The organism is Fervidicoccaceae archaeon (assembly GCA_038734945.1).
Lineage (GTDB): Archaea > Thermoproteota > Thermoprotei_A > Sulfolobales > Fervidicoccaceae > ARK-14.
In genome coordinates this window covers 230,686-346,028 of sequence record JAVYOA010000009.1, presented here as the reverse complement: position 1 = coordinate 346,028, position 115,343 = coordinate 230,686, and the positions used below count along the sequence as shown (strand labels likewise).

Genomic DNA, 115,343 nt, shown 5'->3' with positions numbered 1-115,343 from the left:
TTTCCATAAGAACGAGGCTAATTACATGCTTTGTTTAGAAATAATTGAGTGTGCTAGAAACCTTGAATATCTCGATACGTTGCTAGGATGGATTATATTATCATATGACTTCAGACCTCCTGTATCAGCATCACTGCTTCCCTCGAAGGAAAAAATTGATTCTTCACTTCTTCTAAGGAGAATCTTAAGCTATTCTGGAGAGAGAGCTGTCTTAATAGATCCAAAGGAAGTGAGGGAAATTTCAGGTAGCTCCAGAGCCATAAATGCTTCAATCCTCGGTGCATTTGTTGAAATTTCAAAGATCTTTGATGACTCCCATGCAATGACAGCCATTGAATTAGTTCTCAGAAATCAAAAAGCTGTAGAGAGCTCAAGAAAAGCATATATTTTTGGAAAATCACTTAAAGGGATCGGCGATGCCTATTCACCTCGACGATTGATTTAGAAGGATCTTTGCTTTCAATTAGCAAGAGATCAATTTCTCTGAATTTCTATTTTGCTTCATATGCATACGTGCAGAAAAAATTTCAGAGCACTGAGGATTCGAAAGAAAAAAACACCTTTTCTAAAAATATTTTTAAATTATTCAATTTTTTTAGAAAAAAATATCTTAAGCTATATTTAAATATATTCAAATTAAACAATTTACTAAGGGTGAACTGAAAAGTGGGTGAACAAACAGTCCCAAAGAAAAAAGGAACCGCAGTTTATTTGTTAGTAGGACTGCTGATCCTTGGTCTCATTGTTGGATTCGCTGTAGGCTGGCTGGCGAAGCCTTCTCCCCCTTCGGTGTCTCCTTCGCAAATCTGTGCTATCCAGAAAAGCAAATTCACCAATCCACCTCCTCCAAATCAGACAGTCACTATAATTTATGGGTTTGACGCCAACTATCCGCCATTTACATATATTCTGCCAAATGGAACTGCTGCTGGCTTTGATGTCGATGTGATGAAGTGGATAGCTCAGAAATACAATTGGACCTTGGTCTTCAAGCCGTGGGATTGGTCAACAATTGTGACTGCTCTGGTAAATGGGGACATAGACGTTATCATGTCTGGAATGACAATAACTGCTCAACGTTCTCAACAAGTATGGTTCTCCATTCCATACTATTCATATATTCACGAGGTTGTCACTAGAAGTGATGTTAATTTGTCACTGGAACAAATATTGAATTCAGGTCAGCCCATAGCAGTTGAGCTCGGTGCCACTTCTGACGAATGGGCCACAAAATTGCTCAATGAGGGATATCGCTTCCAGAAATTAGGGCTAGATTCCTATACTGCTGCTACAGAAGCTGTTCTGAAAGGAACTGCTATAGCAATGATAACAGATTCTGCTTTCTTTGAACCTTATCTGAGAACTCATCCAGATGCAGCAGCAAAGCTCAGGGTAGTTTCAACTTTGGGGTCATATGAGAGCTATGCCGTAGCAACAAGGCCGGGAGATATATGGCTGAGAAACCAGATAAATGCTGCCCTCTCGGAACTTATGTCCAGTCCTATGTGGGATCAATTGTTGGAGAAATGGAATTTGAAGTGAGGTGAACATATTGGTATCGCTGGGCCTCCTCGAGAGCTATCTTCCATACATGCTGGAGGGGGTGCTTTGGACTCTCGCTCTAGTAGGAGGAGGTCTATTGCTAGGATTTGCCATAGGTTTGCCTACCGCTATTTTCAGGGTATATGGAGGAAAAGTGGCGAAGACTATTGTTGATACCTATGTTTGGATATACAGAGGAATTCCACTGATTGTTCTCTTGTTTCTCTATTACTGGGGCATATTTCCAATCGTTTTTGGTATAAAGCTTTCAGCTATGACAACCAGCATATTAGCTCTGGGAACGAGGGATGGGGCGTATCAGAGCATGATTTTTAGAGCAGCCCTAGAAGCTGTGGATCCAGGACAGATGCTTGCTGCCAGATCGCTAGGGATGGGAAGATGGGAAGCCGTTCGCACCATAATTCTCCCCCAGGCTCTACGAATAGCAATACCAGGATGGACAAATCAATATGCTATAATGCTTAAGGACTCCTCCATATGCTTCGCCCTCGGTGTTGTGGAGATTCTCACGAGAACTAGATATGTTACAATATCAATAGGCTCATATTTCATTCCCTACCTTATAGCAGGGATCCTTTTCATATTTCTGACATACGGCGGTACGAAAGTGTTCAATATTCTCTATGAGAGGGTTCAAATACCTGGGTTGGTTGGGGGGAAGTAGATTGCCGGATAGCAAGGCTGTACTGATTGTGGATAACCTGAGGAAAAGCTATGGGAACAAGGTTGTTCTAGATGGCGTCAGCCTAGAAGTTGAAAGAGGAAGGACCAAGGTCATATTAGGTCCCAGTGGTGTTGGAAAGAGCACCTTATTGAGATGCATAAACCTCCTAACTGTACCGGACTCAGGAAGAATATGGCTTGAAGGAGTGGAGCTGACAGATCCTGATATAGACATAAACAGGATGAGGCAAAGAATCGGCTTTGTGTTTCAGGAGTTCAATCTATTCAACCACCTAACTGTTTTGAAGAACGTGATGATCGGGCCGCAGAAAGTCAAGAAATTGCCAGAAAAGGAAGCATTCATGATTGCCTCAAGGTCTCTGGAAAAGGTCCACATAGGAAGAGAGCTTTGGAACAAATATCCTGCTCAAATTTCAGGCGGAGAAAAGCAGAGGGTTGCTATCGCAAGGGCTCTAGCAATGGAGCCATCCATAATACTCTACGATGAGCCGACTTCTGCTCTCGATCCAGCACTGGTTGGGGAAGTCCTCCAAGTGATAAAAGAGCTGTCAAACTCTGGAATGACCAGCCTAATAGTAACGCATGAGCTTCATTTTGCTCTCGAGGTAGCCAATGAATTGATTTTCATGTACAATGGAAAAATTGTGGAGAAGGGCTTACCCGAGGAGATCATTTCCAATCCAAAACACGAGATTGTTAAGAAGTATTTTGCTTCGATATACAGAAAAGCGAAGTGATGGATTATGGATTTCTGGTCTGCATTTCTGAGCACTCTTGCCAGAGGAATAATTGTTACGCTGGAGATTCTAGCTATCTCCATGCCCGTAAGTGTGCTTTTGGGAATTGCCTTGGGTGCAGCAAGAGTTTATGGAAATTGGCTGATTCGGGGAATAGCATCAGGCATTGTCATCACATTCAGAGGCTTCCCAGTTCTCGTGACGCTCTTGATCCTTTTCTTCGGACTTTCTGACTTTGGGATTTATATTCCCCCATTCTGGACTGCGGTGATAGGTTTCATCCTTTGCTCTGGTTCCTACCAGTCTGAGTATGTAAGAGGAGCCATAAGATCAATAGATATTGGGCAATCTCTAGCAGCTAAGTCCCTAGGAATGTCCAACACTCAAGAAATTCTGTACATAATTCTTCCACAAGCAGTGAGGAGAGCTTTTCTCGGTATATCAAATGAGTTGATATACCTAGTGCAGTATTCATCTCTCGCCTTCGTTGTCGGAGTTCCAGAGATGTTTGCAGTAACAAAGACTTTCAATTCTCTCTATTTCAGACCTGTTGAGACTTTTTCCACGCTGGCAGCTGTTTATCTGACAATGATAAGTGCTCTAACTATTTTCTTCAGATTTATGGAAAGGAGGCTCAGCATACCTGGACTTGAAATATTCACAAAATAATCTTTTTTTTATGGAATATACTTTTCTGGGTTCATTATTCCCTTATCATCAATAGCACTCTTCACTTTTTTAATTAGCTTTTTCAAGTTATCATTGAGATATTTTTCCGCGTAGCGTCTTCTCGTATAGCCTATGCCATGCTCTCCGGTTATGCTGCCTCCCATCGAAATTACAGCATCATATATTTCATCTCTCATTCTTTCCAAAGATGCCTCATCCAATCCACTGTAGAGAAGATCTGGGTGAAATGTCCCATCACCCAAATGTGCAAGGAGGGGAATTCTCACGTTGTATTTCTTCTCCAAATCTTCAATGAATCGGACAAATCTTGTCAGTTCTCCCAGGGGGACAGAGACATCTAGTCCCTCAAACATTTCGTTCTCATAAGCAGAATAAACTTCGCTCCTTATCTTAAGGATCTCCTTCTGCTCATCATCTCTCTCCGCTAATATTGGCTCACCTGATGCTTTTTCCTCTAATATCTTAGCAATCCCTTCCAGCTCAGTATATAGCATTTCTATAGTGGGCTCAACTAGAACCAACATCAAATAGAAATCTCCATTACCATATCTCCATTCTATTCTCAAATATTCTGCTGTTTTCCTCAGAGAATCCGAATCAACAAGCTCGAGAGATAGGGGAACATAGCCCTCCCAGAGAAGTTTCATTGCAGAATCGATAGCATCATAGGCATTTCTATACGGTACGAGAATCGTTGCAGAATTTTTAGGCTTCGGGTACAGCCTTATCCAAGCACGCACTATTATTCCAAGTGTCCCCTCGCTACCTATAAAGAGATGATAGAAGTTAGTTGCCATGTTGTTCTTAGGCGTTTTCCCTCCTATCGTGGCGATTTCTCCATTGGGAAGAACAACTTGAAGCCCGAGCACAAAGTTTCTCATAGTTCCATGCCTAACTGCTCTTGAACCTCCTGCATTACAAGCAATCAAGCCACCTATTTGAGCCCCCTCATCTCCAGGATGAGGTGGAAAGAATAGACCATTTTTCTCAGCCTCACTAATTAGCGAGCCCAGCGTTGCTCCAGCTTCAACATCAGCTACCATGTTCTCCTTTTCAATTATTATTCTGTTGAGCCTCTCAAGAGAGATTATTATTCCTGGCTTAGTAGGAACAGCACCTCCTGTTAGTCCGGTTCCTCCTCCTCTCGGATATATAGGTATAGAAGCTTCGTGAGCCACACTAACAACTCTGGCTACTTCCTCTATGCTTCCTGGCTTAACCACAATAACATTTTCTGATGCCTTTGGTCTAACAGCGGATTGGGTTCTGTCATACAGATAGGGTTCAATGGCTCTTGGATCTTTGCTTAGCCATCTTTCCCCAACTATGCGCTCTAATTCCTTAGCTATTTCGTGAATCATTTTCTCCACAACTATGATTTGGTAATACTATTAAAAATCTTTAATTAGAAGGACTTAGGAAAATGATTTAAAAGGGGGTTGAACAATCAGTGACAGTCACAAGGGCTATTTCTCTGAAGATGAGCTACCCTTCACGCTCAATATATGAGACGCTAAAAAATCCTGATAATCTTCTGAAGATTATTCCTGCGAAGTTAAAAATTGAAAAGAGAGACAGAGAAGTGATACAGTTCAAGATGAGTGGTTTTGATTTTGAGGGAAATATAAATGGAATTGTAGAAAGCAAGGAGCTTGGAAAGGATTACTTTCTTGTAACATTTTCTGCCTCGGGAGAAACTTCTGTTGGAGTGGGCATAATAAGATATAAAACGAAGGTTGACTTAAAAATTACATTTGAGATTATCCCAACTGGCTCATTTACCGATTTGAGAATAGAGCTGTCATATACTTCCCCCAATGAAAGCAGCTTGACGAAGAAGGCAATCGAGTTCTTGGATTCCCTGGGAAAAAATGTAGAATCACAGCTTCCATCTATGATATCCTTACCAAAGCAGGTCATCTCTCTACCTCCTGCTCAGGAAAAGCAAAGAGAAAAAATTGAAACCCCTCAGGCACCATCAGTCGAGGAAAAGAGGATATTAGGGGAAAAATCCTCGCTATTCGATTTTGACGAGAACCTCTCCAAAAAATTAGGTGATCCAGCATTTCTCACTGGCCTTCTTGGGAAATCAAAGTCAGTGGGGATGGAAATAGATATAATAAGCGAGGATTTACTGAGAAGAATTGCCGAGCAGAGCAAATCCTCATCCTCATTTCTGCTAATGAACTGCAAGTCCTCTGCTGGAAAGCTAAGAGTCATATTAAAGAATGGAAAAATTGTAGCTGCTTCAGGAGAATTAGAGGGAAAGATCATAGAGGGAGAAGAGAGCATAAGATCCTTTTATGGAAAAGAGATGATGTGCCCTATCTATGAGGTAACTGTATAACAGTTTAGTCGAAGAACATTGAAAGAATACGGTTCAACTATTGCTTTAATGGAGTAGCATGGTGTTAAAATATTTGCTCTAAGATTGCTTTTCCTTCAATGAAAGATTTTACCGCATCAACTGTGGAATAGTCCATGCATTTTATAGCTTCATTTGTAGCATAAGCTACATGCGGAGTTATTAGGACGTTTGGAAAAGATAGCAGAGGATGATCGCTACCTATAGGTTCTCCCTCAATTACATCCAAGCCAGCAAAGCCAATTTTTCCAATTTTTAATCCATGTATGAGCGCCTCTGTGTCTATTATTGCTCCTCTTGCTGTGTTTATCAGGATTACTTTATCTTTCATTTCCTCAATCTCCTTCCGTCCAATCATGTGATAAGTTTCCTCTGTTAGTTCGGCATGAATAGAAACTGCATCAACCTCTCTTAGCATTTCGTGGAGATCGACAAAGGGCTGAAAACCCTCATCAAGAATCTTCTGAGAAGGAACATAGGGATCATATACTAAGACGCTTGTGCCGAATCCTCCCTTCAAGATTTCTGCAAATCTCTTTCCTATATATCCATATCCTATGATTCCTATTTTCATTCCTCTTATGCTCTTAGAGAAGAAGAAGCCGCCGCTTTCACCAACCCTCTTCCACTCTCCGCTCGAAACCCAAATGCGAGCTTTCCACAGCATTTTTACTCCTTCCAATAAGAGAGCTAAAGCATGTTCGGCGACTGCTTCGTTCTCGCACCAACCAGGAACTCTTGCTACAATAATCCCCTTTTTTCTCGCTGCGGAAACATCCACGTTATCGTATCCTCTTCCATGAACAAAAATCATCTTTATATCATCATTAAGCTCAAAAAATTTTTTTCCAAATTTAGGAAGCATTGGTTCTGTAATTGCCACAGAGTAGCCGCGCAGCTGTTCTGCTAGGTCTGCTTCATTGTCTGAGCCATAGATCTCAACAACATTGGAAATTTCCTTGAGCTTTTCAATGGCATCTGTAAAAATTCCGAATAGCTCTAGCTTGGGAGACCTAACTACTGCTACGTTCAAGGAACTAGGCACCGTCTGAAGCTTCTTTATATAAATATTTATTGATTTTGTCCTATGAGCTTCACTGATTTTTCTTTAAGTTATGTCCAGAGTAAAAATCGATGAAAAATTAGATCGTTTCCACATTCAATCCAAGGAGCTCTCCTGCAGCGGAGAGCTCTTCCACCCAATCTCCTATAATTAGAGCGTAATGATTTCCAATGCTTTTTTTCAGGATTTTTTCTGCATTTTCCATCTCTATCAGAACCTGAGTCCTGCAGAGATCTTCTCTCCATTTCCATTCCTTTATTCTTCCTTTGCCAATCCTGATTTTTTCCAGCCCAGAATCAATTCTGTAAATTGTGACAGCTTCTCCATATGGATAATCAACACTTATTCCAACTCCAAGGTTAGATTCGAAGTGAGTTGTCAGTTTGAAAGAAGAAATAAGAGGAGCAGTACAGTGAGCAATCAATATCTCTCCTTTTTTCAGTATAGCAGGATTTCCCATGAATGCTGGACGTTCTGTCACGAACTCTCCAAGAGCCATGGATATGAGGAGCGGCACATCGCCCTCGCATGCTGCCGGAAATACTTTTGTGTTCATCAGCGACATAGAGAGACAAGCTGTAGTTCTCTTCGCTAGTATTAAATCGAAGCATTTAACTGTCAAGCCACATAAATTATATTTTTTAGCGATCTCCAGAAGAGCTCCATGAACCCTCAGCGCCTTGCTAATTTCCTCGCGGCTCACCTCTATCTTCCGGGCTTTTTTCGTTATTTCATTCATGTCTTGCTGTGCATCAATGTTATCCATAAGTTCGAGCAATTCTTGAAGCGGGATCTCCACGATCTCCGAGCCCAATTTCCTTTTCACATCAGAGGGATTTACCCTGCTGTATACTAGCCAATCACTTACTCCTCCTACTACGCCTAGCCTGCAGCTCTTCAGCTTTTCAATTCCTCTCTTTGCCCTTTCTAATGCATCCACCATTCGTAGAAGCGAGTCTGGTCCATCATACTTATGAAGATGCGGCTCCTTTCCCATTTGCCTGAGAAGAGCCACAGATTCCAGAGTTGCTGGAAGGCTATTGAAGGAGTCATGATAGAATAAATGGAGATTTTTGCTCATGTTTCCAATATTCACTATTACATCTTCCGTACCACCAGTAGCGACAAGAACTATTGAAGAAGAACAGCTCTGGGGAATCTCTTCCTTTTTGCTAATTACTCCAATGAATTTTATCTCATCTTTCATACCAGAGAGCTTCTCCTGGATTTCCTTGGCAAATTTTTTCCCTAGTTCAAGACCAAGTACAGAGGTAGCTATAATTAAACATATATCGTTCTCTTCGTTCATTTCTCATCACTCCTTCTTATATGGGACTCCTGCATATTTGGGGGGTCTAGATCTTCCCAGGACTCCTGCTGTTACAGCCAAGGTTGCCACATACGGGATTATATTCAGAAGAGTTACAGGAATGATCTGTTTCAGTGCTGATATTTTGAGCCACTCTATGATTACCCAGAAGAACCCGAAGAGATAACTGCCAAGCAACCCGAGCAGTGGATTCCAATTGGCAAAATTAACGATTGCGAGAGCTATGAATCCTCTCCCAGCAGGAAGATCTTTAGTTATGGTAGTGAGCCAATCTAAGGACATGAAAACACCTGCCAGGCCAGAGAGAGATGATCCTATGACCGCTGCCAGCAACTGCATTCTCTCGACTCTTATCCCAGAAGCATCGGCTGAGCGGGGATCCTCACCGCAAGACCTCAGAGAAAGTCCAAAGCGCGTATGAAACAGCAAATAGTAAACTAGGAAAACGATGATGATGCTGCTTATGAATATTGGAGAGACACCAAAGACGCTCGGAACCTTAGCCTGAGTGCTGGGATTGTAATAGCCCCTCACTCCCCAAACAGCATAGATGCCATACGGCACGAAGCCCAAGGCAAAGAGGTTTATCCCCAAGCCACTGACAATGTGATCCCCCTTTAAGTAGGCTGTTATGAATCCGTGCATGAGCCCAATTAGGGCTCCCAAAGCTACGGCAGCCAAGATTCCAGCCAAAGGGTTCTTGAGACCATCCCCAACTACCACTCCTATGAAGGCTGAGAGGAGCATTATTCCCTCCAATCCTATATTCACAATTCCTGCCCTCTCTGAAAGTATCTCCCCCGTAGAGGCGAGGAGGAGGGGGGTTGAAGCATATGCTGTCTGAATAAGGATGTTTGCTATCATAGATGAATCCATTGTCTCCTTCACCTCTTTATGTAAGATTTCAAAATTCTTATGAGTCCAGGAATTGCTAGAACTATTACAATAATTCCTTGAACAGCTTGAACCATTTCAAGCGGAACGCCAGCAAATATCTGCATCGATGTTGCTCCCGCAGTTAGAGCTCCAATAAATATGGATGCTGGAATTATGCCTATGGGATTGTTTCTTCCAATCAATGATACGGCTATCCCATTGAAACCCAAATTGACGAGATTTGTGAGCCCAGTCACAATTGCATATGTGGGCGGTCTACCAATTGTCTCCATAACTCCTGCTAATCCACTCAGCAAACCGCTTATAGCAAATGCCTCCAAAGCAACCAACGATGTCTTTATACCTCCATATTTTGAGGCAAAAAGATTCAGTCCAACTGCTCTAATCTCATAGCCCACTGCTGTTTTCCACATTATAATGTACATGACAACCACTACCCCTATTGAAATTATTATTCCTGAATAGAGTGATGTATTAGCAACAAGGAGAGGCAATCTTCCTGCGAGTGGTATTCTAATGGTTCTGTCTGGAGAAAGGGGATCATAGTAAATGTTCGCTCTAGCGTACTCGACAATCCAGAATGCTATCCAGTTGAGCATTATTGTAGAAACTACCTCGTTTACTCCCTTCCAGACCTTCAATGCTCCAGCTGCCAATGACCAGAGCACTGCTAGTAAAATCCCTATTAAGAATTCCATTGGAAGGTAGAGGTAGGATGGCATGGCTATTGATGCCGCTATTATCGCTCCTAAAGCAGATATATACACTTGTCCCTCTGCCCCAATGTTAAAAAGTCCAGCCCTAACACTAACAGCGAAGGCGAGGCCTGTGAGCATAAGAGGAATGGAATAGCTCAAAGTTGTATATAAGCTATAGAGAGAGCCGAAAGATCCTCTGAAAAGGTAGTAAAAAGCATCGGCGGGGCTGTAACCACCTGCCCTAATTAGAACAGCAGAAGCCCCAAGCCCAATAGCAGCAGCCAGTGTTACTTCTAGAAAGCCAACAATGCTTTCTCCATATTTTTCCTTTATCCTTGATAGAGTGTTCAAGTTTATCAGCCCCCTCTCATTATTTCACTCAACCTATATCCTCCCATCATCATTCCTATCTCTCTCTCATTGAGAGAGAATGTCTCCGCTATACCCATGAACTCTCCATCGTACATAACTGCCACTCTGTCGCTGAGTTCCATGATCTCATCTATATCACTTGATACGAGTAGAACTGCTTTTCCCTTTGTTTTAAGATCAACGAGCAGTCTTCTAATATACTCAGTCGCTCCTACATCTAGTCCTCTAGTAGGTTGTGCTGCTATTATTAGTTCAGGATCCTTCGATAGCTCTCTGCTGACAACTACTTTCTGCTGGTTCCCTCCACTTAGTCTCCGAACAGGAGTGTCTAGTCTCGAGACAACTATTTCATATCGCTTGATAAGCTCCTCAACATAATTGTAAATTGCTCTGCTATTGAATATTTTGAGAGAATTGACAAATCTTCTTTTCTTGTGCATTCCAAGGATAGAGTTCTCCCATACACTCATGTCAAGAATGAGACCGGTTCTCTGTCTATCCTCAGGTATATGTGCCATTCCCATTTCATAGAGTGATGATGGAGAAAAATTTGTAACTTCTTTCCCTTTCAGAATGATCTTCCCTTTCTCTGGCTTTCTCAGGCCAGTTATTGCTTCTACTAGCTCGCTCTGTCCGTTGCCCTCAACTCCTGCTATTCCGAATATTTCCCCTTTCTTTACTTCAAATGCTACTCCCTTCACTGCCCAAGATTTGTCCCATCTTCTCACCCAGAGATCGCTAACTTGCAGGACAGTCTCTCCCGGAGCAATGATAGGCTTCTCTATTTTGAGAAAAACTTCTCTTCCTACCATTAGCCTGGCAAGCTCCTCGGGAGTTGCTCTAACTGTCTCCAAATTGCCACTGACTTTTCCCCTCCTAAGAACAGTGATCCTATCGGTTATCTCCAAAACTTCCTTTAGCTTGTGAGATATGAAGAGAATTGTTTTACCCATCTTTTTCAAGTTTCGAAGGCTTACAAAGAATTCTCTAACTTCTTCGCTGGTCATGTTTGTTGTGGGCTCGTCTAGAATGAGTATATCTGCCCCCCTGTAGAGCACCTTGAGAATCTCGATCCTTTGGGCTATCCCTAGAGAGAGATCCTCAACTCTCTCCTCCAACGGGACTTTGAGCCCTGTGGTTTCAATGAGTTCCTTTAATCTATCTTCACCTTTCTGTCTGGATGGAATGCCCAGAAATATGTTTTCCCTTGCAGTAAAAACCGGAACCAGTGCTGGATGCTGATGAACCATGCCTATTCCCTTTTTTATCGCATCAGCACTGCTTTTGAAGCTCACCTCTTCTCCGTTTATCTTTATTTTTCCCCTTGTTGGCCTTATGTTTCCGTACAATATTCTCATCAGTGTTGTCTTTCCTGCGCCGTTTTCTCCTAAAATTCCGTGAATTTCTCCCTTTTTTATCGTGAGTGAAACATCATTCAGTGCTACTACACCATCAGGATAAACCTTCGTTATGTTCAGCATTTCAATAGCGTTCTCTTCTTGGCTTGACATGATATCTGACACCTTCAAAAAAGGGTTTTTAAAACTTTTAAAGAAATGTGTTAAAAAAATTATCCAGTTGGAACTCCAAGCTTCGCTCGTATATCTTTAATTTTTGCTGAATCAAGAGCATTGTTCACTATTAGCGATTCAATATCGGAGAATTTCAGCCCATAAGCAGAGATGTTTTGATTCACCTTGAGCGTGTTGGTCAGATTGGCAACTGCCTGCCATATCCACTGAGGTATGGAGTTTCTCATGCTGCCAACCTTCTGGAAGATCTGCGTCTGGTTTACAGTCTTTCCAGCCTGCACAGCTATCTGAAGGAACGTATTGAGATCGTCGAGGGAGCTAAGAGCAACTCCTCCCTCGTTCAGCCCCAGCACTAATTGTCCTCCATACTTGGAAATGTTCCCTGAATAAAAGCTCAACGCTCTCTGGACTGCATCGTATACTCCTATATCGACTCTCTTTTCTACGCTTGCTATAATGTAGCCTGGCTTTATCCAATCCTGGTCGCTGTCAACTCCAATGGCAAAAGGTGGTCCCATGGTTCTTCCTCTCTGCATGTTGTACTCTTCAACCGCATCGAATATGCCCAGACCTGTTGCTCCTGCTACGTTGTAGACTATTCCAGCACCCTGAGCAAGCTGAGCCTGTGTTGCTGTTTTTCCCTTTGCTGGATCATTGAAAGATCCGGTATATGTCCAAAGCACATTGAGGGGAGTTACATTTTGACCTGTGTATTGCTGATAGAGCTGCTCCCCATACCTTATTCCCCAGTAATATCCTGCCTCGAATTTATAGAGAACTGGAATCTCCATCCCCAGCACCACACCAACGGATGAATAGTTATAGTAGTGGGCTATCATGGCAGCTAGTGCTCCAGCTAGCGCGCTGCCTTCCTCCTCCTTGAATGTTACGCTCAGAACATTTGGTTGCGGGACAACTGCATCAATTATTGCGAAGTTCTGATTAGGATATTGGGCAGCTGTCTGATTAACAGCATCAGCCATCAAGAAGCCAACTGCTACAATTACCAAGCAACTTCCGCTTTGGGCCATTGTATTGAGATTTGGTAGGTAATCGTTTTGGGAAGTGCTCTGAGCCTCCACAAGCTTAAGACCAAAGTCCTTTGCAGCTCTGCTTGCCCCCAGATATGCCATGTCATTGAAGCTTAGATCTCCTCTCCCGCCAACGTCATAAACAATGCAGATACTGTTCCTAGAGAGATTGGTTGTAGTTTTAGGTGGGGATGTTGTAGTTGCTGGTACTGTAGTAGTTGCAGAAGGAGCTCCGCCTCTTTCTGCCAAGTAAATTCCCAAAATTGCAACTGCTATTACTATAACAACAATAGCTCCTACTATTGCTGTTGAGACAGTTCTCATTTAAAATGACCTCCGGGTTTTTAGTTGATTCTAATGAGAAATTACATTTAAACTTTTCTTTTATTAATTTTTATCAAAAATTATAGATATGAGGAAGAGCGCTATGGAGATCTTGGATGCCAGTTTAGTTGGAGAAGATGGAAAGGAAATTAAATTGAAGGACTTATTAAAAGGAAAATGGACTGTTCTATATGTATATCCAAAGGATAACACACCTGGATGTACTGCTGAGGCAAAAGAATTTTCTGAAATATTATCAAAGTTCGTTGAACTAAACGTACAGGTTTATGGAATAAGCATGGATTCGCCCTCTTCACATAAAAAATTCAAGGAAAAGCATGGTTTGAATGTCCCTTTGCTAACTGACAGAGATGGAAGTGTGATACGAAAACTTGGTGCTTGGGGAAAAAAGAGCGGTGAAAAAGAAGGGATCATTAGAAGCACGTTCATTTTCGATCAGGAAGGTAAGTTAGTTTGGAGAAAAATCGGGGTTAAGCCTAGGGGTCATGCAGCAGAAATCCTCTCAATAGTAAGGGAAATGATTTCTGAGAAGAAGCAATAACCTGTTAATAATTACAATAATAATTTTTAAATATTACTGTTTTTAACTTGCTTGTAGTAGAGGAGGTTAAATACTATGTTGGAATCCCTCATTACAGCTTCGATATTGAGAGATTCGCTTGAGGACTGGATCACCTTCTCCAAAGGGGTAGATGTGATAGTTGTTGGGGCAGGACCATCAGGAATGGCGGCAGCAAAATATCTTGCTGAGAAGAAGATCAAAGTTCTCCTCATAGAGAGGAGATTGAGCGTGGGAGGAGGTATTGGAGGTGGAGGAAATCTTTTTCACAAGGTGGTTTTGAACAGCCTGGCCAAAGATATCTTGGAGGATTTTGAAATTAAATACAAGAAGATTGAGGATTCTGGACTTCTAGTTGTGGATGCTGTGGAATTGATGATAAGACTTGCAAACGGTGTGCTGGATTCTGGAGCAAGAATATTATTGGGAACTTCTGTGGAAGATGTCATCGTGAGGGATAACCCTCCCTCTGTGCATGGGGTAGTTACCATTTGGACAGCAGTGGAAATGAGTAGTTTGCATGTTGATCCAATATTCATTCCAGCTAGAGCAACAGTAGACGCTACAGGACACGGTGCTGAAGTGATCAGAGCTCTCGTAAAGAAAAACCCCAATTTTGGAATCACTCTGAAGGGAGAGTCATCCGCATATGCAGAAAAATCAGAGAAAGAGGTCGTTGAGAAAACAGGTAAAGTGATTGATGGCCTATATGCCTGTGGTATGTCAGTTGCCGAGCTATACGGTCTCTATAGAATGGGCCCAATTTTCAGCTCTATGCTACTGTCGGGAAAAAAGGTTGCTGAGATCATAGCCAGGGATTTAGCCGTATAATTTTTAATAATTAAATTTTTTGGCTTCCTAAAAACCTTGAAAAAGGCAACGCTTTCAGTTTCAAAAAATATAAATAGCAAATTTTTTCAAATACACAAATCCTGTGGTGATACCATGAGCCAATGGGACTTCGCTTAGAAGTTGATTTTTCTAAATGCTCTGGATGCAAATATTGTGAGCTCTGGTGTTCCTTTAAACATGAAGGATTCTTCTCATCAACTTTCTCTAGAATAAAAATAATCAAAGATGATCTGAGAGAAATTGACTTTCCATTGATTTGTCAGAACTGTGAAGATGCTCCTTGCTCAAAAAGCTGTCCAACCAAGGCTCTATATTTCGATGAAAAAGAAAAGAAAGTTAAGCTTGATGAGTTTCTCTGCATTGGCTGCGGTTCATGCATAGACGCTTGTCCGTATGGCTACTTATCAATGAATCCTCTGAAATTGAAACCTCTTCTCTGTGATTTATGTGGAGGTCAGCCAGAATGTGTGAAAAGATGCCCAACGGGTGCTCTCTTTTTAACAAGCAGGGATCAACAGATTGAGAAGCCACAGAAGCATGAGCTTGGGAAAGATTATGCAACTGCCCTAGCAGCAGGTTTAAGATTAAGGAGCAAGTGGGGGATAAGAGATGTCTAAGCTATATGGATATGCTGGCAGAATATTGAGAATTAATCTAGAGAGGAGAGAAGTAAAGTTCGAGGAAGTTACAAAAGAACTAGCGGCTGGATATATCGGAGGAAGAGGATTTAACATAAGAAAGTTGTACGATGAGGTTCCTCCAGAAGTACATCCCTTGAGCCCTGATAATAAACTGATGATATCAACTGGTCCCATAGCTGGAACAGGATTTCCTCTTGGAGCGAGAGTGAATGTGAGTGGAAAATCGCCGCTTACTGGAATCCTTGGGGATTCAAATGCTGGAGGACATTTTGGGGCTGAGATGAAATATGCTGGCTTTGACCAGATAATATTGGAGGGAAAGAGCAGAAAGCCAATATACTTATACATAACGGAAAAGTCTGTTGAATTTAGAGACGCTGAAGGAATTTGGGGGAAAACCGTATCTAAAGCTCTCGATGAAATTATACGTGAAATTGGAGATCATAGAGTTCAAGTAGGCATAGTGGGCCCTGCATCTGAAAACGGTGTTCTCTTTGGAGGAGTATTCTTCAACAGAGTCAGGCCTGCAGCAAGAACCGGGATGGGAACCCTTATGGCATCGAAGAATGTCAAGGCCGTAGCAGTTAGAGGAGATGGATATGTTGAGGTTGCCGATCAAAATAAGTTCGAGAAAATTGTTGATGAAATAGAAAAAGAAGTATTTTCTCATGAGCAGTTCTGGCCAAGAAGAATAATGGGAACAACTAGAATTCTCCTTGCTGGAAACAGAATAGGCATGCTTCCCGCATATCACTTTTCTCGCGGTGAGGTTGATTTCGCCTATGATGTAAGCGGTGAAAAATTAGCTGTAAAGCACAATGTAAAGGTCAGGGGTTGCTTTTCATGTGTTGTTCCATGCAGTAGAGTCTATGTCTATCATAAAGACGGTGAGATTGTTGTGAATGAAGGGCTGGAATATGAAGCTCTGGCTGGGATGACTGTTAGAATAGGAAATAGAGATCTGGAGAAAGCTCTAGCTGCAGTTGATCTCCTCAATGAGCTTGGAATGGATGTAATCACGACAAGTGAAGTCATCTCGTGGGCAATGGAGCTATACGAAAGGGGGCTCATAAGCTTAGCTGATACTGATGGCCTCAGGCTCAATTGGGGAAACATGGAAGCAGTAATCGAGTTGATAAAACAGATAGCAAAGAAAGATGGTTTTGGAAAATTACTCTCTGAAGGGGTAGTCAAAGCTGCTGAGAAATTGAGAAAAGGAATGGAGCTCGCATTCCACGTAAAGAGACTTGAGATGATACAAGCAGATCCTAGAGCGTTGAAGGGCTATGGTCTCGGGTTTGCAGTCGCCAGCAGAGGAGCTGACCATCTCAGATCTGAGCCATTCATTGAGCTGAGTGATGATCCAAAAATCGGAATGGAGATGTTTGGAGAACCGGAGGCAACAATTCGTCTTGGAATAAGAGGAAAGGGAAGATTGGTTGCTTACTATGAGAACATCTGTGCGCTAGTTGATTCACTGGAAGTATGCAAAAATCTAGCTGAGAACATGAACATTCTCAACTATGAGAAAATTTCCGAACTGTTCACAGCAGTTACTGGAATTTCCCTGAGCCCAAGAGAAATTGAAGAAACAGGAGAGAGAATTGTGAATTTGGAAAGAGCATATTTAGTCAGAGAGGGTATAAGGAGAAAGGACGATTCACTTCCATCTCGCTTTTTGAAAGAACCAATGAAGGTAGGAAAGTCAAAGGGACAAGTTATTGAACTTGAGAGAATGCTTGATGAATACTACGCAGCAAGAAATTGGGATGTGAATACCGGAATACCGAGAGAGAGCACACTGCTTAGGCTAGGACTTGCGGATGTCGTTGAGGATTTGAAAAGAAGAAAAATAGAGCTCTTTTCTTAAAAAAATATATATAATAATTATATTTGGTGAAATCCATGGGAAAGGATATAGAATCAATTAGAAAGGGCATTGAGGATAGGGAAAAGGGGCTTAAAAGAGCTTTTTCCCAAGGGCAAATGATAATGATGGCAATAGGATCGGCTATAGGTACTGGGCTATTTTTGGGAAGCGGTTTCGCCATAAAATTGGCAGGTTCAGGAACAGCTGTCTCATACGTGCTGGGAGCTCTAATAGCATATTCGGTCGGGACCGCCTTAGCAGAGATGACCAAGCTGTTTCCAAGTCCTGGAGCTTTTGGCAACCACGCCGAAATTTTCATCAGCAGGTATCTGGGCTTTCTTGTGAAATTTATGTATTGGTTCGCTGAAGCCTTTGCAATAGGAGCAGATCTCGCAGCAGCATCTATTTATATGAGTTACTGGTTTCATGAAGTCAGCCCAGTGATCTGGATAGTAATATTTGGAGCAATGCTTTTCTTGCTGAACTCTATTAGCGTCAATGTCTTGGGGGCAGTTGAATATGCTCTTTCAACGATAAAGGTATCAGTTATTCTTTTATTCATTATTATTGGCTCATACATACTGCTACATCCGTCAGAGTTTGGTCTCATTTCAACCACTCCATTTTTCCAGGACATTTCGCAAAGAGGATTCACAGGTATCTGGCTAGCAACAGTAGTTGCTATCTACTCTTTCATCGGAGTTGAAGTTGTCGGAGTAACTTCTGGAGAAGCTAGAAATCCGGAAAAAGATTCGCCGAGGGCATTGAGGGCAGTGGTCATCTTGCTGACATTTCTCTATGTTTCATCTATAATAGCAATCGTCAATTTGGTTCCAGAGGGCTCTGCTGGTTTAACTGAAAGTCCATTTGTTCTCGTTTTCAATAAAGTCAACATACCAGCAGCAGCTTCTTTAGTGAACTTTGTTATACTGACTGCTGCTCTTTCTGGAGCAAACACGAACCTCTATTTAACTTCGAGAATGCTCTTCTCTTTAGCTAGAGGAGGTCTAGCTCCTTCGTTTCTTGGAAAGCTCAACAGGTTCAGATCTCCGTTCAATGCACTAGCAGCATCAATGGTAGGAGTGGTTGTGACAACAGTTCTATCTTACAGCTTTGGTTCCTCATTGTCTTACTTAATAGTTTTTGGAGTTGCAGCATTCGGCGGAATATTCACGTGGATGGCAATACTAGCATCACATATATCGTTTTCACTGAATTTCAGGAAGAGAGGAATTCCACTTAAATCTCTGCTGGGTTTGATGGCTTTGATGGGAGTGCTGATCTCAACGATAGTAACTCCGGGAATAGAGGTGACCGTGCCCTCTGGTTTGATTGTAATCGCGATAATAAGTATTGTATACAGGTTGCTGAATAGAGGAAAATAGGAGAAGGAAATGGTGTTGTTTTCTCTTTTTTTGTATTATTTTATATTAATTTTCTCTTTTCAGAGTCCATTATTGAGGAAAATATCTTCAACTGTAAGCCTTTCGATTACTGGAGTCCTGTTCATTAGACAAAGTTCGTGGGGAATCTTTTCCCTTCTGTGAATATAGAGCCCTGTGTAAAGTGCTGCTTTCTGTCCTGCTGAAAGAGCTCCCAGGTAATCCTCAATGCAGGAATCCCCGATGTGAAGAGCCCTGCTGGCATCTACACCTAGCCTTTTTTGAGCGATCTCGAATATCAATGGATTTGGCTTCTCCACCTCCAAATCAGAGGAAGAAATGATAGCATCCACATATTGAGATATGCCTGGCTTGTCGAGAATCTTCCAGAGAACAACCTCGGGAATTGAGGTGTTGCTGATGATTGCTATTTTCATTCCAATCTTCTTCAGCTCACTTAAAATATCAGGAACGCTAGGACCCAGCTTAAAGCTGTATTTCTCTATTTCGCTTAGGTAGATCCTTCCTATAGTCTCGATGTCTTTTGCAGAGAGAGACAGACCGAGAGAAGAAATTATTAGTTTTATGAATCTATCGAAGCGAATTGATAGGGAAAACTTCCCTAGGTGTAGAAAGCTCTTCGTTAATGCATTTTCGTCTACGCTGATTCCTAGTTCCTCTAGGCCTTTTTCTATAGCTTTTATCCTCATGCTTAGGTACTTTTTCTCTTCTTCCTCAGTCTCATAGATAAGCGTATACCAAAGATCAAATGTAATTCCTTCAAATTTCATGGTAATTACCATAGGCTTCTTTCAAAGGGGAGATAAAATTGTTTTATTCTAATAATGAAATTTATGTTATCATTGTTTATGGAGAAGCATCGGGCTTCGTGGTTAGAGGCATTTTTAGAATAAAGCAAAAGTTGAGAGCTATTGAGGAGCGCTGCATTTGAAATGCTTCGAGAGAGAACGAGCCAGTATAACTATAACCATAACCAGAGTTATGCCCCAAAGAATTGGTGATAGCATGCTGCTCAGGAAAGCTATTTGTATTCCTCCTTGCTCCAGCGCGAATACTACTGTTATTATGTACAAAAGAATCCTAAGATACTCTGCTATAGGACCAAGAAATTCTAGCTCTGACTCAACCTGTGAGCTCTTGTAGAGGTATCCAATAAAGGAATCTACGAGAAGAAATCCTGTGATGATTATTAGGAAGGCCTTGACGAATCCTCCAATGTAGACTACGAGAATCGTTCTCAGCAATATGCTAGCCTCAGCAAGATCCAAGAAGGAGGTTGTAGTGTATAGTGCGAGGACTACTGTAGTAGCATAGACTGTCCAAGAAGCTATTTTCCCAAAGAAATCGCTTGGCTTGTAGCCAGATTTAGCAATTGCTCTCCCTATTGCGAACTTCTCTATCCACTCATTCATCCCAATCTTCTCTATCAGGTTTCTAATTGCCCACCCAAGCGCTTTCCCTATGATTATTCCGATGACGAATATTACAACGGAAATCCCAACTATTCCTAAAATGTTATATATTGATGGTGGTATTGGCAACAATCTTACCTCCTTGCAATTAATTTTATCCGTTCTTCATGTGAACTATCCCTCGCTGCAGCGAGGGGATTCTAGCAAATAAGTTATATTAATACATGCATTTAAATCCCTGTCGTATTCCTTTCTGAAGCATGGCAAATACATTACATTGATCCCGTTCAGCATGAGAGGAATCAAAATTCACTTGAATTTTGGACATTTAAAATTAAACAATTCGCCTCCATGTGCAAGCTTGGGGTTTTGTTGTAAGATTAGATAAGAGCGTGCGAATGATTGAAAACGAATATCAGAATTCATGCCTCCTTTTAATTTGAAAGTCATGAAACTCTCCTCTATAATCTTCCCAATCTACCTCAATTTTCTCAACGAATGCTAAAGGAGGACCTCTCCTAACTTCGCCTATGAGCTCCTTCAACTTGTCCTCTTCCCCCTCTGCTACAATTTCCACACTTCCATCCTCAACATTTTTTACCCATCCTGTTATTCCAAGCCTATCCGCATGAGACTTAACGAAGGCTCTGAAGAAAACACCTTGAACTCTGCCATAAACTCTGATGTGAACTCTCGCTTTACCAGGCATGGCAGGAGTTCCCCTCTTCTATTTGGATAAGATTAGCAGAGTAATACATTCCAAGCCCTGAATATTCTATGCTCAGAATAATTCCAGTATTTGGGTCGGCTGTAATTATAACTCCACTGGAGGGATCGTAGTACCTTATACCAATAAAAGTTATTCCAGAAACCGTAAATTCTCGCATGCCAATGGGGAGCATTGTATCCACTAAGTTTAGCTCCTCCATTCCCAGTCCCTCAGCAATTCTGAAGGTCAAGTTACCATTGTATATTGCAGTGGCAGGTCCAATTCCACTTGTCAAGTTGTAGACAGATACGTTAACACTGTAGTTTCCAAGACTTCTAGCCAGTACGGTTTCGATTCTCATCTCCTCCTGCTTGTAATCACCTTGATTTATAGTAATGTTATAAACAAGCTTCAATCCTGGTTGCGAATAAAGAGGCATATAGCTGGGGCAGACGACCTGTGAAGCAGTTACAATAAGGCCAAGAAGGAGCAAGAGAGAGGCTGTTCCCACTACTATTATAAGGGCCACCGATTTATCTTTGCTTGGCTCCAAATCATTTCCCCCACTGAGCTGATTTCCTTCCCGCACTAAAGTGCAGGGTTCCTTGGGGGGCTTAGAGCTGCATTCCCAGTTGGAGCTGGGTTTAAGCTCTGCCCCAGGTATGAAAGCATTGCCCCTACCCTGCATAATGCAGAGCTCGGGGAAATGTTTTCTCGATACATGCTAGAGAATATAGAGCTTATAAGCCTTACCTCATCATCTCCGTCATAAAGAGGAGAAGTTTTTAAGTTAAAGTAACTTTTTCTCTTAAATTCTATCTCAAACGAAGAAAATATTTCGGTTTATTAGCTTGGCTATTTATTTTCACATATAGAGGGTAAGAACTTGAAATTCAATGTTATACTGGTTAAATTCGGAGAAATTGGCATAAAGGGAAAAATAGCGAGAAGGAGGATGCAGACGATTCTGGCTAAAAATATAGAGACAGCTCTGAAGGAAAACGGCTTCATGGATGCTAAAGTAAAAGTGCATCCAGGAAGGATCATTGTTGATGGAATATCCGAAGATGGGAGAGAGGCAGAAGTGATTTCAAGAGTATTTGGAGTTACAGGGGTGAGCAGAGCCCATAGGGGAGAATATAGCGATTTGAGAGATCTTGTTTCAAAGGTTGCTAATATTGTCGAAGAGGATGTGAAAGGAAAGATATTTATGGTGAGGGGCAGGAGGGCATATGAGGAGAGGTTCAATAGCAAAGACATCGAAAGAGAGCTCGGCTCTGAGCTTCTAAGGAGAGGCGCTAAAAAGGTAGATCTGGAGAACCCTGAAGTTAGTATCTGGACTGAGGCAAGAGGAGGTATCTTTCTAGTTTATGCCGAAAATATAAGGGGACCTGGAGGCCTACCTCTTGGAACGGATGGAAAGGTAATTGCTCTGGTTTCTGGGGGGTTTGATTCTCCTGTTGCTGCTTGGATGATTATGAGAAGAGGTGCAAAAGCGGACATTGTTTTCTTCAACATAGGAGGAAAGCTTCAAAAGGAGGTCTTTCTGAAGACTGTGAGAAAGCTACTCTGCAATTGGGGATATGGCTACAATTCCAAAGTTTTCATTATTGAACATAGATGGATATTCCCATATCTGGATAAATTTCCTGAGGGTTTTAGGACGGTTGCTCTGAAGGCTTCAATGTACATGGGGGGAGAAATTATTGCTGAGAGAGAGAAGGCAAAAGCAATAGTTACTGGAGAGAGCCTTGCACAGGTCTCAAGTCAGACCCTGGACAACTTATTTGCTACAGAGCAGTTTGTCAGTATTCCAGTTCTCAGGCCTCTTATAGGTATGGACAAGGTTGAAATAATTGACTTAGCTAGAAAGATTGGAACTTACGAGCACAGTAGCATGATGCCAGAGTTCTGTGCTATCTCAGGAACAAAGGCTAGCACTTCGGTTGATCCGAAAAGGCTATCTGAAATATATGAGGAACTTCGGTTGAGAGACGAGATAAAAGGAGAAGTCATCAATAATGCAGAAATAATAGAAAGAAGTGAGCTCTGCATGCAGGGCCCGTAGCCCAGCCAGGATTAAGGCACCGGCCTCCGGAGCCGGAGATCCCGGGTTCAAATCCCGGCGGGCCCGCGTACTTCATTCAAATTAATAGCTAACTTCCTTTTACTCGAGAAGCACGGATTTTTGGATTAAAAGGCTTTGATCACTATAATTTAGCTGAACTCTAATTTTCACGGCTTTTACCCCTTTAAACTCAAAAGAAATTAGCATATTAGACAAGAACCTTGATAGTATCTGCGAATATTCTTCATGAGCATAGAAATATCGCTGCTCTATTAGGGCGAAATAATTTCAACAGATTTTTTAGATTGGTATGAAACTTAGAATTTTTAATACTATTATTATTTTTCATTTAGAGGATTGCATCATATTGAAAACGACAAGATAATCCTTAATAGTTTTATGTGCTTTGCGATAAGTAAACTTATAAGAAAAAGAATTACTTTTTCTTGACAATCCATTTTCTCCTTGTTTTAAACCACGCGTAAGCCCATATTCTGGGAAGAAATAAGTAAGTTAAAATAGGAATCGAAGCAATTAATCCTATAGTCAGGATAAGTTTTACGTTTTTCCAAAACACATATGAATTTAGATTACTAGTTAGTGAATTCAATTCTTCATCAGCCAGGGTTAAATTATTATTGACCCAATTTTCCTCAATGGTAGTAAGATTTCCATTGCTTAAAAGACTCAAAGCATTGTTTAAATATTGTTCCACTTTGCTGGTATTCAGACCTTCTTCACTAGCTTTTTCTAATTTAACAACGATTGATTCAATGTGCTGAAGGTAATTCTCAGAGTTTGCAGATGAAGATATGACAACAGCGTTCCCTAACATTGTAACAATTAGCAGTATTAATGAATATATTCTTATCTTTCTTTTAATATTCATTAATAGTTCAGCTCCTATTAACTATTTCACTGAAGGACCAGGGTGATAAACATTAATTTTGATTTGTCACAATTAACGGTAATTATACCAACATTAAATGAAAAAGAAAGTATAGGCCTGGTTCTAAAAGAATTGTTTGAAGTGGGGATCCCTAAAAATAACATAATAATTGTGGATGGACGTAGCACAGATGGAACAGATAAGATAGCAAAAGACTTGGAAGTACGAATCATATACCAAGATGGGAAAGGAAAAGCTGATGCTGTAAAAAAGGGATTGAGCCTAGCTGATACAAAATACGCTATAGTTATGGATGGTGATTATACATATCCAGCTAAATACATTCCTTATTTGCTGGAAACTGCACAAAGAAAGAACTGCGTTGAAGTTATAGGAGCTAGAGTTCGGGGAAGAGAGAATATACCGTTTATAAACAGAATAGGTAATAAAATAATCACAGAAATGTTCAATATTTTATACGGAACGAGATTGCGAGATGTGCTATCGGGCATTTATTTAGTAAATATAAATCAGCTAAAAGATATATTGTACGAAACGAGAGGTTTTGGCATAGAAATTGAAATTGCTTCACATATAGCAGGAAACTCTCTTGAAATATGTGAAATACCAATTGAATATAGACCGAGAATAGGTAAAAAGAAGCTGAAAGTTCTCGATGGATTCCACATAGCTATGGATTTAGTTAAGATGACATGGAGATACAATCCAATATTTTTCATGTTAATGATAGCAAGTTCACTATTGTTACCTGGAATAGCTCTAGGACTATATGTAACATATCATTATATTTTTGAAGGAGTAAACTATTTCATTAAAGGAATAGCTGCTTTAGTTCTCACATCTGCGGGATTCAACGCAATGTTGCTAGGGATTCTAACTCTCTATCTGAAGAGAATGGAATTAAGAATTAGAAAACTAATTCTTCAGAGAATGGAACAAAAGTAAGGTAATTTTATAAACTTCTCATAAAAAAACTTAGCTGTTAGAGACTTATGGCAAAATGAATAGGATATTTTAACAGATTCTTTTCATTGTTATTAAAAACATTAATAGCTTTATATTTTTCTGATATTAAATTACATTTTAAAACATTTGTATAATCAACATTTTATTAAGTATTTAATCAAAAAGCATCAGAAGTTAGAGGTATATCAATCTTGGCTTTCGCAAATAAAAAATCGGCCCAACAATTGTTAGCTCTAACAGCTTTAGCAATATATGCTGGAGGAATTTTACAATATGTTTTACAGACCTATTCGTCATATTTTAGATTTATATTTCTCAGCTTTACCGAAAGCTATCTCATTGTATGCTACTTCACTGCTTATTTATCTATATTTCATATACTGAGTAGAATTGGGGTTTCATCAAGAATTAGGGTTAGCAGAATTCTTTTGTTCATAGTGCTTTCTCTATTAGCTTTAATTTTTTATCAAATGGGCTATAGCAATGAGCAATACCTTTTACAGTACGATGGTATAAGCTTCATACTGTTTGTATTTGCGATGATTGCCCTAATATTCGACTTTAAAAATATAGTTCAAATGATAGCAGTCCTATTGATTCTTCTATGTACAGTTCCTATACCTCCATCAATTTCAGGGGTATTTCTTAGCTTTTTTATATCAATTACCAAATTCAGCACATTGAATTTATTGCTCCTGAGTCCTGGGTTATCGCTAATTGGCTCGGTACTATCAGTTACTCCAATAGTTATAGCTGTCATGTACAATGAAAAAATCAGCTACAGAAATATCTTACGCATTACTGCTTTGTTGATAATGGCAACAGTTATAGGATTCGCTGGAGATTTAATTAGAACAGTTCTTTACATTCAAAATGTAGAAATGGGAATTTTGGGAAAAATGCTATCGTCGACTTTAATTTACTCACTTGTCTCCGTTCTTCTGGTTCTGATAATTAATCGAAAAATAATTAAGTTCTCTTATCTCGGAGAGAAAATTGATGAAAAGGATAATTTATTATCATTTATTTTATCTATAGTTATTGTTTTCGCTTCCTTAATCTCGCTCATTATCATAACACAAACTTTTCTCATTAATTCACCATTGAACAGTGGAATAGAAGTTAGATTAAGCGGCGAGGAACAGTTCATGAATAATTCCACGGCAATCATATTTGAAAAGATCGGAATTATTACAGTAAATGAATATTCGTATATATATAACGATGGGATTGAAGACGCTATTTTGAGCGAGTTTAGTGCAGGAAATGGTTCCAATGTATATAAGGGGATATTGAGCTTGTCCAGAACTCCAAATAAATTGTATGATGCAAAAACGATTCTTGAACTTGAGAATTATATAATTAAGCAGGAATGGAGCAACCAGGATAATTATGGAAGGGTATATTACTATATTGTAGAGGGGTCAGGCGAAGAAAAATTAGTACTTCAGAGGCTAATTAAAACAAAGCTAATTTATAATGATTCGAGTAATATGGAGTTTTATGGTGAAATCACATTAATGGCAAATTTGGACAACAACACATGGAATTTTTTTAATTCTTTTAATAATGCTCTGAACAACCTCGGTAATAGTGAGCTTTTTCCACAGTTTTTCGATAAATTCAAAACGCTAGTTACATTGCTCTACGTGTTTATATTCTTGTTACTTTCCTACTTATCAATAGATCCCTTGCGCAAAGCTATTAGACATATTTTGGAACGGTGATAAATGAATGAACGATATGAATTTCGAACAAGCGAGAGAGATTGTAAATAACATACTCAAAGAAATATCAAAGGCCTATGTCGGGAAAAAAGAGCTAGTGGAATTAGCTGTGGCAACACTGTTTTCTGGAGGACATTTATTGATTGAGGGCTATCCTGGCACAGGCAAAACCCTGTTAGCAAAACTTCTTGCGAAGGTCATTGGAGGTAAATATAAACGTATACAAGGACACCCAGATGTGTTGCCAAGTGATATAATAGGATTTCATGTTTACAGGTTAGATGGTACAAAAGTGTATATCCCAGGACCAGTTTTTTCAAATATATTATTTATTGATGAGCTAAATCGAATATCTACTAGATCCCAGTCAGCCTTGCTCGAAGCAATGCAGGAAAAGCAGGTCACAGTTGATGGCGAAACATATCAGCTCCAGAAGCCTTTTCTCGTGATAGCTACCTCTATTCCATTTCCTATGGCTAGGGGAGCCTTTCAGGTTATGGAGACGCTTGTGGATAGGTTCTCCGCTAATGTACTGAGCACATATAACAAGTTCGATGAAGAATTGGAAATAATTGATAAAGCTGACATAATTATGAATCTACCCGTTGACACAGTTACTACACTAGTTGAAGTTGTTGATGTTGTTAACTCAATACACAGGTTAGTGTATGTTGAGAAAAATATTAAGGAATACAGTGTTGCGATAGTTTCGAATTTAAGGAGTGATGAAAGGGTTGAATATGGTCCATCTCATAGAGCTACAGTTGATTTGTTGAGACTCAGCAGAGTAATAGCATTGATGGACAATAGAAACTATGTTATACCAGACGATATAAAGAAGGTTGCCGTTCCAGTCATTGCTCATAGAGTCAAAATCAAAGCTGAGTACGAGTCTGAGGGTTATACTGGTAATTCCCTGGTTGAAGAGGCGCTTCGCAAAGTAGCTGTTCCGAGGTGAATACGTTGGAGAAGAAATTTCTATTAAGCATTGTTCTGATAGTTATGATTTTAGTTATTAACTCTTTATACAGATTAATTTTGCATCCTTCTACATTCCTTTTGGTATATTTGTCATATGCTTTGATATTATTTAATTTAGTTACTGTACTCAGAACGAAAATCCTGGCTGGGTTAAACTTAGTCCTTGGATTTAATTTAACTCTGAATATTGTTTTTTTGATACTTAATATATTCAACTTAGTTAACCTTGTAGATATTTTCATTTCGGCCTCATTGCTAGCTTTATTTATTGGGGGCTTAATTAAAAAGAAAATAAACTACTTGTCATTATATATACCATTAGCAACAATAATTGGTGTATATATTGGATTCGTTGTCGGAATAGAATATCCTCTCAAATATAGTTTGCTTGGTATTTTGGATTTATCCTCATCTCAATTAATAGAAGAGGGAGATAGAAAGGAAACAATACTAGCTAGAACGTTGTCTGCAACCGCTCTATACACTTCGCCAATGTATTTTGTAGGAATTTTAGCGTGTCTGTACAACATATTACTATTCATCCTGAAAAATGTGTCAATTTATAAAGGGCATCTAATTACAGGTTTAGATATAATGTTCAAGCCAATGGTCTATGGGTTAAAACCATGGATCTGAAATACTTTGTCCTTGGTTTAAATATTACCTTAATTTCAGCTTTACTCGCACTATATGGACTGCTGATTAATAGTTCTAGCTTGGTAGGCTTATTTGCTTCAAATGTGATTTTAGGTTTAGTAATAATAGCAATAAGTTTCTCAACCAAAGAAGGATTATCTAATGTTCTCCTAAACTATTCTAATATCCTAACAAGATATGCTACTCTCACTATAGAGGAATTTGAACTTCTTGAAGCAATGCCGGCACTGGTTAAAAAAGATGATAAAATCTTCTTGGTTCTCACTAATAGCAAAGATTTCAATCATCTTGAAGCAGGTTTAGGATTTAACAAAAACCTCCCATATCTAGCTATACCTGTCGATGATTTGATGAACGATATAGAGAAACTTAATGAAGATAGTGGGCATGCTATTGAAGCAGAACTTGGCGAATTACTTACTGAGGAGTTCCCAGTATCTAAAAGAGTGAGAGTTGAATATTCTAATAAAACAATCAAAATATCTCTTGTAGAGATAGATAAGAGAATTTTAGATTTTTACAAATATCCCTTGGATCCCGTAACATTTTTGATGATGATAATTTTAAACAGACTAACTGACAAAAATTTATTGTTGAAGAACAAATCAATCAATATAGACCAAGCAACATATGAGTTTGAGGTCTTGGAACGTGATGAGACGAGTTGATGTTTTTTTGATGACCTACGTTATATTGACCTCCATTTTGAACGCTTCTCTCTTTTTACTGAATGAAACTCGAGTAGATGCTTATGTCTCGGTAAATATTCTGATATTTTATATAACTTATGCTATTGTTAAACCGTTTAGAAATCCTGGATTGCCAGGAAGGATTCTCCAAATAGTTCTCCTGTTAATATTCGCTATAATGATTAGTTATAGAGTCCTTGAGGTGCTCTCAAAGTAATGAACAAGAATGCTGCTTCTCTGCTAATTTTAACCTTTTTTATTGTATCATCCCCATATGTAGCAATATCTCAAGAGCAAACAAATATTGACTGCGGTTATCTGCTTAAATTATTGAACCTTGAGTTGAATTATGCTGTTAACTATAACATTTCTTCTGGACTTGCGCTAGCTCAAGATGCATTGAACATGGGCTTACCAAGTGAAATCTCAACTCCTCACAGTAAAATTTACACAGCATTCTTAGATTATTTCAATTTATTGGAAAATCTCAGAGAAGGTGCCTACACCAATGAATCTGCTTTGACATTGCTGAGAACCCTAATTAACACCAGAGATGTTTTTAACACTACGCTTAATACCTATGTGAATTACTTAGCTTCATGCTCAATTACCAGAGATGTAGCAAATCGATTGAAGAACGAAGATCTCTATTTGGTTGGCATGCTCGTGAACACTATATATCCCAACATATATCAATCCATACTGAATATGCTAAAGGGTCCGGAATTAGTAAATGTAGATATCCCTAAGAAGGTATTTCAACCAGGTGAAAGCCTTGTCATAAATATAACACCTCTCGTTGATGGTGTCAATATATTGAAAGTCCAGGTGGATCATTGGCCAACTTTCAAAAAATTAAGTGATCTAGATCGGAGCGCGTGTGGAAGTACCGGTTGTATTGTTACCTATAGAGTACCATATTTGAATGAAGTGAAAGACTTGGTAGTGGAAAACCTTGTCCAACTGGCCTTAGTGGTCACGTATAGTTTTCATAATCTTAATTTGAGCTATACTAAGCTTTTCGAGGTTGTCTATGGATATCCGAATGTATCAGTAGAAGTTCAACCGGCAATAAACTTTGGAGATAACTTATCAATAACTTTGAAATCAGATAATACATACAACGTAACAATGTCAATAAATAATGTTGAAGTACTAAACACGAGTATTCTGCTTGGAGCTAACACATACATTATCCCATTTAACTCAACTTTATTCAAAATTGGAATCAACCAATTAAAGGTTGTCATTAGCAGCACATCTACTACAGTGCAATATTCTATTGAGAAGTCTTTCACAGTAGCAGTTAAAAGTCCGAATATAGAAGTCCAGACTCCTCTAATAGTTTTTGGTTGGCGAAGTTCCCTTCCAGTAACAGTGGTCAATTATGAGAATAAAGATGTTGATTTAATAATATATGTGAACAATAAAGAAATCCTGAATTCGACACTAAATAACAGCATAGATGAAATTGGTATACCTTTTTTCTCACTTTTTCCCAGTATTTTGAAAATGGATGTTTACTTCGTTAATGAATATGGAACACAAATATTAATTTTACATAAAGAAATAATGTATGTTAATGTTTCCTTTTTATTAGCATTTATAATAGCCTCAATACTATTAATCAATTATATTAGAAGTGAATTTCTTATAATACCACCTTTTGATATAAGCGCTAAAAAGACAAAAGCAAATCAAGGATCAAAAGCAGCAAGCGCTCCATCAAAACATAGAATCAAGTACAGTATTAAATCGAGGCTAGTAAACATTTACTACAATTTATTGAATAAACTCCGCTTACAACAGCCTGATTACTATGAAACTCTGAGAGAGCACTACAGGAGGGTTATATCGAAGAGTATTTTGTCTGAAGCAATGTGGAGGCTTCTTACCATAGTTGAAAGAGATCTGTACTCTGGTGACAAACCAGCCGATGAAGAGGCCGACAAAATAGCCAATGAGATAGCTGAAGAGGCTGAGAGGGTTGATTGAGAATAAGCGTATCATTCTGACAATTTCACTACTGATTGGTGTACTTATCTTTCTTGTATTATTGCTAACTATGCCTTCCAACATCGATTACAGCATATTAAATAACGGGAATCTTGGTCTATCTAGATTTTATGCGGAATACAAACCTCTTGTAATGCTAGATTACAATGAGCTGGCAAAAATCAATTCAAATAATACAATTTTGCTGGTTAATGGAATAAATCAATCAAAAACTGTAGATCTAGAGAAATTGAAGATATTCATAGAGAATGGTGGAGAGGTAGCAATCACTGGTAATGGTCAGTTTATCAATAGTATTCTGAACGGTTTAGGTATTAAAGACTATGTCTCTGACTATCATGTTTACGATCCAGTTTTAAATAAAGGAACCCCTAAATTAGTGGTTGCTTTAAGCAGTATATATAATTCAAATGTATCGATCTATGAACCGTTTCTATTCAATGTAAAGCAAGGAGAGCCTATCATAGCTACCAGCAATTATTCATATGTTGATCTCAATGGAAATGGTTACTGGGATTTGAATGAGCCCATCGGGTCATTTATCATCGGTGCAAGATATAGCATTGGGAAGGGGGAATTATATGTCATTGCTGCAAATGGACTAATTGTGAATTCAATAATTAATTATAATAATAACTTTTTAGACAATCTGCTGAAGGGCAAAAAAGTTTTTATAGATCAATCTTTTTTGTCAGGAAATCTATTGGAGTATTTAAAGGTACTAGAGCTAACTGGAAGAATAACCCCCTATGTTGCTTTAATGATGACCTTCTTGTCAACAATAGGCGCTTTGGTTCTAGGCAAATCAGTTAGAGAAAAAAGTGAAAATAGGAAACTACTAGCAGCAGTTGAGCTTGTATTTGCCTTATTAATCTTATATAGTATCTTTACAATTGGCAATTACTACTTTGCGCTTTTTTTAGTTTTTCTTCCCCTGTATTTTCTTGCTAGGAATTTCTATAGATTTATTTTGGGATTATCCTTCAACATTCTATATTTGTATTTGAATTCTAATTTGAATTTTCTAATAGGTGTCATAATTTTTTTCCTAGCTATACTTATATTCCTGGAATATTTATCAAATATTAGCAATATAGAGAATCCATTTGTCGATATAATGGGAGCAGTTCTAATTTATTTTCCTATATATATTCTCGAACCAGTAACTGTCATACCAGGTATAGCTATTATATTTATGTTAATTGTTTCGGTCTTTATTGAATATGTTGAATTATCAGTATTCAATGTTGAATTGGTTAATGCGCCATTCAGTATATATCTTGGGGATACCGGTAAAATCGAAATGAACATACGGGGGCGAGGAGAAGCAAAAGCATATTTGTACTTGAATAATAAGCTTGTTAGAAGCTTAGATATCCTCGATTCTGCTAAAGTTGATTTGGCGTTTAGACCTGAACATGCAGGGTTGCAGAGATATGTTGTCGGCATAAAGCTTAGGGGTAAAAGGGGACTAGCAACATTGGTATTTAGACCTGTAAATGCAACAATTAGGATCATTCCTAAGAGAAGCTTAATTGGAAAAAAAGCTAGAGCCATTCTAGAGAAATACATCAATGAAATTGGAGCTCCTTACATACTTTTTACTTCATTTAGAGAGCTGAATATTAGCAGGAAAGGTGGTTCATGGACCTTTAATTGGAGCTTTCCTCATAGTGTTTTCGATGTTTATGAGAAATTAGTAGGTAAATCATTTCGTGGGGATTACGCTGGAGTAAGAGAATATATCCCTGGAGACTCTCCGAGGAATATACACTGGAAAAAAAGTGCCAGTATGGGAGAACTAATTATCAAAGAGTATGCTTCGACCCCCATCTCCGAGCTGAATCATGCTACTGTTGTTATAGCAGACTGGACTGCTCCAAACCAAGTTGAGTTAGATATGATTATAGAGGCAACATATAGTGCTATTCTAAGCGATAAATCATCAAAGGTATTATTTCTTAAAGTACCCAGAACAGGATTTTATTTGGTGAAGGGTCGAAGCATTGAAGTTCTAGCAGCTTTAGAATCCATTATCAAAGCGGAAAAAGTGGAGGCACTATTCGATTATGAGAGTTGGCCTAAAAAAAGCATAAGTATAAGCTCAGAAGTAAATACAAAAGTCTTCAAGGACCTTATTGAATATTACAGGATGCAGGCAGATGCATTAGTCAAAGAACTGGAAAACCAGGGAGTTTCGAGGGGTTCTCAATTCTTTATCATTAATTCGAACTCTTTAAGTTTGAAGTATAACATCATAGCCCAAAGCTTGGTTGAGCATGGATATAGGCCAGCCTATATTGAAAAAACATATTTGGAGGGAAGACTGTATGAGGCTTGATGAAGAGGTTTTCGCTGTAATATTAGCTGTGACAATAGTAGGTTCAGTTCTATCTGTAGCAATGATAATACCCAGAAGTTCCGAGAGATTTGCATCTCTTGGCCTATTAGGAGAAGATGCTAAGATTGGAGATTATCCTAGAGAAGTTTTTGTTGGAGAGAAAGTTAAATTGAATCTATATTTAGCAAACTACATGGGATATACAGCCTTGTTTATGATTCAAGGTAAAATAGGAAATGGTCAAATACCAATCAATGGAACTTCTCTTGATGTTCCTCCAGTTTTAACTAAATATATCGTTCTCTGCAACGAATGCAACGCCACGATTCCGGTGGAAGTTGTTTTCAATGAACCATGGATTAATCAGACACTGGTTTTTGAGCTATATATATTCAATAGCACTTTGAATGAATGGAATTATACTGGGATATACGTCTTTCTCAGATTAAATGTTACAAGCATAGGGGCATGGTGATCAATGCTATGACGAGTAATACTCTGGAAGATATGGTTAAAGAGAAAAAAATATGGAGAAAATTGAATGAAATCTTGGATTTGTATAAAAAGAATATTAGTGGAGATTTAGTTATAGAGGATCCAAATCCCCCAAAATCTTTTCCCCAATATCTACTTAGGTTGGATTATTCTCTTTGGATATATGCTGTTTTGATAATTAATTTTCTCACAATTGGACTCATTTATATAACACAAGATTTTCCTCTTTTATTACCTCTGCGATATTTGCTTGGTTCAATTACTGTTTTATTCCTGCCAGGCTACACATTAATTCAAGCACTCTACAAACCCGATGAGCTCTCACCACTTGAGGAGCTAGCCCTTTCTATTGGGCTAAGTCTTGCAATTGTACCATTAATTGGCTTAATCTTAAATTATACACCATGGGGGATAAGATTAACGCCCATAGTTATAGGTCTCAATATATTCACGATTTCAATGTGCTTCATAGCATCAATAAGAAGGTACAGAAGTATATCCCTCTAGAGGCTTGCGACTCCTAATTATTCAAGAGCGTTGAAAAACCTACAAGGTTAACCCACAGTGAGAACCCTAAATGAATTAAGTATTACGGTTATATCGCTGAGAACCATGCTAAGAGCAGCAAAGTGGGGCATAAGAATGATGCCGAAGAAAGGATAGAGAAGGCCTGATGCAACTGGAATTAGCACTCCATTGTAGAGAAAAGCCCAAATCAAATTTTCCTTGGCTCCCTTCAGAACTTTGTTGCTCACAATGAATAGTTCCTTCAGTCCATTGAGGCCATCAGAAGCGAGAACCACGTCTCCTGCTTCTTTCGCAATATCTGCTGCCTTGCTTGTGGAAATGCCGAGAAATGATGCCCCCAGAGCCACTGCATCATTGACTCCATCGCCAACAAAGACCGCTTTCTCCCCTTTACTCTCCATCTCCCTAATGAGATCTGCCTTATCCTCAGGCCTTAGGGATGCTCTGAAAAAATCAGCACCGACTTTTTCAGTTATATTCTTCACGCTCTCTTCCACATCTCCACTAGCAATTCCAACCTTCAATCCCCTTTTCTTGAAGAAATCCACAATCTCCTTTGCCTCCTCTCTAAGCTCATCATGTATTTCGAATATCCCCCAAACTCTGCCATTGTGATATACAAGTATAGGGGTACCACCATTTCTTCCTATTCTGCTCACCTCATCATAAACACTTTCTTCAATTTGAGCTCCCATCTTTTTCATCAATTCGATGCTACCTACAGCGAAAATTTCCTCGTTGAATCTGGAAACAATTCCGAGACCAGGAAAGTTCTCAAAATCTGAGGGTTCGTCGGCTTTTTCTATACCTTTAGCCGCGCAAAACTCCAGTATTGCCTCTCCCAGAATATGCTCACTTTTCTTCTCAATGGAGCAAACATATGATAAAAAATCAATATTGTTTTGATTGCTCAAAGAAATAAATTTAGCTACCTTCGGCTTGCCTTTTGTAAGCGTTCCTGTCTTATCAAAGATTACCATTGTGGCATTTTTTGCCCTTTCGAATACATCTCCCCTTCTTACGATAACCCCCTTTCTGGCAAGGTTAGAAATACCAAGGGAAACAACCATTGGAATTGCTATACCAAGGGGGCAAGGACAAGTAACGGCCAAGACAGATGCTGTAAAAATTAGGGAAAGAGATATATTGTGTGTATAGGTGAACCATGCTAAGAAGGAAGATAGAGCAATTATGATAACAGCCCAAGTCATTCGTCCAACTATTCTATCTGCCATCATCTGAAAGCGGGGCTTGTATAGCTGTGCCTCCCTCGCACTTGCCGCTATATGAGAAATGGAGGTATCTTTTCCAACTCTCGTTGCTCTAATCTTCATATAACCAGACACCAGCATTGTCCCCGCTAATACACTATCCCTCCTTTCACTTGTCTTGAAGACTGGCAAGCTCTCCCCTGTGAAGGCTGATTCATTCACATAGCCCTTTCCCTCTATCACTATTCCATCAGCAGGAATTTTCTCACCATTCTTGACCTCAATTATGTCATTTGGTTTAAGCTCCTTCGCTTCGACTTCAACCAAGCTTCCATCTCTTAAAACCCTGGCTTTTCCCTCCATCGTTCTCTCAATTTCTCTAAGATAACTTGCTGCCCTATATCTGAGTCTGCCCTCAAGATATTTTCCTAGACCGACAAAGCCGAGGACTCCCGATGATGCCTCGAAGAATGAGGTGGGGTGGACTGGACTTATAGATGGTGATGGCTCCAATATTGAAAAAAACAATCCAAAAACGAAGGAAATTGTGGAAGATAAAGCGATGAGAGAGTCCATAATTGGGGTTCCAACAATCAGACTTTTCAGTCCTCTTTTCAATGTCTCAAGAGATAGGAGCTGAACGATTGATGCTAGAAGTATTATTGCAAGAAGGGGGATCCCTCCGCTTGAGCCGAGGCCCAGCATGGAGAGAGCTATCACACAAATTCCAAGGGAGAAGGCCAACAGCTTCTTAGCTAGAACTGCTTTACCCTCTTCCTTTCCTCCTTCTTTCTTTGTAGTTTCCTTCTTCCTGATTCCGATAGATTCCAGCATCTCTCCAAGCTTCTCTTTTTCAGATGAATGCGGATTAAGCGCAATTCTGATAGTTCCTGAAAGTGGAGAGGCCTTTACGTCGAAAATTCCTCGGGCATTGAGAATCTTTTCCTCGATGCTCTTAACCTGCTCAGCCTCAAAATCTGCTGTAAATTCAATAATTTCTTTTTCAGCATCATAGCCTGCCTCCCTAATAGCTTCATAAATTTTGTTCAAATTTGTTAGGCTATTGTCATATTCAATTATTGCAACTCCGCTGGAAACGTCTACTTCAAGCTTCATGAAGCCTATAACTTTCAACAAGCTTTTATTTATGGCATAAACGCACGTTGGGCAGTCAATTCCAATTATCTTTATTTTCTCTCTGACCATGGGATGCTCTCTTTCCTGCAATGCTTAATTACGGCATTCCCTGTGGACCATGCTCTAAATAATATTCAGGCTTTTCCTCGAAGGCTTTTCGGCATCTCTCGCTGCAAAAGTAATATGTTCTCCCCTTGTATATCGTCTTGTGCTTTGTTTTTGAGGTATCGACCTTCATGCCACAGACTGGGTCTGTTTCGACTGTCATGATCCATCATTTCTCAGATAAGTATCCATGCTTAAATTCGCAACGTATAGTCTAAAAAAGTTCAACCTTTTACCTCAATGATGAAGTCCTTGAAGAGTTCCTCGAATATTTCTGCATTGAATATGCTCTTCCCATCCTTCTCAATGACTGATTTGGAAGGTGATTTCTTTGGATAGCTGCCTCTCAAGATATCAGAGAGCCTGTCCTCGAAAGTTGTTATGGCTGGATTTTCATAGAAAATACCTATAGGTATCTTTTCTCCCCATTCCATGGCCTTTCTCATTGCTCTCAGTATCTTTTCCTCTGTTTCAGCAGGTTCTCTTACAACAGGATCCCACCCTTCTTCGCCCTCTAGCTTGTAAATGGCCTTCCTGTAGAAATCTGCAGTATAAATATCGTTGAAAGTAACGCATGGCTGCAAAATGTCTATAAATGCAGCACCTCTGTGCTGAATGGCCTTCTTTATCAATTCGGAGAGATGATTGCCATCGAATGCGTATCCTCGGGCTACAAATGTATAGCCCGAAGCAAGAGCAAGCGCTATGGGATTGACTGAGCCCTGGATATTTGGAAGATTTAGCCCCTTTGTCTTTGAATTCAGAGGAAGAGTTGGGGAAGCCTGTCCTTTGGTCAGTCCATACACTCCATTGTTGTGTAGCATGACTACAATGTCCAAATTCCTCCTTCCAAGGGCGACAAAGTGACCAGCTCCGATTCCGAGGAGGTCTCCATCTCCACCATGAACTAATATTGTTAGATCTGGATTGGCTATTTTTATCCCCGTAGCAAAAGGAATTGCTCTACCGTGAAGTGTATGAACTCCATTGACATTGATGTAGTGTGGGATTTTTCCCGAGCATCCAATGCCAGAAACGACCACAGTTTTTGAGGGATCCAGCCTTAGATCTTTCATGGCCCTAGTTACTGCTGCCAATATGCCAAAATTCCCACATCCCGGGCACCAATCGATCCACAGATCAGTTCTATAGTTCAGTTCATGCTCCAAGAGTCAACACCACCTTCTCTTCATTGTCAAAGAGAATTGATTTCAGAGCCCTGTAGAATTCACTAAGGAAGAAGGGCCTTCCTGTGTATTTCACAATTTTTCCTCCAACGTTGAGCCCAGCCTCCATAGCCATGAGACGTGCTATGTTAGCTTCATAGCTATGCTCAGCAACAATAATTTTTTTCTCCGAAATTTTCCCCACAATCTCCTTGAGCTCTTCGGAAGGAAATGGCCAAAGCATTTTTAGGTTCACGTAGGCCCCTCTAACTCCAACCTCCTTTGCAGCAGACTCCAAAGCCTCGACAGCAACTCCTTTTGTTGATCCCCAACCAATGATGATAAATTCTGGATCCTCAAAGCCATAGACCTTGAGTTTCTCGTTTAAAGGAACTTCCTTTCTTATTAGCTCGAGCTTTTTCATTCTTTTTTCATACATTTTTATTCTATTTTCCGGGTCCTCCACGATGTGGCCAATTTCATCGTGCTCATCTCCGCTATACCAGATAACTATCCCATCATCCCCTATGAATGCCCTTGGAGAGATAGAATTAGAGGCATCGAATCTTCTGTACTCGCCTCCATTTCTGAAGATAGAACCCCTCTCTATTCTGATTTTTTCAATATCAGGTATTTTCACGGAAGCGGTTGTATTGGCTAGAAATTTATCCAAAAGGTGGATGACTGGAACTTGAAATTTTTCGGCCAAATTGAATGCTTCAGCAGCATCTAAAATTGCTTCTTCATGATCGCCTGATGATATGACTATTCTAGCGAACTCCCCATGTGAAGAAAAGATCGCATTCATTAGATCGCTCTGGCTTCCTCTAGTAGGCTGTCCTGTGCTCGGACCGCCCCTTTGATAATACGTTATAACTATTGGGACTTCATTTGCCCCTGCCCAAGAAAGTGCTTCAACCATCAGATCGAATCCTGGACCGCTTGTTGCAGTTGAGCTCCTTGCACCAGTCAGTGCTGCTCCTATTGTTGATGATATGGCGGAAATTTCATCCTCTGTTTGGAGGATCACTATTGGACCTATGTCTTGATTGCCCTCTGTTCCGTGGCCATATTTTTCCAGAGTTGTGCTTTCATCGGCCGCGGGAGTTATTGGATAGTATGCCTGATATCTTGCTCCTCCAACTATCTTGCCAATAGCTACAGCATCATTTCCTGTGAGGACCATCATCTTTTCTATTTTTAGCTTGGGAGTATCAAGCGGGAGGATCTCTTTCATTGAGTGGAGACGCTCAGAAACCATCTCATAAAGAGCTAAATTATGCTTTAAGATGTTCTCCCTGTTTTTGAAGTGCGAAGTTATCCCAAATAGGAGGTAATCGTCCTCGAGGCCAATGACTGTTGAAATGGATGATACAAGTATGGTACTTACATATCTTGAGAGATGCCCTGGATCCAGCTTGAATTTTTTTGAGAGCTCTGAGAGAATAGAAGCAAAGTCTATGCCTATTGGTTTTATTCCTTCCTCTTTTCTCAAATATTCGATAATCGACGATACTGCCTGATCTAATCCCTTGCTTTCCAGCTTTCTTCTTATTCTCTGCTTGGTTATATTCTCCATGCTTGGAACTTCATTTAGCTTCTTTTTCTCATTGTTAATATCGTAGATGAGGGCTCCTCCGCCTCTTATTTCATCGAAATGCGTGAAAACAGTTTCGGCATCAGATGCTGCTATTATCTGAACAGGCAAGTCTATTGATTGAGGAAGCTTCTCAGATGAAACCCTCATTACTATATAGCTATGTCTTCCAACTATGTTTGAAAAGTACTCTCTGCTAGCAATGATTCCATATCCCTTCCTGGTAAAAGCTCTGCTGAGTATTGACATCGATGTCTCTATACCTGAACCCTGTGGTCCTCCAATTATTATGTTGATTTCTTTCAATGAGATTCACCTAGTCAGCAGCGTAGGACTCTTCACTAGTTGATTTATCCAAGAAGGGAGAGATAAATAAGGCATGACCTCTCTCGCTATAGTGGGATATAAGCTCATCCTTTTCTGTGAGCATCTTGTAGCATGTTGAGCAGAATATCCATCCGTTTTCCTCAAGAGCTCTTAGTAGAGATTCTCTGCTTTTCTCGCTAAAAAGAGGGCAATTTTCAGCTAGCGTTGAAGCACTCGTGAGCTCGTTCTTAGCATCACAGATTCCCATTTGTTGAAAGAAGAGGTGAGGACGATAGTGGAGACACTCATAGCAAGTGCCTTTTTTGGACAATTGATTCCACCTAAGGATAATGTCGTAGTATTTTTTTATAAAGAAATAGTATTTATTATTTTGAAATGCTGGCATCTTTTTATCCATAAGGTGCTGCTAATTGAGAAGGGATTTGCTGGAGAATATCGTGGAGGAAGTTGTGAAGAGATTGAAGTTGCCAGAAGGCAGCTCAACGGATCTGCTTGAAGCTCTCTCTTCTATAGGCAAATTGGAAAAGGAAGAAAGATCATTCGGAAAAAAGCTGCTGTATTGGAGATATCGCTCCCCAGAATGGATCATTAGGGCAGCACTGCAGGCAAGAAAGCTTTGGATGGAGAAGAAAAGAGAGGAGTCTGTAGAAATTGCTTCTTTGGCACTTTATTTTGCAGCAGAGCATTTGCTCACGAATAAAATCGCTATATCTGAGTGCTCAGAGATAAGTAGCTTGGAAAAATGCCTTGGAAAAGCCTTGGATGAGGAGATAGAGAAAGGAAAAAACGAGTTCAAGCTCTCTCTGCAATTTATTGAAAGCTATATAGCTGAGAGCATGAAGAAGAGCAGAAATCCCAATGAGAATGTATTGAAGCTTATCAAGCTCACAACAGTGCTGCTTCTAACTGTATTTTCAGAGCCTCCCAGTGAGTTAGTTTCTATGATAAGAGAATGCAGAAAGCAGAAAGAATTGGTGGAAAAAAGCGATAGATTCAAGAGGCTAAGTCTGGAGGTTCGAGTCCTTTCTGGAGGGTTTGTTTTCCTTCTCTTCGCATTGTTCTATTTCAGCACAGCAATAGGAATAATTTCTTTATTAGTTGGAACGGTTTCCATAGGATTCCTTCTGAGGAGAATGGAGAATTTCTTGAAAAGCGAGCTTGTAAGCAAGAAGAAAGAATGCTCTCTATATCAGGAGAGCGCTGCCAATTTCCTTCTCTATCCTTAATTGGAATCTGCGCGAAAGAATCTGTCGGATATCATACGCTCAAAAAGGGTAACTTTTCTATATAATCAACCTAGACAATTCAGACGAGCTTAAAAAGTTATAGTTTGAAGTGCATCGGAAACAATAAATGTAACCGCACTGAGGAAAAATTGGTTGATAGAATGTCGATAGATCATCTTAGCAAAGATATTGTCAGGATTGTAGAGCAGGCAAAAGAATCCGTTGTCACTATAGCTTCTCAGATACCCCATCCTCTCACTCTTTTTGGCTTTGAACCATTGAAGAGCTTTGGGTCTGGCTTCCTTGTGGAGGAAGGGTTTATAATAACAAACGCTCATGTTGTCCAAAATGCCAAAAGAGTAAACGTAATGTATTGGGACGGGTACGCAGAAACTGCGGAAGTTATTGCTTCAGACAATTCCAGAGATCTGGCACTCCTTGAAGCAACTTCGCATGGAAAGCCAATTGGCATGGGGGATTCAGAAAATATAAATGTTGGAGAAATAGTCCTGGCCATAGGATCCCCTCTTGGGCTCCCAGGCCCATCGGTCTCCATGGGGATTGTCAGCGCAACTGGTAGAATAATAGTGAATGAGTCCTTTTCTCTAGAAGACCTCATCCAGACCGATGCTGCAATAAACCCAGGAAACAGCGGTGGACCTCTGGTGAATTTGAGAGGAGAAGCTATTGGAGTCACGACGGCAATTGTTCCATTTGCACAGGGAATAGGCTTTGCCCTTCCGATAAATAGTGTGAAGAGATTTATATATATGCTGAGAAAGTTTGGAAAGCCAGTTAGGGCTTGGATAGGAGTTAATGTTACCTCAATTGGACCAATGATTGCGAGGATGTATGGCCTTGGAGCAAGGGAGGGGCTCATGGTTGTGAGGGTAATTCCTGGAACTCCGGCAAGCAAAGCTGGGTTGAGAGAAGGCGATGTAATCCTTAAAGCTAATGGGAGGGTTGTTAGAAAAGTAAGCAATTTGAGGGAAGCTATAGAGGATAGCGTGGAAAGAGGGAGAGTGAAGATTGAGATAAAAAGGGGAGAGATTGTTTTTGAGACAGATGTTGACATTATAGTAGAAGAGCTATAGTTTTGGTGATTGTAATGAAGAGATTCTTTGGGAAAGTTTGTGTTGTAACTGGTGGCGCTAAGGGGATTGGAGCTGCAATATCCTCAAGACTTGGAAGAGAGGGGTGTCTCGTAATAATAGGAGATATCGATTCTGATGCTGGAAAATTCAGAGAGGAGGAATTAAGAAGAGAAGGAATGGAAGTTTACTTTTTGAAAGCCGATGTAACGAAAAGCGATGAAGTGAAAAGATTGATGGATACAGCCGGTGAGTTCAAGGGGAGGATCGACGTATTAGTGAACAATGCAGGAATACCCTTCACTGGGAACGATATTGAGAAACAAACTGAGGATGAATTCAGAAGGATAATTGAAACTAATTTATATGGATTATGGCTTTGTGCTAAATATGCTTTGAAGTATATGAAGGAAAGAGGTGGTGTGATTGTTAACATTGCATCGACTAGAGCATATCAATCGGAGGAGAATACTGAACCGTATTCAGCATCCAAAGGAGGAGTAATCGCTCTAACGCATTCACTTGCTATTAGTCTCTCAAAATATAGAATCAGAGTAGTATCGATATCTCCAGGCTGGATAGACACAAGCGAATGGCAAGTTCCTCCGAAAAAAGTAGAGCTTTCCCCTCTTGATCATTTGCAGCATCCTGCTGGAAGAGTTGGAAGACCGGAGGATGTCGCAAACCTTGTTGCTTTTCTTGCTTCGGATGAAGCAGATTGGATGACTGGTATTGATATAATTATTGATGGTGGAATGACGAAAAAGATGATATATTTAGATGAAAATGTTTTGAAGAAATACCTCTCTCTCCTTGAAAAAAAGTAGATCTTTTAGAATGGAAGGTTGTAGTGCTTGATTACAATATCTGCTAGGTTTATTTTTTCTAGCTTCTCAATTGGAACCTGCAGAGAAACTTGAACTATCCCTGGCAGACGACCAATTTCAACAGCACCGGAATAGGTTACCCTGTTCAAAACTTCCTCATATCTCATTCCAAGTAGCTTTGAAGCTCTCTCAAATCCCTTTTTAGCAGCATCGTTTAATGTGGGACCTGAGCCAATGACTTGAATTGGGGCAACTTGTTCAATTTCAATTCCAGATGATCTGGCGTAAGATAGTACCTCTTCCCATTCATCCTTTCTCCAGGGTTTAGCTAGAGGAGGAAGATCCTGTTCTTGAGGAAGAATTATTGGGCCCTCGATTTCCAGACCTTTGATAACCTCAACCCTCAAAACAACTTCGCTGGAAACGTCGAGTGTATGCCCCGCTACCTCTCCGTCTCCCTGAAGGGCATGAGCATCTCCAATGTACACGCCAGCTCCTTTTATCTTTGATGGGGCAATGATTATTGCTCCTTCCCTCGTTGCATCAACATCTAAGTGTCCATCTGTGAGGGCCTTATCATACTGCTCTCTTGTTATTCTATAAGGATGCGGAGCATCTATGAGGAAGTAACCAAAATCTCCAGCATTATGAGAATCTGGTATATCAACTGCTGGGCTCGTTCCTATCTGCCCAAGAAATGGTCTCAATCTCGATGGAGTTCCCACAATATCTGCCTTTGCTAATAGAGGTGCTGGAATCTGTTTTGAGTTTTTCGGCAGTGCTATTTCCTTCTCTGCATCTTGAGCTATTCTCTCTGCCATTTCCTTTCTTACAGTTAAAGCATATTTCATTTTTTCATCGAATACTGCAGTATAGCCATGAAGCATCCTGAAGGGCGACACTGGCGAGCCACATTTTTTGCATCTTATAGCCTCAACTCCTATACCTACAATTTCAAAATTAGGCCAAGGCTCATTGCATACAGGACATTTTTTGAAAACATAGGGATCTCCTATAAATGCGTTTGCTACGGAGCTATCAACTCCAGTTGTGGATACTTTCGACCTCACGGATATTTTCTCAATTTTAATGGCAATTGAGTCTCCTACATTCGCCCCTTCAATGAGAACGGGGACATTTACTTCATGTCCTCCTCTAAGTGTTGGTGTAATCATAGGACCCCAGCAACCTGGAGCAGTAACAAATCTGACTTTTCCTCCATCAGCAAGTGTTCCTAACATCCTTACATGGGGACCTATTATCCCGTTGGTAAATTCTTCATTTACAATAAAGCTTTCCACTGTCATGAGATGTTACCAGTGTTATATATTTATAATTTAACAATAAGTCTTTTGCTGATTTGAAATTGAAATCCCAGAACATGATATGAGATTGGAAGATAAACTTTTCCGAAGGTGACCTCAATAGGGCTAAATAAATGTAATTAAAGCTCATTTGCTGAAAATGCTTAATCAATCTACAATGTTTTTAAATGTTGAGGCTTAGCAAAGCAGTAAATGCATTAGGTGCCTTGAAATTGATCAGGGATAGAGTAAGGGTATTGGGAGGGGGCCCATCTGGTGCTACTTTTTCCATTGTTTATCTGAGAGAGGCCCGCAGTGTTCCTGAAGTTCGAGTATATGATGGGGATTGTCCATATAGAAAGCCCTGCGGTGAAGCCATCCTCAGCATTGGAATTGACAAGTATGAGGTTCAACCGCCGGTGATTGAAGAAATCAGGGATTTCTATATATATGTGGATGGAAAGCTTTTGGTTGAGAGACATTACAATACTCCACCATGGTTCATAGTTGATAAGAAATTGTGGATCGAGCTGATGAGGAATAAAATTGAAAAAGAGGGAGGAAAATTTTCCTGTGCTCGCGTGCGCCCTTCCTCTCTGAATGATGATTTAATAATTGATGCCAGAGGGCCATTTACGGAGGAAAGAAAGCTTAGAGTACCAATATCTAGGGCCATCGTTGATGGAAAAGCGCCGCATGAGGGTGTAATAATGGAGTTGGATTTCAAGAATGTTGGGTTTTACTGGATTTTTCCATCGAAGGGGGGGAAGCTAAACGTTGGTTATGGTTCTATTCAAGTAAAGGATCCAGCAAATTATCTTCTTAATTATATTGGAAAAAAGCTCACCAGTCAAAAAATTGTGGAGATCTCTAGTTCAATAATTACTTTGAGCGGCCCTAGTCAAACAGCAAATGGAAAATTTTTCAAGATTGGAGAGGCAGCAGGGATGGTATTTCCTCTTTCAGGAGAAGGAATTAGACCATCTATTACGCACTCTAGGGAATTTGCAAGAGCCCTTGCCCTTGGAGATACTGCAAATGAAGCGTATTTGGAGAGCTTCAAAGCAAAAGATGTAGCCCAAATAGTTAGACAGATCAAGTGGCAGAGAAGGCTCCTGAATATTTTTTCAACAATTCCACCAAGGATCAGAAGAAACATGATAAGCGCTCTGTCTCTCTCCATCGATAGATATATAAGATATGACGAGCTGCCATTTTCCTCTCTTCTGGGCAGGTTCTAGAAATAGCTGTCTTCCTGGAATGCTGATTTCCCTGACTATCATAAAGAGTGAGGCTCCAGAATAAATCACTAAGTTTATTAATTTTTATCCTAATAGCATTCTGCTGCAAAACGTAATTGTAATTTATTCAAAGCTAAGAGGTGCAGTGCAGTGTCAGTGGGAAAAGTCAAGGGAATAAATACGCATGGACATCTAGGATGGGTAACAAAGAGGTGCAGAATTTGCGGAAGGCTTATGGACGTAACCAGACAAATAGTTTACAAGTGCCCGACATGTGAGAAAAAATATAGTGCTTATTTCTGCGAAGCAGATGCTAAATTGCTGCATTATAGATGTCCCTATTGTAAGGGTCAGCTGGTCCTCTTCACAGAAAGATTGAAGTGAAGGGGCCCAGATGAGCCACAATTATATTTGGATAGATCCGCATAGGAGAGCGCTAGAAATAGGTCCATTACAAGACGGTTCCTTTATCTATTTTGTTGATATGTTTCTGCAGTGTGCAAACATGTTCTTTAGAGAAGAGGATATTGAAAGTCAGTTGAAAGTTCAGGGAGGAATTTCTATATGCGAGATTCCCTTGCCCACTATCGACGGCATTGATAGAAGAGTAGAAATGCTTCTTGATGAGGAGTACAGAATAGTGCAGATAATAAGCCTAGAGCTGAGATCAGGAAGAAGATTATCTGCCAATGATTTAATCGCGCTGTTGAAATCGGCAGAGGAGGAAATTGCTGCTAAGTGCAAGCATACAGATTCGATTTGGATGGGCTCAAATATATAGTCCTGATTTTTAGCTATTCTTATCTGATTGCTGGTTATGGGGGTTGTAGAAGATGAGCGAAAAATATGATATAATAATAGTGGGAGCAGGCCCAGCTGGCTCAACTCTTGCTTATATTCTTTCAACAAAAAAGTCCTACAAAGTTGCAATTTTCGATACTAGAAGCTGGGAAGATCTCTGGGGAAAGCCGTGCGGAAATGCTATAGGGGCACATCATTTCACTGAGCTAGGAATTCCCTCACCAAGAGCTGATGAGATAAAGCAGAAGATAAGAGGAATAAGCATTTACAGTCCAACAGAGAGAAATGTTTTCACAGTCTATGGAGAGGGATATATAATAGATAGAAACAAGCTGGGAAACAGACTTCTCAAGGATGCAGTCAACAATGGAGTTGAATTCTATCCGCACACACATGCGGTAAGACCAATTGTCAGTGAGGGATTTGTAAGGGGGATAGAAACGAGCAGCAGCGATGGGAAGAAAGAATATCTTGCAAATGTAGTAGTCGATGCCTCGGGCACTGCTGGTGTCCTCAAGAGAAGCCTTCCAAGAGAATGGCCTGTGTCGGAGCAACTCGATCCAAAGGATAGCGATATCGCCTTCAGAGAAATAGTGGAGTTGGACTATGAAGTTCGCAATAAGGACATAATAAGGATCTATCTTAACCAGGACATAGCTCCTGGAGGTTATTGGTGGTTCTTTCCGGAAGGAGGAAATAGAGCTAACATAGGGCTGGGCGTCCAAGGGGGGATGGGCTATCCAAGCCCAATGAGCATATACAATTCAAAATTGTTGAAAAGGCCAGATATTTCGAGAAGGAGGGTTGTTTTATCCAGCCAGGGTGCAAGCGTGCCAACAAGAAGACCTATTGACAGCTTAGTCTGGAACGGTTTCATAGTTATCGGAGATGCAGCATTCACAGTCAATCCAGTGCATGGAGGGGGAATGGGGTACGCGATGATAGCTGCTTATTGGGCTGCTCAGGGAATTGAGAAGGCTCATGAAAAAGGAAGATTCTCTGCCTTTGATATGTGGGAAACCAATTTGGGCTACATGAGGATGATTGGCGCCAAGCAGGCATCTCTAGAGCTTACTAGAATTTTCCTTCAGAATCTAAGCGATAGAGATCTTGAGTTCATCATGGAGAGAAGAATTGTTGATGAGGAAGATGTTGATATTTTGGGGAGAAAAGGAGAGCTGAGAGAGGGAAGCATTGAAAGAGCTATGAGAATTATTGACGATTTCTTCAAAGTTCTCAAACTGAGCTCCAGGCCTTCTCTCTTGCTAAAGCTCAGATTGCTTCAGAGCTATATGAATAAAATGAAGCTATTCTACCTCAACTATCCGAAATCTCCCAGTGGACTCAGAGAATGGCAGGAAGAGCAGAGAGCTCTGAGAAAAAGCTTCTTCGAGGAGCTCAACCTGTCTCATTGAGTGGTATTTTTCTTCAGCTTCATTTCCTCAATGTACCTGAAGGCTCCATGAGCAGCCACAGCACCCTGAGCTGCTGCCGTTATTATTTGCCTGAAGGCTTTCCATAGGTCCGTACAATCTCCAGCAGCAAATATCCCCTTAATGTTTGTTTCCATATAACCATGAACTTTTATAAATCCGTAGTCATCGGTTTCCAGCCCTATTGATTTTATGAACTGCACGTCTGGTTCGAACCCTATCTCAATGAATACTCCGTTTACTGGGATTGTTCTTTCGCTCATGCTTTTCAGATTCCTTACCTTCACTGCTCTGACCTTCGTGTCTCCCTGAATCTCTGTTATGATGCTATCAAGAACTAGCTCAATGTTATTCTTTGACTTTACTTCTTCGACTAGGATTGGCTGGGCTCTGAACTCGCTTCTCCTATGTATAAGGTAAACCTTCTTCGCAAAGCTGCTGAGAATGGATGCTCCCTCCATAGCAGAGTCTCCTCCTCCTACAATTGCCACAGCATCAGCGTCTTTGAAGAAAGCAGCATCGCATATGCTGCAGTAGCTTACTCCCCTTCCTACAAATTCTTTTTCTCCGGGGACTCCAAGCGTTCTCCTCTTAAGTCCTATGGCTACAATAACTGTCTTGGCGGTTATCCTAGTTCCCCCCTTCGTAAAAGCAATGAAGCTATCGCCTTCTTTCTTCAAATCAATGATGCGATCACTCAGGATTCTGGTTCCATAAATTTCGACATGCTTTCTGAATTTGTTTATCAGCTCACTAGCCGAGATCCTCTCAAAGCCCAAGTAGTTTTCTATGTCTCCGGTATTGTTCAGCTGTCCTCCAAGAGATTCACCAACTACTAGACCCCTTAGCCTATAACGTGCTGTGTAAAGTGCTGCTCCAAATGCAGCAGGACCTCCTCCTATGATTAATACATCAGTATCAATTTTTTCTTCTTTTGGCTTCGGTGCTCCTAATCTGAGCGACATGCCAAACCCCGTTTTTTCTTTTTGCTTGGAAGTTTAAAGATTGTTGTTTATATATGGAATTTTTGCCGCTTTTCACTCCATAATAAATCCTGATCTTGAAATTTTATTCCAAAAATCGAAGGTTGCTATTCTCATTGAAAAGGCATTATTTTCTCTTTGCTTCTCTCTCCATCAGTAGTTCCAAGTATGTCTTCCTCTCTATTGTTCCTTTTATTCCAAGCGAGTCCCTTGCTCGCATGACGCAGTCAGGACCGCACCCCTCTTTTCCCTCGATCTCTATGAATGTTCCCAGACCAGATACCTCATCTAGAGAAACAATGTATGAAGAGCAGTCGAATTCCGTTCTTTTCTTTCTGACCACAATTGCCTCTTTGAAGCCCAGAGCTCTAAGCAATTGCAGAATTGTGCTGTCATTCTCCACGTTAACTGTTATTTCATTTCTTGTCTTCACATATCCAGCCTCCATTCTTTTTCCTTTATATGTGAGCTCCGAGATAACTTTTCCGCTAACAGTAGATGTTCTTCTCAATCTGATTGCTTCATCTCTCTCTGCAAGATCATAGCAAGGATGGGAAAAGTAGGTGTCGCTCATTTCAGTTTCATTTATTTCTTTACAAATGCTACTGAGCTTTTTCTTCAATTCTTCATATTCCTCCAGTGATATTTTTATTTTCACTTCAACTTCCAAAATATCATCACCTTGAGATATCCATTGGCAATTCGTTGCCTGCCCAAACAGCTTTAACCCTCGTGTAGTTTGAGAGACCGCTTCCTCTTATTTTTGGGGCAAGAACCTGCTCTATCTGGAAAACTCCTGCTCTCTCCTTCATGTAGACAGTGATTAAAACTGGAAATTCATTTGAGCTGCTGATCGTTACCTTTTCTATGCTTAGAGCTGAGATAGCATGAATGTCGTTCTTTCCCATTCTATAGGGGATCCTTGCCCTCCCCTCCGACATATCTGTTCCATCCGCTATTTTAACGCAACCAGCTTCAATTGTCAAAGAATGCACATCGAAGCTAGTTGAATATATAGCATGCATTATCTCCTGCCTAATCATGAACCTCTTTCTCGCATCATCGGGAATGAGAGAGGAAAGAACTCTATCCAAGATTTCTTTGGAGATTATAGCACCAATAAGCTCGTGGTTTGTTCTGTGGATGCTGTTCCCGATGTCGTGAAGAAGAGCTGCTAGAAGAACTATGAGCTCAGCCTCATCAATGCTCGATGTTGTTCCATCGGAGACGGTTGTGGGCAATATTCCTCTTGCTATTATTCTCCTGAAAATTTCCAGGCTAGAACCTGCAACTACTTTGGCATGGACCGGGCCGTGATCATTATATCTAAGTCTCTTGACAGCAATTATGTTGCTCATTTCGACCAATGCTGAGAACTCGGGATCCTCCCATATTATATTGAGAGCTCTCTCCAGCAATGGATTCCTCTGTAAATGCTTGTTTATGAGTGATGGACCCACAGTTACCTCCTTTTCCAGTGATTCCAATGCATTCACCCCCCATTACCTGGATAGTGCTCCAGATATATCAAAGCAATATTAATAGGTTTACTTATCTAATCTAATTAACACTCTCAAAATTCAAACAATAGCATGGGGGCCGAAATTGGGAACAAGCGAGAAGTTTGAGGCAAAGATTAAGGAAAAAAGATGGGACAAATCTAGAGAAAACGAAGTGCTTCTTAGATGGGAAAAAGAAGGTGATTTACCAAAATTTGACAGAAATGCTCTTGATTTTTCCAATGTGCTAATAATAGATACTCCTCCACCATATCCAAGCGGAAAATGGCATGTAGCTGGTGCTGCTCACTATGTGCAGCATGACATAATTGCCAGGTACTTCAGAATGAGAGGTTACAATGTTCTCCTTCCATTCTATGCTGATAGAAATGGGCTTCCAGTTGAAGTTAGTGTGGAGAAAAAGACTGGCTTGAACCCTCATGAGCTCTCCTCAACGCCCTCTGGAAGGGAGAAGTTCCTAGAGCTCTGCAGAAAGGAGCTTGATGGTGTGGAAAAAGAGCTCGTTGAAATTCTAAAGAGGCTGGGATGCAGCTATGAATATTGGAAAGATGGGACTGATAGCGAAGAATATAGAAAGCTAACTCAAGCAACATTTGTAGATCTCTGGAAGAGGGGGTTGGTCTACTTTGCTGAGAGGGCAGTCAATTGGTGTCCCAGATGCAGAACAACTCTCAGCGATGCAGAGCTCGAGTACTCCACAAAGGAAACCTTTCTCTATTATATAAAATTCGGCCTCAGGGAAGGAGGAGAAATCACTGTAGCAACGACCAGACCTGAGCTACTGGCAGGATGCAGTGCTGTGATATACAATCCAAAGGATGAAAGATATGTTGGCTTGAAGGGCAAGAAAGCCGTTGTCCCCATTTATAAGAAGGAAATCCCCATACTGGAGAGCGAGGCCGCAGATCCCTCATTTGGTACAGGTTTAGTCATGGTTTGTAGCTATGGAGACACTACAGACGTTAGGCTATTCCGAGAGCTTAACTTAGAACCAACAGTACTCATAGATAGGAATGGAAGAATGAATGAATTATCCGGCTTTCTTAAGGGTCTGAGCATATCTGAGGCAAGAGAGAGAATTGCTAGGGAGTTGGAGCAGGCTGGTCTCTTGGAAAAGAAGGAGAAAATTGTCCATAAGATTCCTATTTGCTGGAGATGCGGAACCCCAGTTGAGTTCATTCATGTCAAGGAGTACTTCTTGAAGCAGGTAGAATACAAGGAAAAGCTGCTCACTGAAATAAGCAAGATGAAGTTCTTTCCTGAAATGCACAGACAGAAGCTAATAGATTGGATAAAGTCAATATCGACTGATTGGCCAATCTCGAGAGATAGATATTATGCTACAGAAATTCCAGTATGGAAGTGCAGGAAGTGTGGGGCCCTTCTTGTTCCAGAGGAGTTCAGGTATTATAGACCATGGAAGGAGGATCCTCCTTTCGAGAGATGTCCAGTATGTGGGGCAGGAAAGGAAAATCTGGAAGGTGAGAGAAAAGTTTTCGATACTTGGTTTGACTCGAGCATCTCAATGCTGTATGTTACAGGCTTCAAGAGAGATAATAACTTCTATGAGAAGGTGAAATCCTCTGTAATGAGACCTCAGGGATACGAAATTATAAGAACTTGGCTATATTATAGCGTGCTGAGAGTTTATCAACTGACAGGTAGAATGCCTTTCCAGTGGGTTAGAATAACGGGAATGGGCTTGGATGAGAAGGGAGAAGCAATGCACAAGTCTAAGGGAAACGTCATAGATCCCATTCCTGTTATTGAGCAGTATGGGGCTGATGCTTTCAGGTTCTGGTCGGCTGCTTCAGCAAAAGTTGGCTATGATTATCGCTTCAGTCCCCAGCTCTTGAGAACTGGGCAGCTTTTTGCAACAAAGCTCTGGAACATTGCCAGATTTGTCTCTCAGTTTCCAGAGCAGATCGATGATGTTGATAACATTCTTCCCATCGATGCTTCAGCAATAGCTCTGATGAAGAAATATCTGAGAAAGTACATTAAGGGATTCGATGAGATGGATACGTTTGAACCTACTACTACTGCCTATGAATTCATCTGGAACATTTTTGCTAGTCACTACATAGAGCTTGTAAAGAGGAGGGCATATAACGATGGGGGGGCATTTAGTGAAAGCGAGCAAAAATCAGCATGGAAGAGCCTGCATACTATATTGAAGGTCTCTCTGAAGATGATGGCACCAATCATGCCAATAGTAACAGATGAGATCTGGAGGAGTATGGGATATGGGAACAGCATCCATAGAGAGAAATTTACTCAAGAGGAACTTTCTGGTGAAAGGGTAGATGAGGAGGCAGAGCTGATGGAACTTGCTATAAAGGTGAACAATGATATTTGGAAGTACAAGATAGATAGAGGGATGAAACTTACAGAGCCATTGGATTTAGAGGTATATTTGCCTCCTCCTCTTATCAAAGCATCTAAGGACATAGAAGGTTTTCATCGACTTCAGAAGGCAATTTATTCTGAGCCACCAAGCGATGCCAGCAAAATAGGAGAGGTTGTTTGGATAAAGGAGAGGAGGTGAAATTTTTGCTTGATCCGTATATAATAAGGAAAGATTTTCCAATTTTCGCAAAAGGAGAGGAAAGGCCTCTAGTATACTTGGATAACGCAGCAACTACTCAGAGACCAAGAGTAGTAATAGAATCGATAAAGGAATTCTACGAAAATAGCAATGCAAATGTTCACAGAGGTCACTATCCTTTGAGTGAAAAAGCAGATAGGCTATACGAAGAAGCCCATGAAGTGGTAGCTAAACACGTTGGTGCTGAGAGTTGGGAAGAAATTTCCTTCTTCTATAATACAACCCATGCGATATCATCAATTGCTATACCTATTGTTGAATGGGGGATAAAAAGAGGGAGAAGGAGGATCCTTGTGACAGAAATGGATCATCACAGCAACATGCTACCTTGGAGGAGAGCTGCTGATCTCCTGAAGGCTAAAATCGACTATGTTAAGGTTAGCAGAGAGGGTTATTTGGATTTGAAAGATCTTGAGAGTAAGCTGGATGAAGACTTGATTGCTATAGCTCTTCCACATGCTAGCAACGTTACGGGAATTGTGAATCCTGTTGAGGAAATAGTAAGGAAAGCAAAAAAATATGGAGCTTTGGTTGTTTTGGATGCCGCCCAGAGCATCCCACACATGGAAATAAACGTTAAGAATTTGGGCGTTGATTTCCTTGCCTTCAGCGGACATAAAATGTTGGGACCATTTGGAATTGGCGCCCTCTATGGAAAAAAAGAAATTCTGGAAGAATTGAATCCCGTATTTACAGGAGGAGGCACAATTAAGGATGTTACTTTGGAAAATGTTCTATATGCAAGACCTCCATACAAGCTAGAAGCTGGAACTCCAAATGTGGCAGGAGCTGTTGGGCTCAGGGCTGCTGTTGAATATATAGAGAATGTTGGGAAGGAAAACATTGCAGCACATGAGAAGATACTCGTTAGTGAGCTTAGAAAGAGACTAACAGAAATCGAGTGGGTAGATGTTTATCCAAAAAAGCTGGAAAGCTCCTTCGTCGGCACCGTAGCATTCAACGTAAAGGGACAGAACCCACATGTTGTGGGAAAAGTTCTGGGAGATTTTTACCATATAGCAGTCAGAACTGGGCTTCACTGTGCACATCCTTATCATTATGCTATGGGAGCAGAAGAAGGTACTGTTAGAGCCAGCTTCTATATTTATAATACTGTCGAGGAAGTTGATTATCTTACAACTTCACTCATCGATGCTAGAAAGAAGTACTTGGGGTGATCTTCGTGGACATGGAGAGAAGACTTGAGCTAATAACTAGGAATGCGGAGGAAATTATAACGGAGGAAGAGCTCAGGGAGATGCTGGAGACTGGAGAGAGGCTTGATGGATATCTGGGCTATGAGCCAAGCGGGCTGTTCCATATAGGATGGGTCATCTGGGCATATAAGGTAAAGGACATGATAGAAGCTGGGGTAAACTTCAGGTTGCTAGAAGCGACTTGGCATGCTATGATAAACGATAAATTCGGAGGTAACTTGAATCTAATAAGAGAGGCTGCAGCATATATAAAGCATGGGCTTAGAGCACTAGGCATACCTGTAGATAAAATAACCTTTATCGATGCGGAGAAGCTCGTCAGTGATAAGTCGTATTGGGAACTTGTCATAAGAGTGGCAAAGGGAACATCTCTGGCCAGAGCAAAGAGGGCTCTCACGATTATGGGAAGAAAAGAGGATGAGGCAGAACTAGATTCCAGCAAGATCATCTATCCCTTCATGCAAGTTTCAGACATTTTCTATATGGATCTAAATATTGCGCTGGGCGGTATGGATCAGAGGAAAGCGCATATGCTTGCTAGAGAATTAGCAGAGAAGCTCAAAAGGAGGAAAATTGTGGCTGTTCATACACCCATTTTAACCGGCCTTATGGGGAGGGGAAGAGCTGGGGGAGAAGGATCAAGAGATGAAGTTCTTTCCCAAACAAAGATGAGCAAATCCTCGCCTGAATCCACGATTTTGATTCACGATGCTGAGGAGGAGATCGAGAGAAAGATACTATCAGCATATTGTCCCCGGGGAATTAAAGAGTTCAATCCTATACTTGAGATAAACAAATACATCCTATTCTATGAGAGAGACTTCACCTTAGTCATAGATAGACCTCAAGAGTATGGAGGTAGCCTTGAGATCAATAGCTATGAGGAGCTTGAGAGAATGTTCATTGAGGGAAAAATACATCCGCTAGACTTGAAAAGAGCAACAGCAAGAGAATTAGCTAGAAGGCTCAAGCCCGTCAGGGATTACTTTAGGGACAATGCAGAGGCAAAGAGATTAGCGGAGGACATAGCCGGCTACTTCAATATGAAGATATCTATTTAGCTTTTCTAAAAGAGAGAAAACTTAATTTTTGTTTATTTTGAGCTTATAGTGAGGCCCCATATACTCGGAAACGTAAATGCTAAAGTTCCGAGTAAAGGGGGTTCCTCGAGCATCACGCTTACATCATCAAGCACACCTGCTTTTTGGTGTGGAGGATGATTACAAATGAAATATCTGGTAAGAGCAAGAATAGAAGTGGACGGTATAGTTGATAAAAATGATGTAATTGGAGCTCTATTTGGACAGACAGAGGGTCTACTTTCTCCTGAGCTGGATCTAAGAGAGCTTCAGGACAAGGGAAGGATAGGAAGAATACAGGTGGATCTAAAGCCAAGCAACGGGAAAATAAAGGGAGAAATAAAGATTCCATCAAACCTTGACAAGGCAGAGACTGCCCTGATAGCTGCGCTCCTCGAAACCATAGACAAAGTTGGTCCATATACAGCAAAAATACAAATTGTCAGGATTGTTGATCTGAGAGTAGAGAAGCTGAAGAAGGCCGTGGAGAGAGCAAAAGAGCTTCTTAGAACATGGCAGGCCACAGAAATGCCAGATATCAGGGATTTGTTGAGAGAAATACAGAGCGCCATTAGACCAGCTGAAATAATAGAATATGGCCCCGAGAAGCTTCCAGCAGGAAGCGATGTTGAAAGGAGTGATGAGCTCATAATAGTCGAGGGGAGGGCCGATGTGCTCAACCTAGCTCGCTATGGTTACAACAATACTATAGCGGTTGAGGGTGCTAAGGAGAGCATACCTGATACTGTGAAACAGCTGGCCGCCAAGAAAAAGAGAGTAATCGCATTTGTTGATGGTGATCATGGCGGGGAGCTTATACTGAGAACTCTTCTCAATTCCACAAAAGTGGATTTTGTGGCGAGAGCTCCTCCGGGAAAGGAGGTTGAGGATCTTGTTGGAAGGGAAATTGAGCAAGCGCTCCAGAATATTGTCCCAGCTGAACAATATAGGGCAGAAATTGAGCGCAAAGTTGAGAAAAAGGCAGCAGAGCAAATAAAGGCTGAAGCCCCGCAGGCCTCAGTGGAGACTCAAGAGCTATCTCCTCCCCCCCAGGAAGCTGAGCTTGCTCCCCCTCAGCCTCTCCCAGTCTCAATCGAAATTCCAGAGAACGCCATGAAGATGATAACAGAATTGAGGGGGACGCTTGAAGCAATAATCTTTGATGAGAATTGGAACCAACTCAAAAGGATACCAGTGCGAGATCTATACAATGAACTTGAAAAGATGGAGCCGGGAAAGGCAGGAGCAGTTGTATTTGATGGAATAGTAACGCAGAGAATAATGGATGCTGCTTCTGAAAAGAAGGTGAAGCTACTTATTGCCTCCAGAATAGGAAACATTGCCAAGAGGGGGGATGGAATAACCCTGCTAACAATGGGGGATCTGCTAGGGTAGAACAGTAATCGCAACATAAGCAAGGGTGCATGCTATCTTGGGCGTAGATGAGCTGTTCAGAAAAGAGAGGATTCTGAAGCCTGGAACTGTTTTGAGAGGGAAGAAAACAATTGATGAAAAAGATATACTGGAGCCTTCGGTGACATTGATACCGAAGGAAGAGAGACGGGGTAAATATGTGGCAATAGAGGGCATTGATGGCTCAGGAAAGACCACTCTCTCAAACCTAATATGTAGAAAAATGAGTGAGGCCGGAGAAAAATGTGAGATAGTTAGAGAGCCATTCTATGAGGAAATAAAGGCACTTCTCCACAAAATGCCAAACATGAATCCAATTGCTGAGGCATATCTTTTCGCAGCAGATAGGCTAATAATGCATACAGAAAAGCTAATTCGATTGCTCAGGGAAGATGAGATAATAGTGATCGGAGACAGGAGCTATCTGGCAAGCCTTGTCTATCAGAGCACAAGGGGGGCACCACTTGAGATAATTCTATCAATTAATTCATTTGCTGTGGAACCTGATGCTATTATATTGCTAGATGTGGATCCCGGAATTGCCTGGGAAAGGCTGAAAAAGAAGGGGGACAGACAGCTTCAGCATCTAGAAGCCAGAGAGATATTGGGAAAGCTCAGAGAAACTTATCTAAAGCTATCATCGAAGATAGAGAGCCCACCAATTGACATAATAGATGCATCTCTCCCCCCCGAAGAAGTTCTGGAGAGAGCCTTGGAGATCTTAAGGAAGAGAAAGTTGATTTAAGAAAAGTTCAACCAAGCTCAATCATTCCATGTATTATTTTTATTTTACCCATTCTCACCAATTCATCCAATATCCTTCTTGCTTCTTCCTTCTCTATCTTCAGTCGTCCCTGGAGGATAAAAATGGCATCCTTGGTTCTCAATGAACCATATTCGAACATTGAGTCCTCTAGCGCTCTGAGTCCTTCAAAAGCCATTTTATTTTCCTTCCTTTCAACCAATTTTACTTCCATATTGTTCATTTCGAGATATAGCTTATCTCCTCCTCTTTTTTCCTCTAATAGAAATATGTCCTCCTCGATTTTCCTCAGCGAAAATGCTCTAGCTCTTAGAATATTCCCAATGAAGCTACCCACATGAGTGACAACTAAAGTTATATCATGCTGTTTTTTTCGGAGCAACTCCATGTGCTGCCTCAAATCATATCCGACTGCATATATGATTGTTGGAAATGAGAACTCGTTATGAAGGTCAGTTGATATAGATATTTTCTCAAACGAAAGGCTCCTTCTTTCTAGAAATTCTTCAAACAATCTCCTATTGATGGGTGAAAGCTCGATCAAAAGTGGTGTTCTGCTGCTTTTCAACGCATTAGCGCATGCAAGTGCTGCTAGGTAAGATCCAGCTGTAGCATGATGCGTCAATACTAATGCTCTCTCCCAGATCCCCAAATCTTCCAGTTTAAGCACTGTTCCCACCTAGTTGATTTTTTCTTCGATATCCTAAGAAAAAATTCTTTATTATGCCTCCCAGCTCCTCGAATGATTTGTAGCGATCAGAGAGAATAAGAATAGATTGTGGAAAAGAAGCATAGAAAGCTGGTACTATCTGCGTGAAATAAAAGCTGTATAATGTTCTGTTTCCAATTGCGTAGAGAATACAGTACATCAGCAAAAAAATGTCAATTGAGAACATGACTCCGTAGCTCTTTAGCTCATAGCCAGGTCTCTCTTTTTCAACTAAATAGAGAAATGGAGCTATGAGTGAAACAACAAAAACAGGAACGTAGATAATTGGAGAGCCAGATGCTGATATGTCCGGGTTGTAAGAAAGATAGAATGGACTATATCCCAGAATCCACTCTATAGGTGTGCTCGTTGGGGGTCCTGGAGGTCTGCTCTCCATGTGCCACGCGAGAGCAGATCTGATCTGCATGAAGACCCATCCAATGCTGTAGTGGTAGGCCAGAGGTAAGAATGCAATTATCGCTAGAAGCAGAGAAAATAGAGATGGATATAATATAGCTCCAAAGAAGTCCCTCTTCTCTCTCGAGATATAGAGCATGATGAACGGAAGGAGAAAGAATCCGCTGTACTTGACAAGTCCTGAAAGTGATATGAAAAGTGCCGACAGAAGGGGTCTGTTGTAAACATAGAAGAGGAGCCCGAGAGCTGTGAAGAATGCAAGATGTATGTCAAGCATAGCTACACTTCCCATGTTTTTTGTAAGGGGATCGAGCGATGCCGCAAGAGATGCGAGGATAGAGCCGAATGCTCCCGATAACTTCCACCCAATCAAGCCAGCTATTAATACAATGAATCCGGCCTCTATTACTCCTGGGATCCTCCATGCTGTCGGATAGTCTCCTAGGACATACATGGAGAGGGCTATTATATATTTCCCCAATGGAGGATGTTCAGGATTCACATATTCGAAAACTCCCTCATTGTCTGGCATTGGATAGCCTGGAACAATCTTCAAAGTTCCCTCACATAGATCACTGGGGGATGTTCCTTTTGGAAGGGCGATGGCTATAGCATTGTTCTTCACATAGTCGTCCTTCAGTATTATTCCCCCAGTTTCTAGGGCTTTCAATTTACATGAGGCAACAGCTTCTGAGGAGTTCAATTGTATTGTATAGCCATACATGCCATTGTAGACATATGATGTATGAATTCCGAGGACAAAATTAGCGATTAATCTAGCACTTGGCACATACCATATTTCATCGCTAATATATCCAGAAAGAGCTGAAGCCTGAGAGAATGTTAAATAGATCTTTGAAAAAGATAGGAAGGTTATCACAACGAGGGAAATTACTAGAGCTTTCTTTCCCCTATTGTTGAGGGCCTGCCATAGCTTCTTTTCCGGCAAAGTACCAACTACCCCTCACATTGAAAAGTATATTTTTTATAATGGTATTGAATTAAAATTTTTATCCATTCCCTTCCAAGGAATTAATAAATAATTTCAGGTGCCAGCAATGCCAAGGAAAAAAGAAGTTGAAGAGCTCGTATTGGAAGAAGTTGATCTCAAGATCCTTGAAGCCCTTGCAAGAAATGCAAGAGGAAGTCTCAAGGAAATTTCCGAGGTAGCCGGAATACCAATATCGACAGCATTCTCTAGAATAAGAAGGCTAGAGCAGCTCGGGATAATTAGGGGATACACTTTGGACTTAGACCACGAGAAGCTTGGCTATAAAATAACTGCCATTATACACTTCAGCGTTGAAGGTCCCTATTTAGAAGAAATAGAGAAGCAGCTTTCCTCCAAGCAAAATGTCATATTCCTTTATGACATTACTGGGGAATTCGATATTCTGGCTGTTGCCAGATTCAGAAGCATAGAGGAGCTGGATAAATTTGTCAAAGATACATTGAGAAATCCACATGTGAAGAAAACCACGACGAGCATAGCATTGAGGGTTGTGAAGGAAATGCACCCCCATGTACCACTATAGCTTGTTCTTGAATATTTTTGATTTTGAATTTGAATAAAAAATGAAATAAGTTCACAAATTGGAGAGTATCCCTATATGAGTTTGAGAAGAGCAGGAAGAGCGTTGAGCATGATAACAATTTTCTTCGTAATCGTTGCACTAGCTATGAGCATAATTGCATATGTGTTAACGAAAGATAGAAGACATTTTGTGGAAACCGCGATTTTGATTACTGCTCTTCTCCTTTCGCTGAAAATGAAAATATAGCGGTCCGGCACCAGCTTGGGGTCCCTGCGAGCCCTCTCGGCGCTCACTGGGAGCCCCAACGCGGCCGGCTTAACTTCCGGGATCTGACGAGACCGGGTGTTGCCCAGCCGCTATGGCCGGCCCGGACCGATAAATACATATTGCTTAAAGGTTTTTAAAGATTAGTGCTCTCTTGAAAATAGTTTCCTATTTATGAGGGAAACAGCGATGGTAGAGCGCATTACCAGGGGAATGAAGCTGGTTGAGAAGCTGTCATTTGCTAGGGGTCTCGCAACAGACCTGGATGGAACACTAACAGAGAACAGGAAAGGATATCGTATACCTCCTGAAGCAATAGAAGGTGCCTTCCTGGTAAAGAAGGCTGGTGTGAAGATATTTCTAGTATCTGCCAATGCTTTTCCAATAGTATTTGGAATAGCAAGATACCTTGGATTTGATGGAGTTGTTGCTGAGAATGGATGCATAGTTGCTAGAATCGATGAATCTGTGAAGAGGCCACAAATAAAGGAGATCTGCAGGGAGTCCTTCAGAGAAGCAGCCAAAATAGTGGCAGAGAAGCTCCCTGCCTTGTTCAGAGAATCTTGGCAGAATGATTTCAGAAAATTCGATTTTGCCCTCGAGGTTCTAAATAGTTCTTTGAGTAAAGAAGAAATTGTAAGCTATGTGAAGCAAATACTGGAAAAGGAAGGGTTCCATGACAAGGTGGATGTTAATTACAGCGGGTATGCTGTCCATCTAACACCAAGAGGTGCTGGAAAGCTAAATGGTCTGAAGATCCTGTTATCAATGTTCGATCTCGGCCTGGAGGAAATCGTTGGAATTGGAGATAGCATAATGGATTGGGACTTCATAAGAGAGGTTGGAATAAAGGTTTCAGTCGCTAATGGAGATCCTGAGCTCAGGGAGAGGGTAGAGATTGTCACTGATTACGATAGTGGATACGGTTTTGCTCAGCTTTGCAAGACTATTGCGGAGGCAAAGCTAGTCGGTAAATAATTAATTTCACTTTCTCTGATAGATCTTTTTGAAAATAGAGACTATCCTTTGCTTTATGCTCTCCTTATCTTCTAGAGGCTCTCTCAGAATAACTCCTGCTGCATATTTATGTCCTCCACCGCCCATTGCCTTTGCAAGGAGAGATACATCTACTGTTTTGCTTCTCAAGCTAATTCCCTTTTTATAAACAAAAACATAGACATCTGCTTTTGAACCGCTTCTTTCCTCAACAAATCTCTGCAGATCTCCAGGATGAATCTTTTCGCTTGGGTAGAGAAAGATTATTCTCTTTTCATCAAATAGTGAGTATTCTGCTGTTCCTATTGCCTTTTCCATGAGTTCTCTATACTCTCTGTGGGCCTTTTCATAGAACTCCTGCGCCCATTTAGGCCAAATATATCCATCTATCCAGCTCTCCAGGGTTTTATATCTAATTTCCCAATCGCCCCATCTCAAAATTATTCTCCATTTTGGAGTTAATTCGTACTTGTTTGAATATGTATCATCGTCCTCTGCTAGATTCATGAGGTCAAGCAAGTGGCTGGGAATATCATAGCCTCTAAGAACTGTTTGGCTTATAAGTTTCGATGTGCATTCAGCGCTAGGAGATAAAATGAGCTCTATGTTTGAGCAGAGCTTTAGTGTTTCTAGAGTATCGTCATCCCAAAGATGGTGATCTATCCAGTGAATTCTTGTCTGACATTTTTTAGTAGTTTCCTTGAGGATCAGTTCAGCTATATCCGGTCCGGGATTGAGATCTGCTATGTATATTTCCTTCGCTCTGGCTTTTTTGAGCTCCTTTAAATAATAATGCGTCTTAGTTGTACTTGAAAGCCTTATGTTGTCTTTCGATACTCCAAGAGTAGTGGCTAACATTGCTGCCGAAGCAATGCCATCTATATCCCAGTGCGATATTATTCCGATCAATACTTTCCGTCCTCAGGGATTCCTATTAATTAATTAAGTATAATGCTAACATATATATTTTACAACTAAATGGCAATACATGAGTCTATTTTTGAAATATTCGAGAAAAGCTGTTGTGCTTGTAGAAAAGATGGAATATCATTTAGGTCAGGGGCTACCATTTTCCACATCTTGTAATTCTAGCGCTGGTATCCCCCTTTCTCATCATCCCTGCTCATTTTCCTGATTAGAGTGTTCCTGATGTATAAAGTTGTTTTCCACCATAGAACGAGCCAAAGGAGAATGATGAGCCCAGAAGCCAGAAATCTGAGAATGACAATAATGAGCATTTCTGAGGAAAAAGCTAAATAGATGAGCTTAATGAGGGTGAAGGATAAAAGAACCCCAAAAAAGCCGAAAAATGAGATAAGACTACCTACTGCGAAAGCCCTCAAAATTCTCCTTGGTGATAGTCTGCACGGCAAGATACTATCTTCCTGCTTACTTCAATTTCATGACTTCATCTTCTGGATGGGGCTGCTTTCAATGTAGGCTTTATGACTCGTACAAAATATTCAATTCTATTTCTAACTTTCGGTGGTTTGTTCTTCTTTCCCTTTGGCTCAATTTTTGGAGTTTGGTTTCTAACCTTTCCAGCCTTAGTAAGCGATCCGTGGCTTGGCAATTTATATCCCCCAGGCTATTCATTTAAATATCTTTTCTATGAGGTTTATAATTCATTCTGTTGATATTTGCCTTTATTGCTTCTCCTTCTTTTTCCATCTTAAATAGAGCAGTAGAAATATGTAGAAAAAGATTATTATTAATTTTATAGTAAAAAAAGAGCATAGGCGATGGAAATGAACTTAGAAGGAAAGGTTTCAGTTGTGACAGGAGGGGGGAGCGGCATTGGAAGGGCAATATCGATAAAGCTCGCTTCTCTGGGATCTGCAGTCGCTGTGCTTGATATTTCTGAAAAAGGCGGAAAAGAAACTGTTGATTATATAAAATCTCTTGGTAAAAAGGCAGAGTTCATAAAACTAGATGTCTCGGATGAGTCAAGTGTAAAGCAAGTAGTAAATTCCGTGGTGGAAAAATTTGGAGGAATTGATGTACTCATAAACAATGCAGGTATTGAGCCTCCACCAGCTTCAATCCTGGAAACTTCCACTGAATGGTTCGACAAAGTGATGAATGTTAATTTGAAGGGCATTTGGTTTATGATAAAATATGTTGCCCCACATATGATATCAAGGGGTGGGGGTTCTATAGTCAACATAGCTTCTGTGGCAGGCATAAAGCCTCTGGCTGGAGCTTTTCCTTACTCAGTATCCAAGGCAGGAGTAATAATGCTCACGAAGTTGTCGGCATTGGAGCTTGGCAAGTACAAAATAAGGGTTAATGCAGTTGCTCCTGGTTGGGTTAGAACACCCATGGTTGAGAGAGCAGCAAAAGCATCTAATCTGACGCTTGAGCAATTTGAGAAGGTTAATTCGCAGAGAATCCCCCTTGGTAGATTTGCTGAGCCGAACGAGATAGCGAACTTAGTTGCTTTCTTGGCATCTGAAGACTCATCTTACATGAACGGAAGCGTTGTTGTGATTGATGGAGGAATAGTTCTTTCCTAATTTTTTTAATAACCTGAAAGCCTCTTCCTTTAGAGCGGGAAAGAGGCCAGAAAGGAAGCAAGGGGTTTTTATGGAGAGCTCTCTTGAAGAGTCAGTGAAGAAGCTGCTCGAAGATGAAAGTGTGAAGAGATTGGTTCAGAGCAGGCTAGAGGAATTCAAGAAGCTCGGCGAGGAGGGGAGCTGTGAGGATATTTTCTCTGAGCTATCCTTCTGCATTCTCACAGCGAATTTTTCAGCAGAGAGAAGCATATATATTCAAAGAGTCTTGGGGCGGGGTTTTTTAACCCTCTCTTATTCCCAACTGACCAAGACTCTCAGAGAGCTTGGTCATAGATTCCCTGAAAAGAGAGCAGAATTCATAGTTAGAAATAGGCCTCTCCTCAATGAGATTTGCAAGTTAGTTAAGTTAAAGGGATCGGGGAAGGCTAAAAGGAATTGGTTGGTTGAGAGGGTGAATGGAATCGGGCTAAAAGAAGCAAGTCACTTTCTTAGAAACGTGGGTTTTTCTGATGTTGCGATAATAGATTTCCATATCCTCGACCTTCTTGAGAGATATAGAATATATGAAAGACCAAAAACGCTAACCAAGAAAAAATATCTAGAGATAGAGACAATTTTAGAAGGTATTGCCTCCAGAATGAAGATAGGCCTCGACGCGCTCGACTTATATTTATGGTATTTGGAAACAGGAAAAGTGTTGAAATGAAAATTTTATTTCAACTCTGCAGAGGAAATTGTTAAATGGTAAAAATCTTCAAATATGCAGAGAGTGAAGAGATTGTCAGAGAAAAAGATACTGCTTCTGGTGATTGATAGAGATAATGATATTGAGAAGTACACAGGGCTGAAGGCACCCATCATAGGAAAAGAGGAGCTTCTTAAAGCAGCAATAGAATTTGCAAAACATTCACCTGAGGATAGCGACCTGAATGTGATGTTTTCAGGACTTCAGCTCCTAGAAAAAATGATCAAAGAAGGATACAATACAGAAATAGCCCTTGTTGCTGGAGATGAGAGTGATCCTGTGAAGGGAGATCTCAGAATAAGAAATGATGTTGAGAGGCTCAAGCGCGAACTGTCGGTAGATGGAGCTATAGTAATAAGTGATGGTACAGAAGATGAAGTAATTATACCTGTCCTTCAGTCAATTATTCCAATTATCTCTGTACGAAGGGTTGTTGTAGAGCAACTGAGAGGAGTGGAAGAAACATATATACTTTTGGGCAAATATATAAGAAAAGCCATATTTGAGCCGAGATTTTCTAGAATTTTTCTGGGAGTTCCCGGAATTTTACTGCTCTCATTAGTTATATTGAGCTTCATCGGATATTTGCAGTATGCCACTCTTGTAATTGGTATTATTTTGAGCGGAGCGATGATTGTGAGAGGTTTCAATTTGGAGGAAAAAATATACGAATATTGGGCAAGCAGCCCTATCATGTTTGTATCTTCAAGTGTGGCAACAATCTTGATAGTTACTGGAACAGTCCTATTCTTCTATACTGTATCTTCTTCCCCATCAATATATTCTGTGGGCTCTGCCATAGAGAATTCATCTCCAATCTTTGGTCTGAGCATATTCGCCATTCTAGTAGGAAGAGGCATCATTAAGTTGATAAACAGAAGCATAAAAGTATGGAGGGATATAATAGGAATGATTCTCACGCTGATATTTGTCTTTGCATTTATGAGATTCGGTGATGCTCTATCATCGAGAACAGAAAAGACCACACTTGATGCTCTCCATACAGCAATATTCAGCTCTGGTTTTCTCGATATCCTCGTTATAGGTATTGGAGCAGCAGGATTGCTAACTGTGGCAATAACTTATATTGAGAAAAAGTACTTCGAGAAATAGCTTCTCAGAAATTCTTGCTATAGGATAACTTCTATATAGAGGTTGTCTACAATGTCTCTGTATCTATTTCTCACGGCCACATCTGTGAATGTTCCAAAGGCTGAAGCAATATCTCTCTGATTTCTCTTTTCTCCCATTATAGCAGAAGATATGTATGCTATGGCAGCTGCCACAGCAATTGGAGATTTGCCTTGAAGCATGTTCGTCCTCTCGACAGCATTAGAGAGCCTATACATGAGCTTTTCTGTACCCTTGCTTAGGGAAAGGACTTTCACGAAAGATGGGACATATTCTATCGGCTTTGAGACCTTGGCATTTATTTTCCCTCCGCTGAGCTCCACTATTTTTCTATATGCATATCTAACACTTTCTTCATCGACTTCCATGACACTGGCAAGATGGGCGAAAGATCTTGGAATTTTGGCTAACTTGCATGAGATATATAAGGCAGCTGCAGCGTATGCTCTTATCTTTTCTCCTCTTCCTAATCCTGCTTCAACAACTTTCCTCATTAACAATGAAGCTGTTTCTATGACTACTTGAGGCAACTGAAGTCTTGATGCTTCTTCTTTCAATAGGGTCAGTGCCGAGATCATTCTTTTGTTCTCTCTCATGCGCGTAGATGCTATTCTTCTTCTTAGCATGTACATTTTCTTTCTCTGAGAAAAATTCAACTTTCTTATATCCTGCTCACTTATTGTAGTTGAAATCCCATAGTCATGCATGGAATTAGTTAAAGGAGAACCAACTCTCGATCTACGCTTTCCCTCTCCACTCTCGAATTCCCTCCACTCAGGACCTGAATCTAATATGCTACCGAGAACTTCACCTGTTGACAAGCAAATTATTTCTCCTCTCTCTTGATCCACAATTATATCTGGGCAATTATTACTGCTAGTGGACATGCTTGACAAGCTTATTTTCTCCTCCGGGGTGGCCTTCCAACCGATTTCTTTACTATCAGCACATCCCTTCCAATCAATTTGCCTGGATCTATATCTGGCCTTATTGTAACAGCTAGAACATGGGGGGATGTAACCTTCCCCAGAACATCTACTACTTTTCCTATGAGCATCATATCTGGAGAAAGAACAGCGTCTCCCAGCTCGGGGATCTTTTCATTTTCGAGTGCAATTAGAAATCTTTTTCCGTTAATAGCCTTCTCAACCCTTCCCTTTAACTTCATTGAAGGCCACGCCCGTATTCGAATTATAGAATTTTTGGTTTAAAACTAGTTTGATGGGTATTACCGATTTACCGAGAGTTAGACAATTTTCCTAATTATTGAGCAAAAATCGGTAATTCCTATTTGGGTTCAAAGTATTACAAAAAGATAAATTTAAATAGTAGAGGGCAAAGGCTTAGGCAATAGGACTTTGATAATGAGGTTTCCCAGAGCCCGAACAGAAGGAACCATTACTGGGAAGATAATGACTTTTCTTCTCTTATTCTCTTCAGCTCAGCTGAAATTCTTTTCAATATATCTCTCTTGCTTCCAGCCTTGTTAACAACAACTCTCTCAGTTTCTTCCCACCACTTCCTTGGATATTTTTTCTGCTCAAGAATGGGCTCCAATCCAAGCCTCTCGGCTGCCATAATAATTTCCTTCACGGAAGGTTTTGAAACTGCATTCGAAATAGAAATCTTTCTTCCCTTACCTTTGGATTGAGAGGAGTCCAAATTTGAGGGGTAAATAATCACTTTTTTCCCAATGAATTTTCTAGAGCTGCTCATAGGAGCGTATCCTTGGAGGTCTTTTTGCAGTTTGATTACTTCATTAAAATGGCATTGATTACTCCATCCTGACCAGGTCTTGAAACTACGATAGCTTTCCCAGACTCAACTTCTATTATGGATCCTTTTGTTATGATCCCTCTCCTAGCATATTCCTTATTGCTCGGAGTTTCAATAACCCTCAGAATTTTTTCAACTTTCACTCTGTTTTCCTTTTTATCAACGACTACTGCCTTGCTAGCTTTCTTCAGCCTTATCTTGAAACCGCCTCCTCTTACTCTTTCTCTAATCCTATCATCCTCTTGGGCAAGCTTGGTTTCTGTGGGGTTTCTCCCTAGTAGGGCCTTCCTTTTAACTTTATAATTTCTTCTCCTTCTTCCTCCGCTGGGTTTCTTTAGGTCATTTTCCTGATATATCCCCATAACTGCTTCCCTCCAGCTACTCATAAATAAACCAGGTTTTTAAGGATTCCTCATCTTAAAAGCTTATTTGGATAGAATACTGAAAAGGATTTGAAAGCAAGCAACAGAGCGTGCCCTGCTTTGTCAAAGATGGAGAAAATAGTAGAGAAAGCAATTAAGCCGATCTATCGTATATATGAGAAGTACTTGTGGAGTCAAATAAAGAACAAGGACATGCCTCAACACATCGCAATAATACCAGATGGAAACAGGAGATGGGCAAGAAGGCAGGGACTTGAAGAGTTCATAGGTCATAGAGTAGGATATGAGAGGGCTCAGGATGTTCTGCAGTGGATATGGGATCTTGGAGTAAAAGTTGTCACGATCTATGTTCTTTCTACGGAAAATTGCATAAAAAGGAGCAAAGAAGAAAGAGAGCATATTTTTTTCCTCCTCACTGAAGCCTTGAAAAAGATAAAGGAGGAAAGAAGAATTTATGATTCCAAAGTTAAAGTCAGGGTAATAGGGAATGAATCTTTGATTCCGGATGATGTGAAGCGGCTCGCCAGGGAGGTGGAGATAGCTACGGCTAATCATGGAGAAAGGTTGCTCAACATAGCTGTTTGCTATGGAGGAAGATATGAAATTATTGAAGCAATCAAGTCAATTGCCAGAGACTTCAGCAGTGGAAAATTGCGAATTGATGAAATAGATGAGAAGCTGGTCAGCAGTTATCTTTTTACAAAAGATTCGCCTGATCCTGATCTTATTATAAGGACAAGCGGGGAGGAAAGGATAAGCAATTTTCTTCTTTGGCAGAGCGCTTACTCGGAACTCTATTTTACCGATGTTTATTGGCCTGAATTCAGAAAGATTGATCTTTGGAGAGCGATTAGGTCCTACCAAAAGAGGAGGAGAAATTTTGGTTCCTAGATTCTTACAACTCACAAATTTAATAGTCCTAACTTTTCTAATATTATATTGCTGCTGAGGAATTTCAGATTGATTCCTGTTTAGCAAAAAGGTGAAAGAAATTTGAAAAATATTTCAGAGGAGAAGACCTTCCAAAAGGAGCTATTGAAAATAGTTGAGGCATCTGGAACAAGTGGAATATCGTTGAAGAGCTTAGTCAAATATTTTAAAGTTGATAGCGATGAATTGAACGAGACTTTAACGATGCTGAGCAAGCGAAAGCTGGTTAAAGTTGTTAAGGTGAAGCAAGGAAGCAAGGAGGAATTCATTATTTATCCTGCTAGGATAAAAATACCTACAATTCCGATATCCTTGAACACTGTTTCTGAAGTCCCTTGCTTCATATGTAAATATCTAAAAGAATGTGAAGTTGATAAGAATCCTTCTCCACAAACTTGCGAGATACTCAAGATTTGGCTGGAAAGAAAGAGAGGCAGCGATCTGTCTTGAAAATTCTTCGCTGCTTTCATGCAGCATGAGCTTAAAATTACCGTGCGCGCGAACAATAATATCAGGCTGTAAATTCATGACATAGCATATATTCCAATGAAGAAAGGGGCTTCCTACTTGAAATTTTCCCATATTCATAAAATCAAGTAATTTGAGTTCCTAACATTCTCTATTCTTTTTTGCAGACGAAAAATCATTCTTCACTAAAGTAGAAAATTTAGACAACAAATTCTAAGTTCTTTGACTCAATATAGCAATAGATATCTTCCAGAAGTACTTCAAAGTATCTAAGTGAGTTGAGTATTGTTACTAATATTCCCATAATAGCGGGGTTCTTGATATTTTCATTTTTGAATATAGTCCTGTAATAAGAAGCTAGATTTGTCAGAATTTCCCTTGCATTGTCTATTCTTTTTAGGCTCTCATTTGTCAATGCTCCAATTGTCTCCCAGAGAGCATTCAAATACATCGAAATTATCTTTTTTATTAGCTCAGCATTTTCTCTGCTAACTATTCCCTCTGGTCCAATTTCCTTGACAATCTCAATTAGTGATCTGTGAAGACTGTTGAATCCCATGCACACGTTATAAGATGAGTAGACAAAGGAGCATACTCTTCTTTCTTCAATGAGGTCTCCCCTACTGCCCTCAATTATCCTTGCCACATGCTTTCTATTGAATCTCCTTTGCTCTAATAGCTTCTGCGTTCTCTCCAGATCTTCGAGAATTTTTGGAGAGAGAGATTCAACCGCCTCTGCTAGCTGCATAAGAGATTTTTCTAATAACGAGAGCGTTTCTCTAATCATAGCGCCAACTTCCTCGATACCTATCCTATTTACTAGGTTCACATCGTAGGTAAATGGATCTACAACTTTCCCTTCATAGTCTCTGTCGAGAGAAACAACTGAGCTGATGATATTTTCCTCATTTTTTGTTATGGGAGATTCAAACTTTATCCTTATCTTTGAGAAGCCCATCATCATAGCACATCTCAATATTTTTGTAACATCCTTTTCCTTTACTGCTTCATTTTTCAGTAAGACTGTAAATTCTCCTTCTCCTTGAAATGGAATTATTCTTAGCTCTCTTTCTTTTTCAACTAAGTAGACGGAATCTCCAGGTCTTATACCTAGTCTGTTAACCCAAGTTTTCGGCAAAGTTATTATAAGAGATGAAGTTCCTAATTTCTGTACTTTCCTTATCTCGACCATTTAACCTCACTTACTTTGTTCTTCCTTGGGATGGCAAAGGTATTATTCTTAGCTCACCATTTGAGTCGACTACATAAACAGTGTCTCCAGGCGATAGATTATTTCTCGAAGTCCATTCGATGGGGAGCTCCAAGTAAAGATGCTTTCCGATCATTGCAATTTTTTTAACTTTTAGCTTTTTCATTCCGAACACCGTAATTAGGTTTTTCTTTTGTTCTTATAAAACATTATGATAGTTATAGATAAAAACAAAAAATTTAAATATTAATTAAAACTGTCCTGAACAAATATTCTTTCTGCCTGTGATAAAGTAATAAAAAGGTATTAACAAGACTGCAAAGATATAGTTATTTATAGCAAATATTGAAAACTTCTAAAAATCATGAAACATCTTCTGCTGCTTCAGAATTCAACTCAAGATGGAATCCACAGTATGGACAGAATTTTGAACCAGGTATTATTCTGCTTCCACAATTTGGGCAATAGTTGATTTTCTTCTTTTCTGCTGGGTTGGAGTTAATTTTTTCTGAGATCATGGTTTCTTTAAAGAATTTTTCTCTGTATTCTCTCTTCAAATCATCCTTTACGAGGTGCATGTAGACTTGAGTGATCTTTATATCAGAATGACCAAGTATTCTCTGCAGAGCAGGAAGGCTCATACCTCTTCGTATAGCAACGGTAGCAAAAGTATGTCTGAGAATGTGTGGATGAACCTTCTCTTCGTCCAATCCAGATCTTCTTGCCAAGCTCTTCAATCTCTTGTATAGCCCATTATATGATAAGCTCACAATTCTTCCTCCGCCAATCTTTCTCAGTTCTTCAAGCCTCATCTCCACAGCTTTTTTGGATATCTCTCCCAAAAAAACAACCCTTTCTTTGCCATACTTAGCATTTCTAATTACAACCTCTCCCTTCTGGATATCTATATCATCATCTGTAATAGAAAGAAGCTCATTCGCTCTCATTCCTGTTTCAAAGAGGAGGGAAACAATAAGCAAATCCGTAAGATCTCTGCATGAGTTCATGAGTCTTTCTACTTCTTCCTCTGTAAGGGCTGTTACCTCTGATGAGCTGGGCTTCTTTACAACTGGAATAATATCCTTGGAGAAACCTAGCCAAACTAGCCATCTCCGAACAAACAATGTATAATAATGCATTGTAGCCTGAACTTTCTTTCTCTCTCTTCCTCCTTTTTTCAGCTTTGAATTTATCCATGAAACAATAATCTCCTGCTTTATGTCTTCAGCTTTCTGCAATCCTGTTGAATTTAGAAAGTCCTCTATTGCTGCGCGGTAGCTCAAGATAGTTTTTTCGCTGGAGCCTCCTGCCCTCAGTAAATTCAGAAAAAGTTCCATCGCCTCTCTCAAATTCCCTTTTTTTAAGCTTTCGGGCGGAGGAGATAACAATTTCTCCATCTCCAGAATACAATACAGATTTGATTGAGATTTTAAGGGAGATAACTTGGATCTTTTCATTAAAAATTTAAAAGGGGGATGATACAAAAACATCTAAGGGGGTTGAGGAGGCTGGGGAGATCCCCCGCGACCGGGGTTCGAATCCCCGCCCGGCTACCATTATCTTTCCTCTCCCCTGGCCTCCGCATTGTTTTTCTCTTCATAGGACAGATTGAAAAGTGTGAAAATCTTTCTGGCTCTCGTTTCTCCAATTCCCTCTATGCTCATTAGATCTTCTATGGTGCATGAATACACGTTCTTCAGTGTCCTATATTTTAATAGAAGTTTCCTAGCAGTTTCGTATCCTGTCAATATGGCTAAAGAATTCAAAATCCTTTCGCTATCGCTTCTCGCTTTTTTTCTGACATACGGCAGGAATTTTTCTTTTCCTCTTTTTCTATTGATCGATTTTATTTTCGCTGCAATCCACGAGGCAGTAGATTTCGGACCAGAAGTATAGATGATGGGAATTCTAAAATCAATTGCTATTTCATCTATAGATCTAATGACAGCAGTTTCCGAAATTCCCCTTTCCTTAATGGCTTTCCAAAGATCTCCTTCAATTAGCAAAACAGAAATTAAGCCTTTTTCTTTTGAAGCTTTAGAAAGGAGCTCAGCTTGGCTCCATAATCTAGAGTCAATTATGCTTGAAATGAAATCTTCGTCTCTTTTTCTCTCAATCAGAATCCCTGCTCCATTTTCTGCTGGAATCAGGTAGTCGCCCGCTTCCAACTTCAAAACAGCTATCTTTATTCCCAATCTTTTCAGCTCCTCAAATAGATTCTTGGAATGAATTTCTTCGTTTACATCGACAATTAGATCAACAGGAAAGAGAGTTGAAATTTTGAAAGACTTGCTCATAGTTCATTACCTCTCGAGAAAAATAATTCTATAAATCTTATTATATCAAAACATTACAATTATCGAATATAATTGCATCCGAAAAAAGGGAATGATAGAAAGTTAGAAAGAAAATATTGGAGGTTTAATAGATGATTGAAGCTGCTATATCTGTAGCAGACTTGGTTAAAACATTCGGAAAAAAAGAGGCTATCAAATCTATTTCATTTGAAGTGAAAGAGGGGGAAATATTTGGATTGGTCGGTCCAAATGGGGCAGGAAAGACAACAACGCTGAGGATAATCGCTACACTTTTAAAGCCAAGCGGAGGAAAAGTACAGGTTTATGGAAAAGATGTTGTTAGTCAAGCAGAGGAAGTGAGAAAAATAATTAGCTATCTTCCTGAAGATGCAGGTGCATATCCGTATATGACGGGAATAGAGTACCTTCGATTTGTCGCTTCGCTATATAATGTTGGAGAAGATGCAGTCAGTGAAGGCATTGAGATAACTGGCTTAGGAGAAGCCCTGAATGAAAGAATAAAGACTTACAGCAAAGGAATGAAAAGGAGACTTCAATTGGCTAGAGCTCTAATGATTAGACCAAAAGTTGCTATACTTGATGAGCCTACAAGCGGTATAGATGTATTGTACTCACTCCAGCTCAGAGACGAAATAAAGAAAAGGGCGAAGAAATTTCACATCACAGTTCTTCTCAGTAGCCACAATATGCTAGAAGTAGAGTTCCTCTGCGACAGAGTTGCGTTCATTCATAATGGAAATATAATCGATATGGGGAGCCCTAGAGAGCTCATTGAAAGATACAGATCCTCAAACCTAGAGGAGGCTTTCATGGAGGCGATAAGAGCTTGAGAAGCCCTCTTGTTACTCTGATTTCCAAGGAAACGAAGGAGTTGCTTAGGGATCCTAGGATATTTGTTTTGATGATCCTTGCTCCAATAGTAATTTTCATACTCCTTGGTCAGGTAATAGGATATGCGACATCTAATACGGCACGGGCAGCTACTTCAGGACTAAATTTAGCTGTAATAAATGAGGATGGTGGAGATCTCTCAAAACTTCTCGTAGAGTTTATAAAGACATCTACTAATTCGAAGATTGAGGTCTTTCCAGCAAATTCAGATCCTAAATCAATTCTTGCAAGCGGAAAATTTGATGCACTTTTACTGATTCCAGAAAACTTCACGAAGCTGATCAGCTCAGGCACCGGAACTACACTGCAATCTTATGAAGTCGTTAGAGACATAAGCATTTCATCCATTGCTAAATTCTCCGCAATTTCCTCATCCATCAATGCTTTCCAGCAGCAGATACTTTTAGGTCTAATATCCCAGGCATATCCGAATTTGAACGCCTCTTCTCTCCTTCATCTAATATCACTGAATGAAACAGCATTTATAGGAGGTAGGGAATTTAATGTCAAAACCATAAATTCTCTTCTCAGCGGAGCAATAATGCTGATCGTTGCCCCTCTGATGATCTTTTCAATAGCTACCAGCCTGGCAGCATCCAGCATGGGAATTGAGAAAGAGGAGAAAACCCTAGAGATCTTGCTTTCGTTTCCTGTGAAGAGATCTCAAATATTAATTAGCAAAATAGTTGGGGCGTTCTTGATATCCCTTGCCGGTATGGTAGGAATGGTTATTGGATTCTACTATTACATAAGTTCTATAACATCAAATATTCCCGGAGGAAGTGTTAGCATTGCTGAATCGGTGGAGCTCCTTTCTCCAGCATCTCTTGTTGAAGCAGCGCTAGGACTTCTTCTATCGCTTCTCTTCCTTCTAGCAGCTTCCATTCTCATAGCTTCCTTGGCTAATAATGTTAGGGAAGCACAAGCAATGGCTTCCTATGCATGGCTTCCTATGTTGATTCCATATATTCTGCTGATGTATATAGATCTCTCTCAGCTAAGCACTGCGCAAGTTCTAGCTATTTCTGCCATACCAGCATCAACACCGCTAATAGCAATAAAGGCCTCAATACAGGGATGGTCTGAGCCAGTGATTCTTAGCTTTTTGGCAAACATTCTCTACTTTGCTATAGTGCTATATTTAGGAGCTAGGTGGTTCCAAGGAGAGAGAATACTGTCAAGCAAAATTTCGGGAAAGAAGCTCTTTAGAAGGAAAACGTAGATAGTGCCATTTTATTTTTAAATGCCAGATAACAATATATGCATGTAGAGGCAATTGTATCTGTTTTTCCCTCTGGTGCTCAAAGTTGTTTGGTAAGAAAAAGATCGATAGAACGAAGCTTGCCAGGACAGTCTCTACTCTTAGAGTTATGGAGAACAAGCTAAGGTTCATTGAAGGAAAGCTAGAGAGAGGAATTGAAGAGAAAATGCAGGAAATATTGAAGGTCAATGATCTCTATGGAAAAGATATGGCTCTTCAAATAGCTTCTGAACTGGCAGAGAGAAAGAAGGTGCTGGGAAATATAAAGGCCATGAGATTTTCCGTGGAGAGGCTCAGAGTAAAATTTGAGACGATGCTTGATATGAATGCCACCATAGATATTGCAAAGGAAGTAATCCCTTTGGTAGCAGACCTGAAAAAGAGCTTTATTAAGGCTGCTCCAGAGCTCTCGCTTATGTTTTCAGACCTTGAGGAAAAGCTTAATGATATGGGAATAGAAATCAGCTCATTCGCTCAGATAGAGGGAAGCTTCACATACAATAATGAGGTAAGCAATGAGGTAGAGTCAATATTGAGAGAAGCTGCAGAAGTAGCTAAGAGCAGAGAGAGGGGAAAGCTTCCCTCACCTCCCTAGCGGTGAAGACTCTTGCCTATAGTAACAATAAAATTTACTGATGAAGAGTTCAACCAGCTTAGAACAAAGGCTGCCTCAAAAGGATTTGAGAGCATCTCAGATTATATAAAGAGCATCATCTTTGCTGAACAAAAATCTCTACAGCCTCTTCAACCACAAAAAGAGGCTATAAGTCAGGAGTCTGTTCAGAAGGAAAAAGAGATTGCTCAAAGTGTGGCTAGAGCAGTTCAGGACATTGTGAATCCATTTACAGGGAAGATTGACGAGCTAGCTCGCTCTATTGCTGAGCTGAGAGAAAGAATAGACAAGCTTGAGGAGACTATCCAGAAACAGTCTGAACACCCTTTGCCCGAAATTGAAGAGAGGCGAACGGCAAGAACAGCAAGGGGAGGGACAGCAATAGAGAGACTGAGCATTGAGGGGGTTGTGTTTCAAAGCGAGCTCACATGGTTGAAGAATCCAAGAGCATTCTTCGATAAGCTGAGGAGAGAAGGAGCAATAGTATTGGAATTAGAAAAGGAATATGTTGCTGTTGATCCGGAATTTTGGGATAAGTTCCAAGCGAAGATGGCATCGGTTAAAGAAAAAGATCCAGCCAAAGTAGTAAAACTTTTACCAGAAAAGATGGCCACTCTATATAAGAAGCTGCTTTCTGAGGGAAGAATATCATTCGACCCTAATGAAAATGCTTGGAGAGTTTCATTTTAATATATGGTTCTAGAAAAATGCTGGAAAAGACGCTTTCCATAATTTTCCTTTCTTGGTTTTCCGCACTCTATGAAGTGATTCTGAGTTTATTTGAAAGGAAATTTCGTTTATCTCTCTGCTCTCTGCGGAGTTTTTGGAATATATTCCACTCCGCTCCTCTGCATTAGAGGAGCTTTGTAGAGAGACATTAGATCGTAGATCTCTGAGGGCACAGTATCCTTGACGGGAAGCCCTAGCTTCAATGCCTCTTCAAAAGTTATCGGATAATCATGCGTCCATTGACCTCCGGTCAATTTCTCAGCCAGTTCCTTCGCCTTTTCTTCCCCTATCTTATCCTTGAGCAGTTCAACTACTATACCTTGTACTCCACTGATAGCTTTTTCTGCTACATCGGCCATTATTAGAGTTATGTCATCTGCCTTCTCTCCCTTCATCTTTGCAAGCTTTATTATGCTTGGAGCAGGAAGGGATCCGTATTGTTGGAAGGGAATTTGAGGATCAATTGGACCTAGAATAGCATTTCTGTCCATCCAAATTTCATCGGCAGCCAAGGAAATGAGAGTGCCTCCGCTCATAGCATAGTGAGGAACTATAACTACTTTCTTTCCTGGATGTCTCTTTAGGGCTAAAGCTATCTGAGAAGCAGCAACCACTAAGCCTCCTGGGGTATGCAGAACAATAGCAATACCTGTGTCTTCTGGAACTTCTCTTATAGCTCTCAGAACTTCCTCGCTATCCTCTATGTCTATGTATCTGTATACGGGGATTCCCAGTATTCCTACTCTCTCCTGCCTGTGTATGAGAGTTATGAATTTCATCCCAGTTTTTTCCTCAAGAGAGGACAGAATTTTAGCGCGAGCGGCCCTTATTCTCGCCTGAGAGGTAGTTGGAGATAATATGAGTATAAAGAGAATGAGCCAAAACAGGATGCTTGCCAGATCAGTTAGCGTCATGGAACCACGCTCAAAGTAAATAGTTTTCCATTGGATTTAAGTTTTATTTCCCAATGCATTTTAAGAAAAGAAGGAACGCAGAATCGAAAAGATGGCATCTTGTAAACTTCAAGTATTCAGATAGAAGTAAATTTCTGCAGGTGATATCAAGGAACTCAGCTTCCTAGCCTCCTCTCTCTTAACTTCTATGTATTTCTCTATTAGGCTCTTCGAAAATGCTGGGAGGAGAAATTCATGATCTGATTCAAGCTCGTCAAGAGCTTCATCCAATGATGATGGGAGCTTCAAGATACCTTTCTCTCTGATTTTATCAGGAGGCATATGATAGATGTTCTCATCAACAGGATCTCCTGGATCGATTTTCTTTTTAAGGCCATCAAGGCCTGCAAGAAGTACCGCCGAAACTGCTAAATATGGGTTGGAAGAGGGATCTGGAGGTCTGTATTCAATCCTCTTTGATGATTTTGTGTCTTTATGATAAGAAGGTATTCTAATTGCTGCACTTCTGTTCCCCTTGCTCCAAGCAAGAAATATTGGAGCCTCGTAGCCTGGAAGAAGCCTCTTATAGCTATTGACGGTTGGAGATACTATAGCTGAAATAGCTCTTCCGTGCTCAATCAGCCCTCCAATAAAATACCTAGCTATTTGGCTGAGGCTAGCATAGCTGTCTGACTCATCATAGAACAAGTTGCTGCTACCTTTCCACAAGCTTACATGCACATGCATTCCGCTTCCATTGTCTCCATAAATTGGTTTTGGCATAAATGTTATAATTTTACCGTATTTCCTTGCAACCAATCTGGACACATACTTCACTATCTGAACTGAGTCTCCTATTTTTGGAGGGGTCGATGATTGAAAATTTATCTCACCTTGTCCTGCTGCACCGACTTCATGGTGGTGAGCCTCAACGGATATTTTGAAGCTGTTCTCAAGTATTTCCCCTATTTCTTTCCTTATTTCCAGGGAGTCATCAAAAGGAGGAGGAACGTAATATCCTCCCTTTGGAGATAGAGAGTAGTTCCTTTTCTTCTCAAATCCAGCAACTGAGGAGCGTATTCTATATCCAGAGGATTTACTTGAAAGCCAGGCCTTAACATCATCAAATATGTGGAACTCCAGCTCTGTTCCAACTAGAGGAGAATATCCTTCAGAGTTCAAAGCTGACTCAGCTTTTTCTGCCACGAATCTCGGATCCTTTTCAAGTCTATTAGTGCCAAAACTATCAAAAACTGCAACGAAGGCATCCCCAGTCATTTGAAAGAAGGGATCGGTTCTAAATGTATCTGCTATGATTCGGAGAACCAGGTCGCTTTCAAATATTTCTTTGAAGCCAGCTATGCTGCTTCCATCCAGCTTCCCAAAACCGTCTTTAATTGTTTCCTCATTAACTAGCGTTGAAGATATTGTTACCTGGTGGAGCTGGCCAACAAGATCTGTGAGAAATAGGTTTATCCATCTTAGCTTGTTTTTTCTTATCTCTTCAAGCACGTTTTCGCTCATATCAATAACCTTTTTTTATGAAATAAGAGGTATGTCTTAATAAATAAAAGCTTTTTGTATTTTATTTTGAAAATTATTCCTGTAATTTGTCATTTATCAAAAAAAATTTCAATATAAATTGAATCAAGATGCCTTTAACAGAAATGTTTTTATGAGCACAGAGTGATAATTGCGAGTAATACTTTTAAGAGGATAGATGAGCCTTTTCCATTGGAAGGATGAGAAGGTGTGCCATCAGAGGATGTTGAAAAAGTAATGAGAGAATTGAAAAAAGAAATTGGAGAGGAGTTTCTGAATAGACATCTTGATATAGTTTTGAAAAGTAGAGAAATGAAAATACTCCTTGAAACCTTGTCTAGAGGAAAATCCTCCGAAGATTTAAGAAGACTTAAGGAATTCAAGGCTCTCGTGAAAAAGTGCAGAATGATAGGATATTATGAAGAAAGGAGATTTAGAGGTAGTAAAGGAGAGGAAATCAGCATAGAGGAAAGAGGAAGCGATCTGGAAAAAATAACCGACAGAATAGCATCGATATTCACACATATGAATGGAAGGACAATTCTTGATATTGGCAGTGGGACTTTTCCCATATATCTAGCAAAAAAGCTTCCGGCTGGTACTGTATATATAGCTATTGACTCAAGAAGAGAAGTCATTGATGATCTAAGAAGATTTACTTATCAAGGGATAAATTTGATTCCTGTTTTATGTGATGCCTCGAAGGCAGACTTCAGAAGCATCTTGAAAGATAATGGATTTTTAAGGGCCGATCTTGCTCTTCTTCTGAGAGTTCTCAGAGTGCTTATGAGAACTAGAAAAATAGATCCCTTAGAATTCATAGAATCAATTCCAGCCAGTTCGATACTTATAAGCGAACCAACAATAAGCTTAGTGAAAAAGAGAGAGATCAGAAGGAGGGAAAGGAATTTTCTCCTAACTTTAGCGAGGAAAATTGAAGAGAGGGGCATCTATGCCAATTATGAAATATGGAGCTTTGGAAATGAGATTTTTCTATTTCTAAAATAAAATTCCTAGGCTAAAATATCTGTTTTAGAAAATGAAGCTAATTGTTGGGCGAAATGGTATTGGTCTCCTTCTTCTTATCAATTCTTGAGCTTCGATTTCGGTCTCTCTTATTATTCTGACCTTCAATCCAAGCTCTTTCTCCAGTATATAGGAAGCAGATTTTAGAGTTTCTGCTTCGTCTATGTTAGAATGCATGAGGAATTTTCTCAGATCTTCTGGAAGGCTCTGGAAGAGCTCATATATATATTCTGAAGTTTCCTGAGGCCTTGCTCCGAGATTAAGCCTTGCAATTTCTTTCATGAGATCTCTCATCTGAGCTCCTGAATGAAGCATTGCGAACAGCTTCTGAATCACTGCCCATTTATCTGAAGAAGACACTACTACCACAACTTCACTCGGCTCCTTCTTGAGGGCTTTTCTAATGTTCTCAACATCATTTTCTATTCTGTTTATCATGGTGAAGAGTACCTCTTCTTGTGGATGGTAATCCATTTTCTCTGGAGAGGGCCATTCTTCAACAGTTACGGAACTATTCTTTCCAAGGAGATGCCACATCTCTTCAGCAAATGCTGGTGTAATGGGAGACATCATTTTTACCCATTCCTCAGCAATGCTCTTGAGAACTCTCCAATTGGGGGAGCTTTTTATTGAGATGTATCGGCGTATATCCTGTTCCAGCTTGAAATATATTTCTATGGAAGCGTCTCTGAACGCATATTTTTCCATACTTTCTGTGGCATTAATGATTCTCCTTCTCATCATACTCTTTAGCCATTTATCTGCGATGTCCTCTTCCTCTTCCTCAGCATTGTTTGAACTGATTACTTCTATTAGCTCAGATATCCTTCTGAGCCTATCTTGAACTATGGGAATAAGCTCTCTGCTGTAATTCGCATCATTACCAATTTCAGCAGAATATGTTAATATGAGGCGCAGCGAGTTTGGCCCGACTTCTCTAATTGCCCTAAAAAGGGGTATGAAGTTCCCCAAGCTCTTGCTCATTTTTTCTCCTTCGACCATTATATGGCCATTCACTATAATTCTCTTTGGCCATAGTTTTTCTGGAAATATGGCTGCGTGGTTGAATATCATGAAAGTTAAATGGTTCGGAACAAGATCCTTTCCACTGTGTCTATTGTCAAGGGGATACCAGTAAAGAAACTCATTCCTAATACTCTGCAGAGCATTTAAGCTGATTCCCAGTTTCTCAGAGAGCTTCTCTGAATTTCCCTTTCCAAGAAAGACATAGTCCCAGAACTCTCCATCCAGCAATTCTGGGCGAATCCCCAAGCCCCTTATTTTTGAAATAACTGTATAGAAAGCCATATAAATTGTAGAATCGCTCAAACTCTCAATTATCCATTTATCATCCCAAGGCAAAGGGGTTCCCATTCCTCTGCTCCTAGCACAGGCCCTCTTTTTCAGCCAATCGACTACATTTAGGAACCAGCTCTTGTATTCAGGAGGAATTATTTCGACCATTTCATTCAAGGCCCTTCTCACGATGCTTTTCCATTCCTCGTTCTCATAGTCTATGAACCATTGGTTCTCGAGAATCTTTACGACAATTTCTGTACCGCACCTGCAATAGACTGGTCTATTAGCAATCTCATAAAAAGTGTCAGCGCTGCCTCTCTTTTTTAGGAATTCCACAACGATCCTTCTCGCTTCCTTTACAGGCATTCCAGCAATGCTTGAGGCAAACCTTTTTGATTCTTCGTCCTCTGGAATTTTGCCTATTGATGGATCCATTATCCCTTCATTGAATTCTTTCAAATATAATTCCTTAGTTGCTTTGTCAAGAAGTTCTTTCTGATTTGTGCTCTCAATATTCATTGATACCACTATATCCCTGGCAGGAATATCAGAATATCCTCTCAGATGGATTACCTTTATTGGCTCTATATTTGAGAAATCACTATTTGCTTCGCTTCTAACTGCTTCCTTTTTCAATTCAAGGAGTGAGACAAAGTCGTATGGCGCATGAGCAGGAACGCTCATAACAACTCCAGTGCCGAAGCCCTCATCTACAAATGATGCTGGAATAACTGGTATTCTCTTCCCTGTCATTGGATTCTTTACATAAGTACCGGCAAGCTCTTTTCCCTTCAATTCTCTTTCAGGAGGATTAACATTTTTCTTCTGGAATGATATCTTTCTATAAGCTTCCTTGGAAAGAAGCATTTTCCTCTCATCAATAGCTGCGATTACGTACGTCGAATTTGGGTTTACCCAAATGTTAACGGCACCAAAAACTGTTTCAGGTCTAAGCGTTGCAGCTGGAAAAATCGTTCCGTCAACTGCTTGAAAGTGTATAAGAAAGAGCTCCTCAATTTCTGGCTCAACATCGCCCTTGGTGTCATGCATCCCCACAGGCATCTGATGAAGGGGACACCATCCTACGGGATGCGTTCCCCTGACTATGTAGTTCTTTTCTCTGAGCTTGGAGAACTGCCATCTAATGAATGATTTGTACTCCTCATCTACTGTAGTGAACTCTCTTCTCCAATCAATGGAGAGAAGATAATCTTTCATATCGTTTTCTGCTCTTCTTTTGAAGTAGGTAGCTAGGTCAAGTGGAGTCTTAATCTTCTCAATTTCCTCATCGCTAACTTCATATAGCTCTCTGTACTCCCTGAGCAATCCCTCATCACGCTTGAGAAGGGACTCTGTCGCGGTAAGTATTGGAGTTCCAGTAAAGTGAAATCCCATGGGAAAGAGTACGTTATATCCCCTCATTCTCTTGTACCTTGCTACTATGTCCGGAATAAGGTATGTTCTGGCATGTCCAAGATGTAGAGGAGCATTGGGATAAGGATATGCTGCTGTAAGAAAGAATTTTTTCTTGCTAGAATCTGGTTCAGGTTCATATAGCCTTTCATCTTCCCAAAGTTTTCTCCACTTTCTTGAGATTTCCAGATCATAGTCGCTGAAGCTCTTCTGTTCCTTCAGATCGAATCACCATCTTTTATGAAATAGGAAAGGTAACGAATTAATAAACTATTTGAGCTAGGCCTGAATTTTCAATTCTGTAGATCTCTACAATAAATAAGTTCCTCTTTGCCTTACTAATAGATTATAAGTTAAAACAGAACAAAGAATTATTTTTGATGGCGCGCGAAAGTTGCGATAAGGTTACAAGAGGTAGATCCCAATAGTAACTCAACAGGAGTCAAAAAATCGTCGCTCGAGGAAAGGACCTCTCTCCATTCATGTAATAGACACTAGTGCATTCAGCGATCCTAGGCTAAAGAATTTGCTTGAATCCAGCGATCTTGACTCGACAATGAAGGCCATTTCTGCTCTTATAGCTGAGCTCAGGTTCAAGCTTGACTTGCTTTTCTATACAACCCCTTCAATGGCAAACGAGATGAGAAAGTATTTGCTATCAAATGGAGTGAGCATCAACACTGTTAATGATCTTTTTGCCTGGATAATAGTAAAGGCTCCAGATATGCTTACTACAAAGATTCCTGCAGTAATTATGAATGAATACATTTCATCTATTAGACTCAGAACGTTTAGAGGACTCAGGCTCCTGGAAGATTTGATAAAGAGAGCAATAGCAAGTAATCTAGATAAATTAGATAAAAATAAAGTGTATGCTGAGCTCATACATGAAGCAAGAGAAAAGTATCGTGAAATCATGAGGAAGGGAATTGTCGATAGTCCTGAGGACTTCGATGTTATAATATTAGCATACGAGCTCAAAGGAACTCTCGTCACCAACGATGAAGGAATCAAGAGGTTGGCAGAGAAGATGGGAATTATTGTAATTGATCCAATAACATTTATAGAAGGATTAAAGAAGCTAAAAATAATGCTATCAGGATAATAGCTCTTCTTTTAAAAAACGTAATTGATTTATTTGAGTATTTTACCTTTTTTAATTAGAATGAAATCATGTTAAGAAATGATGATACGATGGTAAACTGAGCTCACCTGGTAATGAAGAAAAATCCCCTGACTGATCGGAAAGTGAGAAAAAATGATAACCTATAAATCGCTTGCAAAGGCTTTAAACATAACTGAGATAAGGGCAAGAAGACTCCTGAAATCTAAAAGCTTGAGAAGAGCATCCTACAACGATTTTGAATATTTAGTTTTTAGGAGGGATCTTGGTCCATATCCTGAGGGGACAACAGTTATATTTCACAACGATTACGAACCTGCTGTTATTCCAGGCTATCCGCAAATAGCTCGAATACTTATCCTAAATAAGGCAGTACCTCAGCACTTTAAGGACTTGGTAGTTGTTGAAGAAAAAATGAATGGATACAATGTGAGAGTAGTGGAGTATGCCGGTAAGCTATTGGCTCTTACGAGGGGGGGATTCATTTGCCCATATACAACTCATAGGCTCGAGAGGATTTTTAGGGAAAGAGAGGTGGATGAGCTGGATGGGCACATTGTCTTCGGAGAGGTTGTTGGCGAGGAAAATCCATATACGAGATACAGCTATCCAGAGTGCAGAGATTTCTGCTTCTATGTTATCGATATTATGAAAAATAGGTCTTTTCTCCCGGTAGATTCGAAAAAGGAGTTCTGTGAATCCAAAGGCCTAGACTGTGTTAGAGAATTAGCAAGGGTAAAAAAAGATGAAGTTGAGAAGATATGGGAAATAATCAAAAAGATGGAAGTTGAGCGGAGAGAGGGGGTTGTTCTCAAAGATCCCTTCAACAGAGTTCCACCTCTCAAATATACTACGTCTACAACAAACATTGGAGATATTGCTGAGGGAATGAAGTTCCTCTTTGATGAGGGAAAAACCTACATTTTTCCGAGGGTGCTCAGAGAAATTTTTAAGAACTTCGAGGAAAGCTCTCCTAAGGAAGTTCTAAGTGAAAGAGCGAGGATGTTGGGCGAGGCTCTCTTGCTGGAACCTATTGAGGCTATAAGAAAGGTTAATTTAGGAGAAGCAGTAGCTGAGGAATTTGTGCTGAAGTTCTATTCAGAGAATGTTATAGATGAATTCTTGAGCTTCATGCAGAAACAGGGAATTCTTCTAAACATAAAAAACATGGAAAGGGAAAACGATGAAATATTGATATGGTTCATGAAGCCAAAGAGGACAAATTTAGAGCTGAGGAACATAATGAGCACGGGCATCTCCCCAATTGATTGAGGGTGAAGGTTCTTGGAAAGCTTATAAGCTCTATATTTCAATGATCAGCCTGTCAGAGGCGCTCTGATAATGAAGCTTTCGCCCATAAACTTGTCTTCTTTACTTCTTATTATGCATAAAACTTACTTTTGCATGAGCTCTTATTCTCTGCCTTTCATGTTTTTTCATTCCTCCTTGAAAATATCATTCCGCTTCAAGTGATGAAAAATGAGCATAAAAATTCCAATTTCAAAACCCATAATAGAAAATGAAGAGATAGAGGCAGTTGTTAATGTCTTGAAATCGGGAATGCTGACAAGAGGGAAAGAGACCGAGAACTTCGAGAAGGAGTTTGCCTCATATGTTGGAGCAAAATATGCAGTCAGCGTAATGAATGGGACAATAGCCCTAGAAACAGCGCTTAGAGCTCTTGGGATTAGAAGTGGAGATGAAGTAATAGTACCTGATTTCACTTTTATAGCAACGGCAAACGCAGTTATCAATGTAGGAGCGAGACCTGTATTTGCTGATATAGATGAGAGAACCTACTGCATCGATCCAGACTCGATCAATGAGCTAATAACAAACAGAACAAAGGCGATAATACCTGTGCATTTGTTCGGCCATCCAGCTGATATGGATGCTATTAATGAAATAGCAGAAGACAATAGGCTGCTTGTTCTTGAGGACTCTGCTCAAGCACATGGAGCTGAAATAAAAGGAGAGAAAGTTGGATCCCTTGGCCATGCATCAGCATTCAGTTTCTATGCTACGAAGAACATGATGACAGGAGAAGGAGGAATGGTAACAACTAGCATAGATAGTGTTCACGAGCTTCTCTTGAAGTTGAGAAAGCATGGAGAGGCTAAGCGATATCTGAGCGATATGATTGGAAGCAATTTGTTCATGACTGAGATGCAGGCTGCATTGGGAAGGGTTCAGCTTAGAAAGCTGGACAAGTGGAACGATATCAGGAGGAATAATGCGAAATTCTACATAGAAAAGCTCTCCTCTGTCAAGGATATAGTTCTTCCAAGTGAGCTTCCTGGATACAAACATGTCTATCACCAATTTGTCATAAGGGTTCCAGCGGAGATTAGAGACAAGCTAATTGATTATCTAACTAAGAAGGGAATTGGGACAGCAATACATTACCCATATCCGCTCCACGACCATCCTGTATATAGAGCTCTTGGATACCCTGAAAGCCTCAATCCTGTTTCGAAGAAAGTAGCTAAGGAGGTTCTCAGCATTCCTGTTCATCCTCTCTTGAGCAAAGACGATCTCGAATATATTGCAATTTCTATATTGGAATTCTTCAACCAGGGGAAGTGAGGGTTAAGCAATTGAGCTACTTTCCCCTCTCAAATTTATTTAAAAATAATGTAATTCCAACATCCACCAGCCCTAAGTTCAAAAGACCAAGAGCTCCCTTCTATTTAGAGAGCTGGTGTCCTTGGATAAGGGGACAATCTGCATATGCTGTATATCTCTATTCTCCGCACAGTGTGGAAGGTGTCTCACCTAAGTACAGTGGAGAGATGATGAGCAGATTAAGAATGATGCTGGGAAAGGGGGGCTTCTACCATTCTTTTTTCATGAGAAAGTTCTGGAATTTTATTGGAAAGAGAGTTGCCACTATGAGCGGAAATCCTGATATTCCATCACATGATTCTATTGGCGGCGGGATAAAAGAAGAAGCCATATCTGGAGAATTCCTAGTAATTGCAGGTGAAGGTTCTGGAATAAAATTTGCCAATAGACTAGCTGAAATGTCTGGGAGCACTGTTTTGCTCATTCAAACAAAATCGCGTAATTTTTTGGAAAAAGAAGCTGGAGAGAGAGTTCGCAGTGGTGTTCTAACAATAAATGCGGTATATTTGGGGAAATTCGAAGACGGAATGTTTGCTGTTAACAGAGAAGAGAGGAAAATATATAGAATCTCCTCCCAAAAAGTAGTGTTCTTTCCAGCAATTAGGGACGCTTTTCCGATATTTGAAAACAATGATCTTCCAGGAATTGTGAGCTCTGACCTAGCCATTCAACTAATCTTTGAATATTCAGCACTGAAAGAAGTGGATAAGGTTTCTGTTCTAGCCGATGGCCAAAGAGGCATCAGCGTTGCTGAAGAAATATCAAAAAAGAAGGATGTGAGGATAATTGCTCCTCTTACTAAAAAAGATGGCCTGAGTGAAGTTGAGAGCAAGGATATCGTATTTGCAAGCGAAATAATGGCAAGGGGTTATCCAAACATAAGAGAGCTGGAGATTGTTCATCCAGGAAAGGAAAGAATTCATACAGATCTCCTTGTTTCTGCTATTACAGGCTTTCCGGACATAGAGTCCTTATTGCAGATGGGTGGAAGTGTTGTTTTTAGCGTATCGATAGGCAGACCAACGATTGCGACAAAAAGGGGTGCGGTTGATGGTATAGATGGAGTATACCTATTGGGCAGAGCTTCTGGAACTCCAAATAGCTTAGTAAACATGGAGATAGAAATATTTTCAAAATTCCTATCCGGCGAGAAGCTATCAGGCAATGAGGAAGAGGAGATGGAAAGGATAGACAGAGCAAAAGGCCTCGTTCCACTAAATGAAGCTACTATTAGAGAGCCGCCTGAATTCTTTTTAGCGAGGAATATCGAGGGGATGAAGTTCATTTGTCCGTGTCAAGATGTAACTCTCAGCGATGTAGTGAAGGCATACGATTTGGGATACAAGGATATAGAGAGAATAAAGAGATTCACAGCCCTGGGAACTGGGAGCTGCCAGGGAAGAATATGCAGATTTTCAACAGCAATGATACTCTCATATCTTAGGAGTGTTTCCTTAGAATCTCTAGGAACTTTTAGGCAAAGGCCTCCGCTCGAACCAATTGAGATAGAGTTTCTGTCATGAGGCAGATGAGCTATGAACTGCCAGACCTCTATTGTCGGGGGAGGAGTAGTTGGACTATCTGTAGCAATGAATTTAGCAATGATTGAAGGAAAGGGAGAAAAAATATGCATATTTGATGAGAAATATCTTGGCTACGGATCATCTCTCAGAAATGCTGGAAGATTCAGGGTTCACTTTGGAGATGAGAGAAATCTGGAATTCGCTATTAAATCAGCTGAATATCTGAGCACTCTGTCAAAAGTAACCAAGATGAATCCTTTGATTGTTAAAACAGGTTATTTGTGGATAGCGTCTGATGAAGCAGCATACAGAACGCTTAGAGATACTAATTCTCTATTTAAAAAACATGGAGTTCCCCTTGAAGAGATCCCTGACTCAGAGCTGTACAGATTGTACCCCTATCTAAGAGAAAGAAAGGAGATAATTGCTGGTTTCTTTGGAAAGGAAAACGGTTCGATTCATCCTGATTCCGTGATATTTGGTATGGAGAGAAAAGCCAGAGAGCTCGGAGTGAAGATTTTCGAAAATTCTAGGGTAGACAACGTATTGATTAAAGATAACAGAGTTTATTCAATCGTTTTAGGAAATAAAGAGATCAGTGTGGAGAGAGTCGTACTGGCGAATGGAGCTTGGATGAGAGAATTTTCAGATAAGTTAGGTTTGGGGCTTCTTATAGAGCCAGTTAGGAAGGAAATAGCAGTAACTGAGGCCTATTCTTTCAAAATTTCTCCGTTCATTGTGGACTCATCTCTGCACTTATACTTTTCCCAGACGCTGAAGGGAGAAATAATTGGATCAACTAGTACTGGGAATGAGCCGAAGGGTTTGGTAAAAATGGACAACACTTTCTCTTGGCTCAGAACGTATGCTAGGAGACTAATGACTGCTTTAAAGGGGGCTTCTTCTATCAGAATAATGAGGGTTTGGAGTGGATTCTATGAGATGACTCCTGATAGGTCTCATATAATGGGAAGATCCAAGAGGTGGCCAGAGGGTTTATACGTTGTTGGTGGATTCAGCGGTCATGGCTTCATGCTTGGACCTCTCGCAGGTAAGCTTATTGCCGAGTACATCTTCACAGGAAAGGAGCCCAAGCTCATGATTCCTTATAATCCTGATAGGTTTGAAGAGAAAAGAACCCTTGAGGAAAAGTTCGTCATTGGATAGCAAATTTTGTTATTTATCTATGTTCATCACTAAATTACTTCCTTATAATCACTTCGTCCTGTTTTGTCACAATTATGAGCCCCATACTTTCGAGTATTTTTACTGGAATGTAATAATGAGTATGATATGAGACTCTATCTCCGTAGAAAGTCTCCCAATAAAAGTAGCTTCCATCCCTGCTGAAGAATTTTGAAAATCCAATTTTTCTCAGAACTATTTCTACGAGCTCTTTTTTCTTTATTCGAGAAATACCCTGCTTTCTGAGCTCCTCGACTACCTCTCTATAAGCCTGAACTATTGAGGATGGAATTGTGTATTTCATTCCACTCGGGAGAGTGACTCTGTAGACAGATTCGTCATAGGCAATTTCCATATTTCTCGAGCTTTCCCCTTTTTCCTCAATTATGACCTCAGCTTCCTCGACGCTCCTCTGTAAAGATCTTACAATGCTTATATCATTGTCATCTAATTCGATTGCTGTTCCTGTAACTTCCTCAAATTCTTTTACTCTTTCTACAGGAATAAGCCATCCCATATCCCGCAGGTAAATAAAACGTCTCCTTCTCAACTCTGAATATATCGCCTGGGAATAACGTTTGTTAACTGCTAAAACTATTGTTGCCTTCAATCTCAATCCCTTTCTATTGTAATAAAGATAGGAGCATAGACAAGTATATATTATGATAAAGTTCTTCATTAAATAGCTAAGTGCGCTGAAAAGGGTGCTATAGATGGAGGAAGAATGCGAGTTTCCACCATGCCTTCACGTGGTAACTGATGATAGAAGGAAAAAATTTGCTATTTTCTTCGAGGATAGCGAGGGAGTAATAATATGGGTTCAGAAGGAAAAGCTGGATGAAGCCTTGAAAAAAATAGCAGAGCTGACTAGAAAGGGCTATACAGAAGAGGAGGATTTGGAGAGGATAGATGAACTAGCAAGAATTAAACTCAGTGCGGAACCAGAAGAAGAATAAAAGGGGGAAAGCTCAGTTGGTTTCCCTCATAGATTCCTCTGAAGCTAAAGAAGTTTCTCCTGGATACATTGTGGAGAGAAAGTTCGATGATTCTCTAGGCACTTCCATATTTCTCCTGGTTCTAACAAAAGCAAAGAAGAAAGAGATCGTTGGAATTCCGGCAAAGGTGGAGGAGGATTGGGAAAAGGCTGAAGTTCTATATTTCTTCAGCAAAAAAGGATACGAAATTTTCATGGACTCTATAGCTCACTTAATTGAGGCATCAATTAAAAGATTATTTCCCTCAGCAAAGCTGGCAGGGTATTACGTGAGAGAGGGAGAAGTCAGAGTAGATTTCTACATGGAAGGAGGAAAGATCAGCAGAGTTGATGCTGAAAGAATAGTAGATTTAGCAAGGAACATTGCTGAGAAGGCAGAAATAGTGACAGTTAATACATCTTCTTCGGAGGCTGAAGAAGAGCTGAAGAAGAGCGGGGAGGATTTCCTTGCAAGCTTGGTCAGAAGGATGGGTTCTCCTAAAATAATTGTAGTAGATGGAATAAAGACAGTTTGTGATTCCGATCTTCATCCAAAGATGTTGGGGAAGATAGAGGAGATCTCTCTCACAAATATAAGCACATCTCATTGGATGGGAAGGGAAGACTCTGTTCTACTCAATAGCATACATGTAGCAGCATTTCCTTCCAGTAGAGACAAAGCAATTTTTGAAGAAAGGAGAGAAGAGGCTGAGAAGAGGGATCATGTTCGGCTGGGAAAGGAGATGGACATATTCATGACTTCCCCTCTTGTGGGAGCTGGTCTAATTTTGTGGCTTCCTAATGGAGCTGCAATGAGGAGGGCACTAGATGAGTACATAGTGAAGCTTCATCAGAAAAAAGGATATCAGCTTGTAGCTACTCCTCATGTTGCTACAACTGATCTTTTTCAAATAAGTGGCCACCTATCATATTACAGGCAGAATATGTTTCTCTTCAATCTCGATGAAAAAGAGCATGCGCTGAAGCCGATGAATTGTCCATTTCACATATTGATACTAAAGAGGAAAAAATGGAGCTATAAGGATCTACCAATAAGATATTTCGAAATGGGAAATGTCTACAGATATGAAAGGGCTGGCACTTTGCATGGATTAACAAGGGTTAGAGGCTTCGTAATAGATGATGCTCACATATTTGTAAGGGAGGACCAAATAGAACAGGAAATATCACAGATTCTATCTCTCATTAGAGAAATTTACAGCGCCATGGGACTCAAGGACTACAAGTTCATATTGAGCCTCAGGGATCCCAGCGACAAGAAAAGCTATATGGGCAGCGACGAGATCTGGGATCATGCGGAGAGCTCACTCGAGAGAGCAATGAAGGAGATGGGGCTAAGCTTTACTAAATCTATTGGAGATGCAGCATTCTATGGACCAAAAATTGATGTAATATTCACAGATTCCCTCGGAAGAGAGTGGCAGGCAGCAACAATACAGCTCGATTTCAACTTGCCCGAGCGATTCGATCTATCATATGTAGACAAGGATAATTCTCTGAAGAGAATGGTTATTATACATAGGGCTATATTGGGAAGTCTCGAAAGATTCATTGGAATCATGCTGGAGCAATATGCGGGAAGGGTTCCTCTATGGCTAGCACCGGTTCAGGTAGCTGTTCTACCAGTTGAGGAAAGCAACAGCGAGCAAGTTAGGAGAGCTGAGGATATTTACAAGTTCTTGATCTCCAGCAGTGTAAGATCTGTTTTGCTGACCGAGGGAAGGCTTAATCCAAGATTGAGGGATGCTAGAGCTATGAGAGTGCCACTTATAGCAATTGTTGGGGAGCGGGAAATGAAAAGTGGAGGGATCTCTGCTAAATATATTACTTATTCTGAGGATGAAAGAAGAAGATTCGTTCCAAAAGAAGAGGAAATTGAGTTCAGCAGTGAAAAAAGCATGCTGGAATGGATAAAAGAAACTATATCAAAGCAGACAAATGGGGTCCTATAGAGAATGAGCGAAGGAATTTTTCAGAAATATGTTGATGCACATTCACATGCTCATGAATATGATGTGGATTTTTTAAAGTCGCTTGGGAACGAGTTTATCATAATTGCTGTTTCTGATGATATCCAGAGCTCAAGAAGAACCATTGACCTATCCGCAAGATTTGATTTTGTGAAACCATGCATTGGAATCCATCCCTGGAAAATTGAGATGGCAAACAAGGAAGCATTGAAAGAACTTGAGACACTGCTGAATGAAATGGATCATCCATGCCTAGGCGAAATTGGCTTGGACAAAAAGTTTGTTCCTTCTACATATGAGCTTCAGCTGAGAGCCTTTGAGAGATTTTTACAGGCTGCAAGAGAGAATGATGCAGTTATTAACTTGCATGCTGCTGGGGCGTGGCAGGAAGTAGCAGAACTGGTAATTAAGAAAGATATTTCAAAAGCATTGTTCCACTGGTACACCGGCCCTCCAGATCTTATGTATAGGCTTCAAGATTTTGGGTATTTTATTTCATTCAACGTGGCAGCAGTAATTCAGAAAAAGCATGCAGAATTAATTAGAACGGCAAAATTAGATAATGTACTAACAGAAAGCGATGGTCCCTATACTTACAGAGGTCAGAAGCTAACTACTGATAGAATTCCAGTGCTCCTGGAATTTTTAGCTAAAGAAGTTGGTATTGATTTAGAAAAGATGAGAGAAATAGTATTGAAGAATGCTCTGAAGCTGCTGAGGTGAGTAGATTGAAGATCTTGGCCACTAGTGATGCACATATCCCAAAGGGAGAAGCTGAACTCCAAAAGGCTGTAGAGGCATCATGCGGACAGGGAGAGGAAGTAGATGTTCTCATACTGGCTGGAGATATGATAGAGAGAGGAAAAATCGCTCTATATCCAAGAGTGAAGGAGATATTGAGCAAATGCAAGGCAAGGATTACTATTGGTATTTTTGGAAACGAGGAATTTGATGATCTGAGAGATGAAATAGAGAAAAACAATGAATGGGTTTTGTGGCTCAATGACGATGTGAAGGATATCAGTATTAACGGCGAAAAAATTCTGGTGTTTGGCTCAACTGGGATTTTAGATGAGCCGACTATTTGGCAGAGAAAAAACATTCCCTCAATAGAAGAAAGGTATAACGCTAGGTTGAGAAAACTCGAAGAGTTTCTGAAAATCAAATTCAATGGGACAAAAATAGCTGTTTTCCATTACCCTCCAACATATAAAACTCTTTATGGAGAGCCCTCATTTGCTTGGCATGAAATGGGTTCAAGGAGAGCTGAAGAACTTATAAAAAAGCTTGGTGGAGTCGATTTGGTAATACATGGACATGCTCATAGAGGAAAGGTTCTTTCAGTAAAAATAGGGGAAGCTGAAGTCTACAATGTATCGCTTCCAGCAAGAAAGGACCTTTTTAAATATGAGTTCAAGAAAGGAAAGATTTCCCTAATGGACTTCCTGGATGAGAAAATATAGCAGAGAGAAAACGATCATGATATTCGGAGGAATTTGAACAAATAATCAACTGATTATAAACTCAATTTTTACAAATCGGAGATCCAGAGAAAATTGGGGATGTTTTTTCCTTTGATATCTAAAGGTGCAAGCTCGATAAATATTTTCCAAATTTTGACTCTACTATTGAAAAAATTTTAAAAAAGGAAGGGTGATAAATAATAATCCCATTATTAAATGAAGCCATACTGGAGATTGAGAGGAATGAATCATAAGAAAATCGAGCTGAACTACGAGCTAGTCGATAGGCTCGCATGGCTCACAAGAATAAAGCTGACAGAAGAAGAGAAAAAGAGATTGCTTGAAGAGATCGAAATAATTCTCAGCTACATAAATGATATTTTATCTTTGGATATTGGTGCAGAGGAGGTTACGCATCTCTCTCCTGGAACTCTAAGAGATGATGTTGTCCAGATAGATGTTGAAAATGGCATAGATCTTTTACATCAGTCTATTTTGGAAAACGGATATGTGAAAGGACCCAAGGTCTATAAGGGATGAAATATGGGGAGAGGGAAGGTTGTCGATTTTGTTGATGCGGTGAGGAGAGGAGATGCCGATCCACATAAATATGTAGAAAAGTCACTGGAAGAAATTGCGAGAAAGGATCCCCTATTCAATATGTTCATTACAATAAGAAGCGAAATTCCTGAAAAGATAAATTTGAAGGGAAGGTTGCCAGGAGTTCCCATAGCAGTAAAGGACAACATTGTTACAAGAGGTCTTAGAACTACCTGTGCTAGCAGAATATTGGAAAACTTCATTCCTCAATATTCAGCAACAGTAGTAAAGCTTCTTGAGAAAGAGGGTGCCATTATAATTGGAAAGACCAATATGGATGAATTTGCTATGGGGGCGCTTGGAACAACAAGCGCATTTGGTCCAACATTAAATCCTCTTGATCCAGACCTTTCCCCGGGAGGAAGTAGCTCTGGGAGCGCTGCAGCTGTGGCATCTGGAGTTGTTGATATTGCACTTGGTAGCGATACGGGAGGAAGTATAAGGCTTCCAGCAGCTTGGACAGGAATATTTGGATTGAAACCAACATATGGTGCTGTGAGCAGATTCGGACTGATATCATACGCTGATAGCATGGATCAAATTGGGCCAATGTCTTCCAGTGCTAGCGATTTGGCGCTTCTCTTCTCCATTATATCATCTTATGATTCCATGGATCCAACTAGCTCCCAAAACCCCTGGGGAAACAGTTTAGAAAAAATATCGCTAAGTCCACCAAATTTCGATCACCTACATGGGCTGAACATTGTTGTGCCAAGAGAGCTTGCAGAGCATCCAGAAGCTGATGAGAATATTGTCTCTAACTTCTGGAAAGGAATAAAAAAGCTCGAAGGTGAGGGGGCTCAAATAATTGAGATTTCTGAGCCCCTCTTTCTGAAAGTGCCTCAGATATATTATGTAATAGCATTCAGTGAAGCAAGCAGCAACCTTGCAAGGTTTGATGGAGTCAGATACGGTTCAAGAGTCGTTCCCCCAGATGATTTGGACTGGGACAGCTACTATATGGAGAATCGTTCGATGTTTGGATGGGAGGTCAAGCGAAGAATAGTTCTCGGCTCATTCATTCTGAGCAAGGGTTACTACGACATGTATTACTCTCAGGCATTGAAGGCAAGAGGTATGATTAAAAGGAAGGTTGAAGAGCTATTAGGGAAGGGGAGAGTAATAGCTACCCCGGGCTCACCAATAAGGCCTCTTCCCATAGATTATGATGCTACGGATCTCTCCAAGTTGAACTCAATCGATGCACCCTTGATGATTGCGAACCTAGCAGGTCTCCCGGCAATCACTGTTCCAATGGGAACAGCTTTCAATTCTCCTCTCTCTATTCAGCTAATAGGTCCACCATGGTCGGACGATCGCCTCATCGAATTGGCAAAAGTCATGGAGGAGATCTTTGGATGAGCGAGAATTTTATAGACGTAATGATTGGCCTGGAAATTCATGTGCAGATAACTTCTCTGAAGACAAAGCTCTTCTGTGGCTGCTCTTCTGACTACAGAAACCTGCCTCCAAATACCAATGTTTGTCCTGTCTGCCTTGGTCTCCCTGGAGCCCTTCCCAAGGTGAATAAGAAAGCTATTGAAAAGGCTCTGATGGTTGCCATTGCGCTGAACATGAAGATAGCTGAGAGCGTTTCCTGGGCTAGGAAGCATTACTTCTATCCGGATCTCCCAAAGAATTACCAAATAACCCAATATGAGGGGAAGGGTGTAGCAAGCATAGCCAAAGATGGCTATTTAGATTACTACTTAAATGGAAGCGTGAAGAGAGCAAGAATAAGAAGGATCAATTTAGAGGAAGATCCTGGAAAAATTTTATATCATAGTGGCTCAATGCTCACTAGCAAGTACAGCCTGATAGACTATAACAGAAGCGGAGTTGCACTTCTGGAAATTGTTACTGAGCCTGATTTCAGAAGTTCAAAGGAAGTTCTTGCTTTTCTGCGTGAGCTTAGAACCGTGCTTGAATATCTGGATATTACAGATCTCGATCTTGAAGGCGCTATGAGAGTTGATGTCAATATAAGTGTTGGGAAAGGAAAGAGAGTGGAAATTAAGAACATAGGAAGCCTCTCAGATATTGAAGCAGCGATTCTCTATGAAATAACTAGACAGAAATCGCTGGTAGAAAAAGGAATAGAAGTAGAAATGGAAACGAGGCACTGGGATCAGGATAAGAAGGCGACATTTGGAACAAGAGCTAAGGAAAGCGAAGAGGACTACAGATATTTTCCCGATCCAAACTTACCTCCAATTGAAATAGATAGAGATCTTCTAGGGAAAATTGCAATGGAGATGCCTGAATTACCTTCCGTTAAGAGGCGCAGATTCGTAGAAAAGTATGGGATTAGCGAATACTTGGCTCATGCAATCTCTTCTAACAGAAGATTGGCTGAATATTTTGAGGAGGTGATGAAGGGTACTACTATAAATGCTGAAAGAGCAGCAGCGCTTATAGCCAATGATCTAGTTGGGTGGATAGGTGCTGAGAGAATCAAGGAGATAGGAAATGTTGTTCCTCCGTCCGAAATGGCCAAACTGTTAGAGCTCTTAAGAACTGAAGCTATTTCCATAAAAATTGCTAAGGAAGTAATTCCTGAGTTAGTCTCTGGAAAGAGATTGGAGGATATTCTCAATGCAAGAGGTTGGATCGGGAAAGTTAGTGGTGAGGAGCTCTCCAAAGTTATTGAAAAGATAGTTTCCGAAAACAGAAAGGCTGTCGAAGATGCTATTAACAATCCAAGGGCTATCCAATTTTTGATTGGAAAGGTGATGGAAGCTACCAACAAGAAGGCTGATCCGAAGGAAACCTATGAGCTTTTAGCTAAAAGAATAGATGAATATAAACAAAAAAGGAGGGTTTAAGCCTCGAGGGGGCCGATAACTTCCTTTCCGGCTCTTCTGTTTATTTCCTCCACTTTTCTATCGATCTGCTGCTGAATGAGCTCTATTTCTAAATCGCTCAGGTGAGAGTATCTTCCTTGCAGCTTCAGATATTCTCTCACGTGCTTCCTCTTTCTCACTGGTACAGTTACGCTGAAGTTACCCCTATCATATTCCATGTTTATCCACACGGCAGTTTCTGTAGCTAGCTTCGCTATGGTTATTCCATATCTTGGCTCGAATCTCCAACCTGTGGTGCATGGCATGATCACGTGAACTAAGGAAGGGCCATCGGTGTTGAGACCCTTCTGGAACTTAACATCCATGTCCACTGGGTATGCTGGATTAGCTGTAGCAACATAATCCAGCCCATGTGCTATAGCTATATCGAACATGTCCTTCTTTGTCCTCCATTCACCCCTTATTCTCCTTGTCACAGGTGTTGTTGTTGTCCAAGCTCCAAATGGAGTGGCACCGCTTCTCTGAATCCCCGTGTTCATGTATGCCTCATTATCATAGATGACGAACATCACTTTGTGGCCTCTTTCCATGAGACCGCTCAGTGCCTGGAATCCAATATCAAAGCTGCCTCCATCCCCAGCAAGAGCTATAACGTTTATTTCCTTCTCGAAGGGAATCATTCCCTTGGCTTTCATCGCCTTTATTGCCGATTCAACTCCTGAGGCAACAGCTCCAGCATTTTCGAAAGCTACATGAAGCCACGGAACTCTCCAGGCTGTATATGGGAATGAAGTGGTTGAGACCTCTACACAGCCTGTGGCATTGACAACGATTGTGTTTCGTCCTGCTACTTTGAGAAGATGTCTTACTATTGTTGAAGCAGTGCATCCAGCACAGAGAGAATGCCCTCCAACGAAGTGCTCCTCTTTAGGTATGTCCCACAGTGTTTTTATTCTGGTTTCCTCAAAGCTCAACTCCCTTCACCCCATAGAATATGCTCTTCTCAGAAATTGAATTGGTTGCAGCTCTCTTCTCCAATATCTCGAATATTTTTACGAAATCCTCAATAAGCATCCTTCTCTGCCCAAGACCAGCTATGAAACTCTGAACGGGAGGAGCATCTCTGTATCTGTAGGAGGACATTATGTCCAGTGCAATTGGTCCACTCGGAGTCATGCCGAAGCTAACAGATCTATCAATTACTCCTAGTGCACTCAGCCCTTTGATCATTGAGTACAATTGCTCTCTTGGGAAAGGTCTGTAAACCCTCAGCTTTATTGCTCCCGCCTTTATTCCTCTCTTCCTTACCTCATCTACAGCATACTTTAGGTTGATATAGTATGAAGATGTTGCTAGAACTGCTATTTCAGCATCCTCTAATCTGTAGCTGTCCACAACTCCATAGCCTCTTCCATACAGTTTTCTGAAATCCTCGTCTGCTTTTATAATGTGAGGAAGTGATCCCTCTAGCGCTACTGCCTGCGAATATTTGAACTCGTAGTAGTAGTCAGGTGATGTTATTGTCCCCATGGTAATAGGTTTGTCTGGATCTAAGACATTCCACGTTTGTTTCTTTGGTATGTATTCCTCGCTCACATATTTGCCAAGAACTTCAACAGGCTCGATTGTATGGCTCATCAGGTACCCATCATATGTCACCATGACAGGCAAGAGTACCTCTGGATTCTCAGCTATTCTATATGCCTGTATTATTGAATCATAGGCTTCTTGAGCAGTGCTAGCAAAGATCATTATCCATCCACTATCTCTCTGGTTCATTACATCACTGTGGTCGTTGAAAATGCTTATCGGAGCAGAGAGAGATCTCATGGCAACACTCATTACAACTGGAAGTCTCAAGCCACTGGTTATATGAAGAACCTCATGCATGAGAGCTAGCCCTTGACTTGCTGTTGCTGTGAAGACCCTTGCTCCAACTGCAGATGCTCCGATAACGGCACTTAGGGCGCTATGCTCACTTTCTACATGAATGATCTCGGCTTCAAGCTGGCCTTCTCCTATTAGCTCAGCAATTCTCTCGACAACTGTTGTCTGAGGAGTTATAGGATATGCAGCAACAACATCTACATCTGAGTCCTTGACTGCTTCAGCTACTGCCTTGTTGGTTGACAGTGCCTTCATTTCTTTCCTTCTTTCGATAACCGCTGTCATTTCTCACACCTCCGGAATCATTTGTATAGCTTTGGCAGGGCACTCCTGAGCACATATACCACAGCCCTTGCAATGAACATAATCAACGCTGTATGTGAGCCTATAGCTCTTACCTGTTTTAGTCGTGTATGGCTTTTCTTCTTCTATAATAGCAGCATCTGGACAGAAAATCCAGCATATTCTGCACCTAATACATTTCTCCTGATCGATCTGCGGCCTCTCGTTTCTCCATCCACTAACGTCTAATTCAAGAGTGCTTCCTGGCTCACTAATGATTCCTCCGATGGGATAATCCTTCCAGCTCTTAAATTCCTTCAAATTCCACCACCTGCAGAAACTGTTCTCTTCACCATGTTTATACCTGAAGAGACGGCCTTCATGTTCAATTCAACGAGTTTTCCGGAAAAGTTCTTCTTTATGACGTTTTCAAGGTTCTCAATTTTAACAAGCGGGATTGAACCCACAAGTGCTCCTAGCATTATGGTGTTGTAAATGGGTCTTCCGAATATTTCTAGAGCAATCTTAGATGCATCAACTGTGAATATCTCCTTATTGGAGAGCCTCCCACCATAGAAGCGATTTAGATCCTCTCTGGACATGCTTGTATTGGAAACTACATAGCGCAATCTCTCAAAATTAACATACTGCTCTGCCTTTGTTACCAAGCTTGGATCTATGACTACCAGAATGTTTGGGGAAACTATGGGGGTTTTTGGAAGCTCCTTCATAGAGGAGGAAAGCCTGTTATAGGCTCTCACTGGAGCCCCTCTTCTCTCTGCTCCGAACTCTGGAATAGCAACGGCTGCTTTTCCCTCTCCTATAGCAGCAATTGCTAAGAGCTCTGCCGCTGTAACAGCACCCTGTCCCCCTCTTCCTAACCAGGTTATCTCTATCATTTCCTCATTGTTAATATTCGACAAGAACGGCACCTCAAAATTTTTTATAATCATTGTTCGTTTTATCAATTATTTTTTAAAATTGTTTATCGTTTAATAGGTTGATAGTATATATTCGCATGCGTACAATTATAAACTCTGTTAATGTGGACAGTGAACTTCAGTATAAGTTTATAACTGTCTGTGCTTTCTAATATTAAAAAAAGAAGACGATACCAAGGGGAATAAAATGCTGCTCATATACTCTCCCACATTCTTAATGTTCGGTATGTTATTGGCTTCGCTGCTAGCTGCTGTCATTATTGGTATTTTGGCTGTCTCTGCCGACAAAATAGTGAGAGGCCCACCAAAGTCATTGATGGGGCTGAAAGCATCAATGCTCACAACAGTTGTAGTGACTTTCATGGGGAGCATAGCAGTAATATATCTTGTAGGGGCGTATTTCGGATTGGGAGCAGACTGGCTCTATTCAACAGTAGCTCTTGTTGCCATTTTCATGGTGCTTCAGTGGCTAATGAGCCCTATACTTATCAAAGCAATTTATCATACAAGGACCCCAAAGAGCGAGGAAGTCTGGCTCGTTAATTCTGTTGCTGACCTAAGCAAAAAGGCTGGTCTGAAGGAGGCTCCGAGAGTTTTAATAGCTGAAGTTTCTGCTCCAAATGCTTTCGCCTTTGGAGCACCACTTTCAGGAAACTATGTTGCTGTAACAAGAGGACTCCTGAATCTCCTCCCTAGAGAGGAAATAGAGGCCGTTCTTGGACATGAACTAGGACATCTGAAGCATCGGGATGTTGCTGCACTCTTGGCAATAAGCTTAATACCTTCTGCTATTTTCTTCTTAGGAAGGATGTTGTTAACTTGGGGTTGGCTGGCTGGTAATGGGAGAGAGAGAAGCAATGGACCTCTCCTTTATGTGGCAATAGGAGCAATTTTATTTGTAGCCGGCTTTCTATTCCAGTTTCTAGTTACGCATTTCAGCAGATTAAGGGAATACTTTGCTGATTCTTTCAGTGCAAAGCTCACTGGAAATCCGCGGTTGTTGCAGAGAGGTTTGGCTAGGCTCACGCTGATTTACGAGAACAATCCGAGAATGGGGGAAGAGATCAACAAATCAGCAGCGATGCTATTTATAGTAAATTACTTCATATCAATGACAGGGGGATTCGCCTTTGAGCCTTCAGAGTATTGGTTCCCTAATAGAAGAAAGACCTATGTTCCCCCCAAAGATATAGATATAGATGCGGCTGTAGAGGAGCTAATGAAGAAGAAGGAGAGTGCTTTCCTTGAGTTGTTCAGCTCACACCCATCCACTCCGAAGAGGCTCAGATTCCTGGAAAATCTGAGAAGAGAGATCTCAAAGATTTAAAGGCTTGTGGGAGGTAGCCTATAAACTCTGAGCTTTCCGCTAAGATAGTCCATTATAACCCTGACAGCTGCAAGATCTATTAAGGGATCCTTGGAAATCCTCTCAACCCATCCCCTTTTTATTGCTATTTTTTCGAGAATTTCATATTCTGTTGTAAAGCTCTCTAAATCATAGAGCTCTGCTATAACTTCAGGTCGCGAGGATATTGCGCTCTTCAATATACTGATTGCTGGCTTCACTGGATCCTCTATCTTCTCAGGAGATCTGGAGCGAATGATTTTCTCTATGGGATCTCTTGGATCTGGGAATATGCCCGGGGAATCATAAATGTATACGTTTCCTGTGATTTTGTATAATGTTATCGATTTTGTATATCCAGGCTTCCCAGGATATGGGCTTGTCTGAGCGGACTCTTTCTTTTTCAGCATGTTGATTATGGATGACTTGCCTGTCTTTGGAACTCCACATACCATGCCGATAGCCTTCTTTCCTTCGCATTTATCCGCAAGAGAGAGAATTGCATCAATTAGTTCTTTTTTTCCTTTGCCCTTCTTTGCTGAAACAGGAATGGGATCAATTCCCTTTGATTTATAATAATTAATCCAAGCCTCTCTCGCTTTTCTTGGAAGAAGATCGATTTTATTTAGAACAAGAATAAATGGCTTTCTATATTTTCCAATAATTCTTTCAAGTGTGAGTGATCTTGTTCCTTCGGGATTTATAGCATCTACGACCTCAATAATATAGCAGATTTCATTTATTATTTTTCTAATTCTTGCTGCTGGAAGTAAAGCGATGCCTTTCATGTTCCGCTTACTATACAAATCATTTTCACCTATCTATTTTTCATATAATGAAAAAAATGCATCATAGTTTTTTCTTTTCATTGAAGAAAAACCAAAGTGCATTTTCTGCATTTTATTGTTTGGTGCTATGTTTGGCAGTATCAAAGCGTGGATCACCCGCCCATAATGCGGGTGTTTTCGAGCCTGCTATTACTCCGATCGCGCATTTAAAAGCATTTAGGAGGGGAAAAGGGATGCTCAACTGGGAGAGGGATGATATAGCTTTCTAAATTGAAAGAGGTTTTAAAATTTTTCTCAAGTTTTTTCAACTACAATGAGAAGAGCTTTATTTGATGCAGTCATAGCTGTTTTTATTTTTAGAAAGTAGCAAGATACCAAAAATAGTTTAAGCTTAAGTCATCATCTTGGATGAGGTTTGTTATATTTTTGCTGATTAAGGATCATAGATTTGCAAAAGGAGATCTTTTCTTGGAAGTTCTGAAGAAAGTAAAATTTTTATTTGAAAAAACATAATTTCTATTTAAACTTATATGGCGGTTGCTGTTGATAGTATGAGGAGAGAAATCAGCAAGGATCCCCAAAAGATAGCATCACGCTATGATATAATTGAGCTAATTAACGCTATGAAGCATCAACTTCCCCCAATTAAGATAAGGAATGTTGCAAAGGAAATGGGGGTAACTGAGGACTATGTGAGGAGAAGGCTGAAAAAGCTGGAAAAAGCTGGTTTGGGGTTCAGAACAAACTTCGATATGAGGAAGGTTGGCCTTTCAACGCTTGGGATCTTCTTTAGACAACCAATATTGCTCGATTCAAAGACTAGAATAAAGGGATTGGACGAGAACCTCTCATACATTCTCAGATGGAGAGGCAATGTAAATTTACCGAGGCCGTGGGGAATTGCTCTCTTCTATACACCGTTCAACATCGATGTGAGGGAAAACTTCATTAAACTTCTCACGAAAAATGGTCTGCCTGAGATAGAAGAAGTAATAGAGTTCGATATTACGGTATATGATAATCTTGATTTAAGGGAGGATGCCTTATACAATGACAGAGAAAAAAGATGGAAAAACGTTCTTAATAAGATTATGGGGGATATCGAAAAAACAAATAACGTAAGCAACCAGGATGATATAGGAAGAGAGCAAGAGCTGAAGCATATAGATCTCATTGATATAGTGATCCTTGCAAAGCTACAAAATAATTCACTTACTTCGATGAGCGAGATAGCTAGAACTCTAGGTATAAGCGTAAGTAAAGTAAATAGGCATTTACAGACCCATCTAATCGGACAAAGAATAATTGAGGGCAATTCATTGAAAAGAAGGACAATGAATTTGAACGACCCAGCAAATCTCATCATCATAATAAAGGGAAAGGCTGAAAGCGTTTCTCTGTTGCGTATAGTTGCCAGATACATTTCTAAAACTTGGGAATTTATTTCCATGTTATATAACTCAAGAACCGCTGACTACATTGTGCTTTTTATGATTAAAAACGAGGATATGGAGAAATTGGATAAGCATCTGCATAAAATTTTTGGGGAAATTCTGGGGAAAAATTATTTCATTGGAATACTAAATAAGAACTCGGTAGCATCCTATACAATTCCTTTTATATCGTATAATAGAGAATTGAAGGAATGGGATTTAGATCAGCAGTTGATGGACGTAATGAAGCAGAAGTTTCTTGAGCTTCTGAAATATTAGGTTTCTGCCTTTTCTTCCTCATGAGATCCCTCAATTTTTTCTTCGAGAAATTCTCTTCCCCTTTCACTTATCTCATATACTTTGTGTGACCCCTTGCTGTAGATTAGGTTTATGTAACCGAGCTCGTGAAGAATCTGAAAAGCTGCTAATACATAGTATCTCGGAAGACCTGTAGCATTAACTATATCTCCGGCATTAGCAGCTCCTTTCTCATGGAGAGCTTTTAAAATTCTTTTTATTGCTATAGCATCGTTATCACTCACTCGCTTCACCACAAAAAAATATTCTGAAAAAACCCTAAAAAAAGGTGGGGCAAAAGTATTTTATTCCTTGATGAAGAACAGAAAAACGATTTTTAGCTTTAAAATGGAACTCAAGCTAGATCTGGCTAGAGGGATAACGAATGTCAGAAAAGGTTAAGGATATAATTGCTGAGGCAAAAAAACAGGGTAGAAAAAAGCTTCTTGAACATGAATCTATGGCCCTTCTTGAGGCCTATGATATACCCGTAGCTCCTTATTTTTTCATTAAAGATGAAAAAGATGTAGTAAAAGCAGCAGAAAAGGTTGGATTCCCAGCTGTTCTCAAAATAGTATCTCCTGATATCGTTCATAAGTCAGATGTTGGCGGAGTCATTATAGGAATTAACAGCCTAGAGGAAATGAAAAATGCTGTGAATAAGATTAAGGAAAACGTGGAGAAGAATAAGCCGGGCGCTCAGATAGCAGGCTTCTTAGCACAGAAGATGCTACCAAAAGGAGGAATAGAAGTAATAGTAGGAGGAATAAGGGATCCTGTTTTTGATGCCACAATAATGTTCGGACTTGGAGGAATTTTTGTTGAAATTTTCAGAGACGTTTCATTCAGAATAGCTCCTCTGAAAGAAAAAGAGGCTCTCGATATGATTGACGAAATCAAGTCAAAAAGCCTATTAGAAGGATATAGAGGAGATACACCTAAGGACAAGAAAGCCATAGCTGAGATAATTGTGAAGGCTGCTAAACTCATTTACGAGAATCAAGAGCTGAAGGAAATGGACATAAATCCTGTTATAGTTTACGATAAAGGTGCATTCGCAGTAGATGCGAGATTTATTCTCAATATGTGAATAGCGGAAAAGGTGTACCTATGTAATGGAATCAACTGCCTCAGAAGAGCTCGAAAAAATCAGCGATCAAATTCATCAGCTGAAGGAAGAGATAGTTAAGCTCAAGGAAGAAAGAATGAGGCTCATTCAAGAACTTCAAGAGCTGAGAGGAGAAAGAGCGAATCTAATCGAAAAAAGCAAGGAAATTTCAGCCCAGGTAAAAAAACAGAGAGAGGAAAAGAATAAGCTGCTGGTTGAGCTGAGAGAACTCAAAGAGGAGAAGGAGAAAATAAACAAGAGGTACGAAGAGATAGCAGAGCTGTTGAGGAAGAACAATGAAGTTAAACTGAGCGCAGAAAAGGATGGAAATAGGACTTCTCTAGGCGCACTGAAAAGGAAGATCGATCAGCTTACTTGGAAACAGCAAACTACACCTCTTTCAGTAGAGGATGAAAAAAAGCTGTTGCTAGAAATAGAGCGGTTAACACAGCTATATGAGAAGCTGATGAAGGCCAAGGAACTTGATTCAGTTAACATGGAACTGAAGGCAGAGCTAGCAAGCCTCAAGATAAAGATGAGGGATGTCAAGGAGAGGATGAGAGGGAAAATAGCACAGCTGGATAGTGTAAGAAAGAAGCTAAAAGAGCTTTCGGAGAGGATGGATGAGATCTCTCCAAAAATAAATGAACTGGGGAAGCAGATAACAGAGAAGAGCAGTACTCTGAACTCTCTGAAGGAAAAGATCGATCAGAAATATGAGGAACTCAAGAAGCTTCAGGAAAGAAGCGCTGCAATAAGAGAGAGCATCTACAAGAAGAGAGAGAGTGAAATTTTAGAGAAGAAAAGAAAAGAAGCCGAGGAGAAGCTTAAGACAAAGGGAAGGATCACCTTTGAAGATTTAATAGCTCTCTACAGCGGCACAGAAGATAGCTCGGAAGAGATGCAGAAAAAATAGCTCTTCCTCAATTCAATCAATTCTATTTCGAATCTTTTTTCTTCAAGTAGAGCATTGATAATATTTAGTTCAAAAAATTATGTTAGAGGAGAGCAGTATTGAATAGAGGGGTTCAGTTTGGATAGAGCTGAGAAAGACTCATTGCTTGTTCCTGGGAAAAGAGTAAAAATTGAGACAAAGAATGGCTTAGTTCTTGAGGGTCTGGTGTTACAAAGATATGAGATTTTCGATCCTGGCTATGTGACTATAAAACTTGACAATGGCTACAATGTAGGAATAAAAATTAACAACATACTTAAAGTGGAGGAGCTTCCTGAAGGCAAAAGGGTAAGAGCTGAAGGATTTGAGCTTGAGGCACCTGCGGGAGGAAAAAAGAGAGGCAAAAGAGTGCACATCATAGCAACTGGAGGTACAATAGCAAGCAAAATTGATTACATTACAGGAGGAGTAACACCAGTCCTCAGCACTGAGGAGCTCTTGGAGATGATTCCCGAACTGGGAGAAATAGCGGAAATTTCCAGCGAGATTCTAATGAGCATTTTCAGTGAAAATATGGAACCCAAGCACTGGGAAATCATTTCACGTCATGTTCACGAGATTCTAAAGAATGATCCTGAAAAGGGAGTGGTTATAACTCATGGAACAGATACTCTTGGCTATACAGCAGCAGCCTTAAGCTTTGCGCTTGGTAAGATACCCTCTCCTGTAGCTATTCTGGGCTCTCAGAGAAGCAGCGATAGGCCTAGCAGCGATTCAGCTTTCAACCTAATAGCTGGGTCTATATACACAAGCGCAGACATATGTGAAGTTGCTGCAGTAATGCATGGGGAAAGTGGTGATACGTATGCCCTAGCTCACAGGGGGACAAGAGTGAGAAAGATGCATACGAGTAGGAGAGATGCATTCCAGAGCATCTCCTCGCTTCCAATAGCAAAAATCTATCCCTATTCTGGCAAAATTGTTCAGTTGAGGAATGATGCTAGAAAGTGCGGTAATAAAAGAGAGTATCCCCAGGAAGAAGTGAAGCTGCACTTCTCCGACAGGGTGGCACTTCTGAAATTCTATCCAGGTATGAGAAGTGAAATCTTAGATTTCCTCGTAGAAAGAGGTATTAAGGGGTTAGTAATTGAGGGAACTGGACTAGGTCATGTAAATGAGGGGCTCATTGAAGGTATAAAGAATGCAGTGGAAAAAGGAGTTACTGTTGTTATGACTTCTCAATGCATTTTTGGTTCTGTTAACCTAAATGTGTACAGCACGGGCAGGCTTCTACTAAAAGCTGGAGTAATTGGACTGGGGAACATGATACCTGAAACAGCTCTGGTGAAGCTCTCTTGGGCTCTCGGAAACTTCAGAGATGAAGAAGTGAAGGAAGTTCTGTTGAAAAATATTGCTGGAGAGATCGAAGATAGGGAGCTTCCTTCCTATTTCCCCAAGTGGAAGCATGATTGAGGTGTCGAAAATGGAAAATGCTATTGATTGGAAAAAGCTGGGACTGAAAGTAGGATTGGAAATTCATCAGCAACTCCACACGCATAGAAAGCTATTCTGCAACTGTCCTGCAGTATTAATAGAAGGCGGAGAAGAGGAGGTGTTCGAACGAAGATTGAGACCAACAAGAAGTGAGCTTGGAGAAGTGGACATAGCTGCTTATTTTGAATGGCAGAAAGGAAAAAGCTATGAGTATCATGCCCCAAGACAAGCATCATGTCTGGTTGAGGCAGATGAAGAGCCGCCTCATCAGATGAATTTGGAAGCTATCAAAATTTCTCTTGGCATAGCCCTGGCTCTTAATTCAACACCCGTCGACGAAATTCATGTGATGAGAAAGATTGTCATTGATGGTTCGAACACAACAGGTTTTCAGAGAACTGCTCTTGTTTCCATAGGAGGGGAATTCGAGGTAAAGGGGAAAAAGCATAAGATTCAGACCATTTGTGTTGAAGAAGATGCCGCTAGAAAAGGAGAGGAAAAAGGAGATAGAACTTCCTATATTCTTGATAGGCTTGGAATTCCCTTGATAGAAATTTCGACTGCTCCAGACATAGAGAGTCCAGAGGAAGCACAAGAAGTTGCTTCTTGGATAGGCACTCTTCTCAGGCTCACTGGAAATGTCAGGAGAGGAATCGGAAGCATAAGGCAAGATCTTAACGTTTCGATAGAGGGAGGGGAAAAAGTAGAGATAAAAGGAGTCCAAGAGCTGGAACTGCTTCCAAAGGCTATCGCATATGAGGCACTTAGACAGATGAGACTTCTTGAGCTAAGAGAAGAGATGAGGAAGAGAGGAATAAATAAGGGAGAAATTTCATTCGTTCCAATCGATGTTTCACATATACTAAAAGAGTCAAAGAGCAAAATAGTGGAAAAGAACCTATCAAAGCCAGGAGGAAAAGCATACGCTGTGCTTCTACGTAAATTCAAAGGGCTACTAAAGTATGAGCTTCAACCGAATAGACGCTTTGGAACTGAACTGGCCGATTATGCTAGATTCTATGGGGATGTCATGGGTTTATTCCATGGAGATGAGCTACCTGGATATGGAATAACAGAGCAAGAGGTTGAAAAAATTTATGAAACTATAGGGGGGAATCCAAGCGAGGACAGCTTCATCTTAATTGTAGATGAAGAGAATAAAGCTCTTCGCTCACTTAAAGCGGCTGTTGAACGAATTAAAGCGGCTCTAGAGGGGGTTCCAAAAGAAACACGTGCTGTTCTTCCCGACGGAACAAGCAAATTCATGAGACCCCAGCCGGGAGCTGCGAGAATGTATCCGGAGACGGATATAGCACCTATTGTTGTCACAGATGAAATAATTAGAGAGGCTGAATCACTTCGCCCCCCAACCCCAGAAAAGAAGTTGAAGTATTACGTGGAGAACCTAGGCCTGAGCCTAAGCTTAGCTGAAAGGCTTGTTGGAGGAGAGCAACAGGAGCTTTTTGAAAGGCTTATTGAGAGGTTAAATGGAAAGGTTGATGCTACCACTGTTGCTTCACTTCTCATGGTTCACATGATCTCTCTGAAGAGGGAGGGAGTACCGGTAGAAAGAGTTGGGGAGAAGGAGCTTTTGGACTCTCTCCTGCTCTTGGCTGATGGTAAGATAACTAAGGAGGGACTCCCAGAGCTTGTAAAGCTTCTAGCACAGGAACCTGGAAGCGACCCAATGGAGCTTGCAAGGAGGGCAGGACTTCTGAGTATGAGCGAGGAGGAAGTGAGGGCATTTGTTAGAAGGATAATTAGAGAGAATGAGAATGTTATTAGGGAGAAGGAAAGAAAGGCGAAAAACGTTTTGATGGGATTGGCAATGAGGGAGTTGAGAGGAAAAGCTCCTGGAGAGCTCGTTGCAAGATTGATAGATGAGGAGCTCAGGAAAATGCTTGGAGAAAATAAGTAATAACCGAGCGTCGGACAAATGCCTTTTCCTCACCATTCAGATTTTTCCCTACCTCATCCGCTCAATGTTATTTTCTCTCAATGCAGAAAAAACTTTTTGTCAAATTTCTGCTTCGAATTTTTTTCAAGATTTTGCCCTATATCATTATAATCTGCTTGAAGCTTCTTCAATTGCCCTTTTCAGGTCTTCTAGTGGAGCATTTGTTCTAATTCCCCTTTTATCAAAATGTGTTCGTGAAGCCCTGTATCCCATTTTCTCCAGTTCGTTTATCAAGACTGAGAAGGGGGGAATGTTTTTTCTCATCGCTGAGCACACTTCATCGATTCTATAGTAGCCGATGGAATTTACTTTGATTTCTCTTTCTATCAAAGAGAGGGTTCTCTTCAATTCACTAGAAAGATATTGTGAGTCCTTCAGCTCATTCTTCATTTGCTCAGTAAATTCTTCATTCCAAATGTTATCTATCCAGAGAGGCCCTATTGCTTTTTTGCACTCATCTGTTCCAAAATCGTTCAAGTTGATGATTGAAGAGATGCCCCCTTCCTCATTTATGCATAAGTAGCCCAGTTTCTCCATTGCTCTTGTAGCTCCATTTCTCTCCCTTCTAACAAGAAATAGCACTTTGAGGAAGTGCTCATGGTAAAAAGAGAAAAGAGGGTGAGCTGCTCTATCCAAATATGAAGATGTGCGAACAAAGGATCCTATGAGAACTCTAGTTCCTACTTCTCTTGAAAACTGTGTTCTTGTTAGATTGGAACCATATCTTCGGAGAGCTACATCTTTGTACCTTCCTGTTAAAGCGCCTAGATCTGTAGCAGTTACGCTCACTATTCCCTTTTTTCCAATGGCCTTAAGAGCAGATTCAAAATAGTATATTGGACTTCCATAGGGATCTATGTCAATGGAGTCAACTGGAACGCCGTTGCTATCAAGTGAAAGTAGGAAGAGTCTAGCATCGTTTCTCTCTGCAAACATCCTAGTTCGAAGATGATTTAGCTCTGCATTTCTTCTGCACTGTTCGATTGCTAGTGGGTTTATGTCTGAAGCGTAGGCCATTGTTTCTTCTTCAGATGCTTCCAGAAGAACTCTGATAGATCTCACACAAATACCTGAAAGAGGTTCAACAAAAGTCCTTATTCTTCCCTCTTTCCTGCGGTAGGCCCTAATTGCTAGAACTGTCAGATCTCTATTAAGCACAGAATATGGATTGTAGAAGAAAGGCATCCAAGAAGGTTCTATTTTTCCATCCCGTCTCATGAATGAGGGAGAAATTGGAATGAAAAATAGCGCTTTTCCCTCCCTCGCTATTTTCTCCATCAATTCATTTTCCCCTTTTTGAGTTTGAGCTGAAGATGTTCTTACAAATGCTCTCATTGCCTCCCTAATGAACTAAGCTGGGTTGAGGCAACTGAATATGCCTTCTCTGCTTCCATCTCGCCGAGGTTTATTATATTTCCCTTTTCTTTTATTTCTGCATATAGTCTTGGACTGCGAAATTTCAATGAAATGTGAAATGTGGAAAGAAGATTCTTATCTGAAATAATTGCCTCCAAAAAGGCTTCTTCTGCTTTGTGATATACAAGCTCCATAGGGCCTATTTCATCTATGACAATGACCTGGACGCTGCTACTCTCAATAGCGGAGCTCAGAGCAGATAAAATTTCTCCTCCAGCTGCTGGATTTAGCCAATACTTTCCATGCCTCATTTCATATCCAGGTTTTTTCTCTATTGAAGCCAGCTCTACTGTTCTCCAAGATGGAAGGAAGACGAGCTGGAAACCTGCTCTGAAGCCATTCTTTCTAATTTCTGGAGTGAAAAATCCAGAATATGATATATTGTGCTCATTCATGAATGAGAGAAGTCTTCTTATTAGCGTAGTCTTTCCAGAGCGAGGAGGACCTGTGATGAATATTTTCACAACCAATTTAATCACCGTAGAATGAAATGACTGCTCCTTAGACTTTTCCTCACTTGAATTGAGGATTTAGTATATAAATGAGAGAGAACTAGAGCCTGAAATTCACATTCTTCATATGAGTTCCTTTATACTCCCAATTCTTCTCTCCTCAACATATTTCACTTCTCCTTCGCTCAGCTCCCTCATTTTCTCGCTTCCCTCTCTAAGGACAATGATCCCCATTATATCATCAAACTCGCTGATTTTGGCAAGCTCCTCTGCTTTTTCTCTTATGCTAAGTGGAGATGAGGCTCTCTCATAGCCTATCAAGAGTCCCTTGCTTCCAACCTTTGCCGCTAAATCAAAAAATGTTTTCTTAGTACTATAGATATCTGCTCCCAAGCTTCTCAAAACTTCAGCTATTTCCCTTTCAACTCTGCTCTCCACTTTCTCCTGAGATGGAACAATTTTGGGCTCATGTGAGAATATGTCGAATGGCTCTGCTATGTCCTCACCAAACATATCAAGAAGATCTTCCGCATAATCAATTCTAACTCCAAACGTATTCCTCTCGTACTCGTATATTGCTTTTCTGGAAACTCCCAATCTTTCTGCGACTTCACCCAGGCTGTAACCCAATTCTTCTCTCTTCTTCCTAAGCTTTTCTCCCTTTATCTTCACTACGAATTCGCCTCTCCTTGATATTATGTACAAATCTTTTGATTTTTCCAGTAACCTGCTGAGAGTTGTTGGATTTATCACTGGAACATCGTCTTTCATGTATATTACTTCATCATGCAGATCGATTTTCCTCTCAAACTCTCCTATGATAAGAGGCTTAGAGCTCGAGGCTCTGCTCATTGCCTTGAGATCTCTCAACTCATCCCCGCTGATCTGAGCACTATCCACAGTTATTTTTAGGTGTATCCTCTTTTTGTTATCGTTCTGAGACCATGCTATTATGTCGATGCTCCTTTTATCCGATCTCTCGGGCCTTTCGATCTTTACATATCTAAAATTTGACTTTTTCAGCTCATTATGAACTTCCTCGAAGATATCTCTGAGTAGTCTAGCAGATATTTCTTCGCTCAGCTTCATTTTTATCACCTCATCACCAGCTTTAACCTGATCAGCGAGGGATAGTTAGTGATAAGGTCTGAGAGATATTCCGCATTGATTTCTTCGGATGGTTTCCACATTAGCTTCTCGTTCCTTATGTAATTCACCATCCTAATCTGCCATAGATCTCCATTAATTCTATACATGATCTGCTCTTCGCTGATTATTATATTTATCTCAATTGGAAGCTTCAATTTGGACCTGAGATGACCTGGTATTTTTCTCTTCAGTTTTTCAATGTCTTCGCATCTGAGTATTATTTTTTCCCCAGACTTCAATGCTATTTCCATGTCCTTATTATTAGCATTTTCTAATGTTATGTACTCAACAACATCATCATTTATCCTTTTCAGATCCTCCAATACTTTCATTTCTATTTTAGCTATTGCATTGCTGTCATGTATTCCTTCCATCTACAGATCCTGCACCTACTTTCCCTTGTATTTAGCGAGAACCATAGCGTGATCCTTATCATATGGGTCTAGATGAACGACGCTTATCGTCTCAAATCCTCCCTTTTCAAGAGTGGATATCTCACGCTTAAACACTTCTGTAGGTTCCTTCGTGACATCAATGCTCCTCGCTTTTATAGCAAGGAAAACGTGCCCTCCATCCTTCAAGAACCATTTGGCATTCTCTATGACAAGAGATGCCTGTTCTGGTTGAGCCACATCAGCGTAAATGACATCACATAGATCAACGATGTGAGAGTAAGTTGAGGGTAATCTAGCATCTGCTAGGATTGGCACTAGATTCCTTCGATCCTTCGCCACAAGAAGAAACTCTCTCATTACTCTTGGGGCAAATTCGACAGAATACACTATCCCGTTGTTTCCAACTATATCGCTAACATGGCTCGGTGTCGTTCCTGCAGCAGCTCCCAAGTAGAGAACCTTGCTGCCTTCTTCTATTGGAACGGCTGAGAGACCTTTCAATATTGCCCCTGCTAGCTTGCTTCTATATGGGATCCACTCCCTGTACTCTACACCCGCTATCCTATAGAGTCTTTCGCCATAGACCCTTTTTCCAGGAACAAGGTTCATCGTTGATAGCTTTCTCGAGCCATCGTCGAACTCTATTTCATATATTCTCCTATTGATCTCGAGCTCTCTAATTTTTACTGGTTCGCTCATTTTCATCTACCTCCAAATTTCTTTTTCCTTTCCTTTCCTCCTTTTCCTCTCCTTTCCTCCTTCCTATGAGGCCTGACTGCTTCCTTTTGGGGGGCTGCTGCTCTGAGTGGGGGTTTAGCGTAGAGCTTTTTTATCTCCTCTATTCTCCGCGTGAGATCTTCAACAAGCTTATCTCCGATCCATCTTCCTGTGAACGCATCGACCTTGGCTGCTATTGCTAGCTTAGCTGCTAGAGTTCTAGCCATTTTACCTCTCTGCCACCTTGGCGCCTTGTGGATTTCAGGATATTGGAAAATGATTCCGTGCTTAGGCGGTTTTGTTCCCGTTTTCAGCGATCTGAAAAGCGCCTTCTCTGCCCCTAGAACCTGTATGGTGCTAGCTGGAAGCCTGGCTAGGGATTCAAGGCTTCCTGCTAAACTTATAAGTCTGGCTCCTAGGAGGCTTCCTACCAAAGCAGTTATATTTGGAGCAACTTCCTTCATAACTCCATCTATGTAATCGGCAAGCTCTTGCCTCAGCGTATATATATCCCAAGCCATTCTAGCTAGCGTTTGAACTGGTTTTATGTCAAAGTCACTGAGATCAGCTCCAATGCTTTCTTTTGCTGCACTCTCTATTTTTTCAACCTTGTCCTGCGATATGCCCAATCTTAAAAGGTTCTCGCCCGTGAAGTTCTCCCTGTGACCTAGCTCCATGACTAGCTTCACGTATTGCTCATGATTTGGAATTAGACTATCGAGCTCAGGGAAATGAACGCTGTACCACTCTCTCAACCTGATGACGTATAGATTGTAAGTCTTATCCAAATCATCAATTGCTCTTATCGCCTGTGCTGCTAGTTGATCTCTTTTCTGTGCAGCCTTTCTAAGCTTCCTCCTAGTATACTCCATTGATAGAAGGTGCATGAAGCTTCTATATTCTTCCTTCGTTTTAAAGTATCCTGTTTGAACGGCTATTTCTTCAATGCTTTGTCTGAATTTTCTGAAAATCTCCTCATGCGGCCTTACATATATCTGAAGACCCTGATAGCTCGTGCTAAGTGCCCTAGCAATTCCCTCTATCTCTACAAGTATCTCATCGCTCCTATTCATTCGCTCAATGAGCCTGATCATGCTGCTCGTTGGCTGTCCTGCTTCGTATTTGAGGAGCTGTTCTACGTTTTCATCGATGTCCTTTGCCTCATGCTCATAATCAGCAAGAGAGCCGTCCTCTTTGACAGCAAATGTTCCAATAGCATGTTGTATTAGGTAAATTTTCATTTTAATGATCACTCCCTAATTTTTTCTCAAACTAGCCTATTAAAACCTTCAATATCTTTATTTTTACTTATCAGATGATCTGAAATAAAGCGATATATTAATATGAGTTCTCTTTTATTTCAAAGAGATATTGAATAGAGAGATTCGTAGCCTTTCTTAGTAGAAGCTTTCACAAAATATTGAGCCATCTTCTCCAGCTCGCATTCTAGCGTAATTGAGTTAACTTCTCCCGGTGAGAGCTTTAGTTGAAAAATGTCCGCGCAATAAACGTTTCCATATATATTGAAAACGTACACACTATTTATTTCTGAGATTTCATCGCCAACATTCTTTATAAAAACTCTTACTGTATAGCTTCCAGGCTTACCTGGCAGAGGTTTGACCGAGACTCCCTCTATTCTTATTAGCTCTGGCAAATTAATCATCCTTAATGATTTTTCAGCCTTTTTTCATATATAAAGAAAATCTTTCTCGCAGCTTGGAAGGTATTAGGATTAAATTCTTTGATTTCATGATAATAGGATTTTTGAAATTTTCATATCTGGGGAAAAGATCCTTCTGACTTCCTCCTGTCCTAAAGGAGAGGCTTTCGGTTTGGTAAAAGCTAGAGAATTTTGTTTATTTTGACTGTATTATTTATGGATTCTCCGTCAATCTTAAATAACCAATCATATAGCTTTATGTGGAAGCTTCCTGGCAGCTGGGTTTCCGTGGCTGCCAAAGTAGATGCAGCCTTGAATGCTGCCATCCCTCCAATCGTTGCTCTCAGAGGAGTGTCAACTGCAAGGAAAGCACCAATAATGGCGGAAACCATGCATCCTAAGCCTGTAACTCTGTCGATAACATTTCTTACCTTGGTTATCTCATTTTGTATTGAATAGACTTCCTTCCCATCACTTACAAAATCTATGGGCCCCGTTATTCCAGCAACAACATTGTACTTTTCTGCTACTTCCTTCACTATGCTCTTTGCTCTTTCAGGTACATAAGCAGCTGAATCTACTCCCTTGGTCT

Annotated in this window: 116 protein-coding genes, 1 tRNA gene and 1 rRNA gene (2 of these 118 only partly in view); 66 read left to right on the top strand and 52 right to left on the bottom strand. The window is 40.4% G+C overall.

What is annotated here, in order from left to right:
* The 5 genes from QXR92_06180 to QXR92_06160 all read left to right on the top strand — a co-directional run.
* Positions 1 to 445: the 3' portion of a 2-oxoacid:acceptor oxidoreductase family protein gene (locus QXR92_06180; GenBank protein MEM0319587.1), read on the top strand. The gene continues 197 nt to the left of window position 1, outside the view; only the last 445 of its 642 coding nucleotides appear in the window; its start codon lies off the left edge, out of view; its stop codon occupies positions 443 to 445.
* A 221-nt stretch (positions 446 to 666) separates the two neighbouring features.
* Positions 667 to 1,542, top strand: a complete 876-nt coding sequence (locus QXR92_06175; GenBank protein MEM0319586.1) for an ABC transporter substrate-binding protein — start codon at positions 667 to 669, stop codon at positions 1,540 to 1,542.
* A 10-nt stretch (positions 1,543 to 1,552) separates the two neighbouring features.
* Positions 1,553 to 2,227 carry an amino acid ABC transporter permease gene (locus tag QXR92_06170; GenBank protein ID MEM0319585.1) on the top strand — a complete coding sequence of 225 codons (675 nt, stop codon included), beginning with the start codon at positions 1,553 to 1,555 and terminating at the stop codon, positions 2,225 to 2,227.
* Between the two features lies 1 nt (position 2,228).
* Positions 2,229 to 2,984, top strand: a complete 756-nt coding sequence (locus tag QXR92_06165) for an amino acid ABC transporter ATP-binding protein (protein ID MEM0319584.1) — start codon at positions 2,229 to 2,231, stop codon at positions 2,982 to 2,984.
* Positions 2,985 to 2,990: 6 nt separating this feature from the next.
* On the top strand, positions 2,991 to 3,653 hold the full coding sequence (locus QXR92_06160) for an amino acid ABC transporter permease (GenBank protein MEM0319583.1): 663 nt from the start codon (positions 2,991 to 2,993) through the stop codon (positions 3,651 to 3,653).
* A gap of 8 nt (positions 3,654 to 3,661) precedes the next feature.
* On the opposite strand, the gene QXR92_06155 is transcribed toward QXR92_06160, so the two are convergent.
* A complete protein-coding gene (locus QXR92_06155) occupies positions 3,662 to 5,035 on the bottom strand; it encodes an FAD-binding oxidoreductase (protein ID MEM0319582.1) in 1,374 nt (457 codons plus the stop codon).
* Between the two features lie 89 nt (positions 5,036 to 5,124).
* On the opposite strand from QXR92_06155, the gene QXR92_06150 reads away from it, so the two are divergent.
* Entirely contained in the window at positions 5,125 to 6,021 is an 897-nt protein-coding gene (locus QXR92_06150) for a hypothetical protein (protein ID MEM0319581.1), read from the top strand.
* Between the two features lie 64 nt (positions 6,022 to 6,085).
* Here QXR92_06150 and QXR92_06145 read toward each other — a convergent pair whose 3' ends face one another.
* The 6 genes from QXR92_06145 to QXR92_06120 all read right to left on the bottom strand — a co-directional run bounded on the left by QXR92_06145 (position 6,086) and on the right by QXR92_06120 (position 13,286).
* Positions 6,086 to 7,072 (bottom strand): NAD(P)-dependent oxidoreductase, encoded by a 987-nt coding sequence (locus tag QXR92_06145; GenBank protein ID MEM0319580.1) that lies wholly within the window; start codon positions 7,070 to 7,072, stop codon positions 6,086 to 6,088.
* A gap of 109 nt (positions 7,073 to 7,181) precedes the next feature.
* Entirely contained in the window at positions 7,182 to 8,411 is a 1,230-nt protein-coding gene (locus QXR92_06140) for a hypothetical protein (GenBank protein ID MEM0319579.1), read from the bottom strand.
* 6 nt (positions 8,412 to 8,417) lie between these two features.
* On the bottom strand, positions 8,418 to 9,308 hold the full coding sequence (locus QXR92_06135; GenBank protein ID MEM0319578.1) for an ABC transporter permease: 891 nt from the start codon (positions 9,306 to 9,308) through the stop codon (positions 8,418 to 8,420).
* 8 nt (positions 9,309 to 9,316) lie between these two features.
* The gene (locus QXR92_06130) at positions 9,317 to 10,378 is read right to left on the bottom strand and encodes an ABC transporter permease (GenBank protein ID MEM0319577.1); all 1,062 of its coding nucleotides are present in this window, start codon (positions 10,376 to 10,378) and stop codon (positions 9,317 to 9,319) included.
* A gap of 5 nt (positions 10,379 to 10,383) precedes the next feature.
* Positions 10,384 to 11,910, bottom strand: coding sequence for an ABC transporter ATP-binding protein (locus QXR92_06125; protein ID MEM0319576.1), 1,527 nt, complete (start codon positions 11,908 to 11,910; stop codon positions 10,384 to 10,386).
* Between the two features lie 59 nt (positions 11,911 to 11,969).
* Positions 11,970 to 13,286 carry a BMP family ABC transporter substrate-binding protein gene (locus QXR92_06120; GenBank protein MEM0319575.1) on the bottom strand — a complete coding sequence of 439 codons (1,317 nt, stop codon included), beginning with the start codon at positions 13,284 to 13,286 and terminating at the stop codon, positions 11,970 to 11,972.
* A gap of 103 nt (positions 13,287 to 13,389) precedes the next feature.
* On the opposite strand from QXR92_06120, the gene QXR92_06115 reads away from it, so the two are divergent.
* The 5 genes from QXR92_06115 (at position 13,390) to QXR92_06095 (ending at position 18,614) form a co-directional block, all read left to right on the top strand.
* Entirely contained in the window at positions 13,390 to 13,848 is a 459-nt protein-coding gene (locus tag QXR92_06115) for a peroxiredoxin (GenBank protein ID MEM0319574.1), read from the top strand.
* Positions 13,849 to 13,923: 75 nt separating this feature from the next.
* On the top strand, positions 13,924 to 14,697 hold the full coding sequence (locus QXR92_06110; protein ID MEM0319573.1) for a sulfide-dependent adenosine diphosphate thiazole synthase: 774 nt from the start codon (positions 13,924 to 13,926) through the stop codon (positions 14,695 to 14,697).
* A 122-nt stretch (positions 14,698 to 14,819) separates the two neighbouring features.
* Positions 14,820 to 15,335: a 4Fe-4S dicluster domain-containing protein gene (locus QXR92_06105; protein MEM0319572.1), complete on the top strand. Its 516-nt coding sequence runs from the start codon at positions 14,820 to 14,822 to the stop codon at positions 15,333 to 15,335.
* Entirely contained in the window at positions 15,328 to 17,229 is a 1,902-nt protein-coding gene (locus QXR92_06100; GenBank protein MEM0319571.1) for an aldehyde ferredoxin oxidoreductase family protein, read from the top strand. The genes QXR92_06105 and QXR92_06100 overlap by 8 nt, the downstream gene beginning before the upstream one ends.
* Positions 17,230 to 17,264: 35 nt before the next feature.
* Positions 17,265 to 18,614, top strand: coding sequence for an amino acid permease (locus QXR92_06095; GenBank protein ID MEM0319570.1), 1,350 nt, complete (start codon positions 17,265 to 17,267; stop codon positions 18,612 to 18,614).
* Between the two features lie 59 nt (positions 18,615 to 18,673).
* Here QXR92_06095 and QXR92_06090 read toward each other — a convergent pair whose 3' ends face one another.
* From QXR92_06090 to QXR92_06075, 4 genes are all read right to left on the bottom strand, one after another.
* Positions 18,674 to 19,402, bottom strand: coding sequence for an HAD-IA family hydrolase (locus QXR92_06090; protein ID MEM0319569.1), 729 nt, complete (start codon positions 19,400 to 19,402; stop codon positions 18,674 to 18,676).
* A 138-nt stretch (positions 19,403 to 19,540) separates the two neighbouring features.
* On the bottom strand, positions 19,541 to 20,173 hold the full coding sequence (locus QXR92_06085; GenBank protein ID MEM0319568.1) for a hypothetical protein: 633 nt from the start codon (positions 20,171 to 20,173) through the stop codon (positions 19,541 to 19,543).
* Positions 20,174 to 20,459: 286 nt separating this feature from the next.
* A complete protein-coding gene (locus QXR92_06080; protein MEM0319567.1) occupies positions 20,460 to 20,753 on the bottom strand; it encodes an acylphosphatase in 294 nt (97 codons plus the stop codon).
* Entirely contained in the window at positions 20,743 to 21,306 is a 564-nt protein-coding gene (locus QXR92_06075) for a hypothetical protein (GenBank protein ID MEM0319566.1), read from the bottom strand. The genes QXR92_06080 and QXR92_06075 overlap by 11 nt, the downstream gene beginning before the upstream one ends.
* A gap of 333 nt (positions 21,307 to 21,639) precedes the next feature.
* Between QXR92_06075 and thiI the strand changes: the two genes are divergently transcribed.
* Positions 21,640 to 22,821 carry a tRNA uracil 4-sulfurtransferase ThiI gene (gene thiI, locus QXR92_06070; protein ID MEM0319565.1) on the top strand — a complete coding sequence of 394 codons (1,182 nt, stop codon included), beginning with the start codon at positions 21,640 to 21,642 and terminating at the stop codon, positions 22,819 to 22,821.
* A tRNA-Arg gene (locus tag QXR92_06065) sits at positions 22,812 to 22,887 on the top strand. The genes thiI and QXR92_06065 overlap by 10 nt, the downstream gene beginning before the upstream one ends.
* 370 nt (positions 22,888 to 23,257) lie before the next feature.
* On the opposite strand, the gene QXR92_06060 is transcribed toward QXR92_06065, so the two are convergent.
* Positions 23,258 to 23,710, bottom strand: coding sequence for a hypothetical protein (locus tag QXR92_06060; protein ID MEM0319564.1), 453 nt, complete (start codon positions 23,708 to 23,710; stop codon positions 23,258 to 23,260).
* 42 nt (positions 23,711 to 23,752) lie between these two features.
* Between QXR92_06060 and QXR92_06055 the strand changes: the two genes are divergently transcribed.
* The 10 genes from QXR92_06055 to QXR92_06010 all read left to right on the top strand — a co-directional run bounded on the left by QXR92_06055 (position 23,753) and on the right by QXR92_06010 (position 34,110).
* Positions 23,753 to 24,676, top strand: coding sequence for a glycosyltransferase family 2 protein (locus tag QXR92_06055; GenBank protein MEM0319563.1), 924 nt, complete (start codon positions 23,753 to 23,755; stop codon positions 24,674 to 24,676).
* Between the two features lie 212 nt (positions 24,677 to 24,888).
* Positions 24,889 to 26,424 carry a hypothetical protein gene (locus QXR92_06050; GenBank protein ID MEM0319562.1) on the top strand — a complete coding sequence of 512 codons (1,536 nt, stop codon included), beginning with the start codon at positions 24,889 to 24,891 and terminating at the stop codon, positions 26,422 to 26,424.
* A 7-nt stretch (positions 26,425 to 26,431) separates the two neighbouring features.
* Complete coding sequence (locus QXR92_06045) at positions 26,432 to 27,382, top strand: MoxR family ATPase (protein MEM0319561.1); 951 nt, start codon at positions 26,432 to 26,434, stop codon at positions 27,380 to 27,382.
* 5 nt (positions 27,383 to 27,387) lie between these two features.
* The gene (locus QXR92_06040; protein ID MEM0319560.1) at positions 27,388 to 28,041 is read left to right on the top strand and encodes a hypothetical protein; all 654 of its coding nucleotides are present in this window, start codon (positions 27,388 to 27,390) and stop codon (positions 28,039 to 28,041) included.
* Positions 28,032 to 28,730: a hypothetical protein gene (locus QXR92_06035; protein ID MEM0319559.1), complete on the top strand. Its 699-nt coding sequence runs from the start codon at positions 28,032 to 28,034 to the stop codon at positions 28,728 to 28,730. Before QXR92_06040 ends, QXR92_06035 begins: the two co-directional genes overlap by 10 nt.
* 10 nt (positions 28,731 to 28,740) lie before the next feature.
* A complete protein-coding gene (locus tag QXR92_06030) occupies positions 28,741 to 28,968 on the top strand; it encodes a hypothetical protein (GenBank protein MEM0319558.1) in 228 nt (75 codons plus the stop codon).
* Positions 28,968 to 30,746: a hypothetical protein gene (locus QXR92_06025; GenBank protein ID MEM0319557.1), complete on the top strand. Its 1,779-nt coding sequence runs from the start codon at positions 28,968 to 28,970 to the stop codon at positions 30,744 to 30,746. Before QXR92_06030 ends, QXR92_06025 begins: the two co-directional genes overlap by 1 nt.
* Positions 30,739 to 33,108 carry a DUF58 domain-containing protein gene (locus QXR92_06020; protein MEM0319556.1) on the top strand — a complete coding sequence of 790 codons (2,370 nt, stop codon included), beginning with the start codon at positions 30,739 to 30,741 and terminating at the stop codon, positions 33,106 to 33,108. The genes QXR92_06025 and QXR92_06020 overlap by 8 nt, the downstream gene beginning before the upstream one ends.
* Entirely contained in the window at positions 33,098 to 33,583 is a 486-nt protein-coding gene (locus QXR92_06015; protein MEM0319555.1) for a DUF1616 domain-containing protein, read from the top strand. Before QXR92_06020 ends, QXR92_06015 begins: the two co-directional genes overlap by 11 nt.
* Before the next feature lie 8 nt (positions 33,584 to 33,591).
* Positions 33,592 to 34,110, top strand: coding sequence for a DUF1616 domain-containing protein (locus QXR92_06010; GenBank protein MEM0319554.1), 519 nt, complete (start codon positions 33,592 to 33,594; stop codon positions 34,108 to 34,110).
* A 47-nt stretch (positions 34,111 to 34,157) separates the two neighbouring features.
* Here the strand turns inward: QXR92_06010 and QXR92_06005 are convergent, their stop codons facing one another.
* The 5 genes from QXR92_06005 to QXR92_05985 all read right to left on the bottom strand — a co-directional run bounded on the left by QXR92_06005 (position 34,158) and on the right by QXR92_05985 (position 39,984).
* Positions 34,158 to 36,548, bottom strand: a complete 2,391-nt coding sequence (locus tag QXR92_06005) for a cation-translocating P-type ATPase (protein MEM0319553.1) — start codon at positions 36,546 to 36,548, stop codon at positions 34,158 to 34,160.
* Between the two features lie 28 nt (positions 36,549 to 36,576).
* A complete protein-coding gene (locus QXR92_06000) occupies positions 36,577 to 36,747 on the bottom strand; it encodes a YHS domain-containing protein (protein ID MEM0319552.1) in 171 nt (56 codons plus the stop codon).
* A gap of 61 nt (positions 36,748 to 36,808) precedes the next feature.
* Positions 36,809 to 37,753, bottom strand: coding sequence for a 2-oxoacid:ferredoxin oxidoreductase subunit beta (locus QXR92_05995; GenBank protein ID MEM0319551.1), 945 nt, complete (start codon positions 37,751 to 37,753; stop codon positions 36,809 to 36,811).
* The gene (locus tag QXR92_05990) at positions 37,743 to 39,653 is read right to left on the bottom strand and encodes a 2-oxoacid:ferredoxin oxidoreductase subunit alpha (protein ID MEM0319550.1); all 1,911 of its coding nucleotides are present in this window, start codon (positions 39,651 to 39,653) and stop codon (positions 37,743 to 37,745) included. Before QXR92_05990 ends, QXR92_05995 begins: the two co-directional genes overlap by 11 nt.
* 10 nt (positions 39,654 to 39,663) lie before the next feature.
* The gene (locus tag QXR92_05985) at positions 39,664 to 39,984 is read right to left on the bottom strand and encodes a hypothetical protein (protein ID MEM0319549.1); all 321 of its coding nucleotides are present in this window, start codon (positions 39,982 to 39,984) and stop codon (positions 39,664 to 39,666) included.
* A gap of 100 nt (positions 39,985 to 40,084) precedes the next feature.
* Here QXR92_05985 and QXR92_05980 point away from each other — a divergent pair, with 100 nt between their 5' ends.
* The 3 genes from QXR92_05980 (at position 40,085) to QXR92_05970 (ending at position 42,818) form a co-directional block, all read left to right on the top strand.
* Positions 40,085 to 40,900: a hypothetical protein gene (locus tag QXR92_05980; GenBank protein ID MEM0319548.1), complete on the top strand. Its 816-nt coding sequence runs from the start codon at positions 40,085 to 40,087 to the stop codon at positions 40,898 to 40,900.
* 149 nt (positions 40,901 to 41,049) lie between these two features.
* Positions 41,050 to 41,994 carry a trypsin-like peptidase domain-containing protein gene (locus QXR92_05975; protein ID MEM0319547.1) on the top strand — a complete coding sequence of 315 codons (945 nt, stop codon included), beginning with the start codon at positions 41,050 to 41,052 and terminating at the stop codon, positions 41,992 to 41,994.
* A gap of 14 nt (positions 41,995 to 42,008) precedes the next feature.
* The gene (locus QXR92_05970; protein MEM0319546.1) at positions 42,009 to 42,818 is read left to right on the top strand and encodes an SDR family oxidoreductase; all 810 of its coding nucleotides are present in this window, start codon (positions 42,009 to 42,011) and stop codon (positions 42,816 to 42,818) included.
* Positions 42,819 to 42,823: 5 nt separating this feature from the next.
* On the opposite strand, the gene QXR92_05965 is transcribed toward QXR92_05970, so the two are convergent.
* Positions 42,824 to 44,125, bottom strand: coding sequence for an acetamidase/formamidase family protein (locus QXR92_05965; GenBank protein ID MEM0319545.1), 1,302 nt, complete (start codon positions 44,123 to 44,125; stop codon positions 42,824 to 42,826).
* 230 nt (positions 44,126 to 44,355) lie between these two features.
* Here QXR92_05965 and QXR92_05960 point away from each other — a divergent pair, with 230 nt between their 5' ends.
* From QXR92_05960 to QXR92_05945, 4 genes are all read left to right on the top strand, one after another.
* The gene (locus QXR92_05960; GenBank protein MEM0319544.1) at positions 44,356 to 45,363 is read left to right on the top strand and encodes an NAD(P)/FAD-dependent oxidoreductase; all 1,008 of its coding nucleotides are present in this window, start codon (positions 44,356 to 44,358) and stop codon (positions 45,361 to 45,363) included.
* A gap of 150 nt (positions 45,364 to 45,513) precedes the next feature.
* A complete protein-coding gene (locus QXR92_05955; protein ID MEM0319543.1) occupies positions 45,514 to 45,747 on the top strand; it encodes a hypothetical protein in 234 nt (77 codons plus the stop codon).
* Positions 45,748 to 45,757: 10 nt separating this feature from the next.
* Positions 45,758 to 46,144 (top strand): hypothetical protein, encoded by a 387-nt coding sequence (locus QXR92_05950; GenBank protein MEM0319542.1) that lies wholly within the window; start codon positions 45,758 to 45,760, stop codon positions 46,142 to 46,144.
* A 52-nt stretch (positions 46,145 to 46,196) separates the two neighbouring features.
* A complete protein-coding gene (locus tag QXR92_05945) occupies positions 46,197 to 47,579 on the top strand; it encodes a digeranylgeranylglycerophospholipid reductase (GenBank protein MEM0319541.1) in 1,383 nt (460 codons plus the stop codon).
* Here the strand turns inward: QXR92_05945 and QXR92_05940 are convergent.
* The 3 genes from QXR92_05940 to QXR92_05930 all read right to left on the bottom strand — a co-directional run bounded on the left by QXR92_05940 (position 47,573) and on the right by QXR92_05930 (position 50,067).
* A complete protein-coding gene (locus QXR92_05940; protein MEM0319540.1) occupies positions 47,573 to 48,562 on the bottom strand; it encodes an FAD-dependent oxidoreductase in 990 nt (329 codons plus the stop codon). The genes QXR92_05945 and QXR92_05940 overlap by 7 nt on opposite strands.
* 145 nt (positions 48,563 to 48,707) lie before the next feature.
* Complete coding sequence (gene cyaB, locus QXR92_05935) at positions 48,708 to 49,250, bottom strand: class IV adenylate cyclase (protein ID MEM0319539.1); 543 nt, start codon at positions 49,248 to 49,250, stop codon at positions 48,708 to 48,710.
* A 7-nt stretch (positions 49,251 to 49,257) separates the two neighbouring features.
* The gene (locus QXR92_05930) at positions 49,258 to 50,067 is read right to left on the bottom strand and encodes an HD domain-containing protein (GenBank protein ID MEM0319538.1); all 810 of its coding nucleotides are present in this window, start codon (positions 50,065 to 50,067) and stop codon (positions 49,258 to 49,260) included.
* 118 nt (positions 50,068 to 50,185) lie between these two features.
* Between QXR92_05930 and QXR92_05925 the strand changes: the two genes are divergently transcribed.
* The 5 genes from QXR92_05925 (at position 50,186) to tmk (ending at position 57,162) form a co-directional block, all read left to right on the top strand.
* A complete protein-coding gene (locus QXR92_05925; GenBank protein ID MEM0319537.1) occupies positions 50,186 to 52,648 on the top strand; it encodes a valine--tRNA ligase in 2,463 nt (820 codons plus the stop codon).
* Positions 52,649 to 52,653: 5 nt separating this feature from the next.
* Positions 52,654 to 53,886 carry an aminotransferase class V-fold PLP-dependent enzyme gene (locus tag QXR92_05920; GenBank protein MEM0319536.1) on the top strand — a complete coding sequence of 411 codons (1,233 nt, stop codon included), beginning with the start codon at positions 52,654 to 52,656 and terminating at the stop codon, positions 53,884 to 53,886.
* An 11-nt stretch (positions 53,887 to 53,897) separates the two neighbouring features.
* Positions 53,898 to 54,986 (top strand): tyrosine--tRNA ligase, encoded by a 1,089-nt coding sequence (locus QXR92_05915; protein MEM0319535.1) that lies wholly within the window; start codon positions 53,898 to 53,900, stop codon positions 54,984 to 54,986.
* Positions 54,987 to 55,151: 165 nt separating this feature from the next.
* Entirely contained in the window at positions 55,152 to 56,399 is a 1,248-nt protein-coding gene (gene dnaG, locus QXR92_05910) for a DNA primase DnaG (protein ID MEM0319534.1), read from the top strand.
* A 37-nt stretch (positions 56,400 to 56,436) separates the two neighbouring features.
* Entirely contained in the window at positions 56,437 to 57,162 is a 726-nt protein-coding gene (tmk, locus tag QXR92_05905) for a dTMP kinase (protein ID MEM0319533.1), read from the top strand.
* A 7-nt stretch (positions 57,163 to 57,169) separates the two neighbouring features.
* Here tmk and QXR92_05900 read toward each other — a convergent pair whose 3' ends face one another.
* Both QXR92_05900 and QXR92_05895 read right to left on the bottom strand, forming a co-directional pair.
* Positions 57,170 to 57,850, bottom strand: a complete 681-nt coding sequence (locus QXR92_05900) for a hypothetical protein (GenBank protein MEM0319532.1) — start codon at positions 57,848 to 57,850, stop codon at positions 57,170 to 57,172.
* The gene (locus QXR92_05895; GenBank protein MEM0319531.1) at positions 57,843 to 59,255 is read right to left on the bottom strand and encodes a glycosyltransferase family 39 protein; all 1,413 of its coding nucleotides are present in this window, start codon (positions 59,253 to 59,255) and stop codon (positions 57,843 to 57,845) included. The genes QXR92_05900 and QXR92_05895 overlap by 8 nt, the downstream gene beginning before the upstream one ends.
* Positions 59,256 to 59,364: 109 nt before the next feature.
* Between QXR92_05895 and QXR92_05890 the strand changes: the two genes are divergently transcribed.
* Complete coding sequence (locus tag QXR92_05890) at positions 59,365 to 59,841, top strand: Lrp/AsnC family transcriptional regulator (GenBank protein ID MEM0319530.1); 477 nt, start codon at positions 59,365 to 59,367, stop codon at positions 59,839 to 59,841.
* Positions 59,842 to 59,916: 75 nt separating this feature from the next.
* A complete protein-coding gene (locus QXR92_05885; GenBank protein MEM0319529.1) occupies positions 59,917 to 60,087 on the top strand; it encodes a hypothetical protein in 171 nt (56 codons plus the stop codon).
* Here the strand turns inward: QXR92_05885 and rrf are convergent.
* Positions 60,087 to 60,211, bottom strand: a 5S ribosomal RNA gene (gene rrf / locus QXR92_05880). The two genes, QXR92_05885 and rrf, sit on opposite strands and share 1 nt — an antisense overlap.
* Before the next feature lie 83 nt (positions 60,212 to 60,294).
* On the opposite strand from rrf, the gene QXR92_05875 reads away from it, so the two are divergent.
* Positions 60,295 to 61,083 (top strand): HAD-IIB family hydrolase, encoded by a 789-nt coding sequence (locus QXR92_05875; protein MEM0319528.1) that lies wholly within the window; start codon positions 60,295 to 60,297, stop codon positions 61,081 to 61,083.
* 6 nt (positions 61,084 to 61,089) lie between these two features.
* Here the strand turns inward: QXR92_05875 and QXR92_05870 are convergent, their stop codons facing one another.
* The gene (locus QXR92_05870; protein MEM0319527.1) at positions 61,090 to 62,010 is read right to left on the bottom strand and encodes a DHHA1 domain-containing protein; all 921 of its coding nucleotides are present in this window, start codon (positions 62,008 to 62,010) and stop codon (positions 61,090 to 61,092) included.
* A 499-nt stretch (positions 62,011 to 62,509) separates the two neighbouring features.
* Positions 62,510 to 62,674: a 30S ribosomal protein S30e gene (locus tag QXR92_05865; protein ID MEM0319526.1), complete on the bottom strand. Its 165-nt coding sequence runs from the start codon at positions 62,672 to 62,674 to the stop codon at positions 62,510 to 62,512.
* Between the two features lie 175 nt (positions 62,675 to 62,849).
* On the opposite strand from QXR92_05865, the gene QXR92_05860 reads away from it, so the two are divergent.
* The 3 genes from QXR92_05860 to QXR92_05850 all read left to right on the top strand — a co-directional run bounded on the left by QXR92_05860 (position 62,850) and on the right by QXR92_05850 (position 65,475).
* Positions 62,850 to 63,617: an SDR family NAD(P)-dependent oxidoreductase gene (locus QXR92_05860; GenBank protein ID MEM0319525.1), complete on the top strand. Its 768-nt coding sequence runs from the start codon at positions 62,850 to 62,852 to the stop codon at positions 63,615 to 63,617.
* 70 nt (positions 63,618 to 63,687) lie between these two features.
* Positions 63,688 to 64,323 carry an N-glycosylase/DNA lyase gene (locus QXR92_05855; GenBank protein MEM0319524.1) on the top strand — a complete coding sequence of 212 codons (636 nt, stop codon included), beginning with the start codon at positions 63,688 to 63,690 and terminating at the stop codon, positions 64,321 to 64,323.
* 72 nt (positions 64,324 to 64,395) lie between these two features.
* Entirely contained in the window at positions 64,396 to 65,475 is a 1,080-nt protein-coding gene (locus tag QXR92_05850) for a DUF373 family protein (GenBank protein ID MEM0319523.1), read from the top strand.
* Positions 65,476 to 65,492: 17 nt separating this feature from the next.
* On the opposite strand, the gene QXR92_05845 is transcribed toward QXR92_05850, so the two are convergent.
* The 4 genes from QXR92_05845 to QXR92_05830 all read right to left on the bottom strand — a co-directional run bounded on the left by QXR92_05845 (position 65,493) and on the right by QXR92_05830 (position 67,655).
* Positions 65,493 to 66,380: a hypothetical protein gene (locus tag QXR92_05845; GenBank protein MEM0319522.1), complete on the bottom strand. Its 888-nt coding sequence runs from the start codon at positions 66,378 to 66,380 to the stop codon at positions 65,493 to 65,495.
* Positions 66,381 to 66,391: 11 nt separating this feature from the next.
* Positions 66,392 to 66,661 carry a hypothetical protein gene (locus QXR92_05840; protein ID MEM0319521.1) on the bottom strand — a complete coding sequence of 90 codons (270 nt, stop codon included), beginning with the start codon at positions 66,659 to 66,661 and terminating at the stop codon, positions 66,392 to 66,394.
* 230 nt (positions 66,662 to 66,891) lie between these two features.
* Positions 66,892 to 67,209, bottom strand: coding sequence for a signal recognition particle subunit SRP19/SEC65 family protein (locus QXR92_05835; protein ID MEM0319520.1), 318 nt, complete (start codon positions 67,207 to 67,209; stop codon positions 66,892 to 66,894).
* A 35-nt stretch (positions 67,210 to 67,244) separates the two neighbouring features.
* Positions 67,245 to 67,655, bottom strand: a complete 411-nt coding sequence (locus QXR92_05830) for a 30S ribosomal protein S8e (GenBank protein ID MEM0319519.1) — start codon at positions 67,653 to 67,655, stop codon at positions 67,245 to 67,247.
* 105 nt (positions 67,656 to 67,760) lie between these two features.
* Here QXR92_05830 and uppS point away from each other — a divergent pair, with 105 nt between their 5' ends.
* Positions 67,761 to 68,543, top strand: a complete 783-nt coding sequence (gene uppS, locus QXR92_05825) for a polyprenyl diphosphate synthase (protein ID MEM0319518.1) — start codon at positions 67,761 to 67,763, stop codon at positions 68,541 to 68,543.
* 102 nt (positions 68,544 to 68,645) lie between these two features.
* Positions 68,646 to 69,032 (top strand): hypothetical protein, encoded by a 387-nt coding sequence (locus tag QXR92_05820; GenBank protein MEM0319517.1) that lies wholly within the window; start codon positions 68,646 to 68,648, stop codon positions 69,030 to 69,032.
* 217 nt (positions 69,033 to 69,249) lie between these two features.
* Here the strand turns inward: QXR92_05820 and QXR92_05815 are convergent, their stop codons facing one another.
* The 4 genes from QXR92_05815 to QXR92_05800 all read right to left on the bottom strand — a co-directional run bounded on the left by QXR92_05815 (position 69,250) and on the right by QXR92_05800 (position 72,557).
* Positions 69,250 to 70,242, bottom strand: coding sequence for an AbrB/MazE/SpoVT family DNA-binding domain-containing protein (locus QXR92_05815; GenBank protein ID MEM0319516.1), 993 nt, complete (start codon positions 70,240 to 70,242; stop codon positions 69,250 to 69,252).
* A gap of 10 nt (positions 70,243 to 70,252) precedes the next feature.
* Positions 70,253 to 70,426, bottom strand: a complete 174-nt coding sequence (locus QXR92_05810; GenBank protein ID MEM0319515.1) for an AbrB/MazE/SpoVT family DNA-binding domain-containing protein — start codon at positions 70,424 to 70,426, stop codon at positions 70,253 to 70,255.
* Between the two features lie 196 nt (positions 70,427 to 70,622).
* Entirely contained in the window at positions 70,623 to 71,597 is a 975-nt protein-coding gene (locus tag QXR92_05805) for a tyrosine-type recombinase/integrase (GenBank protein MEM0319514.1), read from the bottom strand.
* A gap of 219 nt (positions 71,598 to 71,816) precedes the next feature.
* Positions 71,817 to 72,557 carry an ERCC4 domain-containing protein gene (locus QXR92_05800; GenBank protein MEM0319513.1) on the bottom strand — a complete coding sequence of 247 codons (741 nt, stop codon included), beginning with the start codon at positions 72,555 to 72,557 and terminating at the stop codon, positions 71,817 to 71,819.
* A gap of 131 nt (positions 72,558 to 72,688) precedes the next feature.
* On the opposite strand from QXR92_05800, the gene QXR92_05795 reads away from it, so the two are divergent.
* From QXR92_05795 to QXR92_05780, 4 genes are all read left to right on the top strand, one after another.
* Positions 72,689 to 73,408, top strand: a complete 720-nt coding sequence (locus QXR92_05795; protein MEM0319512.1) for an ABC transporter ATP-binding protein — start codon at positions 72,689 to 72,691, stop codon at positions 73,406 to 73,408.
* Positions 73,405 to 74,691 (top strand): ABC transporter permease, encoded by a 1,287-nt coding sequence (locus tag QXR92_05790; protein ID MEM0319511.1) that lies wholly within the window; start codon positions 73,405 to 73,407, stop codon positions 74,689 to 74,691. Before QXR92_05795 ends, QXR92_05790 begins: the two co-directional genes overlap by 4 nt.
* A gap of 85 nt (positions 74,692 to 74,776) precedes the next feature.
* Positions 74,777 to 75,325, top strand: coding sequence for a hypothetical protein (locus QXR92_05785; GenBank protein ID MEM0319510.1), 549 nt, complete (start codon positions 74,777 to 74,779; stop codon positions 75,323 to 75,325).
* Between the two features lie 12 nt (positions 75,326 to 75,337).
* Entirely contained in the window at positions 75,338 to 76,033 is a 696-nt protein-coding gene (locus tag QXR92_05780) for a hypothetical protein (protein MEM0319509.1), read from the top strand.
* A 107-nt stretch (positions 76,034 to 76,140) separates the two neighbouring features.
* Here the strand turns inward: QXR92_05780 and QXR92_05775 are convergent, their stop codons facing one another.
* Positions 76,141 to 76,986 (bottom strand): hypothetical protein, encoded by an 846-nt coding sequence (locus tag QXR92_05775; protein ID MEM0319508.1) that lies wholly within the window; start codon positions 76,984 to 76,986, stop codon positions 76,141 to 76,143.
* A 108-nt stretch (positions 76,987 to 77,094) separates the two neighbouring features.
* Positions 77,095 to 78,489: a type I glutamate--ammonia ligase gene (glnA, locus tag QXR92_05770; protein MEM0319507.1), complete on the bottom strand. Its 1,395-nt coding sequence runs from the start codon at positions 78,487 to 78,489 to the stop codon at positions 77,095 to 77,097.
* Between the two features lie 228 nt (positions 78,490 to 78,717).
* On the opposite strand from glnA, the gene QXR92_05765 reads away from it, so the two are divergent.
* Positions 78,718 to 79,515 (top strand): class I SAM-dependent methyltransferase, encoded by a 798-nt coding sequence (locus tag QXR92_05765; protein MEM0319506.1) that lies wholly within the window; start codon positions 78,718 to 78,720, stop codon positions 79,513 to 79,515.
* A gap of 24 nt (positions 79,516 to 79,539) precedes the next feature.
* Here QXR92_05765 and leuS read toward each other — a convergent pair whose 3' ends face one another.
* On the bottom strand, positions 79,540 to 82,428 hold the full coding sequence (gene leuS / locus QXR92_05760; GenBank protein ID MEM0319505.1) for a leucine--tRNA ligase: 2,889 nt from the start codon (positions 82,426 to 82,428) through the stop codon (positions 79,540 to 79,542).
* A gap of 235 nt (positions 82,429 to 82,663) precedes the next feature.
* Here leuS and QXR92_05755 point away from each other — a divergent pair, with 235 nt between their 5' ends.
* The 5 genes from QXR92_05755 to QXR92_05735 all read left to right on the top strand — a co-directional run bounded on the left by QXR92_05755 (position 82,664) and on the right by QXR92_05735 (position 88,683).
* On the top strand, positions 82,664 to 83,350 hold the full coding sequence (locus QXR92_05755; GenBank protein MEM0319504.1) for an RNA ligase partner protein: 687 nt from the start codon (positions 82,664 to 82,666) through the stop codon (positions 83,348 to 83,350).
* 153 nt (positions 83,351 to 83,503) lie between these two features.
* Positions 83,504 to 84,640 carry an RNA ligase gene (locus tag QXR92_05750; GenBank protein ID MEM0319503.1) on the top strand — a complete coding sequence of 379 codons (1,137 nt, stop codon included), beginning with the start codon at positions 83,504 to 83,506 and terminating at the stop codon, positions 84,638 to 84,640.
* 207 nt (positions 84,641 to 84,847) lie between these two features.
* Positions 84,848 to 85,954, top strand: coding sequence for a DegT/DnrJ/EryC1/StrS family aminotransferase (locus tag QXR92_05745; GenBank protein MEM0319502.1), 1,107 nt, complete (start codon positions 84,848 to 84,850; stop codon positions 85,952 to 85,954).
* Positions 85,955 to 85,965: 11 nt separating this feature from the next.
* Positions 85,966 to 87,516: a (2Fe-2S)-binding protein gene (locus QXR92_05740; protein MEM0319501.1), complete on the top strand. Its 1,551-nt coding sequence runs from the start codon at positions 85,966 to 85,968 to the stop codon at positions 87,514 to 87,516.
* A gap of 12 nt (positions 87,517 to 87,528) precedes the next feature.
* Positions 87,529 to 88,683 (top strand): FAD-dependent oxidoreductase, encoded by a 1,155-nt coding sequence (locus tag QXR92_05735; protein MEM0319500.1) that lies wholly within the window; start codon positions 87,529 to 87,531, stop codon positions 88,681 to 88,683.
* A gap of 34 nt (positions 88,684 to 88,717) precedes the next feature.
* On the opposite strand, the gene QXR92_05730 is transcribed toward QXR92_05735, so the two are convergent.
* Positions 88,718 to 89,311: a hypothetical protein gene (locus QXR92_05730; GenBank protein ID MEM0319499.1), complete on the bottom strand. Its 594-nt coding sequence runs from the start codon at positions 89,309 to 89,311 to the stop codon at positions 88,718 to 88,720.
* A 103-nt stretch (positions 89,312 to 89,414) separates the two neighbouring features.
* Between QXR92_05730 and QXR92_05725 the strand changes: the two genes are divergently transcribed.
* The 7 genes from QXR92_05725 to gatB all read left to right on the top strand — a co-directional run bounded on the left by QXR92_05725 (position 89,415) and on the right by gatB (position 96,553).
* Complete coding sequence (locus tag QXR92_05725; GenBank protein ID MEM0319498.1) at positions 89,415 to 89,657, top strand: hypothetical protein; 243 nt, start codon at positions 89,415 to 89,417, stop codon at positions 89,655 to 89,657.
* 16 nt (positions 89,658 to 89,673) lie between these two features.
* Positions 89,674 to 91,647, top strand: a complete 1,974-nt coding sequence (thrS, locus tag QXR92_05720; GenBank protein MEM0319497.1) for a threonine--tRNA ligase — start codon at positions 89,674 to 89,676, stop codon at positions 91,645 to 91,647.
* Between the two features lie 3 nt (positions 91,648 to 91,650).
* Positions 91,651 to 92,388: a TatD family hydrolase gene (locus QXR92_05715; protein MEM0319496.1), complete on the top strand. Its 738-nt coding sequence runs from the start codon at positions 91,651 to 91,653 to the stop codon at positions 92,386 to 92,388.
* A gap of 5 nt (positions 92,389 to 92,393) precedes the next feature.
* Positions 92,394 to 93,128: a metallophosphoesterase gene (locus QXR92_05710; GenBank protein ID MEM0319495.1), complete on the top strand. Its 735-nt coding sequence runs from the start codon at positions 92,394 to 92,396 to the stop codon at positions 93,126 to 93,128.
* A 243-nt stretch (positions 93,129 to 93,371) separates the two neighbouring features.
* Positions 93,372 to 93,668, top strand: coding sequence for a hypothetical protein (locus QXR92_05705; GenBank protein ID MEM0319494.1), 297 nt, complete (start codon positions 93,372 to 93,374; stop codon positions 93,666 to 93,668).
* A 3-nt stretch (positions 93,669 to 93,671) separates the two neighbouring features.
* The gene (locus QXR92_05700; protein MEM0319493.1) at positions 93,672 to 95,090 is read left to right on the top strand and encodes an amidase family protein; all 1,419 of its coding nucleotides are present in this window, start codon (positions 93,672 to 93,674) and stop codon (positions 95,088 to 95,090) included.
* Positions 95,087 to 96,553, top strand: a complete 1,467-nt coding sequence (gatB, locus tag QXR92_05695; protein ID MEM0319492.1) for an Asp-tRNA(Asn)/Glu-tRNA(Gln) amidotransferase subunit GatB — start codon at positions 95,087 to 95,089, stop codon at positions 96,551 to 96,553. The genes QXR92_05700 and gatB overlap by 4 nt, the downstream gene beginning before the upstream one ends.
* On the opposite strand, the gene QXR92_05690 is transcribed toward gatB, so the two are convergent.
* The 4 genes from QXR92_05690 to QXR92_05675 are packed head-to-tail and all read right to left on the bottom strand — an operon-like array spanning position 96,550 to position 99,624.
* The gene (locus QXR92_05690; protein MEM0319491.1) at positions 96,550 to 97,506 is read right to left on the bottom strand and encodes a thiamine pyrophosphate-dependent enzyme; all 957 of its coding nucleotides are present in this window, start codon (positions 97,504 to 97,506) and stop codon (positions 96,550 to 96,552) included. The two genes, gatB and QXR92_05690, sit on opposite strands and share 4 nt — an antisense overlap.
* Positions 97,496 to 98,704, bottom strand: a complete 1,209-nt coding sequence (locus tag QXR92_05685) for a ferredoxin oxidoreductase (protein ID MEM0319490.1) — start codon at positions 98,702 to 98,704, stop codon at positions 97,496 to 97,498. The genes QXR92_05690 and QXR92_05685 overlap by 11 nt, the downstream gene beginning before the upstream one ends.
* A gap of 3 nt (positions 98,705 to 98,707) precedes the next feature.
* Positions 98,708 to 99,022, bottom strand: coding sequence for a 4Fe-4S binding protein (locus QXR92_05680; GenBank protein MEM0319489.1), 315 nt, complete (start codon positions 99,020 to 99,022; stop codon positions 98,708 to 98,710).
* Positions 99,019 to 99,624, bottom strand: coding sequence for a 2-oxoacid:acceptor oxidoreductase family protein (locus tag QXR92_05675; protein MEM0319488.1), 606 nt, complete (start codon positions 99,622 to 99,624; stop codon positions 99,019 to 99,021). Before QXR92_05675 ends, QXR92_05680 begins: the two co-directional genes overlap by 4 nt.
* Before the next feature lie 205 nt (positions 99,625 to 99,829).
* On the opposite strand from QXR92_05675, the gene QXR92_05670 reads away from it, so the two are divergent.
* Positions 99,830 to 100,969: a zinc metalloprotease HtpX gene (locus QXR92_05670; GenBank protein ID MEM0319487.1), complete on the top strand. Its 1,140-nt coding sequence runs from the start codon at positions 99,830 to 99,832 to the stop codon at positions 100,967 to 100,969.
* On the opposite strand, the gene rsgA is transcribed toward QXR92_05670, so the two are convergent.
* A complete protein-coding gene (gene rsgA / locus QXR92_05665; protein MEM0319486.1) occupies positions 100,966 to 101,793 on the bottom strand; it encodes a GTPase RsgA in 828 nt (275 codons plus the stop codon). The two genes, QXR92_05670 and rsgA, sit on opposite strands and share 4 nt — an antisense overlap.
* A 533-nt stretch (positions 101,794 to 102,326) precedes the next feature.
* Here rsgA and QXR92_05660 point away from each other — a divergent pair.
* Positions 102,327 to 103,487 carry a winged helix-turn-helix transcriptional regulator gene (locus QXR92_05660; GenBank protein ID MEM0319485.1) on the top strand — a complete coding sequence of 387 codons (1,161 nt, stop codon included), beginning with the start codon at positions 102,327 to 102,329 and terminating at the stop codon, positions 103,485 to 103,487.
* Here QXR92_05660 and QXR92_05655 read toward each other — a convergent pair.
* The gene (locus tag QXR92_05655) at positions 103,484 to 103,750 is read right to left on the bottom strand and encodes a hypothetical protein (GenBank protein ID MEM0319484.1); all 267 of its coding nucleotides are present in this window, start codon (positions 103,748 to 103,750) and stop codon (positions 103,484 to 103,486) included. The two genes, QXR92_05660 and QXR92_05655, sit on opposite strands and share 4 nt — an antisense overlap.
* A 140-nt stretch (positions 103,751 to 103,890) precedes the next feature.
* Here QXR92_05655 and QXR92_05650 point away from each other — a divergent pair, with 140 nt between their 5' ends.
* From QXR92_05650 to gatE, 4 genes are all read left to right on the top strand, one after another.
* Positions 103,891 to 104,595, top strand: coding sequence for an acetate--CoA ligase family protein (locus tag QXR92_05650; protein MEM0319483.1), 705 nt, complete (start codon positions 103,891 to 103,893; stop codon positions 104,593 to 104,595).
* 25 nt (positions 104,596 to 104,620) lie between these two features.
* A complete protein-coding gene (locus tag QXR92_05645; GenBank protein MEM0319482.1) occupies positions 104,621 to 105,529 on the top strand; it encodes a hypothetical protein in 909 nt (302 codons plus the stop codon).
* A gap of 117 nt (positions 105,530 to 105,646) precedes the next feature.
* Entirely contained in the window at positions 105,647 to 106,981 is a 1,335-nt protein-coding gene (gene gatD / locus QXR92_05640; GenBank protein MEM0319481.1) for a Glu-tRNA(Gln) amidotransferase subunit GatD, read from the top strand.
* A gap of 10 nt (positions 106,982 to 106,991) precedes the next feature.
* A complete protein-coding gene (gatE, locus tag QXR92_05635; GenBank protein MEM0319480.1) occupies positions 106,992 to 108,920 on the top strand; it encodes a Glu-tRNA(Gln) amidotransferase subunit GatE in 1,929 nt (642 codons plus the stop codon).
* Positions 108,921 to 109,064: 144 nt separating this feature from the next.
* On the opposite strand, the gene QXR92_05630 is transcribed toward gatE, so the two are convergent.
* The 8 genes from QXR92_05630 to thiM all read right to left on the bottom strand — a co-directional run.
* The gene (locus QXR92_05630; GenBank protein MEM0319479.1) at positions 109,065 to 110,237 is read right to left on the bottom strand and encodes a hypothetical protein; all 1,173 of its coding nucleotides are present in this window, start codon (positions 110,235 to 110,237) and stop codon (positions 109,065 to 109,067) included.
* Between the two features lie 53 nt (positions 110,238 to 110,290).
* Complete coding sequence (locus QXR92_05625; GenBank protein ID MEM0319478.1) at positions 110,291 to 110,839, bottom strand: nucleoside-triphosphatase; 549 nt, start codon at positions 110,837 to 110,839, stop codon at positions 110,291 to 110,293.
* Positions 110,840 to 110,950: 111 nt separating this feature from the next.
* Positions 110,951 to 111,916: a helix-turn-helix domain-containing protein gene (locus QXR92_05620; GenBank protein MEM0319477.1), complete on the bottom strand. Its 966-nt coding sequence runs from the start codon at positions 111,914 to 111,916 to the stop codon at positions 110,951 to 110,953.
* A gap of 5 nt (positions 111,917 to 111,921) precedes the next feature.
* On the bottom strand, positions 111,922 to 112,350 hold the full coding sequence (locus QXR92_05615; GenBank protein ID MEM0319476.1) for a DUF61 family protein: 429 nt from the start codon (positions 112,348 to 112,350) through the stop codon (positions 111,922 to 111,924).
* A gap of 15 nt (positions 112,351 to 112,365) precedes the next feature.
* Positions 112,366 to 113,070, bottom strand: a complete 705-nt coding sequence (locus QXR92_05610) for a fibrillarin-like rRNA/tRNA 2'-O-methyltransferase (GenBank protein ID MEM0319475.1) — start codon at positions 113,068 to 113,070, stop codon at positions 112,366 to 112,368.
* A gap of 2 nt (positions 113,071 to 113,072) precedes the next feature.
* Positions 113,073 to 114,329 carry a C/D box methylation guide ribonucleoprotein complex aNOP56 subunit gene (locus tag QXR92_05605; GenBank protein MEM0319474.1) on the bottom strand — a complete coding sequence of 419 codons (1,257 nt, stop codon included), beginning with the start codon at positions 114,327 to 114,329 and terminating at the stop codon, positions 113,073 to 113,075.
* A gap of 119 nt (positions 114,330 to 114,448) precedes the next feature.
* A complete protein-coding gene (locus tag QXR92_05600; protein ID MEM0319473.1) occupies positions 114,449 to 114,745 on the bottom strand; it encodes a hypothetical protein in 297 nt (98 codons plus the stop codon).
* Between the two features lie 188 nt (positions 114,746 to 114,933).
* A protein-coding gene (thiM, locus tag QXR92_05595; protein MEM0319472.1) for a hydroxyethylthiazole kinase crosses the window boundary here: on the bottom strand, positions 114,934 to 115,343 show its 3' portion. 400 nt of this gene lie beyond the right edge of the window; 410 of the gene's 810 nt are visible here — the last part of the coding sequence; its start codon lies off the right edge, out of view; the stop codon is at positions 114,934 to 114,936.

Bases quoted from the DNA above. Each gene is read 5' to 3' on its own strand.
- QXR92_05805 (MEM0319514.1), bottom strand. From the start codon at position 71,597: ATGGAACTTTTTCTGAATTTACTGAGGGCAGGAGGCTCCAGCGAAAAA.
- QXR92_06045 (MEM0319561.1), top strand. From the start codon at position 26,432: ATGAACGATATGAATTTCGAACAAGCGAGAGAGATTGTAAATAACATA.
- QXR92_05750 (MEM0319503.1), top strand. From the start codon at position 83,504: ATGATAACCTATAAATCGCTTGCAAAGGCTTTAAACATAACTGAGATA.
- QXR92_05660 (MEM0319485.1), top strand. From the start codon at position 102,327: ATGAGGAGAGAAATCAGCAAGGATCCCCAAAAGATAGCATCACGCTAT.
- QXR92_05775 (MEM0319508.1), bottom strand. From the start codon at position 76,986: ATGACGCTAACTGATCTGGCAAGCATCCTGTTTTGGCTCATTCTCTTT.
- QXR92_05940 (MEM0319540.1), bottom strand. From the start codon at position 48,562: ATGTCGCTCAGATTAGGAGCACCGAAGCCAAAAGAAGAAAAAATTGAT.
- QXR92_05795 (MEM0319512.1), top strand. From the start codon at position 72,689: ATGATTGAAGCTGCTATATCTGTAGCAGACTTGGTTAAAACATTCGGA.
- QXR92_05645 (MEM0319482.1), top strand. From the start codon at position 104,621: ATGGAATCAACTGCCTCAGAAGAGCTCGAAAAAATCAGCGATCAAATT.
- QXR92_06115 (MEM0319574.1), top strand. From the start codon at position 13,390: ATGGAGATCTTGGATGCCAGTTTAGTTGGAGAAGATGGAAAGGAAATT.
- QXR92_06005 (MEM0319553.1), bottom strand. From the start codon at position 36,548: ATGGTCAGAGAGAAAATAAAGATAATTGGAATTGACTGCCCAACGTGC.
- QXR92_05845 (MEM0319522.1), bottom strand. From the start codon at position 66,380: ATGTCCACTAGCAGTAATAATTGCCCAGATATAATTGTGGATCAAGAG.
- QXR92_05650 (MEM0319483.1), top strand. From the start codon at position 103,891: ATGTCAGAAAAGGTTAAGGATATAATTGCTGAGGCAAAAAAACAGGGT.
- QXR92_06015 (MEM0319555.1), top strand. From the start codon at position 33,098: ATGAGGCTTGATGAAGAGGTTTTCGCTGTAATATTAGCTGTGACAATA.
- QXR92_05970 (MEM0319546.1), top strand. From the start codon at position 42,009: ATGAAGAGATTCTTTGGGAAAGTTTGTGTTGTAACTGGTGGCGCTAAG.
- QXR92_06000 (MEM0319552.1), bottom strand. From the start codon at position 36,747: ATGACAGTCGAAACAGACCCAGTCTGTGGCATGAAGGTCGATACCTCA.
- QXR92_05830 (MEM0319519.1), bottom strand. From the start codon at position 67,655: ATGAGTAGCTGGAGGGAAGCAGTTATGGGGATATATCAGGAAAATGAC.
- gatB (MEM0319492.1), top strand. From the start codon at position 95,087: ATGAGCGAGAATTTTATAGACGTAATGATTGGCCTGGAAATTCATGTG.
- QXR92_05855 (MEM0319524.1), top strand. From the start codon at position 63,688: ATGGAGAGCTCTCTTGAAGAGTCAGTGAAGAAGCTGCTCGAAGATGAA.
- QXR92_05745 (MEM0319502.1), top strand. From the start codon at position 84,848: ATGAGCATAAAAATTCCAATTTCAAAACCCATAATAGAAAATGAAGAG.
- QXR92_06010 (MEM0319554.1), top strand. From the start codon at position 33,592: ATGACGAGTAATACTCTGGAAGATATGGTTAAAGAGAAAAAAATATGG.
- QXR92_05890 (MEM0319530.1), top strand. From the start codon at position 59,365: ATGCCAAGGAAAAAAGAAGTTGAAGAGCTCGTATTGGAAGAAGTTGAT.
- dnaG (MEM0319534.1), top strand. From the start codon at position 55,152: ATGAAATATCTGGTAAGAGCAAGAATAGAAGTGGACGGTATAGTTGAT.
- QXR92_06105 (MEM0319572.1), top strand. From the start codon at position 14,820: ATGGGACTTCGCTTAGAAGTTGATTTTTCTAAATGCTCTGGATGCAAA.
- QXR92_06030 (MEM0319558.1), top strand. From the start codon at position 28,741: ATGACCTACGTTATATTGACCTCCATTTTGAACGCTTCTCTCTTTTTA.
- QXR92_06060 (MEM0319564.1), bottom strand. From the start codon at position 23,710: ATGAATATTAAAAGAAAGATAAGAATATATTCATTAATACTGCTAATT.
- QXR92_06090 (MEM0319569.1), bottom strand. From the start codon at position 19,402: ATGAAATTTGAAGGAATTACATTTGATCTTTGGTATACGCTTATCTAT.
- uppS (MEM0319518.1), top strand. From the start codon at position 67,761: ATGGAGAAAATAGTAGAGAAAGCAATTAAGCCGATCTATCGTATATAT.
- QXR92_06100 (MEM0319571.1), top strand. From the start codon at position 15,328: ATGTCTAAGCTATATGGATATGCTGGCAGAATATTGAGAATTAATCTA.
- QXR92_05605 (MEM0319474.1), bottom strand. From the start codon at position 114,329: ATGAAAATTTACCTAATACAACATGCTATTGGAACATTTGCTGTCAAA.
- QXR92_06125 (MEM0319576.1), bottom strand. From the start codon at position 11,910: ATGTCAAGCCAAGAAGAGAACGCTATTGAAATGCTGAACATAACGAAG.
- QXR92_06080 (MEM0319567.1), bottom strand. From the start codon at position 20,753: ATGCCTGGTAAAGCGAGAGTTCACATCAGAGTTTATGGCAGAGTTCAA.
- QXR92_05840 (MEM0319521.1), bottom strand. From the start codon at position 66,661: ATGAAGTTAAAGGGAAGGGTTGAGAAGGCTATTAACGGAAAAAGATTT.
- QXR92_05670 (MEM0319487.1), top strand. From the start codon at position 99,830: ATGCTGCTCATATACTCTCCCACATTCTTAATGTTCGGTATGTTATTG.
- QXR92_06135 (MEM0319578.1), bottom strand. From the start codon at position 9,308: ATGGATTCATCTATGATAGCAAACATCCTTATTCAGACAGCATATGCT.
- gatE (MEM0319480.1), top strand. From the start codon at position 106,992: ATGGAAAATGCTATTGATTGGAAAAAGCTGGGACTGAAAGTAGGATTG.
- QXR92_05875 (MEM0319528.1), top strand. From the start codon at position 60,295: ATGGTAGAGCGCATTACCAGGGGAATGAAGCTGGTTGAGAAGCTGTCA.
- QXR92_05800 (MEM0319513.1), bottom strand. From the start codon at position 72,557: ATGAGCAAGTCTTTCAAAATTTCAACTCTCTTTCCTGTTGATCTAATT.
- QXR92_05965 (MEM0319545.1), bottom strand. From the start codon at position 44,125: ATGACAGTGGAAAGCTTTATTGTAAATGAAGAATTTACCAACGGGATA.
- QXR92_05810 (MEM0319515.1), bottom strand. From the start codon at position 70,426: ATGAAAAAGCTAAAAGTTAAAAAAATTGCAATGATCGGAAAGCATCTT.
- QXR92_06160 (MEM0319583.1), top strand. From the start codon at position 2,991: ATGGATTTCTGGTCTGCATTTCTGAGCACTCTTGCCAGAGGAATAATT.
- QXR92_05735 (MEM0319500.1), top strand. From the start codon at position 87,529: ATGAACTGCCAGACCTCTATTGTCGGGGGAGGAGTAGTTGGACTATCT.
- QXR92_05725 (MEM0319498.1), top strand. From the start codon at position 89,415: ATGGAGGAAGAATGCGAGTTTCCACCATGCCTTCACGTGGTAACTGAT.
- QXR92_05945 (MEM0319541.1), top strand. From the start codon at position 46,197: ATGAGCGAAAAATATGATATAATAATAGTGGGAGCAGGCCCAGCTGGC.
- QXR92_05630 (MEM0319479.1), bottom strand. From the start codon at position 110,237: ATGGAGAAAATAGCGAGGGAGGGAAAAGCGCTATTTTTCATTCCAATT.
- QXR92_06140 (MEM0319579.1), bottom strand. From the start codon at position 8,411: ATGAACGAAGAGAACGATATATGTTTAATTATAGCTACCTCTGTACTT.
- QXR92_05815 (MEM0319516.1), bottom strand. From the start codon at position 70,242: ATGGTCGAGATAAGGAAAGTACAGAAATTAGGAACTTCATCTCTTATA.
- QXR92_05915 (MEM0319535.1), top strand. From the start codon at position 53,898: ATGGAGAGAAGACTTGAGCTAATAACTAGGAATGCGGAGGAAATTATA.
- QXR92_06120 (MEM0319575.1), bottom strand. From the start codon at position 13,286: ATGAGAACTGTCTCAACAGCAATAGTAGGAGCTATTGTTGTTATAGTA.
- QXR92_06155 (MEM0319582.1), bottom strand. From the start codon at position 5,035: ATGATTCACGAAATAGCTAAGGAATTAGAGCGCATAGTTGGGGAAAGA.
- QXR92_06035 (MEM0319559.1), top strand. From the start codon at position 28,032: ATGGATCTGAAATACTTTGTCCTTGGTTTAAATATTACCTTAATTTCA.
- QXR92_06095 (MEM0319570.1), top strand. From the start codon at position 17,265: ATGGGAAAGGATATAGAATCAATTAGAAAGGGCATTGAGGATAGGGAA.
- QXR92_06025 (MEM0319557.1), top strand. From the start codon at position 28,968: ATGAACAAGAATGCTGCTTCTCTGCTAATTTTAACCTTTTTTATTGTA.
- QXR92_05885 (MEM0319529.1), top strand. From the start codon at position 59,917: ATGAGTTTGAGAAGAGCAGGAAGAGCGTTGAGCATGATAACAATTTTC.
- QXR92_05950 (MEM0319542.1), top strand. From the start codon at position 45,758: ATGAGCCACAATTATATTTGGATAGATCCGCATAGGAGAGCGCTAGAA.
- QXR92_05685 (MEM0319490.1), bottom strand. From the start codon at position 98,704: ATGACAGCGGTTATCGAAAGAAGGAAAGAAATGAAGGCACTGTCAACC.
- QXR92_05700 (MEM0319493.1), top strand. From the start codon at position 93,672: ATGGGGAGAGGGAAGGTTGTCGATTTTGTTGATGCGGTGAGGAGAGGA.
- QXR92_05835 (MEM0319520.1), bottom strand. From the start codon at position 67,209: ATGAGCAGCTCTAGAAAATTCATTGGGAAAAAAGTGATTATTTACCCC.
- QXR92_06110 (MEM0319573.1), top strand. From the start codon at position 13,924: ATGTTGGAATCCCTCATTACAGCTTCGATATTGAGAGATTCGCTTGAG.
- QXR92_05610 (MEM0319475.1), bottom strand. From the start codon at position 113,070: ATGAGCGAACCAGTAAAAATTAGAGAGCTCGAGATCAATAGGAGAATA.
- QXR92_05715 (MEM0319496.1), top strand. From the start codon at position 91,651: ATGAGCGAAGGAATTTTTCAGAAATATGTTGATGCACATTCACATGCT.
- glnA (MEM0319507.1), bottom strand. From the start codon at position 78,489: ATGAGCGAAAACGTGCTTGAAGAGATAAGAAAAAACAAGCTAAGATGG.
- QXR92_05615 (MEM0319476.1), bottom strand. From the start codon at position 112,350: ATGGAAGGAATACATGACAGCAATGCAATAGCTAAAATAGAAATGAAA.
- QXR92_05705 (MEM0319494.1), top strand. From the start codon at position 93,372: ATGAATCATAAGAAAATCGAGCTGAACTACGAGCTAGTCGATAGGCTC.
- QXR92_05620 (MEM0319477.1), bottom strand. From the start codon at position 111,916: ATGAAGCTGAGCGAAGAAATATCTGCTAGACTACTCAGAGATATCTTC.
- QXR92_05860 (MEM0319525.1), top strand. From the start codon at position 62,850: ATGAACTTAGAAGGAAAGGTTTCAGTTGTGACAGGAGGGGGGAGCGGC.